The sequence below is a fragment of the Paenibacillus sp. JCM 18996 genome, from assembly GCF_055392555.1.
Genome location: NZ_AP043884.1, coordinates 2,887,672 through 2,985,000, shown reverse-complemented (window position 1 = coordinate 2,985,000; position 97,329 = coordinate 2,887,672). Strand labels below are relative to the sequence as shown.

At 49.0% G+C, this 97,329-nt stretch carries 96 protein-coding genes, 1 tRNA gene and 1 pseudogene (1 of these 98 only partly in view); 72 read left to right on the top strand and 26 right to left on the bottom strand.

Features of this window, described 5'->3' with window-relative positions:
- From ACZ5N7_RS14690 to dnaA, 10 genes are all read right to left on the bottom strand, one after another.
- A protein-coding gene (locus ACZ5N7_RS14690; protein WP_464655179.1) for an HD-GYP domain-containing protein crosses the window boundary here: on the bottom strand, positions 1 to 569 show its 5' portion. Its footprint begins 502 nt before the window's first position; the window shows 569 of its 1,071 coding nt (coding positions 1-569); the start codon lies at positions 567 to 569; its stop codon lies beyond the left edge, outside the window.
- 102 nt (positions 570 to 671) lie between these two features.
- On the bottom strand, positions 672 to 3,179 hold the full coding sequence (gene gyrA / locus ACZ5N7_RS14685; RefSeq protein WP_464655178.1) for a DNA gyrase subunit A: 2,508 nt from the start codon (positions 3,177 to 3,179) through the stop codon (positions 672 to 674).
- Positions 3,180 to 3,410: 231 nt separating this feature from the next.
- Positions 3,411 to 4,535 carry a polysaccharide deacetylase family protein gene (locus ACZ5N7_RS14680; RefSeq protein WP_464655176.1) on the bottom strand — a complete coding sequence of 375 codons (1,125 nt, stop codon included), beginning with the start codon at positions 4,533 to 4,535 and terminating at the stop codon, positions 3,411 to 3,413.
- A 111-nt stretch (positions 4,536 to 4,646) separates the two neighbouring features.
- Positions 4,647 to 5,996 carry a hemolysin family protein gene (locus ACZ5N7_RS14675; RefSeq protein WP_464655175.1) on the bottom strand — a complete coding sequence of 450 codons (1,350 nt, stop codon included), beginning with the start codon at positions 5,994 to 5,996 and terminating at the stop codon, positions 4,647 to 4,649.
- Positions 5,997 to 6,162: 166 nt separating this feature from the next.
- Positions 6,163 to 8,073 (bottom strand): DNA topoisomerase (ATP-hydrolyzing) subunit B, encoded by a 1,911-nt coding sequence (gene gyrB / locus ACZ5N7_RS14670; protein ID WP_464655173.1) that lies wholly within the window; start codon positions 8,071 to 8,073, stop codon positions 6,163 to 6,165.
- Between the two features lie 24 nt (positions 8,074 to 8,097).
- Entirely contained in the window at positions 8,098 to 8,346 is a 249-nt protein-coding gene (gene remB / locus ACZ5N7_RS14665) for an extracellular matrix regulator RemB (RefSeq protein WP_464655171.1), read from the bottom strand.
- A gap of 25 nt (positions 8,347 to 8,371) precedes the next feature.
- The gene (gene recF, locus ACZ5N7_RS14660; RefSeq protein WP_464655169.1) at positions 8,372 to 9,484 is read right to left on the bottom strand and encodes a DNA replication/repair protein RecF; all 1,113 of its coding nucleotides are present in this window, start codon (positions 9,482 to 9,484) and stop codon (positions 8,372 to 8,374) included.
- Between the two features lie 40 nt (positions 9,485 to 9,524).
- Positions 9,525 to 9,740, bottom strand: a complete 216-nt coding sequence (gene yaaA, locus ACZ5N7_RS14655) for a S4 domain-containing protein YaaA (protein ID WP_464655168.1) — start codon at positions 9,738 to 9,740, stop codon at positions 9,525 to 9,527.
- An 11-nt stretch (positions 9,741 to 9,751) separates the two neighbouring features.
- The gene (gene dnaN / locus ACZ5N7_RS14650) at positions 9,752 to 10,894 is read right to left on the bottom strand and encodes a DNA polymerase III subunit beta (protein WP_464655166.1); all 1,143 of its coding nucleotides are present in this window, start codon (positions 10,892 to 10,894) and stop codon (positions 9,752 to 9,754) included.
- A 193-nt stretch (positions 10,895 to 11,087) separates the two neighbouring features.
- Positions 11,088 to 12,449, bottom strand: coding sequence for a chromosomal replication initiator protein DnaA (dnaA, locus tag ACZ5N7_RS14645; RefSeq protein ID WP_464655164.1), 1,362 nt, complete (start codon positions 12,447 to 12,449; stop codon positions 11,088 to 11,090).
- Between the two features lie 476 nt (positions 12,450 to 12,925).
- Between dnaA and rpmH the strand changes: the two genes are divergently transcribed.
- From rpmH to ACZ5N7_RS14585, 12 genes are all read left to right on the top strand, one after another.
- A complete protein-coding gene (gene rpmH, locus ACZ5N7_RS14640; RefSeq protein WP_464655162.1) occupies positions 12,926 to 13,060 on the top strand; it encodes a 50S ribosomal protein L34 in 135 nt (44 codons plus the stop codon).
- 983 nt (positions 13,061 to 14,043) lie between these two features.
- Positions 14,044 to 14,427, top strand: a complete 384-nt coding sequence (gene rnpA / locus ACZ5N7_RS14635; RefSeq protein ID WP_464659295.1) for a ribonuclease P protein component — start codon at positions 14,044 to 14,046, stop codon at positions 14,425 to 14,427.
- Positions 14,428 to 14,525: 98 nt separating this feature from the next.
- A complete protein-coding gene (gene yidC, locus ACZ5N7_RS14630; RefSeq protein WP_464655160.1) occupies positions 14,526 to 15,284 on the top strand; it encodes a membrane protein insertase YidC in 759 nt (252 codons plus the stop codon).
- A 4-nt stretch (positions 15,285 to 15,288) separates the two neighbouring features.
- Positions 15,289 to 15,906, top strand: coding sequence for an RNA-binding cell elongation regulator Jag/EloR (jag, locus tag ACZ5N7_RS14625; RefSeq protein WP_464655158.1), 618 nt, complete (start codon positions 15,289 to 15,291; stop codon positions 15,904 to 15,906).
- A gap of 140 nt (positions 15,907 to 16,046) precedes the next feature.
- Positions 16,047 to 17,417, top strand: a complete 1,371-nt coding sequence (mnmE, locus tag ACZ5N7_RS14620; protein ID WP_464655157.1) for a tRNA uridine-5-carboxymethylaminomethyl(34) synthesis GTPase MnmE — start codon at positions 16,047 to 16,049, stop codon at positions 17,415 to 17,417.
- A 35-nt stretch (positions 17,418 to 17,452) separates the two neighbouring features.
- On the top strand, positions 17,453 to 19,351 hold the full coding sequence (gene mnmG, locus ACZ5N7_RS14615) for a tRNA uridine-5-carboxymethylaminomethyl(34) synthesis enzyme MnmG (RefSeq protein ID WP_464655155.1): 1,899 nt from the start codon (positions 17,453 to 17,455) through the stop codon (positions 19,349 to 19,351).
- Positions 19,344 to 20,066 (top strand): 16S rRNA (guanine(527)-N(7))-methyltransferase RsmG, encoded by a 723-nt coding sequence (gene rsmG / locus ACZ5N7_RS14610; RefSeq protein ID WP_464655153.1) that lies wholly within the window; start codon positions 19,344 to 19,346, stop codon positions 20,064 to 20,066. Before mnmG ends, rsmG begins: the two co-directional genes overlap by 8 nt.
- 358 nt (positions 20,067 to 20,424) lie before the next feature.
- Positions 20,425 to 21,240 (top strand): nucleoid occlusion protein, encoded by an 816-nt coding sequence (noc, locus tag ACZ5N7_RS14605; RefSeq protein ID WP_464655152.1) that lies wholly within the window; start codon positions 20,425 to 20,427, stop codon positions 21,238 to 21,240.
- Between the two features lie 320 nt (positions 21,241 to 21,560).
- Positions 21,561 to 22,316 carry a ParA family protein gene (locus ACZ5N7_RS14600; RefSeq protein WP_464655151.1) on the top strand — a complete coding sequence of 252 codons (756 nt, stop codon included), beginning with the start codon at positions 21,561 to 21,563 and terminating at the stop codon, positions 22,314 to 22,316.
- Positions 22,316 to 23,170, top strand: coding sequence for a ParB/RepB/Spo0J family partition protein (locus tag ACZ5N7_RS14595; RefSeq protein ID WP_464655150.1), 855 nt, complete (start codon positions 22,316 to 22,318; stop codon positions 23,168 to 23,170). The genes ACZ5N7_RS14600 and ACZ5N7_RS14595 overlap by 1 nt, the downstream gene beginning before the upstream one ends.
- A 160-nt stretch (positions 23,171 to 23,330) precedes the next feature.
- On the top strand, positions 23,331 to 24,494 hold the full coding sequence (locus ACZ5N7_RS14590) for an aminotransferase class V-fold PLP-dependent enzyme (RefSeq protein WP_464655148.1): 1,164 nt from the start codon (positions 23,331 to 23,333) through the stop codon (positions 24,492 to 24,494).
- A 38-nt stretch (positions 24,495 to 24,532) separates the two neighbouring features.
- Complete coding sequence (locus ACZ5N7_RS14585) at positions 24,533 to 25,054, top strand: DUF4446 family protein (RefSeq protein ID WP_464655146.1); 522 nt, start codon at positions 24,533 to 24,535, stop codon at positions 25,052 to 25,054.
- Here ACZ5N7_RS14585 and yyaC read toward each other — a convergent pair.
- The gene (gene yyaC / locus ACZ5N7_RS14580) at positions 25,008 to 25,619 is read right to left on the bottom strand and encodes a spore protease YyaC (protein WP_464655144.1); all 612 of its coding nucleotides are present in this window, start codon (positions 25,617 to 25,619) and stop codon (positions 25,008 to 25,010) included. The genes ACZ5N7_RS14585 and yyaC overlap by 47 nt on opposite strands.
- Positions 25,620 to 25,739: 120 nt before the next feature.
- On the opposite strand from yyaC, the gene ACZ5N7_RS14575 reads away from it, so the two are divergent.
- The 4 genes from ACZ5N7_RS14575 to ACZ5N7_RS14560 all read left to right on the top strand — a co-directional run bounded on the left by ACZ5N7_RS14575 (position 25,740) and on the right by ACZ5N7_RS14560 (position 27,302).
- Positions 25,740 to 25,979, top strand: coding sequence for a putative Se/S carrier protein (locus tag ACZ5N7_RS14575; RefSeq protein ID WP_464655142.1), 240 nt, complete (start codon positions 25,740 to 25,742; stop codon positions 25,977 to 25,979).
- 16 nt (positions 25,980 to 25,995) lie between these two features.
- Complete coding sequence (locus ACZ5N7_RS14570; RefSeq protein ID WP_464655141.1) at positions 25,996 to 26,856, top strand: mechanosensitive ion channel family protein; 861 nt, start codon at positions 25,996 to 25,998, stop codon at positions 26,854 to 26,856.
- A 12-nt stretch (positions 26,857 to 26,868) separates the two neighbouring features.
- Positions 26,869 to 27,081 carry a DUF951 domain-containing protein gene (locus ACZ5N7_RS14565; protein WP_464655139.1) on the top strand — a complete coding sequence of 71 codons (213 nt, stop codon included), beginning with the start codon at positions 26,869 to 26,871 and terminating at the stop codon, positions 27,079 to 27,081.
- 132 nt (positions 27,082 to 27,213) lie between these two features.
- A tRNA-Ser gene (locus tag ACZ5N7_RS14560) sits at positions 27,214 to 27,302 on the top strand.
- 58 nt (positions 27,303 to 27,360) lie between these two features.
- On the opposite strand, the gene ACZ5N7_RS14555 is transcribed toward ACZ5N7_RS14560, so the two are convergent.
- Both ACZ5N7_RS14555 and ACZ5N7_RS14550 read right to left on the bottom strand, forming a co-directional pair.
- On the bottom strand, positions 27,361 to 27,630 hold the full coding sequence (locus tag ACZ5N7_RS14555) for a hypothetical protein (RefSeq protein WP_464655138.1): 270 nt from the start codon (positions 27,628 to 27,630) through the stop codon (positions 27,361 to 27,363).
- Positions 27,631 to 27,746: 116 nt separating this feature from the next.
- Entirely contained in the window at positions 27,747 to 27,929 is a 183-nt protein-coding gene (locus ACZ5N7_RS14550) for a YjzC family protein (RefSeq protein ID WP_464655136.1), read from the bottom strand.
- A 256-nt stretch (positions 27,930 to 28,185) separates the two neighbouring features.
- Here ACZ5N7_RS14550 and rpsF point away from each other — a divergent pair, with 256 nt between their 5' ends.
- The 15 genes from rpsF (at position 28,186) to ACZ5N7_RS14475 (ending at position 44,849) form a co-directional block, all read left to right on the top strand.
- The gene (gene rpsF, locus ACZ5N7_RS14545) at positions 28,186 to 28,473 is read left to right on the top strand and encodes a 30S ribosomal protein S6 (protein ID WP_464655134.1); all 288 of its coding nucleotides are present in this window, start codon (positions 28,186 to 28,188) and stop codon (positions 28,471 to 28,473) included.
- A 41-nt stretch (positions 28,474 to 28,514) separates the two neighbouring features.
- Complete coding sequence (gene ssb, locus ACZ5N7_RS14540; protein WP_464655132.1) at positions 28,515 to 28,961, top strand: single-stranded DNA-binding protein; 447 nt, start codon at positions 28,515 to 28,517, stop codon at positions 28,959 to 28,961.
- 21 nt (positions 28,962 to 28,982) lie between these two features.
- Entirely contained in the window at positions 28,983 to 29,264 is a 282-nt protein-coding gene (rpsR, locus tag ACZ5N7_RS14535; RefSeq protein ID WP_464655130.1) for a 30S ribosomal protein S18, read from the top strand.
- Between the two features lie 484 nt (positions 29,265 to 29,748).
- Positions 29,749 to 30,651, top strand: a complete 903-nt coding sequence (locus ACZ5N7_RS14530) for a DUF2232 domain-containing protein (protein ID WP_464659294.1) — start codon at positions 29,749 to 29,751, stop codon at positions 30,649 to 30,651.
- Between the two features lie 40 nt (positions 30,652 to 30,691).
- The gene (locus tag ACZ5N7_RS14525) at positions 30,692 to 32,647 is read left to right on the top strand and encodes a DHH family phosphoesterase (protein WP_464655129.1); all 1,956 of its coding nucleotides are present in this window, start codon (positions 30,692 to 30,694) and stop codon (positions 32,645 to 32,647) included.
- Positions 32,644 to 33,087, top strand: coding sequence for a 50S ribosomal protein L9 (gene rplI / locus ACZ5N7_RS14520; RefSeq protein WP_464655127.1), 444 nt, complete (start codon positions 32,644 to 32,646; stop codon positions 33,085 to 33,087). The genes ACZ5N7_RS14525 and rplI overlap by 4 nt, the downstream gene beginning before the upstream one ends.
- Before the next feature lie 76 nt (positions 33,088 to 33,163).
- The gene (dnaB, locus tag ACZ5N7_RS14515; RefSeq protein ID WP_464655125.1) at positions 33,164 to 34,525 is read left to right on the top strand and encodes a replicative DNA helicase; all 1,362 of its coding nucleotides are present in this window, start codon (positions 33,164 to 33,166) and stop codon (positions 34,523 to 34,525) included.
- 140 nt (positions 34,526 to 34,665) lie between these two features.
- The gene (locus tag ACZ5N7_RS14510; RefSeq protein WP_464655123.1) at positions 34,666 to 35,952 is read left to right on the top strand and encodes an adenylosuccinate synthase; all 1,287 of its coding nucleotides are present in this window, start codon (positions 34,666 to 34,668) and stop codon (positions 35,950 to 35,952) included.
- Between the two features lie 272 nt (positions 35,953 to 36,224).
- Positions 36,225 to 36,854, top strand: coding sequence for a hypothetical protein (locus tag ACZ5N7_RS14505; protein ID WP_464655121.1), 630 nt, complete (start codon positions 36,225 to 36,227; stop codon positions 36,852 to 36,854).
- Positions 36,855 to 37,578: 724 nt separating this feature from the next.
- Positions 37,579 to 39,159, top strand: coding sequence for a peptidoglycan DD-metalloendopeptidase family protein (locus tag ACZ5N7_RS14500; RefSeq protein WP_464655119.1), 1,581 nt, complete (start codon positions 37,579 to 37,581; stop codon positions 39,157 to 39,159).
- Between the two features lie 138 nt (positions 39,160 to 39,297).
- A complete protein-coding gene (yycF, locus tag ACZ5N7_RS14495; protein ID WP_464655118.1) occupies positions 39,298 to 40,014 on the top strand; it encodes a response regulator YycF in 717 nt (238 codons plus the stop codon).
- A gap of 1 nt (position 40,015) precedes the next feature.
- Positions 40,016 to 41,845: a cell wall metabolism sensor histidine kinase WalK gene (walK, locus tag ACZ5N7_RS14490; RefSeq protein WP_464655116.1), complete on the top strand. Its 1,830-nt coding sequence runs from the start codon at positions 40,016 to 40,018 to the stop codon at positions 41,843 to 41,845.
- On the top strand, positions 41,842 to 43,125 hold the full coding sequence (gene yycH / locus ACZ5N7_RS14485) for a two-component system activity regulator YycH (protein WP_464655114.1): 1,284 nt from the start codon (positions 41,842 to 41,844) through the stop codon (positions 43,123 to 43,125). The genes walK and yycH overlap by 4 nt, the downstream gene beginning before the upstream one ends.
- A 43-nt stretch (positions 43,126 to 43,168) precedes the next feature.
- Complete coding sequence (gene yycI / locus ACZ5N7_RS14480) at positions 43,169 to 43,930, top strand: two-component system regulatory protein YycI (RefSeq protein ID WP_464655112.1); 762 nt, start codon at positions 43,169 to 43,171, stop codon at positions 43,928 to 43,930.
- 115 nt (positions 43,931 to 44,045) lie between these two features.
- The gene (locus ACZ5N7_RS14475) at positions 44,046 to 44,849 is read left to right on the top strand and encodes an MBL fold metallo-hydrolase (RefSeq protein WP_464655110.1); all 804 of its coding nucleotides are present in this window, start codon (positions 44,046 to 44,048) and stop codon (positions 44,847 to 44,849) included.
- A 51-nt stretch (positions 44,850 to 44,900) separates the two neighbouring features.
- On the opposite strand, the gene ACZ5N7_RS14470 is transcribed toward ACZ5N7_RS14475, so the two are convergent.
- The gene (locus ACZ5N7_RS14470) at positions 44,901 to 45,110 is read right to left on the bottom strand and encodes a hypothetical protein (protein ID WP_464655108.1); all 210 of its coding nucleotides are present in this window, start codon (positions 45,108 to 45,110) and stop codon (positions 44,901 to 44,903) included.
- 301 nt (positions 45,111 to 45,411) lie between these two features.
- Here ACZ5N7_RS14470 and ACZ5N7_RS14465 point away from each other — a divergent pair, with 301 nt between their 5' ends.
- The 8 genes and pseudogenes from ACZ5N7_RS14465 (at position 45,412) to ACZ5N7_RS14430 (ending at position 52,493) form a co-directional block, all read left to right on the top strand.
- Positions 45,412 to 46,614, top strand: a complete 1,203-nt coding sequence (locus tag ACZ5N7_RS14465) for a S1C family serine protease (protein WP_464655107.1) — start codon at positions 45,412 to 45,414, stop codon at positions 46,612 to 46,614.
- A 178-nt stretch (positions 46,615 to 46,792) separates the two neighbouring features.
- Entirely contained in the window at positions 46,793 to 46,960 is a 168-nt protein-coding gene (locus ACZ5N7_RS14460; RefSeq protein ID WP_464655105.1) for a CxxH/CxxC protein, read from the top strand.
- A 157-nt stretch (positions 46,961 to 47,117) separates the two neighbouring features.
- Positions 47,118 to 47,597: a 23S rRNA (pseudouridine(1915)-N(3))-methyltransferase RlmH gene (rlmH, locus tag ACZ5N7_RS14455; protein WP_464655103.1), complete on the top strand. Its 480-nt coding sequence runs from the start codon at positions 47,118 to 47,120 to the stop codon at positions 47,595 to 47,597.
- 378 nt (positions 47,598 to 47,975) lie between these two features.
- Complete coding sequence (locus ACZ5N7_RS14450) at positions 47,976 to 49,382, top strand: amino acid permease (RefSeq protein WP_464655101.1); 1,407 nt, start codon at positions 47,976 to 47,978, stop codon at positions 49,380 to 49,382.
- 222 nt (positions 49,383 to 49,604) lie between these two features.
- Positions 49,605 to 50,183 carry a TMEM175 family protein gene (locus ACZ5N7_RS14445; protein ID WP_464659292.1) on the top strand — a complete coding sequence of 193 codons (579 nt, stop codon included), beginning with the start codon at positions 49,605 to 49,607 and terminating at the stop codon, positions 50,181 to 50,183.
- A 271-nt stretch (positions 50,184 to 50,454) separates the two neighbouring features.
- Complete coding sequence (locus ACZ5N7_RS14440; RefSeq protein WP_464655099.1) at positions 50,455 to 50,916, top strand: phage tail protein; 462 nt, start codon at positions 50,455 to 50,457, stop codon at positions 50,914 to 50,916.
- A gap of 253 nt (positions 50,917 to 51,169) precedes the next feature.
- Positions 51,170 to 51,412: pseudogene (locus ACZ5N7_RS14435) on the top strand (LLM class flavin-dependent oxidoreductase); the annotation flags it as partial.
- 115 nt (positions 51,413 to 51,527) lie between these two features.
- Positions 51,528 to 52,493, top strand: a complete 966-nt coding sequence (locus ACZ5N7_RS14430) for an aldo/keto reductase (protein ID WP_464655097.1) — start codon at positions 51,528 to 51,530, stop codon at positions 52,491 to 52,493.
- A gap of 170 nt (positions 52,494 to 52,663) precedes the next feature.
- Here ACZ5N7_RS14430 and ACZ5N7_RS14425 read toward each other — a convergent pair whose 3' ends face one another.
- Together ACZ5N7_RS14425 and ACZ5N7_RS14420 are read right to left on the bottom strand one after the other, a co-directional pair.
- On the bottom strand, positions 52,664 to 52,942 hold the full coding sequence (locus tag ACZ5N7_RS14425; protein WP_464655096.1) for a twin-arginine translocase TatA/TatE family subunit: 279 nt from the start codon (positions 52,940 to 52,942) through the stop codon (positions 52,664 to 52,666).
- A gap of 88 nt (positions 52,943 to 53,030) precedes the next feature.
- Positions 53,031 to 54,104 (bottom strand): metallophosphoesterase, encoded by a 1,074-nt coding sequence (locus ACZ5N7_RS14420; RefSeq protein WP_464655095.1) that lies wholly within the window; start codon positions 54,102 to 54,104, stop codon positions 53,031 to 53,033.
- A gap of 499 nt (positions 54,105 to 54,603) precedes the next feature.
- Between ACZ5N7_RS14420 and ACZ5N7_RS14415 the strand changes: the two genes are divergently transcribed.
- Together ACZ5N7_RS14415 and ACZ5N7_RS14410 are read left to right on the top strand one after the other, a co-directional pair.
- Positions 54,604 to 56,079 (top strand): protein adenylyltransferase SelO, encoded by a 1,476-nt coding sequence (locus ACZ5N7_RS14415; protein ID WP_464655093.1) that lies wholly within the window; start codon positions 54,604 to 54,606, stop codon positions 56,077 to 56,079.
- Positions 56,080 to 56,169: 90 nt separating this feature from the next.
- Positions 56,170 to 57,204 (top strand): LLM class flavin-dependent oxidoreductase, encoded by a 1,035-nt coding sequence (locus ACZ5N7_RS14410; protein WP_464655092.1) that lies wholly within the window; start codon positions 56,170 to 56,172, stop codon positions 57,202 to 57,204.
- Between the two features lie 68 nt (positions 57,205 to 57,272).
- Here ACZ5N7_RS14410 and ptsP read toward each other — a convergent pair whose 3' ends face one another.
- Genes ptsP through ACZ5N7_RS14380 form a run of 6 tightly spaced genes read right to left on the bottom strand, consistent with a single transcriptional unit; the run spans position 57,273 to position 62,930 of the window.
- Positions 57,273 to 59,012, bottom strand: coding sequence for a phosphoenolpyruvate--protein phosphotransferase (ptsP, locus tag ACZ5N7_RS14405; RefSeq protein ID WP_464655090.1), 1,740 nt, complete (start codon positions 59,010 to 59,012; stop codon positions 57,273 to 57,275).
- A gap of 2 nt (positions 59,013 to 59,014) precedes the next feature.
- Positions 59,015 to 59,284, bottom strand: a complete 270-nt coding sequence (locus ACZ5N7_RS14400) for an HPr family phosphocarrier protein (protein WP_464655088.1) — start codon at positions 59,282 to 59,284, stop codon at positions 59,015 to 59,017.
- 30 nt (positions 59,285 to 59,314) lie between these two features.
- Positions 59,315 to 59,764 carry a PTS sugar transporter subunit IIA gene (locus ACZ5N7_RS14395; protein ID WP_464655086.1) on the bottom strand — a complete coding sequence of 150 codons (450 nt, stop codon included), beginning with the start codon at positions 59,762 to 59,764 and terminating at the stop codon, positions 59,315 to 59,317.
- Positions 59,765 to 59,803: 39 nt separating this feature from the next.
- Positions 59,804 to 61,177, bottom strand: coding sequence for a PTS fructose transporter subunit IIC (locus ACZ5N7_RS14390; RefSeq protein ID WP_464655084.1), 1,374 nt, complete (start codon positions 61,175 to 61,177; stop codon positions 59,804 to 59,806).
- Positions 61,178 to 61,194: 17 nt separating this feature from the next.
- Positions 61,195 to 62,133 carry a 1-phosphofructokinase gene (pfkB, locus tag ACZ5N7_RS14385; protein ID WP_464655082.1) on the bottom strand — a complete coding sequence of 313 codons (939 nt, stop codon included), beginning with the start codon at positions 62,131 to 62,133 and terminating at the stop codon, positions 61,195 to 61,197.
- Between the two features lie 11 nt (positions 62,134 to 62,144).
- The gene (locus ACZ5N7_RS14380; RefSeq protein ID WP_464655080.1) at positions 62,145 to 62,930 is read right to left on the bottom strand and encodes a DeoR/GlpR family DNA-binding transcription regulator; all 786 of its coding nucleotides are present in this window, start codon (positions 62,928 to 62,930) and stop codon (positions 62,145 to 62,147) included.
- A gap of 296 nt (positions 62,931 to 63,226) precedes the next feature.
- On the opposite strand from ACZ5N7_RS14380, the gene gnd reads away from it, so the two are divergent.
- The 4 genes from gnd to gntK all read left to right on the top strand — a co-directional run bounded on the left by gnd (position 63,227) and on the right by gntK (position 67,998).
- Complete coding sequence (gene gnd / locus ACZ5N7_RS14375; RefSeq protein ID WP_464659291.1) at positions 63,227 to 64,126, top strand: phosphogluconate dehydrogenase (NAD(+)-dependent, decarboxylating); 900 nt, start codon at positions 63,227 to 63,229, stop codon at positions 64,124 to 64,126.
- 108 nt (positions 64,127 to 64,234) lie between these two features.
- Positions 64,235 to 64,906: a GntR family transcriptional regulator gene (locus ACZ5N7_RS14370; protein WP_464659289.1), complete on the top strand. Its 672-nt coding sequence runs from the start codon at positions 64,235 to 64,237 to the stop codon at positions 64,904 to 64,906.
- Between the two features lie 147 nt (positions 64,907 to 65,053).
- The gene (locus tag ACZ5N7_RS14365; protein ID WP_464655078.1) at positions 65,054 to 66,415 is read left to right on the top strand and encodes a GntP family permease; all 1,362 of its coding nucleotides are present in this window, start codon (positions 65,054 to 65,056) and stop codon (positions 66,413 to 66,415) included.
- 35 nt (positions 66,416 to 66,450) lie between these two features.
- Complete coding sequence (gntK, locus tag ACZ5N7_RS14360; RefSeq protein WP_464655076.1) at positions 66,451 to 67,998, top strand: gluconokinase; 1,548 nt, start codon at positions 66,451 to 66,453, stop codon at positions 67,996 to 67,998.
- Between the two features lie 90 nt (positions 67,999 to 68,088).
- On the opposite strand, the gene ACZ5N7_RS14355 is transcribed toward gntK, so the two are convergent.
- Complete coding sequence (locus tag ACZ5N7_RS14355) at positions 68,089 to 69,090, bottom strand: LLM class flavin-dependent oxidoreductase (protein WP_464655074.1); 1,002 nt, start codon at positions 69,088 to 69,090, stop codon at positions 68,089 to 68,091.
- A gap of 287 nt (positions 69,091 to 69,377) precedes the next feature.
- On the opposite strand from ACZ5N7_RS14355, the gene ACZ5N7_RS14350 reads away from it, so the two are divergent.
- The 24 genes from ACZ5N7_RS14350 (at position 69,378) to ACZ5N7_RS14235 (ending at position 92,166) form a co-directional block, all read left to right on the top strand.
- Positions 69,378 to 70,367 carry a substrate-binding domain-containing protein gene (locus ACZ5N7_RS14350; RefSeq protein WP_464655072.1) on the top strand — a complete coding sequence of 330 codons (990 nt, stop codon included), beginning with the start codon at positions 69,378 to 69,380 and terminating at the stop codon, positions 70,365 to 70,367.
- Entirely contained in the window at positions 70,364 to 71,824 is a 1,461-nt protein-coding gene (locus ACZ5N7_RS14345) for a sensor histidine kinase (protein WP_464655070.1), read from the top strand. Before ACZ5N7_RS14350 ends, ACZ5N7_RS14345 begins: the two co-directional genes overlap by 4 nt.
- A complete protein-coding gene (locus ACZ5N7_RS14340) occupies positions 71,799 to 73,169 on the top strand; it encodes a response regulator transcription factor (protein ID WP_464655068.1) in 1,371 nt (456 codons plus the stop codon). Before ACZ5N7_RS14345 ends, ACZ5N7_RS14340 begins: the two co-directional genes overlap by 26 nt.
- Positions 73,170 to 73,557: 388 nt before the next feature.
- The gene (locus ACZ5N7_RS14335; protein WP_464659287.1) at positions 73,558 to 74,961 is read left to right on the top strand and encodes a sugar porter family MFS transporter; all 1,404 of its coding nucleotides are present in this window, start codon (positions 73,558 to 73,560) and stop codon (positions 74,959 to 74,961) included.
- 208 nt (positions 74,962 to 75,169) lie between these two features.
- Positions 75,170 to 75,703: a YceI family protein gene (locus tag ACZ5N7_RS14330; RefSeq protein WP_464655066.1), complete on the top strand. Its 534-nt coding sequence runs from the start codon at positions 75,170 to 75,172 to the stop codon at positions 75,701 to 75,703.
- A gap of 281 nt (positions 75,704 to 75,984) precedes the next feature.
- Positions 75,985 to 77,181: a ParM/StbA family protein gene (locus tag ACZ5N7_RS14325; protein ID WP_464655065.1), complete on the top strand. Its 1,197-nt coding sequence runs from the start codon at positions 75,985 to 75,987 to the stop codon at positions 77,179 to 77,181.
- Positions 77,182 to 77,230: 49 nt separating this feature from the next.
- Positions 77,231 to 77,659 (top strand): hypothetical protein, encoded by a 429-nt coding sequence (locus ACZ5N7_RS14320; protein WP_464655063.1) that lies wholly within the window; start codon positions 77,231 to 77,233, stop codon positions 77,657 to 77,659.
- A 455-nt stretch (positions 77,660 to 78,114) separates the two neighbouring features.
- On the top strand, positions 78,115 to 78,315 hold the full coding sequence (locus ACZ5N7_RS14315) for a cold-shock protein (RefSeq protein ID WP_464655061.1): 201 nt from the start codon (positions 78,115 to 78,117) through the stop codon (positions 78,313 to 78,315).
- 139 nt (positions 78,316 to 78,454) lie between these two features.
- Positions 78,455 to 78,685, top strand: coding sequence for a cold-shock protein (locus ACZ5N7_RS14310; RefSeq protein WP_464655060.1), 231 nt, complete (start codon positions 78,455 to 78,457; stop codon positions 78,683 to 78,685).
- A 55-nt stretch (positions 78,686 to 78,740) separates the two neighbouring features.
- Positions 78,741 to 79,118: a DUF3898 domain-containing protein gene (locus ACZ5N7_RS14305; RefSeq protein ID WP_464659285.1), complete on the top strand. Its 378-nt coding sequence runs from the start codon at positions 78,741 to 78,743 to the stop codon at positions 79,116 to 79,118.
- Positions 79,119 to 80,318, top strand: coding sequence for an MFS transporter (locus ACZ5N7_RS14300; protein ID WP_464655059.1), 1,200 nt, complete (start codon positions 79,119 to 79,121; stop codon positions 80,316 to 80,318).
- A gap of 279 nt (positions 80,319 to 80,597) precedes the next feature.
- Positions 80,598 to 81,053 carry a DUF1641 domain-containing protein gene (locus tag ACZ5N7_RS14295; protein WP_464655058.1) on the top strand — a complete coding sequence of 152 codons (456 nt, stop codon included), beginning with the start codon at positions 80,598 to 80,600 and terminating at the stop codon, positions 81,051 to 81,053.
- 34 nt (positions 81,054 to 81,087) lie between these two features.
- Positions 81,088 to 82,266: an NAD(P)/FAD-dependent oxidoreductase gene (locus ACZ5N7_RS14290; protein WP_464655057.1), complete on the top strand. Its 1,179-nt coding sequence runs from the start codon at positions 81,088 to 81,090 to the stop codon at positions 82,264 to 82,266.
- A gap of 203 nt (positions 82,267 to 82,469) precedes the next feature.
- The gene (locus tag ACZ5N7_RS14285) at positions 82,470 to 82,763 is read left to right on the top strand and encodes a phasin family protein (RefSeq protein ID WP_464655056.1); all 294 of its coding nucleotides are present in this window, start codon (positions 82,470 to 82,472) and stop codon (positions 82,761 to 82,763) included.
- 1 nt (position 82,764) lies between these two features.
- The gene (locus tag ACZ5N7_RS14280; protein WP_464655055.1) at positions 82,765 to 84,438 is read left to right on the top strand and encodes an ABC1 kinase family protein; all 1,674 of its coding nucleotides are present in this window, start codon (positions 82,765 to 82,767) and stop codon (positions 84,436 to 84,438) included.
- Positions 84,439 to 84,702: 264 nt separating this feature from the next.
- Complete coding sequence (locus ACZ5N7_RS14275) at positions 84,703 to 85,410, top strand: YheC/YheD family protein (protein WP_464655054.1); 708 nt, start codon at positions 84,703 to 84,705, stop codon at positions 85,408 to 85,410.
- Positions 85,411 to 85,559: 149 nt separating this feature from the next.
- Positions 85,560 to 86,075 (top strand): DUF2179 domain-containing protein, encoded by a 516-nt coding sequence (locus ACZ5N7_RS14270; RefSeq protein WP_464655053.1) that lies wholly within the window; start codon positions 85,560 to 85,562, stop codon positions 86,073 to 86,075.
- Positions 86,076 to 86,168: 93 nt separating this feature from the next.
- Positions 86,169 to 86,951 carry a delta-lactam-biosynthetic de-N-acetylase gene (pdaA, locus tag ACZ5N7_RS14265; RefSeq protein ID WP_464655052.1) on the top strand — a complete coding sequence of 261 codons (783 nt, stop codon included), beginning with the start codon at positions 86,169 to 86,171 and terminating at the stop codon, positions 86,949 to 86,951.
- Between the two features lie 166 nt (positions 86,952 to 87,117).
- Positions 87,118 to 87,336, top strand: coding sequence for a hypothetical protein (locus tag ACZ5N7_RS14260; RefSeq protein WP_464655051.1), 219 nt, complete (start codon positions 87,118 to 87,120; stop codon positions 87,334 to 87,336).
- 354 nt (positions 87,337 to 87,690) lie between these two features.
- Positions 87,691 to 88,644: a ubiquinol oxidase subunit II gene (locus ACZ5N7_RS14255; RefSeq protein ID WP_464659284.1), complete on the top strand. Its 954-nt coding sequence runs from the start codon at positions 87,691 to 87,693 to the stop codon at positions 88,642 to 88,644.
- 18 nt (positions 88,645 to 88,662) lie between these two features.
- Complete coding sequence (locus ACZ5N7_RS14250) at positions 88,663 to 90,639, top strand: cbb3-type cytochrome c oxidase subunit I (RefSeq protein ID WP_464655049.1); 1,977 nt, start codon at positions 88,663 to 88,665, stop codon at positions 90,637 to 90,639.
- Complete coding sequence (gene cyoC, locus ACZ5N7_RS14245; RefSeq protein ID WP_464655048.1) at positions 90,639 to 91,241, top strand: cytochrome o ubiquinol oxidase subunit III; 603 nt, start codon at positions 90,639 to 90,641, stop codon at positions 91,239 to 91,241. The genes ACZ5N7_RS14250 and cyoC overlap by 1 nt, the downstream gene beginning before the upstream one ends.
- Before the next feature lies 1 nt (position 91,242).
- Positions 91,243 to 91,557 (top strand): cytochrome o ubiquinol oxidase subunit IV, encoded by a 315-nt coding sequence (gene cyoD / locus ACZ5N7_RS14240; RefSeq protein ID WP_464655046.1) that lies wholly within the window; start codon positions 91,243 to 91,245, stop codon positions 91,555 to 91,557.
- A gap of 87 nt (positions 91,558 to 91,644) precedes the next feature.
- The gene (locus tag ACZ5N7_RS14235; RefSeq protein WP_464655045.1) at positions 91,645 to 92,166 is read left to right on the top strand and encodes a CcdC family protein; all 522 of its coding nucleotides are present in this window, start codon (positions 91,645 to 91,647) and stop codon (positions 92,164 to 92,166) included.
- Positions 92,167 to 92,244: 78 nt separating this feature from the next.
- On the opposite strand, the gene ACZ5N7_RS14230 is transcribed toward ACZ5N7_RS14235, so the two are convergent.
- Positions 92,245 to 92,862: a TetR/AcrR family transcriptional regulator gene (locus ACZ5N7_RS14230; RefSeq protein ID WP_464655044.1), complete on the bottom strand. Its 618-nt coding sequence runs from the start codon at positions 92,860 to 92,862 to the stop codon at positions 92,245 to 92,247.
- Between the two features lie 143 nt (positions 92,863 to 93,005).
- Between ACZ5N7_RS14230 and ACZ5N7_RS14225 the strand changes: the two genes are divergently transcribed.
- Positions 93,006 to 93,884 carry an ROK family protein gene (locus tag ACZ5N7_RS14225; protein WP_464655042.1) on the top strand — a complete coding sequence of 293 codons (879 nt, stop codon included), beginning with the start codon at positions 93,006 to 93,008 and terminating at the stop codon, positions 93,882 to 93,884.
- A 31-nt stretch (positions 93,885 to 93,915) separates the two neighbouring features.
- Here the strand turns inward: ACZ5N7_RS14225 and ACZ5N7_RS14220 are convergent, their stop codons facing one another.
- Together ACZ5N7_RS14220 and ACZ5N7_RS14215 are read right to left on the bottom strand one after the other, a co-directional pair.
- Positions 93,916 to 95,397, bottom strand: coding sequence for a phospholipase D family protein (locus ACZ5N7_RS14220; protein WP_464655041.1), 1,482 nt, complete (start codon positions 95,395 to 95,397; stop codon positions 93,916 to 93,918).
- Between the two features lie 244 nt (positions 95,398 to 95,641).
- The gene (locus ACZ5N7_RS14215; protein WP_464655039.1) at positions 95,642 to 96,004 is read right to left on the bottom strand and encodes a hypothetical protein; all 363 of its coding nucleotides are present in this window, start codon (positions 96,002 to 96,004) and stop codon (positions 95,642 to 95,644) included.
- Positions 96,005 to 96,157: 153 nt separating this feature from the next.
- On the opposite strand from ACZ5N7_RS14215, the gene ACZ5N7_RS14210 reads away from it, so the two are divergent.
- Positions 96,158 to 96,991, top strand: coding sequence for an aldo/keto reductase (locus ACZ5N7_RS14210; protein ID WP_464655038.1), 834 nt, complete (start codon positions 96,158 to 96,160; stop codon positions 96,989 to 96,991).
- Between the two features lie 24 nt (positions 96,992 to 97,015).
- A complete protein-coding gene (locus ACZ5N7_RS14205) occupies positions 97,016 to 97,324 on the top strand; it encodes a hypothetical protein (protein WP_464655037.1) in 309 nt (102 codons plus the stop codon).
- Positions 97,325 to 97,329: the final 5 nt, after the last annotated feature.

The following is a 97,329-nucleotide window of genomic DNA, read 5'->3' as shown; positions in this document are numbered from 1 at the left end:
GGCTTGACCAAAATGCCCGAATCCACCTTCACATTCCCTATATCGTGCAGCAATCCCGCGAGGGCGGCAGGCATATGATCTTTAGGCGGCAGGCCGTTCCACTTGGCAAGTAAATACGAAGTTAGAGAAACCATAATGCTGTTATGATAAATATAGTCGGATATGGGAAAATAGCGGCGGCTGAACGTCAGGACATTATAAGAATCGATATGTTGAAGCAAAGCATCCATCTGGGTGCGCAAATCGAGGATAGAAATTCTCTCGACAGAATTTATGGCGTTGATGTGGAATACTTTTTTCAGCAGCTGCACCATGTTTTCATATTCGGTATCAAAGGAAGGGACGTTGGCGCCTGGAGGATCATTGGAAGCATTCGGCTCTTCAGGGACCTCACTGTCCTTCTCTTTGGAAACAATCGATACAGTAGGAATCAGAAACGCCTTAAGAATGTCAATGTCGCGCTGCGTAAGCAGCTTGTCCTTCGGAAAAAGGAGGTTCCCCATGTTGGTTATTACGGGATCTTTCAATGTCTCTCCATTTTTTACTTTCGACACGGGGATCGTTGCCATTTCATGTCCCTCTCTTATACTAAAATATATACTGCCGTCTATGTGCCTCATATTATTGTAAAACAAAAAAGATGGGGACGTAAGCCCCACCCTTGATTAAATTTATTCTTCGGAGTCCTCTTCCGGCACCCCTTCAACGACTTCTTCCGTCAACTCGTCTACTGGCAGTGTGTCCTGAGGATCCTCGCTTCTCTCCACTCTAGCCAATGTGGCTACTTCGTCGTCTTCGCGAATGTGGATCAAGCGCACTCCTTGTGTGTTTCGTCCCATCATGGAAATTCCCGCCATACTGGTTCTGATAATTGTTCCGGATGCGGTAATAATCATAAGGTCCTCATCTTCGACCACGACTTTCAAGCCGACCACCGGGCCGTTCTTGTCCGTGACGTTCAAAGTCTTGATCCCTTTACCACCACGCGTTTGCGTACGGTACTCGGACACCAGGGTACGCTTGCCGTAGCCTTTGGAAGTGACGATCAGCACGCTGCTGCTTTCATCAGTGACGTCCATATCGATAACATCATCGTCGTCGGACAAATGGATACCCCTGACCCCTGTAGCGGAACGTCCCATAGGCCGAACGTCCTGTTCCGGGAAGTGGATGGACATCCCAAGCTTCGTACCCATAATAATGCCGCTGTTTCCGCCCGTTAGCTTGACTCCGATCAGCTCGTCATCTTCGCGAAGGTTAATCGCAATCAGCCCGCCGCGGCGAATGTTCGAATAATCATCCAGAGGCGTCTTCTTGACGATTCCTTTCTTTGTTGAAAAAAACAGATATTGGTCCGCATCGAAATTCTGTACTGGAATGACGGCGTTCACCGTTTCTCCCTGTTCGATCTGGATCAGGTTGATAATTGGCGTGCCTCTCGCGATCCGGCTCAAATCAGGGATTTCATAGGCTTTAAGCTTATAAACTTTTCCTTTGTTCGTAAAGAACAGCAGGTTCTGATGAGTGTTGCTCACGAACAGGTGCTCTACGAAGTCATTATCCTTGGTGTCCATTCCTATCACGCCTCTGCCGCCGCGTTTCTGGCTGCGATAGGTCGTGACCGGCAGACGTTTTACGTAACCTGTATGGGTAATAGTGATAATTACATCCTCTTGGGGGATAAGATCTTCATCCAGGATGCTTTCCTCGCCCACAGTGATCTCGGAACGTCTGTCATCGCCGTATTTCTCTTTAATCTCGTTTAATTCGTCGCTGATAATTCCCAAAATCAACTGTTCATCAGCCAGAATGGCGCGTAATTCCGCAATTCTCTTGACGAGCTCGGTATATTCGGCTTCCAGCCTCTCTCTTTCCAGTCCGGTTAACCGCTGCAGACGCATGTCCAAAATCGCCTGCGCTTGATCGTAAGACAGCTGGAACGTGTTCATTAAGCCGTCTCTTGCTTCTTCCGTTGTCCGGGATGCCCTGATCAGCGAAATGACTTGGTCCAAATGATCCAGGGCTATACGCAAACCTTCCAGAATATGCGCCCGTGCTTCCGCTTTTCTCAGGTCGTATTCGGTTCTGCGGCGGATGACTTCCTGTTGGTGAAGCAAGTAATACCGCAGCATGTCTTTCAAATTCAATACCCGCGGTTCGTTGCCCACCAAAGCGAGCATAATGATACCGAAATTGGACTGCATCGCCGTTTGTTTATACAGATTATTCAGTACAACATTCGAATTCACGTCGCGGCGGAGTTCTATCACAATCCGCATCCCGTTGCGGTCGGATTCATCCCTCAAATCAGTAATGCCGTCGATCTTCTTGTCTCTTACGAGTTCGGCTATCTTTTCAATCAGTCTGGCTTTGTTGACTTGGTAAGGCAATTCGTGGACGACAATCCGTTCTTTGTTGTTATTCTCTTCAATCGTCGCCCTTGCCCGCATGGTGACGGATCCTCTGCCGGTGGAATACGCCTGCCTGATGCCCTCGCGGCCCAGAATGTACCCGCCGGTCGGAAAGTCCGGTCCCTTGATATACTGCATCAATTCCATCGGAGTGATTTCCGGATTGATAATCAGCTGCTGCACGCCCTCAATCACTTCGCGCAAATTGTGTGGCGGGATATTCGTTGCCATCCCTACTGCAATACCGGAGCTTCCGTTCACCAGCAAGTTAGGAAACCGCGCAGGCAGCACAGCCGGCTCTTGCTCTTCCCCATCATAATTCGGCACGAAATCGATCGTTTCTTTATTGATGTCCCGCAGCAGTTCCATTGCTATCTTGGATAACCTTGCTTCCGTGTAACGCATCGCTGCAGCCGAGTCACCGTCGATGGAACCGAAGTTGCCGTGACCGTCTACGAGCATATTTCGCAATGAAAAATCCTGGGCCATACGAACCATCGTTTCATAAACTGCGGAATCCCCGTGAGGATGGTACTTGCCGATGACTTCTCCGACGATCCGCGCCGATTTCTTGTACGGCTTGTCCGGGGCCATTCCGAGCTCCGACATAGCGTACAGAATTCTGCGGTGAACCGGTTTCAATCCGTCTCTTACATCCGGCAAAGCACGGCTTACGATAATGCTCATCGCATAATCCATAAACGATGTCCGCATTTCCAAGCCGATATCTATATCTTTAACTTGAGATGTTCCTGATTCCTCAGCCATGTTAACCCCCCTGCACAAATTCAACAAAGAATAAACTATTTATCAATCAGTCTCCAGGACTGTCCCGATACAAAGAAAGGATCCTGTTGCCCGGAATAAATCAATATAAACCGCCGCTTTACTCTTAAAAGCGAGTGAAGAGCAGCTGTTTGCTAAAAGACATATTACTCTATTATATTACTTTCACATAATTAGTACAAATAAACCTGGTAAGAGCAATATATTGAACTGTCACAAACTTGGCTTCAAACTGTATGAATCGGTGTAGGGATGATAGTTGAGCTGAACTCCCAACATCGTTTGGATATCGTCCCACCGCAAATGCGCGCTCGACTTGCTCATTGCCGGTTGTTGCCGCAGCTCTATCGGTCCGTTCGGTGTTTCTGCGATTGAAGAATCGAGACTGATTTTCCACCTTCGGTCTTTGACCGAGAACTCAAGCTCCTGCTTTCCAATGCTTGTCAGGCGCCCATCCAAGGACTGCAGCACCTTATCGACCGGTACGGGTGTGGACGGATCAAGCTCTTTGGTTATTTTTTTCAGGATCGTATTGTTTAAAGAATTAAATTTGATGAACGGGCTGCCTGCATTAATCCGGGGAATGTGCAGTTTGTCATAATCCCGTGTAGCCATATCATTGACCGTGGTAAAGCCATAAGAGACACCCGCTGATTCCAGAAGGGAAATCGAATCGTGGTCGCCGGCTCCAAAGGGATATGCATAGGAATGAACCGGTTTATTTATGAGCTTTGCAAGCTTCTCGGTACAGGCCATAGTGTCTTTCGTAATTCTTTGCTTATATTTGTCCTCCGTTTCCTGGGGGAGCTTGCCGACCAATAAAGGAAGCCCCTCCCGCTGACGGCTGTGGAGATTGTCCGAATGGCACTGAAAATCAATTAGCGGGAATTGCTTCGTCATTTGCAGGATCTGTTCACGGGACAAAGACGGTATTTTGCTTGCTTTCGGATCGTCCAAATTTTTGGTGATTACAAAATTAACCGCGGGGATGGAAAGCTCCTTCAAAACCGGATAAGCATAATTATAAAAGCTTTCGTATCCGTCATCAAAAGTAATCAAAACCGCGTTGGGGGGAACTTCTTGACCTTCATAATAAGCCAAAAGCTGATCCAAAGTAATAAAATGATAATTGCGATCCAACAAATCTATCAGCTGGCTGCGGAATAACTTCGGCGTTATCGTAACGTCACCCTGCACGGAGGGATCTATATGGTGATAGGTAATGACTGCAACCTGGTTTTGATACAAGACGGGAGCCGATGATTTCGTAATTTGCGGATTTATAAAAAACCAGCCGGCCAGTGTGATCAAGATCAGCCTAACAGCAATCGATTTCAATGGATTTCTCCTTCTTCCAGCGGTATATCCTTCATTGTACCATCTGCTTTTAAGGAAAAAAATCTTTTTCATGAAAAAAATATTCCCTTTTCATTACGGGAATATTTCGAATTATTGCGTTATCGGTGTCATGGGTTTGGTGTCTTCAGGCATTGGTTTGTCCGTTTTACGGACAATTATGCGGGACACTCTCAAGTGATCCGTTTCGTCTACAATAAAATCATAAGAATCGTGATAGGAGACCCTCTGGTTCTTCTTAGGCGGGCTTTCCACCTGCGAATACACCCATCCCCCGATGGTATCGTAATCGTGACTTTCGATATCGGTTCCGAAGTAGGCGTTCACTTCATCAATCTGCAGCATCCCGTCGATGGAATACGTGGCCTCGTCTTTCTTTTCGATATGGGGCCGCTCTTCGTCAAATTCGTCCTGGATTTCCCCGACGATTTCCTCCATGATGTCCTCTAAAGTGACCAGACCGGAGGTGCCTCCATATTCATCGATCAGAATCACCATCTGTGCCTTCTTCTTTTGCATAATCTTCAGAAGCGAGCTGATCTGGATCGACTCCGGCACACTCGTTATCGGTCGGATCAACTGTTTGAGCTTATACGGTTCACTGTGGGGACGAATCATATCCTTAATATGGATGAAGCCGATAATATTATCTTTATCCCCTTCACATACAGGATAACGCGTATGCATTTCCGTCTCCAGAATCTTCTGGTTTTCCTCAAAAGACATGTTCGTGTACAAGCAGTTAATTTCCGTGCGGGGAATCATAATTTCGCGGGCCTGGGTATCGGCAAACTCAAATATATTATCGAACAGCGTAAGCTCGGTGTTGTCAATAAAGCCGCTCTTGTGGCTTTCTTTCATCAGGATGCGGATCTCTTCCTCCGTGTGGGCCTGCTCTTTCTCGGAAGCCGGCTCAACGCCGAATACTTTGAGCAGCCAGTTGGCCGTCCCATTCAAGAACCAGATCGCGGGGGCGAAGATTTTACGGAAAAAGATTAAAGGGCCCGCCGTCCACAGAGCAATGCCTTCGGATTTGCGGATGGCGATTGTTTTGGGAGCAAGCTCGCCCAATACAATGTGCAGGAAAGTAATCAAACAAAAAGCGATGATAACCGATATGGTGTGGATCAAGACCTGTCCCAATCCGAAGTGATGCAGCACAGGAGCCAACAGCTTGGCGATGGCCGGTTCCCCCACCCAGCCGAGCCCGAGGGAAGCCAAAGTGATCCCTAATTGGCATGCGGATAAATATGCGTCCAAATTGTGGGTCACATTCTTGGCATAATTGGCTTTATTGTTGTTGCCTTCGCTTACAAGCGTGTCGATCCTGCTTCCTCTCACCTTGACCATCGCAAACTCGGCGGCCACAAAGAAGCCGTTCATCAACACCAGCACAACGACCAATACAAGATACCATAAAACCGTCCCGGATTCCGTGTTCAATGATCTCCTGCCGCCTACATAAGACAGGCAGGCACACCTCCTTGCAATTTTGCTGTTAAAATATATATTAACCTAAATGGCACGTAAGAAAACAAAATAGTTCCGCAGCGACAAAAATAGGACCTGCCGTCGCTGACGGCAAAGTCCCAAGTTTTTTAAAAGCTCTCTATACATCCAGATTCTTTACATATTTGGCGTGCTGCTGGATGAAATCGCGGCGCGGCTCGACATTCTCCCCCATCAGCGTATCAAAAATTTCATCCGCGTCCATTGCATCCTGGACATGCACTTGCAGTAAAGTCCGGCTGTCCGGATCCATCGTGGTTTCCCAAAGCTGTCCCGGATTCATTTCCCCTAGACCTTTATAACGCTGGACATTGACCTTGCTGCCCTCGCCGAATTCCTCCATGATCGCGTCTTTTTGCTTCTCGTTATACGCATACCGGATTGTCTTGTTGCGTTCGATTTTGAATAAAGGCGGCTGGGCAATATAAACGTAGCCGGTCTCGATCAGCTTGCGCATATAGCGGTAAAAGAACGTCAACAGCAGAGTGCGGATGTGAGCTCCGTCGACGTCAGCGTCGGTCATAATAATAATTTTGTGGTAGCGCGCTTTGTTAATGTCAAAATCGTCGCCGATTCCAGTGCCGAGAGCCGTGATGATAGTTCGTATCTCGGCGCTGGACAAGATTCTGTCCAGTCTGGCCTTCTCCACGTTAAGGATTTTTCCTTTTAGCGGCAGGATGGCTTGGAAGTGGCGGTCGCGTCCCTGTTTGGCCGATCCGCCCGCGGAATCTCCTTCCACGATATACAATTCACTCACGGAAGCATCCTTGGAGGAACAGTCCGCCAGCTTGCCGGGCAGCGAAGAGACCTCCAACGCGCTCTTACGCCGCGTCAGTTCTCTTGCTTTGCGCGCCGCTTCGCGGGCTCTCTGCGCCTGCACTCCTTTTTCGAGAATCTTCTTGGACACCGAAGGGTTCTCGTCGAGAAACTCCTGGAACTTCTCCGAGAACAAGGATTCCACAATTCCTCTGACCTCACTGTTGCCCAGCTTGGTTTTAGTCTGCCCCTCGAACTGCGGATCCGGTATTTTCACGGAAATAATCGCGGTTAACCCTTCACGCACGTCATCCCCGGTAAGGTTGGAATCATTTTCTTTGATCACATTCATTTTTCTGGCGTAATCGTTAATAATTCTGGTCAATGCGGATTTAAAACCGGATTCGTGCGTTCCGCCTTCATGTGTATTAATGTTGTTGGCAAAGGAATAAATATTCTCCGTATAGCTGTCGTTGTACTGAAGCGCTACCTCGATTTGAATATTGTCCCTGCTGCCCTCGGTGTAAATCGGTTTTCCATGCAGCGCTTCCCGGTTGCGGTTCAAATACTCGACAAAGGAGACAATTCCTCCTTCATAGCAATACGTGCTTGATGTATCCGTACGTTCGTCATGAAGGTTAATCTCGATCCCCTTGTTCAAAAAGGCCAATTCGCGAACGCGGGACTGTAGAATATCATAGTCATATTCTGTCGTTTCCGTAAATATCTCGGGATCCGGCTTGAATGTAACCTTCGTCCCGGTCTCTTCGGTTTCCCCGATGACCCTCAGATCGTATTGGGGAAATCCGCGGCGGTACTCCTGCTGATGGACTTTCCCTTCACGCTTCACTTCCACAATCAACAGTTCGGATAGAGCATTCACAACCGATACCCCTACTCCATGCAGGCCACCTGACACTTTGTAGCCTTCACCGCCGAACTTCCCTCCGGCATGCAGTACCGTCAGGACGACTTCAACCGTGGGCCGCTTCAGTTTGGCGTTCTCGCCCACCGGTATCCCCCGGCCGTTATCGATCACCGTTACAGAATTGTCCTTATGGACAATAATATCAATCTTCGTGCAGAAGCCCGCCAGCGCTTCGTCAATACTGTTATCCACAACTTCCCACACCAGATGGTGAAGGCCTCTCCCGCTTGTGGAACCGATATACATTCCCGGACGTTTCCGGACCGCTTCCAACCCTTCCAGTACCTGAATCTGACTTTCATCATACGTGTTTTGATTAACCGACATGTGCTTCACACCTACTTTTCCTGATCAGTTAGTAATCAATTGATGGGCCCGTTTCTTAAGAGTTGCCGATGAAATGGGAGAATAATAAACTTTGCCCTCAGTAACGACAAGCGATTTACTTTCTTCCTCCCCGATCACTTCGATGCTCTTTTCTTTGACGGCGTTGGAAATAAACTGCTTTGAAATCCTGGATGATTTTTCGATGGATAAGTCAAAAATAGCGATTAATTCAGATGCCCTGACAATCTTCTCTCCGCCTAAATGAATAAACATTCCTCTTCAGCCCTCCTATCAGAGATCAAAGCATTACAGTGCCGTTACGCACCTGGAAGACGGCGGCGTCATGAAATTTATGAAGATCGATATTTTGCATACCGGTAGTGGTAATAAAGGTCTGGACCTTCTCCTGGAACGTCTCGATCAGCTGCATCTGGCGGTACTCATCCAGTTCCGATAGCACATCGTCCAGCAGCAGGACCGGATATTCCCCGACTTCTTCGCGAATCAATTCGATCTCCGCAAGTTTGATGGACAGCGCGGCAGTCCTCTGCTGTCCTTGGGATCCGAAAGTCTGCACTTCTTTATCGTTAATGTGAAACAGCATATCATCGCGATGGGGTCCAACCAAGGTTGCACCCCTACGAAGCTCCTGCTCTTTAATCTGTGATAACTTTACCATAAAACGCTCAAATAAGACAGAATCATCTGCTGTCTCCCCGATTTCGAAGGACGGCCGGTAATCGAGCCGGAGTTTTTCTTTGCCGTTCGTAATGCCGGAATGAATGCTTTCCGCCCACAGCTCCAGCTTCTTTATAAAGCTTTGACGCTTTTTCATAATTTTAATACTGTGCGCGGCGAGCTGTTCATTCCATATTTCCAACAATGCCTGGCCGTTCTCTTGTTTATTCCACATTTGCTTGAGCAGATTGTTTCTCTGGGTGACGATTTTATGGTATTGATTCAAGTCGTAAAGATATGAGGGTTGTATCTGGCCGATCTCCATATCTAGAAAACGCCGTCTTATGCCAGGATTCCCTTTCACAATCTCCAAATCCTCAGGCGCAAACATGACGACATTGACGGAACCGATGAATCCGCTCAGCTTTTTTTGCTCCAGACCGTTGATTCGCGCCTTTTTCCCTTGGCCTGAAATCGTCAAATCCAGCTTGTACTCGCCGTACTTCTTATCGACTTCCCCCGTAATTCTGCACGCTGCCTCCCCCCACTGGATGAGCTCTTTGTCCTGATGAGTTCTGTGGGATTTGGTCAAGGCGAGTACAAACATGGATTCGAGAAGATTGGTTTTTCCTTGGGCGTTGGGACCTATGAATATGTTGATCCGCGCTTGCGTCGACAGTTCGAATTCCGCGTAATTCCTGTAGTGGCTTAAACCTATTTTTTTAAAAAACAACGTCAATCCTCCTGCGCCCGTCCGGAAAATCCGCGGCTGGCTATCCCGGCACGACTTCGAATTCGCCGCAGCCTTCCACCTTGACCTGATCTCCCGGCACAAGCTTCTTTCCTCTGCGGTTCTCCGGTTCTCCATTTACCCGGATCGCCGTTTCCATCAAGAAGCCCTTCGCCTGCCCCCCGGTGGAAATGCAGTCCGCGAGTTTAAGAAATTGCCCCAGAGTAATGTAATCGGTGTGAATCGATATTTTCTTCATTGCGTTTCCTCTCAGTTTGTAGTCCGGTATGGAAGGATCAGCTGGAGAATGCTTGAATCGTCATCCGGTTTAATAATAATCGGCTGCATCGATCCGGTGAAGCTCATGCGGATTGAATGGCTGTCGATGACTTTTAAAGAATCCAGCATATACTTGGAGTTAAAAGAAATTCTGAGCAGCTCTCCCGTCAGGGCCTGCGCCTTGATCTGCTCGGTTACTCTGCCCAGTTCCGAGGAGCTGGAGGAAATTTCAATCGTCTGGTCCTCCTTCATCACCAACTTGACAATATTGGTCTTATCTTCTCTGGATAGCAGATAAGCTCTATCGATAGCTTCGGCCAATTCCTTCGTATTTACTACAAGCTCGGTCTGAAAAGATTGCGGGATCAACTTCGTCGTATCCGGATAGGTTCCGTCCAGAACACGTGTATAGAATAGAATGCTATGGATTTTGAACAGAACCTGGTTGTCCGATATAACGACATCGATCAAGGAATTCTGGTCGGGCAGGATTTTGCTAAGTTCGTTCAGCGTTTTTCCCGAAATCACGATATTGTTAAAGCTGAAATCCGGATCGCCGCCTATCTTTGCTTCTCTCGTGGCCAGCCGATGCCGGTCGCAGGCGATGAGCTTCATTTCACCGCCGGAAACGTTCCACAGCACGCCGGTCAGAACCGGAATGCTTTCATTGGTGGACACCGCAAAGGAAGTTTGCCTGATCATGGCTTTAAGAAGGTCGCTTGGAATGCTGAACATTTTGTTGTCTTCGATTTTGGGGAGCAGCGGATATTCTTCGGGGTCGAGACCCATCAGCTGCACTTCGGACGATCCAGAGCGGATCGTGGTCTGAAAGCTTTCCTTGACTTCGATTTCGATCGATTGCGAAGGCAGCTTGCGGGTCATTTCCACGAAAAATTTGGCGGGAAGCACTACGCTTCCTTTTTGCTGCAGCTCAATAATGGACATGCCTTGCTGTTCATTGGGAATACGGCTTTGGATCGATATGTCGGTATCGCTTGCGGTTAAGGTGATTCCGCCGGCGTCTGCATCTATTTTAATCCCGCTTAGGATGGGGATCGTCGTACGGCTCGATATCGCTTTGGAAACATGCTGTATCGATTCGTTCAAAAAATCTTTCAATACCGTGAATTTCATGATTTCACTCCTACCGGTTCTATGAATTGCTGTAAAGCATATTATATTAATAATACCTTTTTTTTAGTAGTAATAATAGTAGGGCCTCTGGATATGTGGATATGTCTGTGTAAAGCACAAACAGCGAGCCTATCCACATGTGTACAAGCTGTGTATAGGCTCACGTATAAAATTATTCACTTGTGCATAACTGCTACAGCGTAGGATTTTTAATTTTTTCGGTCAGATTGTGGATGATCTTATACAGCTCCTGATCGTTTTTTAACGTAGTCGAAATTTTCTCATGGGCGTGTATGACCGTCGTATGGTCCCTGCCACCGAATGCTTCGCCGATCTTGGGCAGCGAGAAATCGGTCATCTCCCGCGCCAGGAACATAGCCACCTGCCTCGGAAAAGCAACCGCTTTGGTCCGTTTGCGGGCCCGGAAATCCTCGATTTTCATTCCATAAAACTCGCCCACTTTTTGCTGGATATCCTGAATGGTAATCACTTTCGGCCTCGAAGAAGGAATAATGTCCTTCAGCGCATCGGCGGCCAGGTTCACCGTAATATCCTGATTGATCAGGGAGGAGAATGCCACTACCCGAATTAATGCGCCTTCCAATTCCCTGATGTTGGTATCGATCTGGTTGGCTATGTACACCATAGCTTCGTTCGGTATGTCCAAATTCTCGGCTTTCGCTTTTTTGCGCAGAATGGCGATCCGCGTCTCCAAATCCGGAGGCTGGATATCGGTGATGAGTCCCCATTCGAAACGGGAACGAAGCCGTTCTTCCAATGTGGGTATCTCTTTGGGTGGCCGGTCGCTCGAAATAATGATCTGCTTTCCTTCTTCGTGAAGCGCGTTAAAGGTATGGAAAAATTCTTCCTGCGTCTGTTCTTTTCCAGCCAGGAACTGAATATCATCTATAAGAAGAACGTCGATATTGCGGTACTTGTTGCGAAAGCTTTCGCCACGGTTGTCGCGTATCGCGTTAATAAATTCGTTTGTAAATTTCTCGGACGAGATGTAAAGCACTCTTGCATCCGGTTCATGTTCAAGAACATAATGGCCGATAGCGTGCATCAAATGGGTTTTGCCGAGCCCTACGCCTCCGTACAAAAACAGCGGGTTATACGCTTTGGCAGGCGCTTCCGCAACTGCAAGAGAGGCGGCGTGGGCAAACCGGTTTCCTGATCCTATGACGAACGTGTCGAACGTGTAACGGGAATTCATCATATGGGAAGAAGGCTCTTCCTGAAGGGTCGCCGGCGGTTTCACGGGTGCCGCAGCAGCCTGGTTAGACGAAAGGTTCGCTTTCTGCTCGTCTTCGACAATAATGCTGACATCAACATGTTTGCCTAAAAATTCATAGATCGTCGAAGCGATCATTTTGGCGTAGCGGCCTTCCAGCCATTCTTTGGCGAAAACGTTCGGGGCGCAGATGACGATATGGGTGTCGGTAAACACGGTCGCTTTTGTGGATTTAAGCCATGTGTCATAGCTCGGTTTGCTTACTTTAGTTTGTATGATAGAAAGAATCTGCTGCCATTTATCGCTGATATGGCTTTCCACAGGTAGCTTCACTCCTTTGAATATTAACGATGTGGCTTGAGCCGGATGCGGAGGAACGCAACTAAATCTTTTGTCGAATTTTATCCACAAACATCAGAGATTGTTGAAATGAGTTGTTCTATATGAGGAGAAATTGTTCACATAGTTATCCACAGTCTGTTGATAAATCAGAGGATTATCGGAGTATATCCACAGAGAAAACACTATTAATATAACAAATACCTCCTTATTAATCAATGAATTGTTTTGTTTTATCCACAACTTCCATACCTTGTGTATATTTTTTATCTACACCACTACATATTGTTTATAAATTGTTTATATTTCGACGGCATTCTACTTTTTTATTAAAAACTTATTCACAGCTTCCCAGCGGTATATTGTGCCATTACATTTTTCTTGACTTCCGGGCACGGAGGTGGTTTAATTGATAAAGGTATTTTTGGGAGATGGTTATCCTCAAGGAGGTGCGATAGATGAGACCTACATTTAAACCGAATGTAAGAAAGCGTAAGAAAGTTCACGGATTCCGTAAGAGAATGGGCACTAAGAATGGTCGTAAAGTCCTTGCTGCTCGTCGCCTGAAGGGAAGAAAAGTGCTTAGCGCGTAACTAACGAAGACCACTTTGAGTGGTCTTTTTTCTTAACGTTAAAGAAGTTAAAGTTTACTGAAGGATTACAGCGAAATGAAGCTTTCATTACCAAGAAAACCTGTCTTTAAGCCCGGGCGCTAATCCGGTATAAGTTTTTTTAAAAAGATAAGACATGCATTCCGTGGAGCAGCTGACCGATTAATGAAAATTTTGTCCCTACTTGTTATTACGGCTGGAGAGGTCAGGCAGCTGTTTCAAGGGAGGCCTGCTCTCTGCAGGGTAAGGGACTATGTGAAGAGGCAACAACTACTGCGAATGGTGCATTTACGGCGATAGCGGAATTTTATTCCGTTATTCTCAGATTTGCCGCTCCCCGTGTGATATTAACGGAATGAAGTTCCGCTAGTTTGAGCAAACAGGGTATTTATCCACCCAGAGCGGCGTTTTTGGCGATAATAACGGCAGCACAGTACGTTAATTCCGGGCAATAACCGGGAAATATCGCAATAGCAGCATAAAATTCCTTTAAATTCGGGAAGTGTTAGGGAATAGCACGGAACGAGGGAAGTCGGGAAAAAGTTGGTGTAGAAGCGGGAAACAGGGCCGGGAAGTGTCAGCGAAACGCCGGAAACGTGAAGACATATCGGAGTAGATGCAAGAAGGGAAAAAGGCCACGGTGGAAAATTTCCATTCCGCCTTTGGTGTCCGTTCCCGCCGCTTAACTCAACACGGCCGACATCAATAGCGGCACGACACCCCGGCATTGAATCCATGTTCTTATAGGTGACGTGGAGCCTCATGAACTCTGATTACTTTGTAACTTACTACCAATGGTTGTAGAGAAAACACGATTATGCTATTGATCGACAAGGTCCCTGCGATATGATGAATATCGACTGAATCCTTGGCTGCCGCTGGTTTAGGGAAGGCGGTTTTTGTTAAAACTAGAAGTGCAGAGAGCTGCGGCCTGCCTTATTCTTTTTATTTATGGAGACTTGATTGTGGAAAAAGAGCATCGGCTGACCAAAAGAGAAGATTTCAACAAGGTGTATCGTTACGGCAAATCTACGGCGAACCAACAATTCGCGGTTTATTATTTGGCGCGTCCGGATCAGGAAACTTTCCGGCTTGGAGTTTCGGTATCCAAGAAGATAGGAAACGCCGTGGTCCGAAACCGCTTACGCCGGATGATGAAAGAGATTGTGCGCCTGAACGCGGATTCTATCGCTTCTAACTTTGATTTCGTCGTAATTGCTAGAAAACCGGTGGCCGGCATGGAGTACGCGGACATGGAGAGAAGCCTCAAGCATGTCTTGAAGAAGGCTTCCTTATTCAGCAAAAATAAAGGTTCGGAGGGAGTGAACAGGCGATCGACGGAATCATGAACAAAATTCATAAAAATGCAATCCGCAACCAACTTTTCTTTGAAACGTATGTTGTGGTATAGTTTAGCTTGGATAAGAATATTTAGGAGGATTTCACTTTGACTCGTCGATTGCTTCCGTTCCTGCCCTTTTTATTAATAGTTTTGATGGTGTCCGGGTGCAGTCCCAGCGCTAACAATTCGCCGATCAATCCGGAAAACGGCATTTGGGATCGTTATTTCGTATGGCCTTTATCGCAGAGTCTGGACTGGTTCGCCGGTCTTTTCGGGGGAGAGTACGGCTTAGCTATCATGGCTTTAACCATTATTGTGCGTCTGATCATCCTGCCTCTTACATTAAAGCAATACAAAAGCTCCAAAGCGATGCAGGCGCTCCAGCCGGAGATGAAGAAGCTTAAGGACAAGTACAAGGATGATCCGAAAAAGCAGCAGGAAGAAACCATGAAACTTTTCCAGACCCACGGCGTCAATCCGATGGCCGGATGTCTTCCGCTGTTCATCCAAATGCCGATCCTGATTGCTCTTTACAACGCGATAGTGCGCAACGGCTCGATCTATGAGCATTCTTTTCTTTGGATGCAGCTTGGCAAACCGGATCCTTATTATGTGCTTCCGGCCATTGCAGCAGTGACAACATATATCCAGCAGAAAGTGATGACAGCTTCACAGCCGCAGATGAACAATCCGATGCAGAATATTATGTTCATTTTTCCGGTGCTGATTTTTGTGATGTCGATGAACTTCGCTTCCGCACTGCCGCTTTACTGGATATTCAGCAATACGTTCACCATTGTGCAAACTTATTTTATTTACGGTAAACCTCAGAAAGACGGTAAACCTCAAAATAAGGGTGGCTAATCGAATGAAAAAAGTTGTGGTTACGGGCAAAACAATAAAACTTGCCGTTGAGGCAGGATTGCTTCAGCTTCAAACCACCGAAGAAAAAGTGAAAATTAATATACTCCAGCAGCCGGCAAAAGGGTTGTTCGGTTTTTTTGGGACTAAGGAAGCGAAAGTGGAACTGGAAAGACTGCCGGACGCGATGGAAGAAGCCAAGCAGTTTTTGCTCGATGTGTTTGAGTCCATGGATTTGACAGTCAACATTGAGGAGCAAATGAGCAGGGATGAGACAATCCTGCATCTGAACGGCAAGGAGCTAGGTATATTGATCGGCAGAAGGGGACAAACTTTGGATGCCCTTCAATATTTGATCAATATCGTGGCCAACCGCTATTCGGACAAGCATGTGAGGATTCTGCTGGACGCGGAGAATTTTCGGGAACGAAGAAAGAAGACTTTGGAGGAACTGTCCGTCAAGCTGGCTTCGAGAGTGATTCGTACCAAGAAAGAAGTCACCTTGGAACCGATGTCTGCCCAGGAACGCAAAATAATTCATGCCCAGCTTCAGAACCATCCTCAGGTGAAGACTTACAGCAAAGGCGAAGAACCGAACCGCAGGATTGTAATCGCCGCCAAATAGAGCGAAACGAACAGCCGCAATGACTTTGTCATTGCTTTTTTTTCTAACGGGTTGTCCGATGCACTGCGCGAGAGGGGCATACCTTGTTTGGCGGATTCATTTTAGGAGTTATCGAGATTGTTGAGACATCGGGGTGTGACATGTTAAAAGATACGATTGCAGCGATTACGACACCGCTGGGTGAAAGCGGAATTGCCGTCATTCGGGTGAGCGGGGACGACTCCGTAGAGATTGTGGAGAAGGTATTCTCTTCAAAAACAAAGCTTTCACAAGTTCCGACGCATACTGTCCACTATGGTTTTATAAAGGACCAAGGGGAACGGATTGAGGAAGTTTTGGTTACCGTGATGAGGGCGCCGCGCTCTTTTACAAAAGAAGATGTTGTCGAAGTGAGCTGCCATGGGGGAATCGTCGCCGTAAAAAAGGTGCTCGACCTGCTGCTACAGCAAGGCATTCGTCTGGCGGAGCCGGGAGAATTCACCAAGCGCGCCTTTCTTAACGGGCGGATAGACCTGTCGCAGGCGGAAGCGGTGATGGACCTGATCCGCGCCAAATCGGACAAAGCGTTCACTGTCGCCATGAAGCAGGTGGAAGGCAAGCTCTCTCTTAAGATAAAAGAACTGCGCCATACTTTGGTGGAAACGATGGCCCACATTGAAGTGAACATTGACTACCCGGAGCACGATGTGGAAGAATTGACGAACTCTTTTATCAAAGGCCATTGCTCCGACACGATTGCGGAAATAGACCACTTGTTAAATACAGCCAATCAGGGCAAAATATTAAGAGAAGGCATCGTCACCGCCATTGTAGGGAAACCGAACGTGGGGAAATCTTCTCTGCTCAACACCTTGGCGCAAGACGCCAGGGCAATCGTCACGGATATCCCGGGAACGACACGAGATGTAATAGAAGAGTATGTCAATGTTAACGGTATCCCTCTGAGGCTCCTTGATACGGCGGGCATTCGGGAAACGTCTGATTTGGTGGAACAAATCGGAGTGGAAAGGTCGAAAAACGCTCTTGCGGAAGCGGACTTGATTCTTCTCGTGCTCAATTACGGGGAGGAGCTGCAGCCGGACGAAGTGAAACTGATGGAGCAACTGCGGCACAGGCAGGTGATTGTGATCGTCAATAAAACCGACCTGCCGCAGAAGTTGGATATGGACCGGGTGTATGCCGCTTTTTCAAAACAGCACATCGTGTTTATGTCAATTGCCGAGGGCAGAGGGACGGACGACTTGGAGAAGTCGATCTCGGATATTTTTTTCGGGGGAAAGATACAGTCGGCCGAATTTTCTTATGTAAGCAATGTAAGGCATATTTCGCTGTTAAAAGGGGCAAAAGCTCATTTGCAGGATGCGCTGACGGCTGCCGATGCTTTTGTGCCTATAGATATGATCCAAATTGATGTCCGTTCCGCATGGGAGCAGCTGGGAGAGATTATCGGAGAGACGGCGGGAGATTCGCTGATCGATCAGATTTTTTCCCAGTTCTGTTTAGGAAAGTAACCTGGAATTCGGTTTGAATATAGGAGGGAAATAGAATGAGTTATACAGCTGGCCAGTACGATGTTATTGTAATCGGCGCTGGGCACGCGGGAGTCGAAGCCGCTTTGGCCTCGGCCCGTATGGGGTGCAGCACCTTGCTGCTGACGTTAAATTTGGATATGGTCGCTTTCATGCCGTGCAATCCGTCGATCGGCGGTCCGGCTAAAGGGCATGTCGTGAGGGAAATTGACGCGTTAGGCGGCGAAATGGGCCGAAATATCGATAAAACTTATATTCAAATGAGAATGTTGAACACCGGTAAAGGGCCGGCCGTCCACGCGCTTCGCGCGCAGGCGGATAAATTTATGTACCAGCATATGATGAAGGAAACGATAGAAAAGCAGCAAAACCTGACGATGCGTCAAGGGATGGTTGAAGATTTGATCGTCGAGGACGGGGAATGCAGAGGGGTTGTCACCAAAACCGGCGCCCGTTACATGGCCAAAGCTGTCGTCGTAACTACCGGAACCTATCTTAGAGGGAAGGTGATTATGGGCGAGCTTATGTATGAGAGCGGCCCTAACAATCAACAGCCTTCGGTGAAATTGTCGGAATCGCTGAGATCTCTCGGCTTGGAAATGGTCCGTTTCAAAACAGGTACGCCTCCGAGAGTCCATAAAGAAACAATCGATTTTTCCAAGACTCAAATTCAACCGGGTGACGAAGAACCGAAATTTTTTTCTTATGAAACGACGGAAGGGAAGAACGAACAGCTTCCCTGTTGGCTGACCTACACTTCTGCTGAAACTCATCAGATAATTAGTGATAATCTTCATAGAGCGCCGATGTTTTCCGGTGCCATTGAAGGAACGGGACCGCGGTACTGTCCTTCGATCGAAGATAAGATTGTCCGTTTCAGCGACAAGCCGCAGCATCAGATCTTCCTTGAACCGGAAGGAAAGTCCACTTCGGAATATTATGTCCAAGGATTGTCCACCTCGATGCCGGAAGACGTTCAGCTGCAGATTTTGCGTTCGATTCCCGGATTGGAAAAAGTGGAAATGATGCGCACCGGCTATGCTATCGAATACGACGCGGTTGTGCCGACGCAGCTCTATCCTTCTTTGGAAACGAAGAAAGTGAGCGGCTTATTTACCGCAGGCCAGATCAATGGAACTTCGGGATATGAGGAAGCCGCAGGACAGGGCATTATGGCCGGCATTAATGCCGCGTGTAAAGTGCTGGGGAAAGAGCCGGTTATTCTCGACCGTTCGGAAGGGTACATCGGCGTTCTTATCGATGATTTGGTAACCAAAGGAACGAACGAGCCTTACCGGTTATTGACTTCCCGTGCGGAATACCGGCTGCTGCTTCGCCATGACAATGCCGATCTTCGCTTGACCCCGATCGGACATGATATCGGCTTAATCTCTGAAGAGCGCTACGAACGGTTTCTGCAGAAAAAGGCGCTGGTCGAGAGGGAAATCGAACGTTTGAAAACAACAAAAGTGCGGCCTGAACCGGAGGTCCAGGAGATTTTGGCCGGTGTGAATTCTGCTCCTTTAAATAATGCGGTTGATCTGATTTCACTCCTTCGCAGGCCGGAGGTCCCTTACCGTTTGATCGAACAAATCTCGCCGTCTTCTGAAGAGTTGACTGAGGAAATGAAGGAGCAGGTGGAGATCCAGATCAAATACAGCGGGTACATCGAGAAGCAGCTGCTGCAGGTGGAACGGCTTCGCAAAATGGAGAAGAAGAGAATCCCGGACGATATTGTGTATGAAGAAATTCATGGGATCGCGATTGAAGCGAAGCAGAAGCTTTCCCAAATCCGGCCTATTTCCATCGGCCAGGCTTCTCGGATTTCCGGGGTAACCCCGGCGGATATTTCGATTCTTCTCGTTTACCTTGAGCACTATAACCAGGTTGTAGCAGCCAGGAGCGCCAATGGATGAAGTCGTGGAGCAGTTTTCCAAATTAACGCAATCCCATGGCATTGAGCTGTCAGCGGTGCAAAAGGACCAATTTGAAACTTATTATCAGGAATTGGTCGAGTGGAATGAAAAAATGAATTTGACGGGAATTACAGACAGGGATCAAGTATACATTAAACATTTTTACGATTCTCTTTCTTTATCCTTTTTCGTCCAACTGAAAGACGTCAAGACCGTGGCCGATATCGGTTCCGGTGCGGGGTTTCCCAGCATTCCGCTGAAAATCGCCTTTCCCCATATGCAAGTCACGATTGTGGATTCATTGAATAAGCGGATCACTTTCTTGAAGCATTTGGTAGACCGTCTTGGATTGAAGGATGTGTCATGCGTCCACGGCAGGGCGGAGGATGTGGCCCGAATGCCTGCTTACCGGGATCAGTTTGATCTTGTTACCGCACGCGCCGTAGCGAGATTAAATGCGTTGAACGAATTATGTCTGCCCTTTGTGAAACCGAAGGGACTGTTCGTATCCATGAAAGGCACGGACCCGAGGGATGAAGTCAAGGAAAGCGAGTTCAGCTTGAAAATACTGCAGGCAAGGCTGCTTGAGGTGGCGTCTTTTCAGCTTCCTGTGGAACAATCCAGCCGCCATCTCATCATCATTGAAAAAAAGGCGGCTACGCCTGCAAAGTATCCTCGTAAGGCAGGGACCCCGATTAAAATGCCTTTAATCTAGAAAAAAGGGAAAATGTTCCACGTGGAACACTGTATGTCCTTAATTGTTAAAGGAAGCTTAGGTTCGCCCTGAGTGCGCGAAGACATTTCAAGCATAAAGAGGGTTCTTAATAAAAGAACACAACATGAATTACGGTTGCTCATATTAGTGAGGCGTCGATAGAGGGTTTCGAGTACAGTAAACTCACCGGATGGATCTCCGGAATAATCTTTTTTGCAATGAAATCTATAATTCTATCAATTAAAAATGCAGGAAAATCTTAGCAGCATTGACCGGTATGCAGGATAATTGAAACTTGTGGAGAATTCAATAATTAGTCCTATATTAACGGAGGAACAGAATTGGGTGAAATCATCGTATGAAAGATCATATTTCTAAACTTTTCGGCATATCCGAACGATCAAGTACTGATGAAGTGAAGAATATTCCCGTTAAAGACATTGTTCCCAGCCCCTATCAGCCGCGAGCTATTTTTGACGATGAACGTATAGACGAGCTCTGTCAAACGATAAAAACTCACGGTGTGATCCAGCCGATTGTGGTAAGAGTTCGCAATGGTGTTTTCGAATTGATCGCAGGGGAACGAAGATGGAGGGCTGTAAAAAAGCTCGGGTTAGATACGGTGCCTGCGATTATTAGAGAATTTAACGATTCACAAGCTGCTTCTATCGCCCTGATCGAAAACCTTCAGCGGGAAGGCTTAACTGCGATCGAAGAGGCGGCAGCTTATCAGCAGCTTATGGAAATGCATGGACTTACACAGGAAAGCTTGGCGCAGCGTCTGGGAAAAAGCCAATCTACCATAGCCAATAAAATTCGTCTGCTCCACTTGAGCGAACCCGTCAAGCAATCCTTGATGGAAAGAAAAATTACCGAGCGTCACGCAAGAGCACTGCTTTCATTGGATGATACAGAGCTGCAGATGAAAGTGCTTCAGGATATTATCAGTAAAGAATTGAATGTGAAGCAAACCGAAGCCAGAATTCAATTTTTCAAAGAGTCGGAGAAAATCAAGAGGACGAAAAGAGTGTCTTATACCAAAGATGTTCGCCTTGCGTTAAACACAATTCGGCAATCGGTAGAGATGGTATCTTCATCAGGGTTACATATCCACACAGCTGAGCAGGATAGGGAAGACCACTATGAAATTATCATTCGTATACCTAAAAAATAGCAATCGCTTGTGTTTCTTTCAAATATAGAAAATGTTATAATTTAGTTAAGCAGTGAAAAGCGGCCATCAGCCGTTTTTTCTTTCTTTTTTGTCGGTATGCTGCGCTGCCCTGTGCCACACTTGAACGTCTTGCAAGCAAAACCGACAGAACTTATGAAAGCCGTTTACCGAGATTCATTCCCGCTTGGATGCCGCTTTGGGTGCAGGCGGGAAATGCTCCAACGGGAGTATGCTTCATACAGATTGCTTTATTTTTGCGGAAGTGGTTCTCCTTTGAAATGGAATGAAAACCAGGTATCTTTGGGCGAGGTGAAATACGATTGTCTAGAATAATAGCGATAACGAATCAAAAAGGCGGAGTAGGCAAAACAACAACAGCTGTCAACTTGGGTGCCTCTTTAGCTTCATTGGGAAAAAAGGTTTTATTGGTAGACATTGATCCGCAGGGGAATACAACCAGTGGAATCGGCATCAATAAAGCGGATGTAGTCAACTGCATCTATGATGTGCTGATTAACGATGTCCATCCTAAGGACGCTGTTATTGATACCAAGATTGACAACTTAAAAATTATCCCCGCAACCATTCAGTTGGCAGGCGCAGAGATTGAACTGGTGCCTACCATTTCAAGGGAAGTCCGGCTGAAAAAGTCGCTTCAACTGATCAAGCATATGTATGACTATATTTTAATCGATTGTCCGCCATCACTTGGTATTTTGACCGTGAATTCTTTAACCGCTTCCGATTCTATCATGATTCCAATACAGTGCGAGTATTACGCTTTGGAAGGTTTAAGCCAGCTGCTCAACACAGTGCGGTTGGTCCAAAAACATTTGAACACTGATTTGCAAATTGAAGGCGTTCTTTTGACGATGTTCGACGCCAGGACAAACCTGGGAATCCAGGTGATTGAAGAAGTAAAAAAATATTTTCAGCAAAAGGTGTATCATACGATTATTCCACGCAATGTTAGGCTTAGCGAAGCGCCAAGCCACGGCCAATCCATAGTGACCTACGACCCAAGATCCAAAGGTGCAGAAGTTTATATGGAATTAGCGAAGGAAGTGATTGCCTAATGAATAAGCGATTGGGAAAAGGCCTCGATGCCCTTCTGCCTTCTTTGAATATAAATGAGGATGATAAAGTGATTGAAATTCCATTAACACAGCTTAGAGCCAATCCATACCAGCCAAGGAAAACTTTTGATGAAGAGAGTATCAAGGAGCTTGCCACTTCTATTAAAGAGCACGGGGTTATTCAACCGATCATCGTTCGCAGCGTACTGAAAGGATATGAAATTATTGCAGGGGAGAGGAGATTTAGAGCCTCCCAAGTATGCGGTCTGAGTACCATTCCTGCCGTAGTGAAAAAGTTCAGCGATCAGCAGGTGATGGAAATTGCCTTAATTGAAAACGTTCAGCGAGAGGACTTGAATGCGATGGAAATTGCCGTTGCCTATCAATCCTTAATTGAGCAATTTAATCTAACGCAGGAAGAGCTTTCTTTGAAGGTAGGAAAAAGCCGCTCCCACATCGCGAACTTTTTGCGCCTGCTGCAGCTTCCTGAAGAAATTAAACAATATGTTTCACGTGGAACAATCTCCATGGGACATGCCAGGGCTATCGCGGGAGTCAGAGACGATAACACTAAGAAAGAGCTGGCTGATTTTACGGCAAAGCAGCAATGGAGCGTAAGAGAGCTGGAAGAAGCGATCAAAAAGCTGGAACAGCAGAATGATAAAGATAAACTGAAAAATAAAGCCAAAAACAGAGATCCGTACATCCATGAAGTGGAAGATCATCTGCGCGACCGGTTCCGAACCACAGTTAAAATAAAACATCAAAACAACAAAGGAAAGATCGAGCTGTTGTATTACTCCAAAGATGATTTGGAAAGATTACTGGAAATGCTTAAGGGTAAAATTTCGTAATTGGTCAAATGTCTGAATTTTTTCATTTTTGTGAATCCACCGCATACAAAGCTCTGCCAAAACAAGGCATGAGTGAGTATGCTTTATTTTTTTAGAAACAGCCTTTACAATGGATATAATACAAATGAAATAAGCAGCAAGGGCTCGGAGGAGGGTTGGTTTGAAAACCTATTATTTTGATCATGCGGCTTCTTCTTGGCCTAAACCGTCTTCCGTCATAGAAGCGATTAATGCATCCATACTTGAGTCTGCGGCAAATCCGGGACGGGGAAGCCACCGAATGGCGGTTCAAGCCAGCCGAGTTTTGTTTGATGCAAGGAAGAGTCTGGCCAAACTGTTTGCTGTCAGAAATCCGATCGATATAAGCTTCGCGCTCAACACGACTCATGCACTGAATCAAGCGATAAAAGGATTTGTAAAAGAGCGCGACCACGTGATTTGCACTCACCTGGAGCATAACTCCGTGCGCAGGCCGCTGGTATATTTGAGAAAAACAAAAGCGGTAGACATCACTTATATCCCTGCAAACGAACAAGGTGCGATAGAGCCGGGGGACGTGGAGGAAGCGATTACCAGCCGAACCTCTCTTTTGATAGTGAACCATAGCTCCAATCTGCTGGGATCGATCGTAGATTTGGAACCTTTAGGCAGAATTTGTAAAGAAAAAGGGATTAAGCTGCTCGTAGATGCGGCACAAACGGCAGGCACTTTGGACATCGACGTAGGTGCGCTGCAAATAGATATGCTGGCCTTCCCCGGACATAAAGGACTGCTCGGTCCACAAGGCACAGGAGGGTTATACATTCACCCCGATCTCGAGCTGGAGCCGCTGCTGCATGGAGGTACGGGCAGCCAGTCAGAAGCCGTGGACCAACCTGCGGTAAGACCCGACCGATATGAGGCAGGCACCCAGAATACGGCAGGAATCGCAGGACTAAATGAAGGGGTGAAGTATGTTCTTGGGGAAACGGTACAATCCATACACCAGCGTGAATGGAAATTTACACAGAAAATCATGGAAGAATGGCTGAGGCACCAGGAGATAGAAATTTATGGGCCCGAGTTAGGTGAGAAGCGCACCGGAATTGTCTCTTTTAATATAAAAGGAGCAGATTCCTCCGAAGTAGCATTCATACTGGATCAATCCTACGGGATCGCCGTAAGGGCGGGGTACCATTGCACTCCTTTGGCGCATGAAACCGCAGGCACTTTAGAATTTGGCGCAGTGCGGGCAAGTGTCGGGGCGTTTACAACCGAAGACGAGGTAAAGCATTTGATTGAAGCGGTAGTGGAAATCAGCCGGCATTATAAAAAGAACAGCTGAGAGAATATACAACCTTAGTTATGAAAGAGGAAGAAAGAATGGGACAAGGATTGGACCTCGGAGTGGAGACCGCGATTATGATAGCGGGACTGTCAATGGTCATTGTTATTATTTTATTCATCATGATGATTAATGTCTTGGTGAAATTCAAGAAGCTGCGCAAACGATACGTTCAAATGCTCAACGGCGTTTCCTCCGCAGATGTAGAATCTATAATGATAGAGTTGCAGGAAAGCATGAACAGGCTGAAAGAGGAAAACCGCGAAACGAAAGAAGAGCTGCAGGCGCTTCAAAAGCAAATAAAGACGATGAAATCCAATGTGGGCGTGCACCGCTACTCCGCTTTTGCCGACGGAGGCAGCGACCTCAGCTTTTCGATAGCCATTGTGGATGACAATCAGGACGGACTTGTGTTAACGGGAATACACAGCAGGGAAACCTCATTTATATATGCCAAGCCCATCGTTAACGGACAATCCAAATATATGCTGTCGCCAGAGGAAAAAGAGGCGATCAATCGATCTTTACCAAAGGAGCCGGTTCGGACCTCTGCAGATTAAGCAAGGATTGGCAGAAGGCTTTGACAATGACGTCCGCCATATTCATGACCAGGCTTAACCGGGTATTTTGAAGGACAAAATATTCCATAAAGCCGCCGACGTTAACGATGCCGGTGACATGGATATTGCCGACTGGAGGCAGATCTTTATTGACCCCCGCACCGGGTTTAATCGGGCCGTCCCCCAGCTGAATACAGCCGACGCTGGTCAGCTGGCCGAGACATGCGTCTACGGCGATAACAAAAGGCTCCTTGTGTTTTTGGTAAATGGAGGTCAGCGTATCATTTAAATTCATGGCATGGACAGGTTCTTCCAACGTACCGTATAGATAAAGATCTTTGTTAAGCTCGGCAAGCTTGCTGCCTACGAGAGGGCCTAACGAATCGCCGGTGGAGCGGTCCGTTCCTACACATAGAAAGACGATCGGCTTATACAGTGGAAGCGCCTGAAGATAGCTGTCGAGATAGCCGGAAAGAATATTAACAATATTCTCTTCTTTGTGGGAGATTTTCACGGACAACGGCAGTTTGTTTGACGGCATACCTAGAATGTTGGATAATTTCATACAATGACCTCCATACAGAGGGAATATAGTGCGGATTCTTAATAGTTTATGCAAATACACAAAGAAATATACAAAGTCTAGCAAAGTTGGCTTGGAGGGATCTCCCTGGACCATACGTTATTGATTGCCTTCGATTCGACGCAACAGGCGCTGCGGGCGGAAATGCTGCTGGAATACGCCGAGGTTGAAATCGATTTGTGTCCCACTCCCAAAGAGGTTACGGCAGGCTGCGCGCTGTCCATTCAATTCCCCGAGCCGCAGTTTGAACTTGTGAAACGGATTATACGCTCCGAGAAGGTGGAAATCCGCGGGTTTTATTGTGAAAAAAACGGCGAATATGCTACCATGAATTGGGAGTAAGGAGGAGGATGTATCGTTGTTTATCGATTGGTTTGCAGTATCTACATGGGATCAGTTCCGGATAAAAATAATAGAGTATTTTACGAACCCGAATGTATGGCTTCACATAGCGGGGATTGTCTTTCAAATTCTGCTTATTCTTGTACTGGGCAGGCTGGTTTCCAGGATAGCCCACAAAATGCTGGGGCATATGTTCGTGGATAGCGAAACGCATCCGCTCAGATTAGACCAGAGAAGAACGAGAACCATAGGAAAATTGATTCAAAATATGGTGGCTTACACGGTCAATTTCATAGTCCTGCTGCTGCTGCTGAACCAGATCGGGCTGAATTTGGCTCCGGTGCTGGCAGGGGCGGGGGTGTTAGGGCTCGCCATCGGATTCGGTGCGCAAAGCTTGGTCAAAGACGTGATCACCGGATTCTTTATAATTTTTGAGGATCAGTTCGGAGTAGGCGACGTCGTTCAGATTGGGACGTATAAGGGTACGGTTGAAGAGATCGGCTTGAGGATAACGAGGCTGCGCAGCTGGACAGGGGAAGTTCACATTATACCGAACGGGACGATAACTCAAGTGACCAACTTCTCGATCCATAACGCGCTGGCCGTGGTGGATGTGACGCTTACGCAGGAGAGGGATGTGGAGAAGGCGATCTCGGTGCTGGAGGAAGAGCTGCCCAAACTGGCGGAAGAAAACGAGTATCTGATCAAAGCGCCGGAAGTGCTCGGAGTACAGACGCTCAGCGCAGCCGAAGTGGTGATTCGGGTGACTGCGGAATGCAAACCGAATACGAATGTAGTAGTAGCCCGCCAATTGAATCTGAAAATCAAAACGCTGCTGGACAAGCAAGGAATTTCTCACAATAACCAGGAATCTTAAAGGAGAAAGGATATGGAGAGAAAACAATTTCAATTAGGGGACATTGTCCAGATGAAGAAGCCGCACCCGTGCGGCACCAATGAAATGGAAATTATCCGCATGGGAATGGATATCCGCATCAAATGCGTGGGCTGCAAGCACAGCGTCCTCGTGCCGCGGGCCAAGTTTGAGAGCAAATTGAAAAAGGTGCTGCGCAGCGGGGGAGCCCCCGCTGACAGCGAATAAAAAGCAGCCGGTCCAGGCACGCGCAGCGACGGTGCACGGCGGGCGGTCAGTTTGCACCCGAATGGAAAGTTAAGTTAGCTGTTGCCTTCAGGGCGGGCGTTGTGATAGAATATCTCTTGTCCTCATTTTTGTGGAAAGGTACCCAAGAGGCCCAAGGGGGCTGACTCGAAATCAGCTAGGCGGGTAACTCCCGTGCGTGGGTTCGAATCCCACTCTTTCCGCTCTACATAAGAGTATGCGAAACCTTTATACAAGCTTATAGAGGTTTTTTTGTTGTCTTTATTCGGGTTTCCGTTTGTTGGCGTGAGTTCTGTGACTGAACCGGTCGGCTACGTATCCGATTAGAGCCCAGGAGAGGGTTGTCAGCGCATAAAGGATCAGCAGATCCAAGGGGCGTACTCGTCCAGGATTCATAAAAACAGGCCAGAACCATGCGGGTATGCTGAGGGAGTAAAACAGCAAATAGACAGGATGGGCGTCATGCGCAAAGTAATGGACGATCGACAGCAAGAGACCGAACAAGCCGAACAATAATGTGAATTTACGCATAAATGCCGCCTCCTTGTTGAATGGATAGCTCTTCCCTGGCTGTATGGTCCGCTGGTTAACGCCCAAAAAAACGTGACCCTGGATGAACAGCCTGCCGGGAAGAACCGTGTGTGTTGTCAGTGATTCTTGCGTACCCATTTTCGCTCATGATTCGAGTTTTCGGGAAAACGGTCGCCTTTGCTGAGCTTCACTTGCTTAGGGTTGTTGATACCCGTATGGAACTGGTTCTCCCCTACTTCAATGTACTCCCCGTCATTTGGAGCCCTGTCTCCGGCCTCGAATTCTGATCTTTCTCCCATCTTGGAACACCTCCGTCTTTTGCTTTGTAGTATTTGCCGTTAGGGGGAGGAGGATGTATATCAAAAGCTGGAAGCGGACTAACGATCAGGCTGCACGCTTATTTGATGCGGATACTGAGCTTGCGATTTTTTTACTTGTATTACAGAGTCCAATTTGATATAGTAATTTAGTGCGAGTTTTACTTAAAAGATGATTCTCGCTCCTTGCTCCCACTAACTGATGGGGGCCGTTTAGTCCAAGAGGAGGTGAAAGTACATGCGCAAATACGAAGTGATGTATATTATTCGTCCGGACATCGAGCAGGAAGCTGTTCAATCCACGATCGAAAAATTCCAGAACATCATCAACAACGGTGGCGAAATTACAAAGCAAGACGTTATGGGTAAGCGCCGTCTTGCGTATGAGATCAACAAGTTCCGTGAAGGACACTATGTATTGGTGAATTTTACAGCAACTCCAGCAGTTGTGGCGGAGCTTGACCGTGTAATGAAGATTTCCGATGAAATCATTCGTTACTTGATCACTGTAGACGTAGTAGCTTAATGACGCTGCGATTGTAATTCATTGTGCTGGGAGGGATTGAGTTGTTAAATCGTGTCATATTGATCGGCAGGCTCACCAAGGACCCCGAATTAAGATATACTCCGGCAGGCGTAGCTGTAACCCAGTTTACTCTTGCCGTAGACCGTCCATTCTCCAATCAGTCCGGAGAGCGCGAAGCGGATTTCATCCCGGTTGTAACCTGGAGACAGCTTGCCGAAACGTGCGCCAACTATTTGAGAAAAGGCCGTTTAACTGCCGTGGAAGGCAGGATCCAGGTTCGGAATTACGATAATAATGAAGGCCGTCGTGTGTATGTCACGGAAGTGATCGCTGATAACGTCCGGTTCCTGGAATCGGCTAACAGCGCAAACCGCGAAGAGGCTCCAGCCGTCAGCAGCCGGTCCAACAATAATTCGCGAGGCAACCAAGACCCGTTCCAGGACGATGGCAAACCGATTGATATATCGGATGATGATTTACCATTTTAGGCAGAAAGGAATGAAGATCGAATGGGTTTCCAAAGACGTGATAACAACGAAGAGCGTGGAGAGAAGAAGTTCGGCGGCCGCCGCGGCGGTAAAGGCAAGCGCCGTAAAGTTTGCTACTTCACCGTTAACAAAATCACTCACATTGACTATAAAGATATCGACACTCTGAAGAAGTTTATCTCGGAGCGCGGTAAAATTCTTCCTCGTCGTGTAACCGGAACATCCGCGAAGTACCAACGTGCTCTAACGATCGCTATCAAGCGTTCACGCCAAGTGGCTTTGCTTCCTTACACTACCGAGTAAGGCAAATCCCGAAGACAGCTGCAACCGCAGTTGTCTTCTTTTTTCGAAGTGGAAAAGGGTATCCATCGGTTAGTTTTTTGCACAAATGGAGAGGGTGCGTCCCAGGGATGCGCCTTTTCTTCTATTTTTGGAAGGTCACTCACGGTTCAGCGAGGCGATTTCCTGGATTTATGGTTATGCCGCTCTATTATTTCTCATAAAAGAAGGAAGAACAGAGCTGTTGAAACGTCCGCGAGTATTTGTGGTATAATTTTATCTAAAGCTTTGGATAGGGGGAGACGTTCTGTGTCGGGCTGGGAATAAGATATGGACGTGGCGAAGCGGGCTAAAATCGTGGAGTGGCTGAAAACGGAGATTGTCGATCAAGTGGCCCTGAAAAAAGTGAAAAAGCATAGGGAAGAAAGGCCATCAGCTTGAAGAGTGCAATGGGGGATCTTTCCGCTTTGGAAGAACATATTCGTAAGAGGTGAACCGGTTGGGCAAAATGTGGTTGCGTTATATTCCCTGGAGTCTCGCTTATATTGTTATTTTATTATCGATTCTGACGCCGTTTAGCGTGCTGACGGTCAGTTTCCTTCTTGTACCTTTGCTGGTCCTTTATGTGAAGCTTCCTCAAAGGGTGTTTGTCATACAATATACCGTGATGCTTCTGCTGCTTTTGCTGCTGCCATGGACGGGAAGCCTGTTCCTGATCACGGTATCCCTGTTCTTTCTGCCGCCAGTTGTGGTTATGGGCAAATACTATAAAGCGAGAGCGAATGCGAGAAGAGTGATAACGGCCGGGGTGGTTACCCTGCTGGCGGAAATGCTGCTCAGTCTGGTGGCTGCCGCCGCTGCCGGCTGGAATCCTGTCGGCAAGATAAGCCGGTTTATGCTGGAGAGCATGAAGACTCTGCCGCCGCAGCTGCGCTCACAATTCAATGGGACGTTCTGGGATCAAATCGCCGGCTTGCTGGTGCAGATGCTGCCTTTTTATCTGATTGTTGTGGCGCTCTATTTTACTATGGTTACTCACGCGGTCGGACGGAGGCTGCTCAATCGGTTGGGGGAAACCTGGCCAGGACTGCCTTTCCTCAGGGATTGGAGGCTTCCTAGAACCGTCGTCTTCTTGTATGTGCTCGCACTGCTGGTTGAAGCCGGCACCAAACCGAACGGAAGCCTGGTATCGATGATTGTGCTTAATCTGCTTCCGCTTTTGACATTTGCTTTTACCATACAGGGAATCGGCTTCTTGTTCTACGTCGCTTACTCCAACCGTTGGAATAAAGCTCTGCCCATTGCAGGCATTATAGTTCTGTTTGTTTTTCCGTTCTTCCAGTTCATATTCAGCTTGCTCGGCGTGATTGACGCCGCTTTACCGATTCGGCAGCGAATGGCAAGGAAATAACTCAGTCCGCCGGTTAGAGTAGATAGTTAGGAGCGTGTGTATGCCGAAGTTCCTTCTCAAACGTTGGCACGGATATCATGTGGTTGCCGCATTCGTGCTAATCATTGTGTTGACAGGCGTATTGTTCGTGTTTCAATGGCAGTTGGGTGTGACCGCGCTGGTGCTGTGCGCTTTTGCAGGATTCTATTCACTGCAGGCGGAACAGGCGTTCAGGCGGGATTTGAACCGATATATAGGCACGATTTCCCACAGGGTGAAAAAGGCCGGCAACGAGGTCATACAGGAGCTGCCTCTGGGTATTCTCATCTATGACGAAGAGAAGCTTGTCCAGTGGCACAACCCTTTTGTGGCCAAGATGCTGGAAAAGGCGTCTGTCATCGGTGAGTCTTTGTACGAGGTCATGCCGATGTTGAAAAATAAAAAGGAAGAGACGTCGCAAATTACGATCGACCAGTCTGTGTACCAGGTATTTCACAGGCCGGAGGAGCGGCTGCTTTACTTCCGTGATATTACGGCATTGTCAGGGCTTGCAAAGCGTTACGAGGAAGAGAAGATCGCCATCGGTCTTGTGACCATGGACAATCTGGATGAAGCGACGCAGGGCATGGAGGACCAGACACGGAGCATCATGATGGCCAAAGTGACCGGAGAGATCACGGAGTGGGCCCAGAAGTTCAATATTTACCTGCGCCGCACGGCTTCGGACCGGTATTTGATTCTGATGGACCAGAAGGCGCTGAAAAGCCTGGAGCAGAACCGGTTTGAAATTTTGGACGATGTGCGGGACATCACGATTGAGAATAAGCTGCCCCTCACATTGAGCATCGGGATTGCGTCCGGAGCCGACAGCCTGATTCAGTTGGGTACATTGGCGCAGACGAGCTTGGACATGGCGCTCGGGCGCGGGGGTGACCAGGTCGCCGTGAAGGTTGGGCAGCGCTTGACGTTCTATGGCGGGCGGACGAATGCCGTAGAGAAGCGTACCCGGGTGAGGGCGAGAGTGATCTCCCATGCGCTGAGAGATTTGATTAAGGAAAGCGATAAAGTAGTGATTATGGGCCACCGTTTTCCCGATATGGATTCGATCGGAGCAGCGATCGGCGTGCTGAAGGCGGCCCAAGTGAGCGGCAAGGAAGGATACATCGTGCTGGAAGGCGTAAATCCTTCGATCCAGAAGCTGATGGAGACAATCTATGACGACGAGAAGCTGAACCGATGGTTCATTACGCCAGAGCAGGCCATGCAGATCACGAATCCCCGCTCGCTCGCCGTGGTCGTTGACACGCACAAAGCTTCGCTGGTGGCTGAGCCCAGGCTTCTGCAGCAGACGCACCGGATCGTGGTGGTGGACCATCACCGGCGGAGCGAGGAATTTCTCAGTGAAGCCACGTTGGTGTATATGGAGCCCTACGCGTCGTCTACCAGCGAGCTGGTGACGGAGCTGCTGCAGTATATCAATGAGAGGATTTCAATGGATGTCATCGAAGCGACGTCGCTGCTGGCCGGGATTGTGGTGGACACGAAGAGCTTTGCCGTGCGGACAGGGGCCAGGACGTTCGAGGCCGCTTCTTTTCTGAGAAGGAACGGCGCCGATTCGGCGATGATCCAGCGGATGCTCAAGGAAGACCTGGATGCCTACATCCAGAAAGCGGATATTATCAAGCATACCAAAATCATTTATGATCATATTGCGATGGCGGTTTCCGAGCCGGAACGTAAATATTCTCAGTTGATGATCGCCCAAGTAGCTGATACATTGTTGAATATGACGAATATCAAGGCCTCCTTTGTTATAGGTGAACGGTCGGACGGACAGATCGGCATCAGCGCCCGTTCCACGGGAGAGATGAATGTGCAGATCGTGATGGAAAGGCTGGGCGGAGGCGGCCACTTGACGAATGCGGCCACTCAGCTGGAATGCTCGGTGGAAGACGCGGAGCAAAGGCTGCTGCAGGTTCTGAAGGACATAGAAGAGGAAGAGGGGTTATTCGAATGAAAGTGATCTTTTTGAAGGACGTCAAGGGCCAGGGGAAAAAAGGCGAAGTGAAGGAAGTATCGGAAGGGTACGCCCAGAACTATCTGATCAAGCAGGGTATGGCGGCACCCGCTTCCAATACAACTTTGGCCCAGCTTGAGGGGCAAAAAAAGGCCGACCAGAGAAAGAAAGAGCAGGAGAAGGCCGACGCGCAAGAACTGGCGGGCAAGCTAAACGAAACGACGGTCGGGCTGAAGGCCAAATCCGGCGAAGGAGGCCGTTTGTTCGGAGCGATCACTTCCAAGCAGATTGCGGATGAGCTGGAGAAGCTGGGATTAAAGGTAGACAAAAGGGTCATTCAGCTAAAAGATCCGATTCGTACGTTGGGCGTCACCGAGGTGCAGGTGAAGCTGCATCCTCAGGCGACGGCCACACTGAAGGTGCAGGTTACCGAGGAATAATGCAGTCGCATGAGCGCATTTATCGTATAGATGATGGAAATTAAGGTAATAATTCAACAGAGACAGGAGAGCGGGAATGAGCGGGGAGTTATTTCTTGACCGGATTCCGCCACAAAACATAGAAGCGGAGCAGGCGGTTTTGGGTGCGATTCTGCTGGACACGGAAAGCCTCGTCACCGCGATGGAGCGTGTCACCAGCGATGATTTCTACCGCGGCGCCCATCAGCGGATCTTCGAAACGATGATCGAGCTGGCGGAGGCTAACGAGCCGGTGGATCTGATCACCTTGACGGCACGCTTGCAGAACAAGCAGCTGCTTGAAGAGGTTGGCGGCGTTACCTATTTGTCTGAGCTTGCCAACGCTGTCCCCACATCCGCGAATGTCGACTATTACGCGGCAATTGTGGAAGAGAAGTCCATGCTGCGCAGGCTGATTCGCACGGCGACGCAGATCGTCAGCAACGGCTACGCATCCGCGGACGATGTAGGCTTGATGCTTAGCGAGGCGGAGCAGCGTATTCTGGAAATCTCCAACCGCCGCTCCGGCTCGGGATTCATCTCCATACGGGACGTGCTGATGGACGTGTTCGAGCGCGTCGAGTTTCTTTACAACCATAAAGGGGGGGCCACAGGCATCCCGTCCGGTTTCACTGACCTGGACAAGATGACCTCCGGCTTCCAAAGGTCGGATTTAATCATTGTGGCCGCGCGTCCTTCCGTGGGAAAGACTGCGTTTGCCCTGAACATTGCGCAGAACGTCGGGGTGCGGGCCAAGGAAACCGTCGCCATTTTCTCGCTGGAGATGGGGGCGTCACAGCTCGTACAGCGTATGATTTGCGCTGAAGCGAATGTGGATGCGACCCGGCTGCGGACAGGGCATCTGGAGGCGGACGATTGGGAGAAGCTGACGATGGCGATCGGTTCGCTGTCGGAGGCGGAGATATTTATCGACGATTCGCCGTCAGTGACGGTGGCGGATATTCGGGCCAAATGCCGCCGGCTCAAGAAGGAAAAAGGGCTCGGCATGATCCTCATCGACTATCTGCAGCTTATCCACGGCCGGGGCAAAGGGGATAACCGCCAGCAGGAGGTTTCCGAAATTTCCCGAACATTGAAACAGATTGCGCGTGAGCTGGAAGTGCCGGTTATCGCGCTGTCGCAGCTCAGCCGGGGCGTAGAACAGAGGCAGGACAAGCGTCCAATGATGTCGGACCTGCGGGAATCCGGTTCGATCGAGCAGGATGCCGATATCGTCGCATTCCTGTACCGTGACGATTATTACGACAAGGAATCGGAGAAAAAGAATATTATCGAGATTATTATCGCCAAGCAGCGGAACGGTCCGGTAGGGACGGTGGAGCTCGCTTTTCTCAAAAACTTCAACAAGTTCGTAAGCCTGAACCATACGCATCAGGATGCGGCCGCAGGTTTTGGATAATCTGCAAATTTCCGAACGATTCTATATCTATAAACAGAATCGTTCGTTTTTTATTGACTTTAGTGAACTACATTGATAAACTGAACATGGTGCTTCAAGCACAATTCAGAGGTGGATACCACCTGACGGGGGTAATGCGGATGTCAACCGTTGTTGTTGTAGGAACCCAGTGGGGCGATGAAGGGAAAGGGAAAATCACCGACTTTTTGGCGGAGTCCGCAGAGGTTGTGGCCCGCTATCAAGGAGGCAACAATGCTGGCCATACCATTTTGATCCAAGACAAGAAGTATAAGCTGCATTTGATCCCTTCGGGCATTTTTTATAAGGAAAAAGTGTGTGTCATCGGCAACGGCATGGTGCTGAATCCTGCCGCATTGATTGAAGAGATCAATTATATACACGAGAACGGATTTTCCACCCGCAATTTAAAAATCAGCGACCGCGCGCATGTCATTATGCCGTATCATCTGGTGTTGGACGGGTTGGAGGAAGAAAGCAAGGGCGAGAATAAGATCGGCACGACCCGAAAAGGGATTGGCCCGTGCTATATGGACAAAGCGGCGAGAAACGGAATCCGCATCGCGGATTTGATGCATGCTGCGGAGTTCGAGAAGAAAGTAAGAAGGCTGGCAGCCGAGAAGAATGTGGTGATCCAGCAGGTGTACAAGGCACAGCCTCTGGATGTGGAGCCGATCATTAAAGAGTATCTGGAATTCGCTGAAATCCTTCGTCCTTATGTGACCGATACTTCCGTCGTGTTGAACGACCATATCGACCAAGGGAAGCGTGTTCTGTTTGAAGGCGCCCAAGGCGTTATGCTGGATATCGACCAGGGAACGTATCCGTTCGTTACCTCTTCCAACCCGACGGCCGGGGGAGTATGCATCGGTTCCGGAGTCGGTCCGACGAAGATCAATCAGGTGATCGGCGTAGCTAAGGCGTATACGACACGCGTGGGCGACGGTCCGTTTCCTACCGAATTGCTGGACGAAATCGGAAACAGTATCCGCGAGAAGGGCAACGAATACGGAACGACTACGGGAAGACCTCGCCGCGTCGGTTGGTTCGACAGCGTTGTCGTCCGTCACGCACGCCGAGTCAGCGGAATTACCGGGCTGTCCCTGAACTCGCTGGATGTGCTCACGGGGCTTGAAACGGTGAAGATTTGCACGGGATACAAGTACAGAGGCGAGTTGATCGAGCATTACCCGGCGTCACTAAGTATGCTGGCGGAATGCGAAGCCGAATATGAGGAAATGCCGGGCTGGTCCGAGGATATAACCCAAGCGAAGACATTGTCCGACCTGCCGGCCACTACCCGGAACTACATCGAAAGAGTGTCCCAGTTGACGGGAATTCCCATTGCGATCTTCTCCGTGGGACGCAACAGGGAGCAGACTAATCTGGTAAGGCCGATTTATTCGTAAAACTAACGTAAAACCCCCGCAGCCATCGATGCTGCGGGGATTTTTGTTTTAACGCGGGACTCTCACGGCGCTCGTTGCGGCGGATATGGGTGGGGAGATCCCATATTGCTCCATTTTTCTCGGGCCTCTCACTGCATTCGTTGTTGTGTTGAACGGTGTGGCTAGATCCCATTTTTCTCCTGGCCTGAAAATCTCGTAAATGCGTCTTAACTGTATCATTTTGGTCAATACTTGAGAGAGTAGGTGAAAATTTTCCAAGGTGGTACAAGCAAATGAAAGCTATACAGTGGTTAACCAAGGTTATCTTAAGTACGATTCTAGTAACAGCTATTTCTCTATTGACTACGTGGGCCATCGTCTCGGTGGCTGTGCAGCAGCTGCTGGCGCAGTACAACATTAAGCTAAGCAGCAACGTGCTGTCTCTGCCTAATCTGCTCTCTCTCGTCACGTCAAAGCCCCAGGCCTCAGACACCAATCCTGCGCCGCCGATGCCGGTTCAAAATCAGGATGCCGCAAAAGATAAATCAGTGACTGGTAATACTGACGGCAGCAGCTCCGGGAGCAAAAAGCCCGTCGCTGGTTCTAATCCGCTGGACGCTGTAGCGGCAGCCGGGCGTTTAAGCACCTCGCTGGAACAGGGAAATTCGTCCGCAGAGAGCCAAAAGCTCATCGTGACTCCAAGTGACTTGGCCAAGAAGAAGGACAGCATGTCCGCCCAAGACAAGCAGAGAGTGCTGTCAATTTTAGCGGCGAAGGTGCCCCAGCAGGATATGGACAAAATATCGTTCCTGATGGAAGACGGCATTACCGCCGACAAATTGAACCAGATCCAGGCTTTGTTGCAGAAAAGTTTGAAACCGGAAGAATACAAAGAGCTCGTTTCGATCATTCAAAAATATTAGGCTTTTTACCCATCCGTATCAGCGTTTTGGCTATATTTAACGAAAGCACAGTGCGTTAATTCCGGGAATACCTTATTTGACGAATAAAATTCCTTTATTCCAGGAAATATCTAGAAAATATCAGGGAAGAGGCTTGGTTTACTGCGAAGATCTAAAGGGCGCCGCCAGACGCTTTTTTACGTTAAACGAAATCTTAATTCGATTAGAGTAAATGTTATAGCGGTGAGAGCAAGTCTTATGTCGTTTAGCGATATGAGACTTTTTTCTTATGCGCAGATGTATCCCGTCCCGGTGAGTATCATTTCGATCGTCCCAGTTGAATTCAGTCACATCTCCATTTTTCATGCAACTGGCCATTAGCTAAGGGTATCGTGGTCACACCCGAATTTAATACGTTTTCATCGACATTTTTCGTGATGCTGTGACGAAAAACCGGGAATAATGTTGAAAATACGAAAATCGTTGTGTAGAATGAATTAGGAAAAGCTTGGTCGGTTCTAGTAAATTAGTTGCAGGGGATGCGGGGCTCCCGTGGGAAGCCGCCTGATTTCGGACGAATTCGTCCAAGAGGCCCAAGTTCTTAAGGGGGCTATATCTCCGTTTGCAGGGCTAACCACTCTAAGGATCTGACAAAGCAGCAAGGTGGCTGATGCCATTTTTGAGGGGTCTTGTCATATTTGAAGAAGGACCGGCATTAGCAATAAAACGATCGAAGGAGAAGCATATGCCATTTTTGAAGAAACCGAATTGGATGAGGGGGCTTGCCGACAAGTCCGCATCGAACCGGTCCTCCATAAAGAAACAATGCTCCATAGATGCAGTTCAAGACAACGGCAAGGAAGACGCACAATCCGCGCAAAGGAATGAACAGAACAGCAAGCCATCCTGGGCGGCTTATCTCAGTAAACGTAAAAGAAGCATTACAGCTGCCGCAGCGTCCCTCGGTATCGTCGTCGCCGTCACGCTAGGAGGCCATAACTACGTACAAGCCAACTTGTCGAGCACCTATCATGTCTTGGTCGACGGGCATGAGATCGGTATGGTCAGCGACCCCGGAGTGGTGGAGCGTTTCAAAAAAGCGAAAGCGGACAAGCTGCAAAAGGACAATCCGGACGTGCGCATGATGCTGAAAGCGCCGTCCATCCAATATAATCCGGAATGGATGTTTCATTACCAGGTCAATGACAAGGATGTTCTGGATCAGCTGGATAAGCGGCTGGCAGGACAGGCCGTCGGGCTGGAATTGAAGATTGACGGGAAGGTGTACGGCATAGTCAAGGACAAGCAGACAGCAGAGAGCATCCTTGAGAGCTATAAAGCGAAGTATATGCCGAAGCCAAAGGAAACAGGGACGGTTACGATCCTCTCCTCCGATGCTCCCAAGCCGCAAAACACCGGGGATGTAGTCGTGCAGAAAATGGATTTTATCCAAAAAGTGGAGCTGAACGACACCCCTATCGAGAAAACGGAGTTAAATAAGCCGGAAGAGCTGCTCCGCAAGCTGGAAACCGGCGGCGTGCAGCCGACCCAATACGTCGTCCAGCCCGGTGACTGCTTGTCCTGCATCGCCAAAAAGTTCAATATCCCGAAGCAGTCTATTTATGAGAGAAACAGCTGGATTTGGGAAGACCAGATCAAAGCGGGCCAGACACTGGATTTAACCGTATTGAAGCCGGCGCTGTCGGTCAGATCGGTCGAGCTGGTTGTCGAAAACCAGGAAGTTCAATATGATACGGTGGTTCAGCAGGACCCTTCCCTGAAGGAGGGAATAACGGAGACGGTCCAGCAGGGTAAGAACGGCATGAAGAAGCTGACGGTGAAGCTGACCAAGATCGACGGCAAGGTGGATGAAGAACAGGTCCTGAAAGAAGATATCGTCGAACCCCCCGTTTCGGCCGTAGTGAGAAAAGGCAGCAAGGTGATCCTGGGCGAAGGAACGGGCAACTTCTCGTGGCCGGTCATCGGAGCCTCCATCACTTCGACATTCGGTATGCGCTGGGGCAAAATGCACAAAGGAGTTGACCTGGTGGGCGGCTCAGGCATTGTGGCGGCCGACAACGGGAAAGTGATTTACACAGGCTATGACCACGGATATGGCAACCATATCATCATTGACCACCTGAATGGATATCAAACGTTATACGGCCATTTGAGCGCAATTCAAACATCGGTCGGCACGGTTGTGGAAAAAGGCGAGAAGATTGGCGTGATGGGATCGACCGGCGATTCGACCGGCACGCATTTGCATTTTGAAATACATAAATCTGGCGCTATCGAGAATCCATTGAAATATTTGAACAGGTAGGCACCGAAACAGGCATGGCAGCTCGCCCGATAGGGTGGTGCCGTGTCTTTTTTGTATGAAGATATGGTACTATAGAAGGTGAAAGATAGAGTTTGCGAATTACGCTCCTATAGGGGTCACACAGGCGGTGAATTCAGGATGTATGGGAAAATACTGGTGGTTGACGACGAACAACCCATTGCAGATATATTGAAGTTTAATTTGGAAAAAGAGGGCTATGAGGTCATTTGCGCTTATGACGGCGGAACCGCGGTCGAGCTGGCACTCAAGGAGGATCCGGATTTGATCCTGCTCGACCTGATGCTGCCCGTGAAGGACGGCATGGACGTGTGCCGGGAAATCCGCGTGCATCGCAGCACTCCGATTATTATGCTGACGGCAAAAGACACGGAGCTCGACAAAGTGCTGGGTCTTGAGATGGGAGCCGACGATTACGTCACGAAGCCATTCGGCAACCGAGAGCTGCTGGCGAGGGTGAAGGCCCGGCTGCGCAGGCAGAATTCGGCGCCCGAGAAAGTGCAGGAGACCAAGGCTCATGATGGAATAAAAATTCACGGCCTGTTAATCGATACTGACACTTATGTCGTATACAAAGACGGCACACCTCTGGATCTGACGCACCGGGAATTCGAGCTGGTTCATTACATGGCGAAGAATGTCGGCAAAGTGATGACCAGAGAGCACCTTTTGCAGGCGGTATGGGGATTTGAGTATTTTGGCGATGTGAGGACGGTCGATGTCACGATCCGCAGGCTCCGCGAGAAAATCGAGGACGATCCGAGCCGGCCGGATTATATTATTACCCGCAGAGGCCTGGGTTATATGATGCGAAACCCCAAAACGGGGGGAGCATAAAATGAAGCGGATTCGCTTATTTCAAGCGATTCAGGCCAAGCTGATCATTATCTACGTCCTCCTCATCCTCATAGCCATGCAGCTGATCGGCGTCTATTTCATAAAGACGGTGGAGAATTATTTCAAGACCGATTATATGAATTCCCAGAACGATCAATCCGTCACTGTAGCCTCGTTAGTGGACCGATTTTTGAACCCGGACAAGAGAAATCCCGATGATAAGAAAAATGAGCAGGAGTTGAACGATTTTGTCTCCAAGCTGTTCGCGGTCAACAACTCCGAAATTCAAATTATCGATGCCAACGGACTTATCCTCAGCACTTCGCTGAACAACCATCAGAATCTCGTTGGACAGAAGAACACCCAAGCGGAGGTAATATCCGCGCTGCAGGGGATCAAAAATAACCACCGCATGTTCATGGACGTGGATGGGTTCCGCAAGCTGATCAACGCGACGCCGGTCACAGCGGGCTCGAAGGTGATCGGTGCGGTGTACATCGTTTCGTCGATGGAAATGCTTTACAAGACGATGAACCAGGTGAACCGCATTTTTATCGGAGGGACGGTATTCGCACTGGCGCTGACCGCCATTCTGGGTGTAATCCTGTCGCATACGATCACAAGCCCGATTAAAGAGATTACGGAACAGGCGACCGCTGTTGCGGAGGGGAATTTTGACCGGCGTCTGAAGGTTCGGGGACAGGACGAGATAGGCCAATTGGCGGAGACGTTCAACACGATGACCAACCGATTGAAAGAAGCGCTGTGGATTAACGAGGAGGAGAAGGAGAAGCTCGCCTCCGTGCTGTCCAATATGAATGACGGGGTGATAGCCACGGACAGCAGCGGACGGATCATCGTTATCAACAGCAGTGCCATGCAAATACTCGGTACAGAGGACGAATGTATCGGACAGCATATGACTGAGGTGCTGGGTTTGTCCCTGGAAGACATTGAAGAGTTAACCTTAGGCGACGACAATGCGACGGTCTTGCAGGTGAACATCGCAGGAAAGGAACATCCCGTTTCGGTAAAAGCCGCATTTACCCCGATCCACCGGGGCGGCGAAGGCATTACAGGAACGATAGCGGTGCTGCAGAATGTGAGCGAACAGGAGAGATTGGAACAATCGCGCAAAGAATTTGTCGCTAACGTATCGCATGAATTAAGGACTCCGCTGACCACGCTCAAAAGCTATCTGGAGGCGCTGGACGACGGAGCCCTGGAGGAGCCGCAGCTGGCTCAAAGATTCGTAGGCGTGGCGCGCAACGAAACCGAACGGATGATCCGCCTGGTCACCGATCTGCTTCAGCTGTCCCGGCTTGATAACAAACAGGCAAGTTTGTCCAAAGAGCCCACGGACATAACGGAGATGCTGGATGAAGTGGCGGACCGCTTCTCCTTCCAGCTTCGGCAGCGCAAGATTCAGATCAGGATTGCAGTCGAGCGCGGCCTTCCGGAAGTGCAGGTGGACAGGGACCAGATCGATCAAGTATTGGACAACCTGATCTCGAATGCTATCAAATATACCCCTGATGCAGGGAAAATCAATATTGAAGCAGGCCTCCAAGGCAAGGATTATATCGCAATCGGGATCCAGGACAACGGCATCGGAATTCCCAAAAACGATTTGGACCGGATCTTTGAACGGTTTTATCGAGTCGACAAAGCAAGATCACGGAATATGGGAGGGACCGGACTCGGACTGTCCATTGCCCGGGAAATAGTAAAAGCCCATGGCGGGACTATCGCTTTGGAGTCCGAATTGAATAAGGGAACCAAAGTGACATTCACGCTGCCGGTTCCTCAAGGGGAGAGTGTGAGCGCGTGATAGAAAAGCTGAAAACTATTTTTTTGACGCTGCTCGTAGTGACCAGTCTTCTTCAGAGCTTTATGCTAGGGTTTAACTCTCCTCAATTCGACCCGATTGCGCAGAACGGTTATGTGAAGGCGGAACCGCTGGGAAACAAGCTGGAGCTCGCGGATTTACTGGTACCCGACCAGATTGTTCTTCACACCGGGAACAGCATCCACTCCGTTCTTTACCCAGGCACGGGCAACTACAACCTGGTATTGCAAGGGATCAAGAATCGGGATATCGAGGGCTTCCGCAAGCTTAACGCCTTCGGCTCGAACCTGAATTGGGAGGAATACCGCAATAAACATATCGGTGTCGAAGTGCGATTCCGTGACGGCATTCCGATGAACCTGCTGCAGAAATGGATGCAGATCAAGGGGGACACCCCACCGGAGAACGATTTGGTGACCAGCATCTGGATTACCTCGAAAGAGAACAAGGACGAGCTGAAAACTTACTTTTTGACGGATTCGCCCAATGTAGTCTATGAAGCGGCCAAAGCGGATTACACGAGCAAGGACCTGGAGAATTTTATGAGGAGCGCAGAGCTTCCTTACCATACAACGAACGGCGAATATTACCTGCCCAACAAACCGATTCAGGCGACGTCGTATAAGCTGACGTACAACCTGTTTACGGAAGACCAGCTGCGCCGCAGCCTTTTCGTAGACCCGAACATTACGCGCAATTTGCCGGACAAAGACGGTTCGATAATTACCGATTTTAAAAGAAGCCTTATCATTAAAAACGACCAGCGGTGGTTCAGCTACTCCGAATCGGCGGTGCCGGTGGAGGGGAAATTCGATTTTCGAGAAAATATAACGTCCGCCATCCAATTTATTAACCAGCATGGAGGGTGGAACGGGAAATATGTTCTTGGCAAAAGCCCGCAGCTGAAATCGAATACGACGAGCCAGACGATCTTTTTCAGGCAGTATTATGATTCGCTCCCCATCGTGCCGCCCAAAAATGAAAATTTCGGATTTTTTAAGCTGGCGGTGCAGAAAGGAACGGTCTCCAATTACGACAGGCCCATGATCCGCGATCTCACTGAGGTGCGAAGCGCTCGCAAAGAAGTGACTCTTGCCGGAGGAGAAGAGCTGGATGCCAAGGTGGGCGCTCTCGTCCTGAGTGGAGCAGTCCGTGCCGTGTTTCCCGCGTACAAGCCGGTGTTTGGAGAACAATCGACGGTGGAACTTGTACCGGTGTGGGCTGCGGAAATGCGGGACGGCACGTATGAGTATTTGCAGTAAGAAGAACGCGGCGGTTTGATTTTGGGAGGAAAGGAGGGTTCCGATGGACTGGAGCAGAGCGAAGACGATTCTGATCATTACCTTTTTTTGCTTGAATGTGCTGCTCTTTTATCAATTGAGCGAGGCCAGGTCGCAGCAGGAAGGCACGCAGGTGGACGTGAATATGCTTGTGAACGAGACGAAGAAGCTGCTGGAGACCAAGCAGATCAAGCTGACCGGTGAGATTCCGAGAGAGGCGCCCAAGCTGAAATTGATCAATGTGGACTTTACAGGCAGCGCACCCGCAAAAATCCCGGTGGAAAAGCCTTTTAAATACAGCCCTAAGCCAGGCAGAGGATCTCTTAAAGATATTGAACCGAAATTCGGCATTAAACGTTGGGACAGCTATCAGTTCGATCCGGTGGAAAGCAAAAAAGAAATCTATGTGCTTAACCAGATGTACGGCAATTATCCGCTTTTTGATGTGCAAATGGAGCTTTTTGAGACGAACGGTCAAATTGTGGCTTACAGACAATCGCTTGTTGAAGTACAATTGGCAGGGGACCAAAAACAGCAGAACGTAATTCCGGCGTATACGGCGATTCGCTGGCTGGCGGAGAATTATTTGCCGAGCGGCTCCGTGATCAAGGAAATCCGGTTAGGCTACCACGGCCAGCTGCTGGATTCGCAAATGCAGTCCGCGGTTCCGCTTTGGCCGGTCTGGAGAGTATCTTTGGAAAGCGGTGAATCTTACTATATCCATGCTTTCAATGGGGCCATCGAATCCGTGCAGCCGAACTCTCCCGTGCGCAAGCCGCTGCAGTAGGTTTTACGGCAACAGGATCAGGTTTTGGACGGCCGCGGCTGACTGAAGTTTAGGTGTGCGGGTCTGCGGCATCGGAGGGAATTATTGGAATATAAGGAAGAAGGGAATAAAGGAAATGAACTTGCGTTTTAGTGTGTTGTCCAGCGGTTCTACGGGGAATTCGATGGTGGTGGAGAACGAAGAGCATCGGGTCCTGGTCGATGTAGGCTTCAGCGCCAAGAAAATGGAAGCTCTGCTGGCAGAAAGGGAAGTGGCGGCCGCGTCGCTTGACGCTGTGATGATTACTCACGAACATTCGGACCATATCAAAGGATTAGGGGCTTTTGCCCGTAAATATAATCTCCCGGTCTATGCCAACGAGAAAACATGGGAGGCTCTGAACAATCAGATCGGGGAAATCGCGGAAGAGAACAAACGAGTGATGGATACCGGATCCGTAGTGGAATTCGGGTCGCTGCAGATAGAATCGTACGCTATTTCCCATGACGCGGCGGAGCCTGTGGGCTATTGTTTTCATGAGAGGGAGCAGAAGCTGAGCCTTGCGACGGACTTGGGGTATATGAGCTCCAAAGTAAAAGAGACCATCGCGGACTCGGACGTGGTCGTGTTGGAATCGAACCATGATATTAACATGCTGCGCATGGGGAAATATCCATGGAATATCAAGAGGCGCATTCTGGGCGACGAGGGCCATCTGTCCAACGAAGCGGCAGGAGAAGCGTTATGCGATATAGCGACCAGCCGAACCAAGAGGGTGTATATGGCGCATTTGAGCCGGGACCACAATGTAATGGATTTGGCCAAGCTGACGGTGACCGATGTTCTGCGGGAGAACGGCTTCTCCTGTGACGGCAAGGACGTGAAGCTTATGGATACGTACTTCGACCGTTCTACTGCGTGGGATCGCCTGGATCCGTAAAGGAATGTTGGTCAAAGGACGTGAAGCTTATGGACACGAACTTTGAGCGTTCTACTGCATCGGATCGCCTAGATCCGAAAAGGAGCGTTGGTCGATTTCCTTGGCTCTTTGCGAGATTTCCTGAGAGGTCAGCAGACCTTTTTCAATCAACAGCTCTACTACGGCGCTCATAATCAGCGTATTCAGGTAATGCTCTTCTTTCAGGTCAGCCAGTTTGCCGATCATATCAATTTCATTTAATTGTGATTGTATGCGATTCATAGGGAATCTCTCCTTTGCTATCAAGCTATCAATATTATTCGTTGAACACTGCTTTTGTAAGCGGGTAGATATGAAAACATTGCTGTAACCGAGAAAAACTGTCGTTGATATGTAAAAAAAATTTTAAAAACTTGATGCTTCGTATAACTAGAATTACCCTTTTTGTCAAATTGAAAACAGGTAAAGTTAATTTTTATAAAACTTTTCGTGGCGAGCGGCTTCATAGAAAAGTTACATAGTATGGCCAAGTAAGACGGAAGCTGTCACAAAGAAGTATAGATGTGCGGAGAGGGAGAGCCCTATGAGTTTTTTTGACGACGATTTCTATTCTACGAAAGTAAACCGGTGGAAAAATTCGGGGAGACGCTTTCTTAGCAAGAGGAAGACATGGGGAAAGCCTGCTGTTCTTATGGCGGGATCCGCTGTGTTCGGCGCGCTGGTCACGCTTATGGCGGTTGCTTTTTTTGCAGGCGGGTTGGGCAGCTATAAGGGAGGCCCGGCGGAGGCCAAGGCTTCAGCTGCGGTGAAAGCCGACGACGAAGCTCGAACAAGCGATTCTGTGGTGCATACTGCCGAGAAAGTGGGACCGACGGTGGTCAGCATCATTGCCAGCGGGAGCAGCGGAGTGAAGCAAGGGCTGAGCATTTCTCACGGGTCGGGTGTGATGTTCCAGAAGCAGGGCGACAAAGTGCGCATTGTAACCAATAACCATGTGGTGGACGGAGCTTCACAGCTGGAAGTGGTGACCTGGGTCGGAGAACGGAAGAAAGCCGTATTGGTGGGCCAGGATAATATGACGGATCTGGCGGTGTTGGAGATCGACGCTGCAGGGGTGAAAGCCATTGCCGAGTTTGGAGATTCGGACCAGCTCAAAGCGGGTCAAACGGCCATTGCCATCGGCAATCCGCTGGGCATGGACGGCGCTCCCACTATAACCCGCGGCATCATCTCTTGGCCGAAGCGGACGATTCCCGTGCCGGTTGAAAAAGACGGCGACACGGCATGGGAAATGGAAGTCATCCAGACGGATGCGGCCATTAACCAGGGAAACAGCGGCGGAGCCCTGGTCAGTCTCGACGGGAAGGTGATCGGGATCAACAGCATGAAGGTTTCCAGCGCGGGAGTGGAAGGCCTTGGTTTTGCTATTCCTGTCAATCAGGTTAAGCCGATTGTGGAGACATTGATCACACAGCATAAAGTGAAGCGGCCCTATATCGGGATCGTTTCGCAGGATTTGCAGTCATTTTCAGGAACGGATGGATTAAAGCTTCCTTCGGATGTGAAAGCTGGTATTATCGTGCTCGATGTGAGCGGTCCAGCCAAGGACGTGGGGCTTCGCACGAACGACCTGATTGTAGAATTGGATGATAAGCCTATTGCAAGCACAATCGCAATGCGCAAGCTGCTGTATTCGGAGAAAAAGATCGGGGATAAGCTGAAGGTGACATTTTATCGGGGGACGAAGAAGAGCACTGTAACGCTTACGCTGGGTGAGTTGAAGTAGATGGTGGTGGGGATTGGGTGAGATGAGGGGTAAGAGTGGTAAGAGGAGAAGCGGGGCGAGAGTGGTAAGCGGATTAAAATGATAGAGCGAAAGCGGGATGAGAAATCAATAGCGTGGGAGTTAAAGGAATCGATGCCGGGACGAGGAATATTATTTTATGCTGAAGCGGGGTTTGCATATGTACGTGGTTTGTAAGGAACATCTGGAGATTGCCATTGATATGTTCGTGGATGAATATGAGGAAGCGCCGGATATTGTCGATTTGGAAGAAACCAAGTTCAAGGATTGGACCCCTCCGGCTTGCTGTGAGCAGTGTGAGCGGAGTGGAAGGTTTTTGGTTGTTTAAGTGGGAGTGTAATGGGTTATGACCACCCACCGTGCAGCGCTGCAACGCATGCCGGGAGAGATGCGCGTTTGATGGGAAGGAGGGCTGAAGGTCTTCCTTTTTTAGTTGGCTGGCGTTTGGGAGTCTAGAATTGCAGTTTGGCTAAGGAGCGGATGCGATGAATATACAGATTGTGGCGGTTGGGAAGCTGAAAGAGTCGTATTTGGTGAAGGGTATTGCGGAATATGCGAAGCGGCTGGGGCCGTACTGCCGCTTAAGCATAGCGGAGGTGCCTGACGAGAAGGCGCCGGAGCATATGAGCGAAGCCGAAGAGCTGCAGGTGAAGCAGCGCGAAGGCGAGCGAATCCTCGCTCAGATCAAGAGCGAGGCGTTTGTCATTGCGCTGGCCCTGGACGGCCAGCAGTGGAGCTCTGACGAGCTGGCGAAGCAGCTCGATCAGTTGGCCACCTACGGGCGCAGCCACGTGGTGTTCGTCATTGGCGGCTCGCTGGGGCTGAGCGAGCCTGTGTTCACGCGGGCCGACGCGAAGCTGTCGTTCGGCCGCTTGACACTGCCGCATCAGCTGATGCGGCTGGTGCTGGTTGAGCAGGTGTACCGTGCGTTCAAGATTATGCGAGGGGAACCTTATCACAAGTAATGGTAAAGCGGTAGATAGAGCTTTAAAGACGGTTGCGGGAATGGCATGTTCACTCCCTCTTGGAGAAATGTTTTTGCTGTGACCGTTCCGCTCTTTTGCGGTCTGTCCGACTTAACGGCAATCGCAAATAGCATTAAGTTTTCTTGTTTGTTTTCTGATTGAATACAATTGTTTTCATCAGAAAAAAATATTACAATATAACTCGTCAGTGAAGTAATGCAGGTTAGACAAATCTTTCTAACTACTTGAATGTTTTATGAAGAAGTAACGTAGAGAACGCTTACACATAAATAAAATACCGGTAGTTCTTCAACATTGTGGGCATTTGCAGTTTGTACAAAATAACAGCTAAGAGTAGCAGTGGGAAAGAGGAATGAAATGAAAAACAAAGAATTGAAGAGGAGTCTTGAAACGCGTCATATACAGATGATTGCTTTGGGCGGTACAATCGGAGTTGGGTTATTTATGGGTTCTGCAAGCACGATCAAATGGACAGGTCCATCAGTTATGCTTGCTTATGCAATTGTAGGAATTTTTATATTTTTCATCATGCGTGCAATGGGGGAAATGCAGTACGTAGAACCGAGCACGGGGTCCTTTGCAACCTTTGGCCATAAGTACATTCATCCTTTGGCGGGATATACGACGGCTTGGAGCAACTGGTTCCAGTGGGTCGTTGTCGGGATGGCGGAAATCATTGCCGTTGGGACCTATATGAAGTACTGGTTTCCGGATTTACCTGCTTGGATACCAGGTATTATCGCAATGGTGATTCTAGGTGCAGCCAACTTATTCTCCGTTAAATCATTCGGTGAATTTGAGTTTTGGTTTTCCTTGATTAAAATCGTAACAATCGTATTGATGATTGTTTCAGGGATTGGTCTAATTTTCTTTGGGATTGGCAACGGTGGAAACGCGATCGGGTTATCCAACCTGTGGCAACATGGGGGCTTCTTTACCGGTGGCTGGTCAGGCTTTTTCTTTGCTCTCTCGCTGGTGATTGGGGCTTATCAAGGTGTCGAGCTCATCGGTATTACAGCGGGTGAGGCAAAAAACCCGCAAAAAACGTTAACGAGTGCAACTCAAAGTATTATTTGGCGTATTTTGATCTTCTATATTGGCGCGATTTTTGTAATCGTAACCGTTTATCCTTGGAATCAATTGCATGCGATCGGCAGCCCGTTCGTTGCAACGTTTGCGAAACTCGGTATTACTGCAGCGGCGGGGCTCATCAACTTTGTCGTCATCACGTCTGCCATGTCTGGTTGCAATAGTGGGATTTATAGCGCAGGGCGCATGCTTTATACATTAGGAGTTAATGGACAGGTACCAAAAATATTTACGAAACTATCCGGTAACGGCGTGCCTCTGCTGGGAACGATTGGTGTGATCGTGGGCTTGGGCATTGGCGTGTTCTTAAGCTATATTGCACCGGAAAATCTGTTTGTACATGTGTATAGCGCTAGTGTACTTCCCGGTATGGTGCCGTGGTTTGTTATTCTGATCAGTCAAATGAAATTCAGAAAAATAAAGGGAACTGAATTGGATAATCATCCGTTCAAAATGCCTCTCGCCCCAGTAACAAACTATGTAACCATTGCCTTTTTGCTTATGGTATTGATCGGTATGTGGATTAATGATGATACACGCATCTCCCTTATTACCGGAATTGCTTTCTTAGGTATTGTTGTGATTAGTTTTTACGTTTTCGGAGTTGGCAAGGCTGTTCCGGTGAGTGCTCAAACCGGTGATGAAAATACGGGCAGATTGGTTGGCAAAGAATAGAAGCAATCCATCAAAAAGCGGATGCCCCAAACGGGTAGCTCGGAATGACTAAAACCCCATAAAGAACAAAAAAACATCCCGTTTCTCTACCTAAGTGAAATGGGATGTTTATTTTTTTAATGAAAGCGTGAAAGTTTTGCTTGACGAGATGAAGGGTTTTATGCGATTTTACTGGTGTCGAATAGGTAAAAGAGCGCGAGAAGCGAGAAAAGGTGAAACACTCTGAAAGCTAATCGGATGGAAGCATTCAGCGATGGCGTGCTGGCGATTATCATTACGATCATGGTGCTGGAATTCAAAGTGCCGGAAGGCCATGATTGGCATGCGCTAATCGAACTTGGCCCGAAAATTCTTAGCTATATCTTCAGTTTCGTATATGTCGGCATCTACTGGAACAATCATCATCATCTGCTGCACATGGTTCGAACGATGAACGGGCGGTTAATGTGGCTCAACTTGCTGCTTCTCTTCTGGCTATCCCTTATTCCGTTCACGACAGCTTGGATGGGAGAAAGCCATTTTGCAGCCACTCCAACGGCGCTGTACGGTATTATTCTACTGCTAGCGGCGCTCTCGTACTGGCTGCTTCAGCGCGCGATTATTAACCAGCATTCCGGCGATTCCTCATTCGTCGTGGCGATGGGCAAAGACTGGAAGGGGAAATTATCTCCTTTACTCTACTTGATCGCGGTCTTGACCGCGTATGTGAGTGCTTGGATATCCGGCTTCTTTTTCGTACTCGTTGCCGTGATCTGGTTCGTGCCGGATAAGCGAATCGAGCATGCCCTGAGAGGCCATTAAGAAATGCTCTTCGAATTCTCGCGTGTAGGCGGGCTTCGAAGAGCTTTTTTGGCTGATGCCGTCGTCTTGTAGCGAATGGAGCACCCGTTGAGTTTACATGCGCCAGGTCTAAACTCTGGACAGGAGGCATCGATTTTTTCGCCGATAGACCCCGTGAAACTGAACCGTGTCACAAGTAACGGCAAGTTTTTTTGGTGGTGTGTTTTATGATACAGTAATTTTAAAGCTCGTAATGTTGTTAGGAAATAAAGAGATTAAAGGAGAGATGGAAATGTCCTATATCGTTGATTTTAAAAATGTGTCTACGGTTGGTTTAGAGTCTTCACCTGTAGTAGATGCGCTTGCTGGTTTACGTGCCAATGAAGCCCGTTACTTTATGAACAAATACAAGCATGAATTTACGGTTGTACCGGCTAGTGAAAGTCAAGAGACCCTTGATTATGTGAACCGAATTTTGAAAGAACGTGATATTGAGTTTGCGGCCAAACCTTTAGAAACGTCGCGTTTTCAAGTGGAAAATATTAAATTTGCCTACGTCTTTTATGAGGATGGTCTTGAAGTCAATGTCATGTACACGGTTGATGACCCTAAGAAGCGGGCCGTTGGTTTTAAGCTTTCTGAGGGGATGGAGGTGCCACAGGAGTTAGAAGGGAAGTTTAAGTTTGCTAGGCAGAAGTCCGCATTAGCTGGAACAATTCGGGGCTCGTTTTTTGTAATTAAAGGAGAATATTAAGGTAAGGAAAAGCGCAATTGGAGGAATCGCGCTGCGAGGGACCAATCGGTTGCCTAGTTGCGACGGGCACGATAGTTGAACAAAGCGAGATCAAAGAAATGGCCATCCCGCAAAAGGATGGTCCTAAAACATGCCGTTACAGACGGCGCGGTGAACCATACCACAAATTATTTTGCCTAATTGATGATATGGTGGTAAGTAATACAAGAGATTTACAAATAAAGCGGACCCTCTTTCATCTCATGACAGCGGAAAGCAGCAATTCCTAAACCTGATCAGAGGCAATCAAGTGCGCTGCAGCCGCCTGTGGATAGTATGGACAGTCTATGGAGCGACTTACGAAAAACAAGCCTTGCAGCAACAGCTTGGTTCTTCCATCTTCGGCAGTCCGCAAACTGTGAAAGATAAGCTGTAAGCCTTCCTGGACGATACCCAAGCTGACGAAATGATGGTCATCGCCCAGGTGTTTGATCACCAGGCTCGCCTGCGTTCCTAAGAAGCCGATAGACCTCTTATATTGATTTGACGAAACAAGATAGTATCAGGTAATCTATAATTATACATTATTTGTAAATAAATATAAATTTTTAAAAGAAAGCGAGGATCACTGTATGTCTGAACCTTTCCTATCAAATCGGCCGTTTGGAAAAACTGGCCTATTTGTATCACCGCTTTGTGTTGGTGGTGCTCCACTCGGTGATATGCCGGAAACCTTTGCCTATAGCGCACCAGAAGAAAATGCGCTGGCAACAATTCGTGCTGCCTTTGCAAGTCCGATCAACTTCCTCGATACAGCTGCGGCGTATGGTGAAGGTGAGAGCGAGCGCCGTATTGGCAAGGTAATTAAAGAGAATGGTGGACTCCCATCGGGCTTTGTGCTGGCCACCAAAGCTGACCGCTGCTTACAGACGGGTGACTTTAGCGGTGAACAAATCAAACGTTCCATCGAAGGAAGTCTCTTCCGCTTGGGGCTGGATCGCTTGCAATATGTTTACATCCATGATCCGGAACATTCCACTTTTGAAAATGTCATGGGACCGGGTGGTCCGCTTGAGGTGCTGAAAAACTTCAAGGATCAGGGAGTCATCGATCACATTGGCATATCTGGCGGGCCCATCCAGATGCTCATTCGTTATGTACAAACAGGGGAGTTTAGCGCCGTTGAAACTCATAACCGTTTCACGTTACTCAATCGATCAGCTGAGCCTTTGCTTGATGTCGCCAGCCGATTGGATGTTGCTGTAATCAACGCAGCACCTTATGGTAGCGGCATGCTGGCAAAAGGTCCGGATGCATACGCCCGCTATGCTTATAGTGATGCATCGCCGTTGTTGCTCGAACGCGCAAGATTGTTTGCAAGAATCTGCCAGGAACACGATGTTCCCCTAGCCGCCGCGGCACTTCAATTCTCCATGCGTGACCCCCGTGTGACGAGTACTGTCGTTGGGATGACCAAGCCGGAACGAGTCGCCCAGACGTTGGAGCTTGCTAGTCACCCCATTCCTTCTGAGCTTTGGCCTGCGCTAGACGCTGTTGGATTTGATATTGACGATCCCGAAGCGAATAGATTTACATAATGGCATGACGTGATGAGAGCTATCGAGTTGCTTGGCAGCAAGGCATCGCCATGATTCGGGAAGAAATCTCCAAGTTCATTTTGCTTCATAACGATGATTCCCCATAAGATGAATAGCTTCCGGTGACAAAAGTAGCTTATCACCAGAAGCAGAGTTTTTACCGCGTGAAATTAATGCTGGGTTTTGTTGGTACTCGTTACCATTTGGGACTTGCTATTCGAATCTTCGGCTATCGTTGGAACCTTTTGTTGAGTCGATATCTCTTGTTTCTTATGATCGGATTTGTCGTCCTCTTCCCCATTGATCAGCCCTCTTGTCGCACTTTTAAACTCGCTCAGAGTACGGCCGAACGCTCGGCCGAGCTCAGGCAGCTTGGCAGGACCGAAAATAATCAAGGCAATAATAAGAATAAGGATAAGACCTGGAATTCCTATATTAGTGAATGGCAACTCGCTCATTTCCTATCAAAAATTAAATTGGTTGCCGCAGTCTTAAAACTAAGGCCCATCGTTTCCGCTTTAAGTAACCTTCCAATTTTTATTTCGCAGCGCCCTGGAACTCTTTCACGGCTTCTATACTACTCTTTTTACCAAGCTTTATTACGCGGTACGGTTCACGACCATAGCCTTTTATTACCAGCCTATCAGGATAAATCCGTATGATGGAGTACGCATTGGTGTCGGCAGTCTCCACCATGCCTTTGAAGTTCACATAGGAGACACCGTTCTGCTCGGCATAGTTGCCGGCATGATTATGACCGTTAAAATAGGCAACCACATTGCCGGAGGACTCGAGAACCTTGACGAGAGCTTCATAATTCCAAGCGTTGTGCATGTTCTGTGGAGCAATCGGATGATGTCCCATTACTACTACCTTTTCTCCAGCTTGGACAGACTTGGCAAGTACGTCTTTTAGCCAAGTCATTTGATCCGAATCGACACCCCCGTTCCACGTCTGGGCATTGTCCGCGCCGCTCCAGCTTAGAACGTCAAAGACAGTCTTAGCATGTTGATATTTCTCAGAACCTTCGGGATTAGAATACAAGCTGAGGTCATTAGTATCGAGCATCACAAACCGCCAACCCTGGTAGCTGAAATCGTAAAAGAAATTTGGCATGCCCAGCACGTTGGCAACCTGGTTAGCGTCCATCGCATAATCATGGTTACCCAGTATATGGAACTTGGATTCTTTGAGTTGGTCGAAGACAGGCTTGATTTTAGAAAAACTCGAGGCGTCCCGGTCAATGAAATCACCCAGGTGGACGGTGAAATGGACATTGTTGTCGTTGAAGGTATGGACTGCTTCAGACAGCTTGCCAATTGAAGCGCGGTAATAACGGGTTGAACCAGCTGGCGTATCGATATCGGCATATTGAGCGTCCGCTACAAGTCCAAACTGGAAAGTAGGCTGACTGTAATCATATGTATCGTTCGAATCATTGGACGCTGCCAACACAGGTATACTGCCTAGGGGGTTGAATAGTGTTAAACCGAAAGTAACTCCGGCTAACTTGGTTGTCTTTTGCAAAAAGGTACGGCGGTCTATCTCTTCGTTCAGCACATTCTCAAGTAAATGGCTGTACTTTTCGTGTGATTGCCCATCTTTTTTCATAAGTTTTTCACCCTTCCTACCCATCATATTTTTTAGAATATTTCTTTTTTTACATACTAACTAATTGTAATGGAAAATTGTAAAGGGAAGATTGCTAAATTTTTAAGAATATATTTATTTTACTAGAGTCTATAATTTCCCGAAAAAAGGATTGTTCTGGAAGGAATAGAAATAGTACTTGTTTGAAAAGTGAGTTATCGTACGGATATTCAGTTACCATCCAGTGTAAAACACATTCTGGGGGACAGGCATGCTTTGTCCGATTATGTTGAGGAGTTCAGGTATATATCACCCTGATGTCGTGGTGGACATGATACCTTGCGTACCTGAGGCGTCATTTTTGTCAAGACAGGGTATAATAAATTGGCAGATGCAGACATGTAAAAACGCTCCCTTGTGTTGAAAAGTAGGTCATTTAAAAATATGCATAATATCCATACATGCGTGATGTGTAAAAGAAACTATGATACAACAAGACAAAAGAGGTAAAGGAGATACAATGACAGAGAATAAAGCAATAACTGAAACAGGATGGAACTTTGACAACAGTTATGCCCGTCTGCCGAAAACCTTTTATTCCAGCGTAAATCCCAACCCTGTGCGCTCGCCTAAATTGGTCATACTCAATGATACGCTGGCTGCGTCCCTGGGGTTGGATGCTCAGGGGCTGAAAAGCGGAGATAACGTAGCGGTTTTGGCTGGAAATCTGATTCCGGCAGGCGCTTCGCCTCTTGCTCAAGCGTATGCGGGACATCAATTCGGTTATTTTAACATGTTAGGGGACGGCCGGGCTGTACTGCTGGGTGAGCAGATTACTCCTCAAGGCGAGAGGGTAGATGTTCAGCTGAAGGGTTCAGGCAGAACACCATACTCCCGCGGGGGAGATGGTTTGGCGGCACTTGGGCCTATGCTGCGTGAGTACATCATCAGTGAAGCGATGCATGCGCTTGGTATCCCTACCACCCGCAGTCTGGCAGTGGTGGAAACCGGTGAGTCGGTCATCCGTGAAACTGCACTGCCTGGTGCAATTCTGATCCGTGTTGCTGCCAGTCATTTGCGTGTAGGTACCTTTCAATACGCTGCACAATGGGGCACAGCTGAGGAACTTCGGATCCTGGCTGACTATGCTATAAACCGCCATTTTCCTGAAATTGAAGGTGATAACAATCGGTATCTTTCGCTGCTAAAGGAAGTAATCAAGCGTCAAGCTCAGCTTATTGCCCAATGGCAGCTGGTTGGCTTTATCCATGGAGTAATGAACACCGACAACATGACTATTAGTGGAGAAACTATTGATTATGGGCCTTGTGCTTTCATGGATACCTATGACCCGGCAACGGTGTTCAGTTCCATTGACAGGGAAGGCCGTTATGCCTATGGCAATCAGCCGGCTATCGCCGGGTGGAATCTTGCGCGATTTGCTGAGTCCCTATTGCCGCTGTTGCATGAAGATCAGGAGAACGCTGTCAAACTGGCTCAGGATGCGATTTCAGAATTTATGGAGTTGTATCATTCTAATTGGCTGGCGGGAATGAGAGCTAAGCTGGGGATATTCCATGAAGAGAAACAGGATGAAGCCCTTATCGAAGATCTGCTTGGTATGATGCAGAAATATCATGCGGACTATACGAATACCTTCCGTGCATTGACTCACGATACGCCAAAGGATACAGTGCTGTTTGGGAACCCGGAATTCACTCAGTGGTATGATCAGTGGCAGGCGAGACTAGGCAGGCAGGAGGAGTCCAAGGCCTCGTCGCGTGAGCTGATGCGTAACAGCAATCCTGCGGTCATCCCTCGGAACCATCGGGTTGAGGAAGCACTGCAAGCCGCAGTGGAACAAGCAGACTATAGTGTAATGGAGCGGCTGCTTGATGTTGTCTCAAGTCCTTATGCCCACTCCCCCGAACAGGCCGATTACGCTGCACTGCCGGCACAGACAACTCGTCCTTACCGAACCTTTTGCGGTACCTGATACACAATATTTAGATCACAACGTTAGATTAACCAGCTAATTATCGAGAAAACTTTCCAACAATCTTTACAGAAACTGGGGGGGCTGTCAGTGCAGATTGGTGTGAGCACATTTGTAGAGACATCACCGGACGTGCAAACCGGCGAGGTGATGAGTCATGCACAGCGATTGCGTGAGGTCGTGGAAGAAATTGTACTTGCAGATCAGGTGGGGTTGGATGTATTTGGCGTGGGCGAGCATCACCGTAAAGATTATGCGGCGTCTTCACCCGCAGTCGTGCTGGCTGCGGCTGCGTCACAGACGAAACGGATACGTCTGACAAGCGCGGTCACGGTGCTGTCTTCTGCAGATCCGGTGCGCGTGTTTCAGGATTTTGCCACGCTCGACGGGATTTCGAACGGACGTGCGGAAATTATGGCGGGCCGGGGCTCTTTTATCGAGTCCTTTCCACTGTTTGGATATGATTTAAATGATTACGACGAGTTGTTCAACGAGAAGTTGGAGTTGTTGTTGAAAATACGGGAGTCCGAGAAAGTAACCTGGAGAGGCGGGCATCGGCCGGCAATACATGATCTGGGAGTGTATCCGCGTCCGGTTCAGGATCCTTTGCCGGTGTGGATTGGCAGCGGGGGGACGACCGATTCTATTGTCCGTGCAGGGCTGCTTGGACTCCCGCTTGTTCTGGCGATTATCGGAGGAAGACCCCTTCAGTTTGCCCAGCTCGTGGATCTCTATAAGAGAGCGGCAGTTCACGCAGGTCATGATCCGTCGCGCTTGCCGGTAGCGTCGCACTCGCACGGATTCATTGCGGACGATAACCAGGCTGCAGCGGACAAGTTTTTTCCTTCCACGCAGGCAAGTATGAATAAGCTCGGAAAGGAGCGCGGTTGGGGGCATTACGACCGTGCAAGCTACGATGCCGCGCGAAGCTTCGAAGGAGCGCTGTACGTAGGGGACCCGGAGACCGTTGCCGGAAAAATCATTCACCTTCGTAAGAACGTCGGCATCACACGCTTTATGCTGCACGTACCGGTCGGGACGATGCCCCATGAGGACGTGCTGAGAGCTATTGAGTTGCTGGGAACAGAGGTAGCGCCGCGGGTTCGAGAAGAAATAGCCGGATAAACGGAAAACGGTCCTATATCTCCACCCGTTATCATGATGAAGTAATGCAAGAGATCCAGACCTTACCTTTACTTCACCTCAACAAACAACTCTATCTTCTCACGCACTTCCTGAGCGGTCGCACAGGAGTTGAGCTCCTGTACCAAGCGCGTACACGCGGTTGTGTCCAGCTGTGAAAGGGCGGCTTTCACCTTGTTTAGCGAAGCGGTCTCCATGCTCCATTCATCCAGTCCATAACCTGCAAGCACTGGAGCGGCGAAAGGGTCGCCGGCCATGCCCCCGCACATTCCGACCCATTTTCCTGCAGTATGGGCTGCTTCGATCAGGGTACGGATAGAACGGAGTACCGCCGGATGAAAGTAATCGTATAGATAAGATACTTTTTCGTTCATGCGGTCTACGGCCACTGTGTATTGAACGAGATCATTGGTACCGATGCTGAAGAAATCGACTTCTTTGGCGAACAGATCGGCCATCTGGATGACGGATGGGATCTCGGCCATAATGCCGACCTGGATATCATGGTCAAATGCAATGCCCTCACGCTCAAGCTCCTCATGGATGTCAGACACTACAGCACGAGCCTTTCTCCATTCGTCGATAGAGGAGATCATCGGAAACATGATGCGCAGCTTTCCGAAGGCGCTCGCTCTGACGATAGCGCGAAGCTGCGTATGAAGCACTTCCGGCTGGTTCAACCCTATGCGGATCGCGCGATAGCCAAGAAAAGGATTCGTTTCCTTCTGCAGTGCAAGATAAGGCAGTTCTTTGTCTCCTCCAATATCGAGGGTGCGAATGACGACAGGCTTCCCGTTCCACATAGAGGCAATTTCCTTGTAGACCGTGTATTGTTCTTCCTCGGATGGCATCCGGGCAGCGTTCATATACATGAACTCCGTGCGAAACAAGCCTACACCTTCCGCACCGCTGTCTACAGCTGATGCAGACTCTTGAACAGTGCCGATGTTGGCAGCGAGCTCGAATTGTTTACCATCCGTGGTTTGCGCCGGACGATACTGGAACACCTCAAGATTACCCCTCTCTTCAAGCAACCGGGCCCTTTTTTCAAGGTAGGATTGAGTCGTTTGTTCTGACGGGTTGACGATGCAGATACCGGACCCTCCATCTACAATGATCCGGGCACCGTTCGTAATTTGCTCCACTGAGGCACCTGCGCCTACAATGGCGGGAATGCCCATCGATCTGGCCAAAATTGCCGTATGTGACGTTTTGCCGCCAATTCGGGTGACAAATCCGAACACATATTCAGGATCAATGTCCATTGCATCCGAAGGTGTGATATCATGCGCGATGAGAACGGTGCCGCCCTCCACGCCGCTCAGCTCTTGCCGCTCAATTCCCTGCAGCGCATCCAGCAGCCTGCCCCCAATATCCTGAATGTCTTGCGCACGTTCGCGCATATACTCTTTGTCCATGTTTTGAAATAAAACAACGAATTTATCCGTCACTTTACTTGCGGCAGCCACCGCCGGCATCAGTTTTTTGCGGATCAGCTTTTCCATATCCCCGGTGAAAGCAGGATCCATAAGCAGGCCCTGATGCCCGGCGATAATTCCTTTTTGCTTGTCATCGTATCGGACTGCATTGCGCTCCAAAATATGCTGCAGCTGCTTCATTACTTCTTCTTTAGCGGCCTGCAGCTTGAGTAGTTGTTCCTCAACCTGCTCCTCGGAGATTGCGGCAGACAGATCGATGCTGCGCTCCACAGGCTGAAGCCCGTAGTGAACGGCAGTGCCGATCTGTACACCTTCGGAGGCAGCGATACCGTGAATTATGAGTTCCTTCATAGCTATTCTCCGAACCCGCTGTCGATCAGCCGGATCAGCGCCGCAACAGCTTGCTCCTCGTCCGGGCCTTCTGCAGAAATGGTAACGGAGGAGCCTTTTTCAAGACCTAATGACATTAGTCCCAAAATGCTTTTTGGATTGATTTCGTCATCCTCTCCAGTCGCAGTGAAGGTAATGTCGCTTTCGAATTTATTGGCAAGCTCGGTGAACAGTTGAGCGGGTCTTAAATGAAAGCCTTGTTCGTTCTGTATCGTTGTCGTTTGGGTCACCATGTGTCTCAACTCCCTTTATGCTTCTCTGTGTTAAAATTGTAAAGCTTGCACGATCTCCTCCGGCGTTGTCGCCTGCAGCAGCTGATTGCGGAAAGATTCATGGATTAGTTTTCGCGCTAATGTCGTTAAAATTTTCAGATGCTCCTGTCCCGCCTGCTCAAGTGGCACCCCGATCAGGAAAGCCATCGTGACCGGCTGCTCGTCAAGCGACTGCCATTCAATCGGCTGCGCGAATTTGGCAAAAGAGAGGGCAGGCTTTACTACTCCGGCTGATTTGCCGTGTGGAATCGCGACACCAAAGCCAATTCCGGTCGAACTGCTCTCCTCGCGTTTTAATACGTCGTTTATAAACTGACCGGCATCCGACACATATCCTTGCTCGGACAAGAGGGAAGCCATCTGCTCGACAGCGGCAGTTTTGGAGTCTGCGTTCAAATGAAGATCAATCGTTTCCTTCGTCAGAATGTCACTAATAACCATTGGAGTCACTCCCAGTGTTGTATTTTATTATGCGGCGTTTCAGGCTTTGCTTTTTTTCAGGACACTAATCATGATTGCCGTTACAAACGTTCCTATCACAATCGATAACGCATAAAGTCCAAGTTGTTCCACGGCATGAGGAATGGGGAGAACGAAAATTCCGCCGTGCGGTGCACGAAGAGTAGCTCCAAACGCCATAGATAGTGCGCCGGTGACGGCAGAGCCGACCATAATGCTCGGAATGACACGGAGCGGGTCCGCCGCTGCAAAAGGAATTGCTCCTTCAGTAATGAAAGAAATACCGAGGACGGAGGCTGCTTTACCTGCTTCTTTTTCTTCTTTTGTAAACTTTTTGGGAGCCAGCAGCGTAGCCAGGAACAGTCCAAGAGGAGGAGTCATCCCTGCTGCCATAACAGCAGCCATCGGACCGAATACATTGCTCGCCAGAAGACCGATAGCGAATGTGTAAGCGGATTTGTTGACCGGACCCCCCATGTCGAAGGCCATCATAGCACCCAGGATCAGGCCGAGAAGTACCGCGTTCGTTGAGCTCATGCCCGTTAACCAAGCCGCGAGAGCATCCATAATCGCTTTAATAGGGGCTCCGATAACATATTCCATTAATAAACCAACGATCAGCGTTGAAAGCAGCGGAATAATCAGGATCGGCTTGAGGCCTTCAAAGTTTTTCGGCAATTTAATGTATTTTTTCAGCGCATTCGCAACATATCCGGCGAGGAAGCCTGCGATAATACCGCCCAGGAAGCCTGCTCCAAGCTTGGAAGCGAGCATACCGCCCACCAACCCGGGCGCTAAACCGACACGATCCGCAATGGAGAATGCGATAAATCCGGCCAAAACCGGCACCATTAAAGCAAAAGCGGCGCCGCCGCCTATATCCATCAAGGCCGCGGCCAGCGTGCCCTGTTCTTTGAACGCGGTGATTCCGAATACGAAGGACAGCGCGATGATCAAACCGCCTGCAACGACAAGCGGCAGCATGTTGGATACGCCTGTCATCAAGTGTTTATAAACGCCGGAACGTTGTGCGCTCCGCTCTTCCTTGGATTTTTGCACTTGTTCATACAAATCCTGCGTGTGCCCCGGCTGCTTGGCGAGTGCTTCATCCAGCAGGCGGTTTGGGTTCTTGATGGCTTCAGCCACCGCTACCTTGACCACCGGTTTTCCGGCAAAACGAGACTCCTGCACATCCGTGTCCGCCGCAATAATAATGGCATGAGCGTCACGTATTTCCTGGTCGCTCAGTTCGTCTTCAATGCCCATAGCACCGCGTTTTTCAACCTTTAATGAAATGCCTCTTTCGGCTGCGGATTTTTCCAGAGCCTCCGCCGACATGTAGGTGTGGGCAATACCTGTCGGACAAGCGGTTACCGCTAAAATTTTTTTCTCCATATCCTTACCTCCCTGAATTAAATTTTGCTAACCTTAACCTCATCCACGCGCTGGTTGACTTCGGCCAGCGTACAAACTTGCGTTCCTTCTTTGGAAGCGGTTAACGTGCCGGCAGTCGTTGTCCAGGCCGCTGTTTCCGCAAGGCTCTTGTTGTGGAGCATACAGTAAATCATTGTTGCCACCATCGAGTCACCGGCTCCAACCGTGCTTTTTGGGATAATCGGGAATGGGGTTACGCGGAACGCTTCCTTATCGTTCATAGCGATGGAGCCTCTCTCACCCATGGAGACGATAAGGAGTGAGACACCCTGATTGATCATCTTTCGTCCAGCGGAGACAACATCTTCGTCCGTTAACAGACGGTGTCCGCACCACTGCTCCAACTCATGAATGTTTGGCTTCAGAGCGTAGGGTACTGCACGCATTCCTGCTGCCAAAGCTTCGCCATCCGCATCAAGCACGGTAACGATCCCTTTGCGGTTGGCCATATGGATGAGCTCGGCATAAACGGAAACCGTTATTCCGGGAGGAAGGCTGCCGCCCAGCACCAAGTGAGATGAATTCCCCAGGCATTGGTTGAAAACTTTCAAGAAAGCTGCAAGCTCCGCGATGCTCACTTCAGCGCCCTGCTCATTAATTTCTGTAGTGACTTGTTTTGAAGCGTCAACAATTTTTAAATTTGTTCGGGTTCGTCCCGAAACCGGCGTGAAACGTAGAGTAAGCCCGGCTTGACGCAAGCTTTCAATTAATTCCTCGCCCTCGGCTCCGCCGGACAATCCGGACACCAGCACCGGTACATCAAAATTGTGAAGCAGACGGGCCACATTGATTCCCTTGCCTCCCGGATCCAAACGAACTTGCTTCGCTCTGTTCAGCATACCTGGCTGGAGCTGGTCAAGAACAATGGTTTTATCCAGGGAAGGATTGAGTGTGACGGTTAATACGGTAGGTTTCATCTCTATCAGTCCTATTCGAAGTCTGCGGTAATGACCGTAATGCCACTCCTGCTTAGACTTTTTTTCTCTTCTTCGCGAATACCCGAATCGGTGATGCAAACATCGATATCATCCAGGTCAGCAAATTTCGCAAAGCTTGATTTGCCGAATTTGGATGAATCCGTCACCAGAATGACTTGCTGCGCGCAGGATATCATTTTGCGCTTGATCTCGGCTTCCGTCATATTGGGTGTTGTGAGTCCAATAGAATGTTCAGCGCCATTGGTAGCAATAAAGCACTTATCCACACGGATCATGTTCAAGCATTGCTCTGTAAACATGCCGACCAGCGATTGGGTCTGTGGGCGATATGTGCCTCCGAGGAACAAAAGCTCGATGCCCGGGTGAAGCAGCTCCAAATAAGCGGGAGAAATGATTGCATTCGTAACGACGGTTAGATGATTGAATGTTTTTAATTCCTGGAGTATATAAAATGTAGTCGTACCGGAATCCAGCAATATCGTGTCCCCGTCTTTAATAAACTCAACGGCTTTTTTTGCAATCGCTTTCTTTTCGTTCGGATATTGGATCTCCTTCTCGAGAAAGCTTGGTTCTATCGTAACGCTTGGTTTGGAGATTCTTATCGAGACCGCTCCGCCATGAGTTCTTTTGAGTAAATTGGCGTCTTCCAGCTCCTTGAGATCTCTGCGGATGGTGGATTCGGAGACATCGAGCAGCTTACCGAGCTCAATGACATCAACCCGTTCTTCCTCTTCTAATATTTGGATGATTTTGCTTTTTCGTTCTTCAACGAACACGATGTAGGATTCACCTCCCTATCAGGACAGATGGATAAACGGATTTTTGATCGATTGTGATTGTTTGCGCTTATTTATGATTATATATTTTTTGAAACCGCTGTCAATAGAAAAATTAAATCACATTCAGCAGTTAATAGTCAGATACGTTTATTTGATAAAAAAACCGTCATCGCGGCTGAAAGCTGTTTTGCTCAGCGCTTACAAATTTTTATTTACAGATTGACCAGGAAGCAGTAATATAGTACTGAACTTGTATACAAGTATACCTGTAGACTTATTAGGTGGTGATCGATATCAAGCTAGGCATGATAGGTCTTGGTAAAATGGGATTTAATCTGGTGCAGAATCTGCTTGTCCATCGGCATCAGGTTGTCGTTTACGATGTGAATCCTGAGCCCGGAAAAAAATTGACGGAGTTAGGTGCTGAACCGGCCGAAGCCATAAAAGATCTGGTCTCAAAGTTGGAATCTCCTCGTGTTGTATGGATTATGGTTCCGGCAGGCAAGATTGTGGATAGTGTGATTGATTCTCTCATCCCTATGCTGGAACAAGGCGATATCGTCATCGATGGCGGGAACTCCCACTACAAAGAATCTTTAGTTCATGCGGAGAAGCTGAATGCGTATGGGATCAAGTTTTTCGATGTGGGTACATCGGGAGGTACGGAAGGCGCTGCGCATGGAGGCTGTTTTATGGTTGGCGGGGATAAGGAAGCGTTCGCAACTATCGAGCCTTTATTTGAAGGCATTGCCGTCGATAATGGATATTTGTACGCCGGCAGGAGCGGCAGTGGTCATTTTCTTAAAATGATTCACAATGGTATCGAGTACGGGATGATGCAGTCGATTGCCGAAGGATTTGAACTGCTGTCGAAGAGTGAATTTGACTTCAGCTATGAAGAGGTTGCCCGCGTCTGGTCGAATGGTTCTGTCATTCGCAGCTGGTTGATGGAGCTGACGGAAAATGCATTCTCTAAAGATCCCAACCTGGATGAAATTCGAGGGGTAATGCAGAGCTCAGGCGAAGGAAAATGGACTCTTGAAACTGCGCTTGATTTGGAAGCGAGTACACCGGTTATCGCTCTGTCCTTATTGATGAGATATCGTTCACTTGAGTCCGATACGTTCCACGGCAAGGTTGTTGCTGCTTTGCGCAAAGAATTCGGCGGCCACGCTGTTGTCCGAAATAATTAAGGAAACTCATTCCTCCAATAGAATCGTTCGGCTAATCTGTGCTAAAATCGATAATATCTATCGTTTTTAATAGCCTGAATACGATTTAAATAGGAGAGTTGAGTTATGATGCGTTATCCTTCTGCGTGGCTGCAGGGCGTGTCCCTGGGGGAATCGATCGCTTGCGAACTAAGGCTGCAAATTATCAATGGAACTATAAAATCCGGGGATGTTATTTCTGAGAATCGGATTGCCGCTGATTTTGGCACCAGCAGATCTCCGGTTAGGGAGGCTTTGAAAACGTTATCAAATGAAGGGCTCATTCGTCTGGAACGGATGGGAGCGGTTGTTCTGGGGTTAAGCTTGCAGGATGTCGAGGAGTTGTACGATGTCAGGTATTTGATCGAAAGCTTTGCCCAGCAGCGTCTTGCCAGCGGTAACCGCGATCCGCTGCTTGCAAATTTGAAGCAAATCATCGATAAGATGGAAGTAGCGATAAAATACGATGACTGTGTGGAGTTTTCCTATCTGGACTTTTGCTTTCATGAAGCGATGATTGTTGAGGCCAAGCATACAAGAATTCTGCATCTATGGAACAGCATCCGTCGTATTGTATTGACTGTAATGCTGATTACCACACAGGAAGTATTCTCGGAAGGCCAGGCAAAGTTACAGAAGGTTATCGAGAAGCATCGAACTATAGTAATAGGCTTGGAGTCCAAGGATGCAACCGTTATTCAAAAAGTGGTGCAGGAGTATTTCGCGGATTCCAATAAAACCCTTCACAGCAGTATATCTTAATTTTTTGCCGAACAGGCGGCATACCTGAAATATCTTAAAAGTTGTCGACCTGTATACAAAATGAAAGCGTTTATTTATTGAAATCGTTGTATAAAAGGGAATGCTGTATAACGTAAATACTAACGAGTTAAAATAGGAGGCCTCATCATGAGTACGATCTTCGGGTTCAGTCATAATGTGACATTATTAGTTTGGGCATTAATTTCTATTGTTTTTCTTATTGTGCTTATCGCCAAATATAAATGGAATCCCTTTGTCACTCTGCTGATTTCTTCTTTGCTGCTAGGCTTTCTTGCAGGGATGAAGCCTGCGGATGTTATTAAAGCGGTAACTGGTGGTTTGGGCGGTACGTTAGGAACGATTGCGATCGTTATTGGACTTGGTACTATGCTGGGAAAAATGATGGCCGAATCAGGAGGAGCCGAACGGATCGCTACAACGTTAGTGGATAAGTTTGGCGAGAAGCGCGTTCATTGGGCAATGATGATTGTCGGCTTTATTGTGGGAATCCCCGTATTCTTTGAGGTGGGCGTCATCTTATTGATTCCGATTGTGTTTATCGTAGCCCGCAAAACGAAGATGTCGCTTTTACAAATCGGTATTCCGGTTCTGGCCGGACTTTCTACGGTGCATGGACTTGTTCCTCCGCATCCGGCTCCGATGATTGCTATCGATGCATACAAAGCGGATCTGGGAAAAACGATTCTTTATTCCATAATTGTCGGATTGCCGGCTGCAATTCTTGCGGGTCCTTTATTTGGTAAATTTATCGGTAAAAGAATTCAGGTTGAACCCCCGGTCAATTTGGCTGAGCAGTTCACAAGTAAGTATAATCGAGAGCTGCCGGGATTCGGAATTACATTGTTTACGATTCTGCTGCCTGTTCTGTTAATGTTAATCGGGTCAGTGGCCAATATTATCGATCCTAAGGCGGCCAGCGGCCTCACGCAGTTTTGCGAGTTTATCGGGCATGAGATTATTGCACTGTTGATTGCCGTTGTGTTTTCATTTTTCTCCCTGGGTTTCTCCAGAGGGTTCACAAAAGATGACGTATCCCGATTTGCCAGTGAATGCTTGGCGCCAACAGCTACGATTATATTGATTATTGGGGCAGGCGGGGCTTTTAAGCAGGTATTGATCAACAGCGGGGTGGGCGGAGCGATTGCCGCGATTGCTACTCAGGCTCATATTAACGTTATTCTGTTCGCGTGGTTTGTAGCCGCTTTAATTCGCGTCGCAACCGGCTCGGCCACCGTAGCTATGACCACCGCGGCCGGTATAGTAGCCCCTGTGCTTGTGCAGAATCCGAGTGCGAATGTTGAGCTTGTTGTATTAGCCACAGGCGCGGGCTCACTTGTGCTGTCGCACGTAAATGACGCCGGTTTCTGGATGGTAAAGGAGTTCTTCAATATGTCCGTGCCGCAAACCTTAAAATCCTGGACCGTTATGGAAACGATTTTATCTGTAATAGGATTGATCTTCATTCTTCTTCTTAGCACTGTGATTTAAGAGGTTGGAATTCATCAGGAAAGAAGGTACATCAAATGACTCAACCTATGTATATGATTGGTGTTGACATCGGAACAACAAGCACAAAGGCCGTTCTCTTCGAACAAAGCGGGAAGGTCGTGACCAAGGCGAACGAGGGCTATCCTTTGTATACACCTACTTCGTCTGTCGCAGAACAGGATCCTGACCAAATTTTTGGGGCAGTTCTGCAATCGCTGAAGCGGGTGATGGATCAAAGTCAAGTCAGGCCGGAGCAAGTGATGTTTGTGTCATTCAGTTCGGCCATGCACAGTGTCATTGCGGTAGATGCCGAAGGCAAACCGCTTACGCGGTGTATTACTTGGGGGGACAACCGGAGCGTGGCCTGGGCCGAGCGGTTAAAACATGAAATGAACGGGCATCACATTTATTTACGGACAGGGACACCGATCCATCCAATGTCTCCGCTGCCCAAATTGATGTGGCTTCGCCACGACCACGAGCATCTGTTTCAAAAGGCCAGCAAATTTATCTCGATAAAAGAATACGTTTTTGCCAAACTATTCAATGAATACGTGGTAGACTATTCCGTTGCATCAGCAACCGGAATGATGAATTTGGAAAAGCTGGACTGGGATGAAGAGGCTCTGGAAGTCGCCGGGGTGTCGAGAAACCAACTGTCCAGACTTGTGCCCACTACCTATGCGTTGAATGGGATGAACTCCGTTTTTGCAGAAGAAATGGGACTTGCCGTAAACACACTATTTATTGTAGGAGCCAGCGACGGCGTTCTCTCCAATCTTGGTGTGAATGCGATTGAACCGGGAGTAGTCGCGGCCACGATAGGTACAAGCGGTGCGATCCGGACCGTCGTTGACAAACCGGTGACAGACCCGAAAGGGAGAATCTTTTGTTATGCTCTGACTGAAAAGCACTGGGTGATCGGGGGGGCGGTCAATAATGGCGGTATGCTGCTTCGATGGGCGAAGGATGAATTTGCGGCATCTGAAGTGGAGACGGCAAGGCGTCTGGGGATTGACCCCTATGACTTACTGATGCAAATTGTTGAACGGGTCAGGCCGGGTTCGGACGGATTGCTTTTCCATCCCTATTTGACCGGAGAACGGGCGCCGCTGTGGAATTCGAATGCTCGAGGGTCCTTTTTTGGCTTAACCCTGCACCACCGGAAGGAACATATGATAAGGGCAGTTCTGGAAGGGGTCATTTTTAATCTGTACACGGTAATGTTAGCGATGGAGGAGCGTATCGGACGGCCCAAAAAAATCCAGGCAACGGGGGGATTCGCCCGTGCCCCGCTGTGGCGTCAAATGATGGCGGATATTTTTGATCAGGAAGTGGTAGTTCCCGAAAGTTTTGAAAGTTCATGCCTTGGCGCTGCGGTGCTTGGTTTATATGCGATTGGAGAATGCGATTCACTGGATATTGTTTCCACCATGGTAGGCGCGACGCATGAGCACAAACCGATTAAGGCACATGCGGAGATCTACCATCAGCTGCTGCCAATATATATCCAAATCTCACGCAAGATGGCAGAGGAATATGAGGCGATAGCCAGATTTCAGCTGAAGCTTTTTAACGAGTAGATGAAATGCATCAGCAGTTTGTTATTCAGAAAACAGCACTAAGTAACACTGAGTGTTACTTAGTGCTGGGAACCGGATACATACTAAAACTTAATTCCCTTTAACGATCTCCGATAAAATCTCATAAGAGTGCAAACGGGCTTGGTGGTCATAAATTTGGGCGGCGACAATCAGCTCGTCGACTTGGGTTTCATCAAGCACACGCTGTAATTTTTCGCGAAGCGTGTCTTTAGTACCGGTGAGGGTGTAGCTCAACTGCTTTTGGACAATAGCTTGCTCATGGTCGTTCCACAGACCGTCCATACTTTCCACCGGAGGATTCAATTGACCGGTGCGGCCGCGGATAAGGTTAAGGAACTGCTGCAGCTGGGATGTTGCCAGCCTGCGGGCCTCTTCGTCCGTGTCGGCTGCAACCACGTTAATGCCGATCATCACATACGGCTCGTCCAGCGCCTCCGAAGGGCGGAAGTTGCTGCGGTACAGCTCTAATGCCGGAAGCAGATAGTCCGGAGCGAAATGGCTCGCAAAGGCGAAGGGCAGGCCAAGCTGTCCTGCCAGCTGAGCGCTAAAGCCGCTTGAGCCCAGCAGCCAAATGGGAATGTCCATCCCCTCGCCAGGGACGGCGTGTACCCCAAGTGTGCCGGAGCCGGTCAAGTAAGAACGTAGCTCGCTAAGCAGCTCCGGGAAATCCTGGCCGTTGCTTGCCGGGCCGCGCCGCAAGGCACGGGCTGTCAACTGGTCGGAACCCGGCGCTCTCCCCAGACCGAGATCGATCCGGCCGGGGAACAAGGACTCCAGCGTCCCGAACTGCTCGGCAATCACCAGGGGAGCATGGTTGGGCAGCATAATTCCGCCGGAGCCTACCCGGATTTTTTCGGTGCCGGCGGCTACATGCCCTATCACTAGAGATGTGGCCGAGCTGGCAATCCCCGGCATATTGTGGTGTTCCGCCAGCCAGTAGCGGTTGTAGCCCCACTTTTCCGCATGCTGCGCAAGATCAAGCGTATTTCGGAAAGATTCCGCCGCCGTGCTGCCTACCACTATCGGGGCGAGATCCAGTATCGAAACGGGAATCTCATGTATTTGCTTCATTTGTCGAACCTCCTGAAAATAAATGCTATGTATTGCTGAAACTGTTCCTGCAACAAGGAAACCCCGTACCCACGCTGGTTGAATTCAAGCACAAATGGCATATGCCGGTCTGTCCGAAAATCAAATTCATTATGAGGTATTCCGCGTTATTATATTCCCCTGTCTTACATTTTACCCACTGCGTAATTGACATTGCAAATTGGACCCCATCCGGGTGGCGCAAATTTTCATTTTGCCTGCCGGGTCTGTATAATAATCCTATATTTCTTTACTTACAGGAGGGCTCCATGTCAAACCGAAAATGGACTGTGGGGCTGTCAGCTATATTTCTTGTGTTCTGTTATTTTCTCGTTCAGTTCCTGTCTTCCACGATTACGATCGAGCGTCTGGTCCAGCAAATGCAGCAGAGTAAAGCCGACAACAGAAATGTAAAACACGTCGTGCTGATCTCCCAAGAGCTGGACAACCCTTATTGGCGAACGATGCAAAAAGGGGCCGAAGAAGCCGCAGCGAAAATGGGAATGGAAATAGAGTACACTGGCCCGATCCGTATTAACCCTGCAGAACAATTGAAACTTCTGGAAAAATCAATCGCTGCCAGGCCAGATGCGCTTTTGGTGCAGGGGGTGAAGGACCGACAATATGATGTTCTGATCGGCCAGGCGATAGATGAAGGAATCAAAGTGATTACGGTGGACACGGACTCGCCCGACAGCAGGCGGCTGGCCTACGTAGGGACGGATAACAGGGAAGCGGGCAGGCGGATGGGGGAGCTTGTGGCCGGGGACAGCAGTTGGAAGGGGAGCATCGGGGTCATTATCGGAAGCGAGCTTGCCGAAAACCAGCTGCAGCGTCTGGAGGGCTTTCGCTCTGTGATCGACAAGACGGCGGGGTTTCAAATTGTGGATGTGCGTTCGTCGAACATTTCCCGGTTCCAGGCTGCGGGGCAGACGGAGGCTATGCTGAGCCAATATCCCGGGATCCGGACGATTGTCGGTTTCAGCGCATGGGATGCCGTTGGAGCTGTTGAGGGAATGAAAGCAAAAAATAGGGCGGACATCAGGGTTTTCGGCTTTGACGATTTGGGGGAGACCAGGCAAGCCATTGCCGGGGGGGCGATTATGGCTTCGGTCGTACAGCAGCCGAGCGAAATCGGGTATTCCTCTGTGTCTCTCCTGCATCAGTATTTCAATGGCGGTTCTTCGCCGGCCAAGCAATATACGGCTACGGAAATTCTGGATGCCAGCCGGTTGAAGCCGGGAGAGGTTCACCGATGAATATACGCAGGATGCTTTTTATTTTCATTCCGGCGCTTGTCATTTTGAACAATTCCATTGCTTTCTTCATCTTTCAAAGCGGAAGGACCGTTCAGATGAGCTATAATGTGGCGCTGGAGCGGGTGCTGCTGTATAAGCAAATCGCCGGTCAAACAGAGGGAAATCTGCGGGCCTTGAACCTTTATTTAACGGACCGGAGCCAAAGCCGCCATTCCGAATATTTGCGTCAGAGAGATATCCTGAGCGGCCTACGAGGAAGCCTGTCGGCGCAAGAAACGATCCAGGCGACAGGCGGCGCCGTGCGGAATTACCGGAATATGATCGACACTTTCATCGCCCAGGAAGAAGCTGTTCTGAGGGCTGTGGCCAGCCAATCCTCCTTAAGTTATGTGGCTCTGTACGAAGAGGCGGAGAAAACGGCGGGGTTCATCCAGGAAGAGGGCCATCAGCTGGTGGACACGGAGCTAAGCTTTTACCAGCCATTCTACAGGCAAATACTTGTCCATACGGATGTTATGAATAAATGGGGAGTAGCCATCTATATCCTGAATACGCTGCTCAGCGTCGCTTTCGCTTATTGGATCTCTCTCGGGATTTCCAGGCCGATCAAGCAGCTGGTGCAGGCCGCAAAGAAGATTTCATATGGAAATTTGCAGGCCGCCCCCCCACGGATCGGTGCCCATAACGAATTTGGCATTTTATCCGAGGCGTTCGGGCGCATGCAGGACAATTTGAAGGAACTGATCGCCAGAGACAAGGAAAGCCTGGAAAAGGACCGGCTGGTGAAAGAGCTTGAGCTGAAGGCTCTGCAAAACCAGATGAACCCGCATTTTCTTTTTAATACGCTGAATGTGCTCTCTAAACTGGCTTTGCTCGAGGGCGCGGAAAAAACGAGCGATCTCACCGTGTCCATGTCCAATTTGCTGCGGTACAACCTGCGCAAATTGGATCGCCCTGTCACGCTGAGGGATGAGGTGAATCACGCGAAGGAATACTTCGTTATACAGCAGGCCCGTTTCAATGACCGGATCCGGTTTGTGACGGAGATTGACGAGGCCGCTTTGAACGTGCATGTCCCTACGCTGACCCTTCAGCCGATTCTTGAGAACGCTTTTGTCCATGGGATTGAGGGAAAGGAAGAAGGCGCTGTGATCCGGCTCACGATCGAACGCCTGCAAGATACGGTCCGGGTGGCGATTTCAGACAATGGCTTCGGCATGAGCGAGGAGGTCCGGGAATCCCTGCTTCGCTTTGATGCGGAGCCGGTGTTTATGCAGGACAGGGGGCAGTCGACCGGTTTGGGGACGCGCAATGTTTTTAAGCGGCTTGAATTATTTTATGGACGGCGGGACCTTGTGGAAATTGACAGTAAGCCGGGCCGGGGAACGACTGTCATTATGCGGATTCCATGTACAGGAAAGGAGGGAGGGGATGTATCGGATACTGATCGCGGATGACGAAACGTTAGAGAGGGAAGGCATCGAATGGATCATAAACCGGATGATGCCCGATACCTTCGAAATTATTCACGCGGAGAACGGCCGCACTGCCATTCAAAAGGCGGAAGAATATCGTCCTCATATCGTCCTGATGGATATTAAGATGCCTGGGATCCAAGGCTTGGAGGCACTCAAGGAAATCAAAGCGCGCAATCCCCATGTAAAAATGGTTCTCGTGACCGCTTACGAATATTTTGAATACGCCAAAGAGGCCCTGACCCTCGGGGTGAAGGAGTATTTGGTGAAGCCGGCTAAACGCGATCAAATCGTGGCTCTTCTTCAGCGGCTGGCGGATGAGATCGAACAGGAGCAAACCAGGAGGGACGAGGAGCTTGTCGTACGAGAGAAGTTCTTTCAACTGCTTCCGCTTGCGGAAACGGAAATGGCACTGGCGTTTATGGCGGACCAAGTGCAAGAAACCGATCTGGAGCAGATGGCCGATATTTTGCAGCTTTCTATAGACCTAGGCTGTTCCCTTGTGGTCGCGCTATCCGAGCTGAGGCAATCATCTGAAGAGAGGTCAGACAAGGATAAGAAACGAATTTACGATACGATAAAAAGCCTCGCTAAAGGCTTTGTCAAGGATAGGTACGGCTGTGTCGTGAGTCCCATGATCCATGGGCATATGGCAATATTTTTGATCGAAAAGGCGGAACCGGCGGGCCGCAGCTTTGCTGAAGATTCGCTTCTGCTCGGCTCAAAGCTTGTGGATTCCCTGCGTCAGCAGTGCGGTCTCGACTCCTCGGTGGGAATCGGATCAGTTAAATCGCATATTGACGGAATCAGGAGATCATACTATGAAGCCGTGTTTGCGTCAACTTACCATAAAACGTGGGGAAATGTATGCAGGTTTGACGACCTGAAGCTTCTGCGGACGGAAAATGAAGAGGAAGCTGCCCAAAGGCCTGGCATCGACAACACTTCTCAGCGCACGTATGTGGAGCTTGCGATCAGGCAGATCCGTGAAGAACGAGAGCAGCAAACATGGAATGTGCTTGACCGCGCGGCCGCGTTCATTAAAGAAAAGTTCCACGAGGAACTTTCCCTGGAAGAAGTGGCGGAGCATGTCCACTTAAATCCGCATTATTTCAGCAAAGTATTCAAACAGCAGACCGGAGAAACCTTCATTGACTATTTGACAAGGCTGCGCATTGAAAAGGCCAAAAACTTGATCGGCGACGGGCAGCTCAGTTTGAAGGAAGTCTGTTATCAGGTCGGATATAAAGACCCCAATTATTTTAGCCGCGTTTTTAAAAAGGTGACCGGGGTAACGCCGACCGAATACCGGGGCCAGCCCAAATAAAGTCAATGCCCGAGGGAGTAACGGGTTGGCTTGTGAGGTGTATAGATTTGGTTATTCAAACTGATTTAATACCCCAAAAAGGATCCCATGCCCCAAGGAGGCATGGACTTTTTTGTGTTGGCGGCGCAAAAATATGCTAGTCGCGAGCAATTCACAGATGCGGAGGGGGTCGCACTCGATATAATGCTGTTAAACAGCAAATAAGTGAAGGGAATGGCCCGATATATCAGGTTTGATGCATGGTATAATGATTCCACGGCTCGTCACAGGTCAGAAGGTGGACAAGCCAGGTGAGTTTTCATGCAAATTTCTTGACCAATGGTAAAATATAAAAAGGACCCGTGCAAGCACGGATAAGTCAGAAAGGAAAAGTGAAGTGAGCGTAAACATCAACGCACAATACGAACAAGTAAGCGAAAATAACAAGAAGCAGGATGAGCAAGTAAGCATGAAATTTGTGACGCTTGTTTCGATAGTAGCCGCTTTAGGCGGTTTGCTCTTTGGATTTGACACGGCAGTTGTGTCAGGTGCCATCGGTTTTATGAAAGAACGGTTCCTCTTAAATGACGTGCAGGTTGGCTGGGCTGTTTCCAGCTTGATTATCGGCTGTATCGCCGGGGCTGCGGGAGCGGGCGTGCTGAGCGACAGGTTCGGCCGGAAAAAAGTATTGATCTCCGCTGCGGTCCTGTTTATTATCGGATCCTTCGGTTCCGCCATTCCGGACACATTCACCGGTTATGTTATCGCCCGTATTATCGGCGGACTCGGCATCGGTATCACCTCAACTCTATGTCCTCTTTACAATGCGGAAATCGCGCCTGCCAAATATCGCGGCCGTCTGGTGGCGTTAAACCAGCTGGCGACGGTAACCGGTATTTTCCTCGTCTACTTCATAAATATGGGAATAGCCGGATATGGAGATCAGGCATGGGGCGTTTCAACCGCTTGGCGGTGGATGTTCGGATTCGGCGTTTTGCCGGGACTGCTGTTCCTTGTACTGCTGTTTTTTGTGCCCGAGAGCCCTCGTTGGTTGATCAAGCAGGGAAGGGCCGCGGAATCTCTTCCGATTTTATTGAGGATTCACGGAGAAGAATTGGCCAAAAAGGAAGTCCTTGATATTAAAGAATCGTTTAAACAGGAAAGCGGCTCCGGCCGTCAGTTGTTTGCCCCGGGCATGAGGCTTGCTCTCACCGTGGGTGTGGTACTGGCGATTCTCCAGCAGGTCACTGGAATTAACGCGATTATGTACTATGCACCGGAAATTTTCAAACAAACGGGTGCAGGCACCAATGCCTCGCTGATCCAGACGATTCTGGTCGGTTTGATTAATTTTCTGTTTACGATCCTGGCCCTGTGGCTCATAGACAAGGCAGGACGCAAGGCTCTCATGCTGGTCGGTTCCGGATTGATGGCACTGTCCCTGTTCGTCATAGGATTCGCTTTTCATACAGGCCATACTTCAGGACCTATGGTACTTATCTTTATTCTGCTGTATGTCGCTTCCTTTGCTGTGTCTCTGGGGCCGGTCGTGTGGGTAATCATGTCCGAAATTTTCCCGAACCGCATACGCGGAAAAGCCACCGCGATCGCTTCCATGGCGCTGTGGGCGGCGGATTATGTCGTTTCCCAATCGTTTCCGCCGATGCTTGCTACGGCTGGGCCGTCGGTCACCTTCTGGATATTCGGCGTGATGTCTGTGTTCACTTTCTTCTTCACCTGGCGTGTTGTCCCCGAGACAAAGGGGAAATCGCTGGAGGAAATCGAATCTTTGTGGCAGTCGAAAAAAGCATAATTACAAAATCGTCCAGGTGCCGGAAGCTGATTCCGGCATCTTTTTTTTTGTTAATATCGTATTCGCCTTAGGCCCCAAAATTAGTATAGTAACTTATGAAGGAGGAAAATTAATTTACAAAAACAGGGTTGACAATTCGAATGGGACCTAATAAACTAATGTTAGTGAATAAATAAAAGTAAGCAATAATGAATTGGAGGAATTTATAATGGCAAAAACAAAATGGACTGTTGACCCTAGTCACAGCAGCATCGATTTTTCAGTGAAACATATGATGATCGCGAAGGTAAAAGGAACTTTCCATTCCTTTGAAGCGAACATCGAGGCTGACCCTTCCGACCTGAGTTCAGCTGACATTCAAATCATCGTCGACCTTAACAGCGTGGATACCCGCAATAATGATCGTGATACGCACCTGCGCTCCGCTGACTTTTTTGACATCGAAAACCAACCGAAGATGACCTTCCAATCGACACAGATCACTAAAACGGGGGAAGGGGAATACAACGTGACCGGTGACCTGACGCTGCACGGCGTAACTCGCCCTGAGACTTTTAAAGCCTCGTTCGAAGGTGGGGGCCAAGACCCATGGGGAAACAAAAAAGTCGGGTACAGCGCGGTCGGAAGCATCAAACGGAGCGACTATGGACTGACTTATAACGCTGCGCTTGAGACAGGCGGCGTGCTCATCGGGGACGAAGTGAAGATTTCCATCGAAATTGAAGCTGCTGAACAAGCTTGAGGAATAGGCTTGGAAAAAGCCGCTGTCCGGCCAAGAAGGTCGGCCAGCGGCTTTTTCCTTTGGATAGGAAACAATGATGTTCGGTGGCGTGGATAAAATGTTAGTAATATTCAGAATTTTATGAAATCGGCAGGAAAAATGGAATTGAAATGGAATTTATTTAATTACGGGAGCTAATAGTGCGTTGTCTTGACGAAACGGAGCCCTGGCGGTTTGCATAATTACGCCAAGTGTGACAAAGTAATACCGATTCCTATTATATATAGAGGAGGCCAATCTTCATGAACTACCATTTTTTTGTAGGCAACGACAATGGAAATAGCGAGCATGACCTTATTATTGACGGAAAACCGGTCCAGCAGCCTAATGTCAACTGTACGGTGGACGAGCTGCCGTGGAGCGAAGAGCAGGCGCCTGAGAGCTTCATTAAAAACCTGCAGGAACAGCTGGTCGTAACTATCGATTCTCCGGCGGCACGGCCGGGCATGTACTATATCGGAAAATTCGCACTGGAGAGCGGCGAGATCCTGGACAATCTGCAGATCGGAATCGATCTGAAATGCGACATGGATTTGCCGCTTATCAACACGCTTGCGCAGATTGCGGCTGTAGCCGTACAGAAGGCATATGAAGAAGAGAAGACCATTCCGGAGAGCATCGAGCTGGAAGTGGATATGGCGACCGCTCTTCCGGTTACGCAGCACACGGATGAAAATTCCGCCAAGTTCGAGAAAAGGTTTATGACCGGTTCCCACCATGTGACTGTGCATCTCGGCATCCAGCGTGTGAGCGTCAGAATGACCTTCAGCTTTACGAAAGTGGTTCCTGAAGCGACGCCTGTCATTTTTACACTGCAAAAAGATGTGGAAGGCAACTGGAGAGAAGGAGACATTTTCCAGGAGTTTACCGAAACCTACGAGCTTGATGAGAAGTTCAACGGCAGTTATTTTAAGGATAAACGCATCCTTCATGTCGATATCGGGGACGGTTCGACCGAGTATCCGATTACGGAGGGCAATAAATTTCTGCGCCAGTTTGTCCACGGAAGCCATCATGGCGCAGGTTATGCCATTGAGGAAGCGTTGGATGAATTCAACCGGCTTATCCATCTTCCCGACAGCCCGCGGCAGTTTTTCAGCGACGTCATCAAGAATCCAAATCACAAATATCACGCCAGAGCGATTAAAACATTGAAAAGGCCCCTGGAAAGCCAAGTGAGACAGATCATCCAGAATGTCAAAAGACAGCTGACCAAGGCAAGAAACGAGATCGATGTGGTCTGCGTTTATGGCGGCGGCAGCATTTTGATGAGGACTATTCTGTATCCGCAGTTGAAGGAGCTTTGTGACGAGCGGGAAATCAAATTGTTATATATTCCTTCCGAATATGCGGTACAGATGAATGCGATGGGATTGGATGCTTTTGTCCGCGGAAAAATCTATGAAGCTCTGAAAAACAAGGCTATGCAGCCGGCTTAGAGATTATAAGATTCCCGGTAAAACCTAAAAGCGGCAGAAGGTGACATCCATGAAAAAAACGAAACAACCCGGCGACAATATAAGTCTGAAAACCAAAAAAACAGAAGATCCTTCCGTGATGAAGTGGATCAATGCGCAGACCAACCTGATGGATTCCATCCGTTTTCTGATCGAAAGGGAGCTGCATGAGAACGGGGTACGGAATCTGCAAGCTTTTGTACCGGCCGAACGCAGCTTTACGGCTGCAGTGCAGCAGGCGATTGGGCAAAGTCCGGTCGCGACATCGTCGGCAGCTGCGGCCCGACATATTGATAACAGGCTGATAGACGAGCCTTCGGAGGAAGCGCCGAAAGTGAAGCCGCATGAGGAGCCGAAAGAGAAGGCGAAAGTGAAGCCGCATGAGGAGCCGAAGGGCAAAGCGCCGGCCGCGCCGGTCGAGGATGATATCGACGACGAGGACATTGAGTCATGGACTTAAGAGTATGTTGAAGATAAGGCAGTGCTGAGTAATCTTAAGTATTCCTAAGTGTTACTTTATGTCACTGGTCTTAGTATAGCAAAGTACGACTAAGTAATACTTGATAATACGAAGATGTGCCGCTATATGAGAAACCAAACAACTTTTCCGCATCTATTGAATTAGTTCTTGAATTATTTGTCTGTCACATATAAGGTGGACATCTGCGAACAGCAGTGTTCACTTTTTTTTATTTGGCATTTGAAAAATCTCCGCGGAATTAAATGGCGAGAAAAAATAAATTTGCATTTCAAATCAAAAGGTGGTAATATGAACTTATTCGTAAATTGAATCCTGAATTCACTTGTTGTAAAGGGTAGTCATTTGTACGATGGAACCTTTTTCAATGTGTGAATTTTTTATTTTTATCAGAAGAATAAAAAGAACATGTTAATAAAATTTTGGAGGTTTTCCTAATGGAAACAGGTACAGTAAAATGGTTTAACGCAGAGAAAGGCTTCGGCTTTATCGAAGTGGAAGGCGGAAGCGACGTATTCGTGCATTTCAGCGCGATTACAGGCGACGGCTTCAAAACTTTGGACGAAGGCCAACGCGTTCAATTCAATGTGGTACAAGGCAACCGCGGACCGCAAGCTGAGAACGTAGTAAAACTGTAAGCCAAGCGCAAGACTGCTCTTAACAAACGTTGGGAGCAGTTTTTTTACATTTTTCAGGATTCCCCGCAAAGTACCAGGCATGACCTTCAAGGTTCCTGCTTTACTTTGCGGGGTTATTTTAATAAGGAGGGGATTTACAATGTATAATCGAAAAAAGTCGTTAGAGGACATACCACATGAAAACACTGCCATTTGGTCCTGCGAGAACGAAGATTGTACCGGTTGGATGCGTGATAACTTTGCTTTCGAGCATATGCCGACCTGCCGTCAGTGTCATTCCCCGATGGTGAGCAGCGTTAAGCTGCTGCCGCAGCTGATTAACACGAATAAAGACATGAAATCGCTGAAGAAAGGCGTGCACATTTCCTAGCCGGGGCCGCCTTGCTTAATTTTCATATTATAGAAGAAGGGCTTTCCTTTTGGAGATGCCCTTTTTCTATTTCGAAGATACGTGCATCCAATTGACAAATGAGGGATTCGCTCTGAAAATAGACATAGCCAATAAACACCACAGAAAACAAAGGAGCACATGGCAGCGGGAAGAGCAGCATCTTGAGCTGTGGGCCTTCGGGGACAAGCGGGATATGCAGGAAAAATGGACGCATGAGCATGTGATGGAGGCGGCTTCGCAGATCGTGGAGGTGCAGCCGAACTTGGAGATGAAGTTCAAGCACGACGGCGTGGCGGTGAAAGGCAAGATTGCCGACTACGGCAGCCGGATTCACATCGGGCGCTTGAATGGACGGTATATGGTGATGATCGAAGTGAATAACTGGCATTCACGGCGATGGAGGGCATTTTAAATGAAAAAGGTATTGTGGCTCGGCTGCTTGTCTTATTTATTGATCGGTTTTGCGCATGTAGTGATCGGCTCGCTGCTGCCCAAGCTTCTAGAGCACTTCGGGAGAAATTACTCGGAAGGCGGTTCTCTCATTTTTGCCCAATTTATCGGCTTCCTGGCAGGTGTTCTGGTTAGTCCGGTGTTGACGCAGCGATTGGGAAAGAAGAGTCTGCTGCTCAGCGCCATCGGTCTGTTGGCGGGGGCGGAGCTGGTGTATACGATCATCCCTTTGTGGGAGGCCCTGTATCCGATCGGCTTCATTGCCGGCTTTGGTTTCGGCACCATTGAAGCGATCATAGGTACGATTGTCATTATGGCGTTTACGGAAAAAGCTGGCAGCGCCATGAGCCGGTTGGAGGTTTTTTTCGGGCTGGGAGCTCTGATCATGCCGCTGCTGGCCGGATGGTTCGTCGCTTTCAATGTGTGGAGGTGGTCCTTTGCATTCATTGCGGTCATTTCTTTGGCTGCCTTTGTCTTATGGGCAAGACTAAGAGCCGAAGAGCTGGAAGGTGGTCTGGACCCCGGAGAATCGTCGGCTGAGCAAAATACCCCGGTGAACAATAAATTTGCCAAGGAGGAGTTGCCCGTCCTGGCCGTCCTGATCCTGTTCTTCTTTCTGTACGTAGGTACCGAAATGAGCTTTGCCAATTTTCTGCCTTCGATATTCATAGACAAGCTGGGGGTGAAGGAGGCGTGGGCTGCGCTTAGCGTTTCCATGTTCTGGGGAACGATGACCATCGGAAGGCTGTTTGCCGGCAGGCTGTCCGAACGGATCGGTTATGCGCGTTACATACAAATCGGAACCTTCAGCGCGATCGTTCTGCTGTCCGCTATTACGGCTGCCGAGCACTTGTGGAGCGCTTATGCAGCGGTTCTTCTGCTTGGCTTGATGATGTCAGGGCTGTTCGCCATCGCGCTTGTGTTTGCGAACCGGCTGCTCCAGGGGAAGACGGAGAGGACCAACAGCCTTCTTATTGCATCAGGCGGGATCGGAGGGGCCGTGCTTCCTTTTGCAGCAGGGAGAAGTATGGATCTATGGGGCAGTACGGGCACATTGTGGTTTCTTGCTGGCACAGCGGCAGTCATGTTCGGTCTCAGCGCAGCCATTCCCCGCGTTTCCGGTTCTGACCGGGAGGAAAAAGGGCCGAATCCTAGCCGGTGAACGTTATTCTTTTTCTTTCCGTCTCTTTTTTATTGCAGTTATGCATGGTGAGAGGTAAAATCGTAAATAGAGTTCCATTCGAAGCCTGGTCCTACATATTTTAGAGAAAGTAGAATGCTTCCTATGTTATGAAAACGTTCATAATTGATATGAGTGTGACCCGGCACCACGGAGAACAGTCATGCGGCAGAGGCAGTCGGCTTAATCACGTATGCGAAGCAGGGTTCGAAACCATACTACGGGATATCTGTATCTAACAGCAAAGGAGGAAATTTTTCTATGTCAGAAACTACTGCTCAACAAGCAGCCGCGCAAGAGACGGTTGCACCGGAAAATTCCACATCTTCCTCGGCAAAGCAACCGGATGTGCTCGATCAGCTGATGAAGCCGGAAGTTCAGGAATCGCTTACGATGCTGGTGGAGAATCTGCCAAAATTGACGGAAATGGTGACTCTTCTGACCAAGACCTATGATTTCGCCCAGTCCGTAGCCACCGACCGTGTGCTGATCGACGATTTGGCAGGCGGGATGCAGGAAATCGTGAAGCCAATACAGGAAAAAGCAAAGGATTACGCTGCGGCGGCTATCGAAGCGAACGATCGCGCACAGGCGGATGCGAATACCATCGGCCTATTCGGCCTGCTTAGAATGCTGAAGGATCCGCAAGTACAGAAGATGTTCCGTTTTGGACAAGCCTTCCTGGATGTATTAGCCGAACGCCAAAAAAACAAATAATCAAATATGCTGGAACAAAGGACGGAGGATGAGCATGGCGAAACATATTTTGATTCTGGGCGGCGGATACGGCGGCTTGCTAAGCGCAATGACAGCCCGCAAGTATATGTCGGCTGAAGAAGCTGCTATCACGGTCGTTAACCGTTTTCAGACCCATCAAATCATTACGGAGCTGCATCGTCTGGCAGCAGGAAATGTGAACGAGAAGGCCGTGGCGCTGCCGCTGGAGAAGCTGCTGCGCGGCAAAGACATTGATCTTAAGATCGACACGGTAAAGGAAATTTCGCCTGACGCGAAACAGGTTACCTTGGCGAGCGGCGCGAAATTGAGCTATGACGCTTTGGTCATTGCGCTGGGCAGCGAAACTGCATTCTTCGGTATTCCCGGACTGCAGGAGCACAGCTTTATCCTGAAATCCGTGGATGACGCTAACCGTCTGCGGGCGCATGTGGAAGCCCGCATCGAAGAGTACAGCAGAACCAAGAACAAAGCGGACGCGACCTTTGTGGTTGGCGGCGGCGGACTTACAGGCGTTGAGCTGGTCGGCGAATTCGCTGACATGCTTCCGGGACTCTGCCGGCAGTACGCGATCGACCCTAAAGAAATTTCCCTGCTGTGCGTAGAGGCGGCTCCAAGCATCCTTCCAGGCTTTGCACCTGAATTGATCGAGCGCGCCCAGACAAGCCTGCAGAACCGCGGAGTACAATTCTTGACCGGCCTGCCGATCACCGAGATGAAAAGTACCACCGTTTCCTTAAAGGACGGCAGCACGATCGAAACCAAGACGCTTGTTTGGACCGGCGGCGTGCAGGGCAATTCCGTAGTCGCGGGCTGCGGTATCGAAGTGAACCGCGGCCGTGCAACGGTCAATGAGTTCATGCAGTCGACTTCCCATCCCGACGTATTCCTTGCCGGAGACAGCGCAGTCGTGTTCGCACCGGAAGGACGTCCGTACCCTCCGACAGCGCAGCTGGCATGGCAGATGGGCGAGAACGTCGGCTACAATATTTTCGCTTATTTCAAAGGCGCTCCAATGCAGACGTTCAAACCGGTGTTCTCCGGTACGTTGGCCAGCTTGGGCCGCAAGGATGCCATCGGCACCGTGGGCGGGAACCAGATCCGCTTGAAAGGCTTGCCGGCATCGTTAATGAAGGAAGGCAGCAACATCCGCTACCTTTCCCACATCCACGGCCTGTTTACATTGGCGTATTAATCGGAACAAGAGAAACTGTCTATGGAGGTTTTGGCTTTTTGAAGTCAGCCGTATAGGCAGTTTTTTAAATTTTAAAAGAGAGATTTGTTATTGCGCGGGAAATAAACCTGTGCATTTTCAATGAAAAAGCTAATCTTCGAACCGAAGAGATACTATCACCTTTATTTTGGGTAATCAATATTATAATGAAGGAGGTTATGTCGATGAGTGATATTTTGAGGAAAGCCATTGCGCTGGGTCTGGGAATTACTGCCGTCAGCCGGGAAAAAGTGCAGCAGTTTGTGGATGAGCTGGTTGTCAAAGGAGAATTGGGGCGCAACGAATCGAAGGAAGTCGTGGACCGTCTGATCGCAAGAGGAGAAGAGCAGCAGAGCGAAATCAAGCGGATGGTGCAGGACCAGATTCGCAAAATTCTGGCCGACATGGATGTGGCTACGAAGCAGGATTTGCAAGAGCTGGAGCAAAAACTGAAATCCTCCGAGCCTCCAACCTTGTAATATGGCGATTAAAATCCGGCACACCAACCGCTATAAGGAAATTGTAGTGGCGCTGGTACGGCATGGCTTCGGATATATGGTAGAGGAATTGGGTCTGTTCCATTTGATTGCCCTTCCGAGAAAATGGATGCGGAGAAATCCTGAAGAAACGGCCAAGACGTCCGGGGAGCGGATTCGGCTCGTTCTTGAAGAGTTAGGCCCCACGTTTATCAAGCTCGGCCAGCTGTCCAGCACAAGGCAGGATCTGCTGTCCGAGGACATCATCAAGGAGCTGCAGAAGCTTCAGGATCAAGTGCCTCCTTTTTCAATTGAAGAGGTTAGAGCGATCGTGGAGCAGGAATTACATACTCCGATGGATGAGATTTTCAGCGAGTTTAGTGATAAACCGCTTGCCGCAGCGTCGATCGGGCAGGTTCATTATGCACGGCTGAGAAGCGGCGAGGCTGTAGCGGTCAAGGTGCAGCGCCCGCTAGTCGATAAAATCGTGGAACGGGATCTGGATATTCTGCTGGATCTTGCCGCTTTGGCGGAGCGCAGGGTCGATTGGGTGGCCAAGTACAGGATCCGTCTCATGCTGGAAGAGCTGGCCAAGTCGATGCGGGAAGAGTTGAACTACACACATGAGGGACGTAACGCGGACAAAATCGCCCGTCAGTTCCAGGGCCACCCTCATGTGTGTATTCCCAAAATATATTGGGAGTGCACCACGTCTAAAGTGCTCACCCAGGAATTTATAGACGGAATCACCCTCAACCAGTATGAAGAGCTGCAGCAGCAGGGGCACAGCATGAAGGATACGGCGGAGCATCTCGTTAAGGCCATCCTTCACCAGCTGCTGATCGAAGGGTTCTTCCATGCCGATCCCCATCCCGGCAACGTCATCGTGATGCGGGACGGCAGGCTTGCGTTTGTCGATTTCGGTCTGGTGGGCCGGTTGAACGAGGATATGAGGGACCACCTCAGCACACTGGTTATAGCGATGATGCGCAAAGACAGCGACGGTATTGTGAGGGCACTGTTCCGGCTCGGGATTGTCTCGGATGATGTGGACACAGGGGCCTTGCGGCAGGACCTGGATATTCTGCGGGAGCAATATTACGATATCCCGTTCTCGCAGGTCAGTATAGGCAAGGTGCTGAGTGAACTGTTTCTGGTGGCCAAACGGCACAATATTCTTATTCCCACCGATTTGATCCTGATGGGCAAGACCCTTCTAACCGTAGAGGGAGTCGCGGAAAAAATGTACCCGGAGCTAAGCTTGCTGGATCTGGCTGAGCCTTTCGGACGCCGTCTGATCAAGGAACGGTTTCATCCGGAGCGGATGCAAAAGAGATGGTGGCGCCAGCTCACCGGTTTCGTGGAGGCGATGGCGGGTTTTCCGCGGCAAGCGAGCCAACTCGCTGCACTGGTCAGGACCGGCAAGCTGAAGGTGGAAATCGGCATTCCGGAGATCGAGCTGCTGCTGCGCAAATTGGACCAGATCAGCAATCGTATCACGATCAGTATTGTCCTGCTCTGTTTCAGCATAATTATGGTCGGACTGATCATCGCTTCTTCGCTCGGCAAGGTGCCGGCGCTCATTTTACATTTTCCCGTCATGGAAGTGGGTTCAACTGTGGCCGGGCTGATGTTTTTGTGGCTGCTGTACTCGATGTTCAGGTCGGGAAAATTTTAATCGGGCAAGGCAAGTTTTAATAGGAAAAAAGAAGCACTCCCCGGAGCTGTTCACGACCTTTCGTCGACGGCCCCGGCAGGAGTGCTTTTTGGTATGGCATGTACAGCATCTGCGGATTTATGGTTAAACCGCCGATTCAAGGGATAGTTAACTCATTCAAAGATTGTACAACTGACATAGGATACGGTAACTGCCAAATTAAAGGGGTGATATGACGTTATGCCCATTCGAAGGGTAAAGGGGAAAATGTTAAAAGAGTACACCATGAGAAAGCATAGAGTGCTGCGCCGGCACCTTCCGGAAACGCACTGGTATAGCGGAAAGCGTCTGCACGAAATGGTACGGCAGTATCCCTCCGTGTTCGTTAAGCCGGATAAAGGGAGCCAGGGAAAGGGGATTGTCAGGGTCCGCCGCCAGAGCAGGCACCGATATCAAGTGTCTTGGGGGCTTAAGCACAAGGAGGTTCGGCGCAGTTCTCTCCTGACAGAATTGAAAAAGGTGCTGCAAAGCCGTCATCGCTATCTCGTCCAGCAAGGCTTGAATCTGGCGAGGTACAGGAAGCGTTTGTTCGATATACGCGTATACATGCAGAAACCGAGGTCACACTGGTATGTTTCGGGTAAAGTAGTACGGGTAGGGGCTGCCGGACGTTTTGTCACCAATTACTATCAAGGGGCCCGTCCCGAATCGGTCGAGAAGGTGCTCGGATCTCTTTTTAATGACGAATCAAAAGTGGAAAAAACGACACGAAAAATCAATTCGATTTCCAAGATCTTGGCGAAAGTTCTCGACGGCAAGTTTCCGGGAATCCGCCATTTAGGTATCGATATCGGGATTGATGACGACGGCCGCATCTGGATCATTGAAGCGAATACGAATCCGGCCAACCAAACTTTCAAGCGCCTTAAGGACAAGAAAATGTACCGCAAAATTAAGGACAGGCGGCGCTACATTCTGAAGAAATACAAGTAAACGAACAGGCTGATCTCATTTGATATTTGCCGGAAGGTTTGGTATTCTCCACGTATAGGGGGCTAACCGGCCTTTTTTCTTTTAGCCCTCTTTTGGATGAACGTAACGAAACGCACCAGAGACTGCAACCAGTGAAGGGGGCAAGGATTATGGCAAAAATTCTGCTTTTAATCTTTTTCATTCAAATTGTTTATGTTTCCGCCTTTACTTTGAGGATGATTCTTACGTTGAAAGGGCAAAAATACATCGCTGCTTTAATCAGTACAATCGAAATTACAGTTTACGTATTCGGTCTTAATCTGGTGCTCCAATATTTGAATCATGTGGCCAGTATTACCGTATATGCGGCTGGATATGGCTTGGGCATACTGACAGGCTCATGGATAGAGGAAAAGCTGGCTCTCGGGTACATTACCCTGAAGGTCATCTGCAACAAGGCGGACGGGAAAATGGAGAGTGTTCTTCGTTCCAAGGGTTATGGAGTGACGGCCTGGATCGGCAGCGGCCGGGACGGAGACCGGTTGGTGATGGAGATTTTGGCGAAAAGAAAGAATCAGGCGCAATTGTACCATACGATTCTTTCTCTCGACCCCAAAGCATTCGTCATTACACTCGAACCCAAGCATTTCCACGGGGGATTTTGGACAGGTGTCATTAAAAGATAACCTGGAGTATTGATCGAATCGAGCACATAAGTTTACGGTTTTCATGGCATATTACCCCTGTCAGCTTCATTTGAAGAAGGGGGGATTCGAACTTTGAAGCGTTTAACCACACTTAGCGCCGTTGTGCTGATCATCGTCTCGTTGTTCATGATAGACGCTGCGCCGGCATTGGCAGAATCGCCATTTCATTTTGGATTCAAGAAAAGCAAAAACCATAAGCCCGCTTCCATAGATGAAGAGGGGTTCAAAGGCATCCTTCGGCAGCACGGGGCCATTTTTCTGGGGGATACGTCCCGCAAGGAGCTGTACCTTACATTTGACAACGGGTATGAGAACGGCTATACGGTGAAGATACTCGACGTGCTTAGGGATAAAAAGGTACCTGCCGCTTTCTTCATTACAGGCCACTATATCAAGGACCAGCCGGAGCTTGTGAGGCGCATGGCCGCGGAGGGGCATTTGGTCGGGAACCATACCTGGAGCCACCCGGATATGTCGCAGATTTCCGACGCCAGGATACGTGAAGAACTGGACCAGGTCAAGACGGAAGTGGCCGCACTGACGGGACAAAAAGAAATGCGGTTTCTGCGCCCGCCAAGAGGCATTTTTAGCGACAGGATGCTGGCCGTCTCCAAGGAATGCGGGTACACGAGCGTATTCTGGTCGATCGCCTACAAAGACTGGGATACCAAGGTCCAGAGGGGCGCATCGTACGCGCACAACCATGTGATGGGCCAACTTCATCCCGGCGCGGTGGTTCTGCTGCATTCGGTGTCCAGGGATAATGCCGAGGCGTTGGCTTCCATTATCGATGATGCGAGAAAGATGGGCTATGAGTTCAAAAGTCTCGATCAAATGCAAACGAAAAGCTATTGAAACCGCGAGAGAACACTAACAGATTCTGTAGGTTCATTTGAGCCGGAGAGTCTGTTTTTTTGAAAAAAAAATTTGTCTAAGATTTGACCAACTTATGAACATTTTGAGAACAAATGTGGTAATATAAAGAAAGAGTAAACATTACATAGCAAAGGGGCTAACAACCATGGGTGAAAAAGAACTCAGAGCCGTTCAACTGCTGCAGGTTTTTTCCTGGATCGCCAATATAACCGGAATTTTGTTGATTATATTTAATGCGGCGGATTTCACAACGGAGAATATGAATTTGATGGTCGGAATGGGCTTCCTGATCGCAGGGATGGGAATTTTTATCATGAGCTCGGTTTTCCAGCTGCTGCATGTAAACAACCGCGAGAGATTGTGACGATAATCGTGTGAGAATTCGATGAGATGATTAAAACCTCTTAAGAAACGAAAGTTTCCTGAGAGGTTTTTTTGTGCTTAAAATAGCAATAGTTCGTAAAAGCACCATATTTCAACAAAGATATGATCAACTAGTGAAAATCTTATGAATACTTTTCAACAGAAATGATACGACTTTTCGAATTTTCATTTTGGCGTGTAAAAAATCACTGAAAATGCTTTATGATGATGTAGCTGGTATTTTATTGATAACATTTATGCAAGGTTGCTAGAGAGGAGATGACAAGTGGTGGGGAGTAACAAGGGGAAGCTCGCTCGTATCTACCTGGCCGTCCTGGCTGCGTTCACTACGCTAATGCTTGCCGGATGCGACAGTAAATATGTAGTTTTTAACCCGAAGGGGCCGGTTGCGGAGACTCAAGCCCGATTGATTATTTTATCGATTATTTTGTGTGCCGTTGTTGTAATTCCTGTCATTATTCTTCTTATTTATATAGTATACCGTTACCGGGATACTCCGGACAACAAAGCGCCGTATACTCCGGAATGGGATGACAGCAAGACACTTGAAACTATATGGTGGGGGATTCCGATCATTATCATTGCAGTTCTCGGATTCTTTACCGTAAGAGATACTTACGCGCTGGTCAAGCCGCCTGTCAAGGACACGACGCCGATCAAGATCGAGGTGACTTCGCTCGACTGGAAATGGCTGTTTACTTATCCCGACCAGAAGATTGCCACCGTCAACTATGTGGAAATTCCTACAGGCAAGCCTGTGGAATTCGTCCTTACCTCCGACGCGCCGATGAACTCCTTCTGGGTTCCTCAGCTGGCAGGACAGGAATATACGATGCCGGGTATGGCGATGCAGCTTTGGCTGCAGGCGGACCACCCTGGCGAATATGATGGTAAGGGAGCCAACTTCTCCGGATCCGGCTTCGCCCATATGCAGTTTAAGGTCGTTGCGAAATCTCAGGACGAATTCGATGCATGGGCCAAACAGGCTAAGCAATCATCGCCTGCTCTTACCCAGGAAGGCTATAATACTTTAGCTCAAAAAGGGACTGCCGATAAAGCGACGTATTCTTCCTACCCTGACGGGCTGTTTGAATATATCGTAAATAAGAACGGCGGCGGAGAACACCATCATGCGACGAATGAAGACCGGAAGGTCAACGGGCCGGCCAAAGACAATCCTTTTAACGTAGTGCCGGCGCCTGAGAACGGCGACAGCAAGAAGCAAAATACGAACCAGCACGATATGTCAAACATGAAGCAGCACGATATGTCTCATATGAAGCAATAGAGAGAGGAGGGACCCCTTTTGTTAGATAAGATTAAAGCATTCGCTTCTACATTCTTCGTTACCGGCGACCCGCTCATTTATGGAGCGGATGTGGCGATCGGCTTAACTTCGGTAGCCATCGTCTTCATTCTTACTTATTTCAAGAAATGGAACTGGCTGTGGCGGGAATGGATCACAACCGTCGACCATAAGAAGATCGGAATTATGTACTTGATCGCCTCGTTGCTTATGCTTTTCCGCGGCGGCGTCGACGCCATCATGATGCGTTTGCAGCTGGCGCTGCCTAATGTGCAGTTCCTGCATGCGGATCACTATAACGCGGTATTCACCACCCACGGTACGATCATGATTCTGTTCATGGCGATGCCAATGATGTTCGCCTTGTTTAACATCGTCGTTCCGCTGCAGCTTGGAGCACGCGACGTAGCTTACCCGTTCCTGAACGCAATGAGCTTCTGGCTGTTTATGTTTGGAGCGATGCTGTTGAACCTGTCCTTTGTAATCGGGGGATCTCCCGACGCAGGATGGTTGTCCTATCCGCCTTTATCGGAATTGTATGGTAGTCCGGGGGTTGGACAGAACTTCTATATCTGGGGAATTCAGATCTCAGGAATCGGCAGCTTGGCGACCGGGATCAACTTCCTGGTAACGATCCTGAAAATGAGAGCACCCGGCATGAAATTGATGAAAATGCCGCTGTTCTCCTGGTCGGTTCTTTCCAGCTCAATTATGATTATTTTCGCGTTCCCGATTCTAACCGTAACCTTGGCTCTCTTGTTCATCGACCGGTTCTTCGGAGCCCATTTCTTTACGACGGACCTGGGCGGAAACCCAATGATGTATGTCAACTTGATCTGGATGTGGGGCCATCCCGAGGTCTATATCGTGATCATTCCGGCCTTCGGTATTTTCTCTGAAATCGTGGCCACCTTCTCCAAAAAATCAATTTTCGGCTACAAATCCATGGTATTCTCCATGATGCTAATCGCTGTATTATCCTTCTTTGTTTGGGTCCATCACTTCTTCACTATGGGTGCGGGTGCAGACGTCAACGCGTTCTTCGCCGTCTCGACGATGCTGATCGGGATTCCGACAGGGGTTAAGATTTTCAACTGGCTGTTTACGATGTTCCGCGGGCGGATTCAGATAAAGCAGCCTATGCTGTGGACTCTGGGCTTTATCCCTTGCTTTGTCGTTGGCGGTGCAACAGGGGTCATGCTTGCAGTTGCTCCTGCGGACTACCAATACCATAACAGTTACTTCCTGATCGCCCACTTCCACCAAGTGCTGATCGGGGGCGTAGTGTTCGGCTACCTGGCAGGGATTTACTACTGGTGGCCAAAAATGTTCGGATTCAAGCTCAACGAACGTCTGGGCCAATGGGCGTTCTGGCTGTGGAATATCGGCTTCTATGTATGTTTTATGCCTCAGTATGCTTTAGGCTTCATGGGAATGACTCGCAGAGTGTACACTTACGGTTGGGACACAGGCTGGGCTCCGGCTAACTTCGTTTCCACTATCGGTGCGTTTTTGATGGGTATCGGGTTCATTTTCCAAGTATGGCAAATTGCTTACAGTATCAAAATGGGGGAGAAAGACACTACAGGCGATCCATGGAACGGACGCACCCTGGAATGGTCGATTCCTTCTCCGGCTCCTTTGTACAACTTTGCCGTTGTGCCTGATGCCAGTGAGCAGGACGCTTTCTGGAGAGCGAAGGAGAGAATGGAGAAAGCTCCTTCCAAGAAACAGGCCGTTCATCTGGAGCCGATTCATATGCCGAAAAATTCGGGTATTCCGTTCATCATGTCGGCGTTTTGGTTCCTTGTAGGTTTCGGGTTAACCTTCGGATGGGTGTGGATGGGCATCATCGGATTTATTGGAGTCGGCGCTTGTCTGCTGGCGAGATCCTTCCAATACGATACCGATTACTACATCCCTGTTGATGAAATTGAGCGCACGGAAGCTGAAGCTGCGATAGGGAGGGTTCGATAATGGCACATGCTGCGGCACATCATGATCATCATGATCATCATGGGGAGCAGGAAGCCCTGAAGAAGCTGGGCTTCTGGATCTTCCTCGTAACGGACTGCGTTCTGTTCGGTTCCTTGTTTGCGACCTTTGTCGTTCTGCGCTCTCATACCGCAGGCGGCCCCGTGGGCAAAGAGCTGTTTGAAATTCCGATGTTTATGGCGGAAACTTTCATTCTGCTCACAAGCTCCTATACAAGCGGATTGGCGTCACTCGCTATGCACAAAGGTAAAGTAAAAGCGCTGATCGGATGGCTGATCGTTACGGCTTTGTTGGGATTAGCGTTCATCGGTCTCGAAATAAACGAGTTTGTACACTTGGTGGGAGAAGGAGCGTCCATTTCCACCAGCGCATACTGGTCGGCCTTCTTCACTCTGGTAGGTACACACGGTCTTCACGTTTCGTTGGGATTAGTGTGGATGATCGCGATCATGATCCAGATTAACCGCCGGGGAATTAATGCGATTACCGAGAGAAAAATGTTTAACGTTACGCTGTACTGGCACTTTCTTGACGTGATTTGGATCTTCCTGTTCACCGTCGTCTACCTGTTGGGGGTGATGTAGCATGTCACAACATGAAGCACACGAAAGCCATGGATCTTTCAAATCGTATACGATCGGATTCATTCTTTCCATCGTATTGACCATCATTCCGCTGGTTCTGGTGGTCAACACCGGCATCAGAGGATTGCCGCTGATTTCTTCTTTGCTTGTGGCGGCAGTACTGCAGTTCCTTGTTCAGTTATTCTTCTTCATGCATATTAAGGAAGGCGACAAGCCAAGATACAACGTGATGGCATTGATTCTTGGTGTCGTCATCGTCTTTACGATCGTAGCCGGTTCGGTTTGGATTATGACATTTAACTCGACTGTGCAATAATTATGCGGCGGAACCGTCGGTTGGTAGTGATACGTCTTTTGGTGTAAAATGGATTACGGAACATTACACTGAACAGAGGAGGGAGAAATGGTGAACAGCCTCTCGCTTTCACACTTCGCTTCCATCGTCATCTCGCTGATCGGCGGTTTAACCGTTATTGCGTTCCGGATGCGCTCATCGGACAAGCCGACAACTTTGAAAAAAATCATTATCCCTCCGCTCGGCATGGCTACGGGGTTCGGGATGTTTATCGTTCCGGCTGCGCGAATACCCTGGACTTGGGGGATGATCGCTTTTGTGGCGGGAGCCTTGCTGTTCTCCTATCCGCTGATACGGGCATCCAGGTTCCATGTAGTGGACGGTGAGATCTACCTGAAGCGTTCCAAGATGTTTATTGTGTTTATATTCCTGCTGCTCATGCTTCGAATTGTGCTGCATGATCTGGTGGAGCAATATGTGAGCATTATGCAGACGGGCGGTATCTTCTTCATCCTCGCGTTCGGCATGCTGGTGCCGTGGAGGCTCGCCATGCTGCGGGAATATAAGCTGTTGATAAAGCGATGCAAGGAACAGGGGATTCCCCTGAAAAATAACGAATCGAGGCCTTGAGAGGCCTCGATTTTTTTGTGCAACTGAATTACTGCGACAAGCATGGCTGAAGACCGGAATGAACAAGTCAGCCTTTCTCTAGTCGCTTTCAATTTTCACCGGTATAAGGTCCGGGGCGCCAAGTCCGCTAAAAACAAAGCGAGTGATCTCCGCGACTTTGACATCGGTAGGAATTGTAGTTCCGCTAAGCAGCGCTCTCGTCACTGCGGATTCCGCGGGAAACAGCACAGCACCCATAACAAACATCGTGGCAAGTTCCGCAGATTCGTAATGGAAGAAACCTTTCTTTCTGCCTTCCTCCAGCATTTGACGCAGCCTCTGCCACAGAGGCACGGTGTGCTCTTTCAATTGCTCGCCCCGCGGGCTCTGCGTGACGATTTCACGAACGGTAATGGCCGCCATTTCGGGATCCAGATCGCGAAAGCGGATCACCTCCCGGATTACCAAAGCGACACCGCGGACGGGATCTGTCAGGATGTCTTCATATAGCGAGATACGGCTCGTTGGGAAAAAAGTGTCATACAGCGCGTTAAAAACCTTTTCCTTGCCGCCAAAGTGATAAGAGACCAGCGCTACATTCGCTTCGGCCTCCTCACAGATTTGGCGCACGCTTGTTGCATCAAAGTCCTGATGGGCAAAAAGCTTCTTGGCGGCGAGAAGGATACGCATTTTGCCATCCGGTTCGGAATTGGTCATACGGCTTCTCCTTTACGAAACAACGGGATGAATAACCAAAACAAAACGCTCTGCTGCCATGGAAACATCTATTGAAAAAAAGCAACCGTTCGAGTATCTTGAACATAGTCACTAATCTATCAACTGCCTTGGGAGGAAGCTTGATGTTAAAATTGGGAGCGATTGAAGCCGGCGGGACAAAATTCGTATGCGGCATCGGCAATGAAAACGGAGAGATTATGGAAAGAGCCAGCTTCGAGACAAGGCGCCCTGAAGAGACCGTCTCCGAGGTCATCGATTTCTTCAAAGGCCATAACATAGAAGCGATGGGGATCGGCACCTTCGGCCCTGTAGATTTGGACCCTTCGAGTCCCACTTACGGCTATATCACCTCAACGCCCAAACCTGGCTGGAGCGGTTATGATCTGCTGGGCGGGATAAAGCGGCATTTTGAGGTACCGGCGGGCTTCGATACGGATGTCAACGCGGCGGCGCTTGGCGAAGCGGAATGGGGAGCGGCTAAAGGGCTGGACAGCTGTGTATACGTTACCATAGGAACCGGGATCGGGGCAGGAGCGGTGGTGGAAGGCAATCTGCTGCACGGACTGCTTCATCCGGAGATGGGCCACATTTCGGTGATTAAGCATCCGGAGGATGAGTTTGCGGGAGCGTGTCCGTTTCATGGAGGCTGCCTTGAGGGTATGGCGGCCGGTCCGGCAATCGAGAAGAGATGGGGCAGGAAGGGGGCCGAACTGGTCGCGGAAGGCCGGGTTTGGGAGGTGGAAGCGCATTATCTGGCTCAAGCGGCAGTGCAGTTCATTTATATCCTGTCCCCCAAGAGGATCATTATGGGCGGCGGCGTAATGCAGCAGGCCCAGCTGTTCCCGCTCATCAGGCAAAAGGTGCAGGAGTCGTTAAACGGCTATGTGCAAAAAGAAGAAATCCTGTCGGGGATAGACCGGTATATCGTACCGCCGGGGCTAGGCGATAACGCAGGCCTGTGCGGAGCGTTGATGCTGGCGAAAAAAGCTTTGTCTAAATAATCTCATGTTATAGGCGTTATCCGATTGGACGCTAGAACGTAGTAAAGCCCAGCAGCCCTTGCAGCCGGTACAGTACTCTCTTGACAGGAACCATCTTGTCCTCGTAAGCCGGATAATCGAGCGTATACTGCGCCCCGTCGTTGCTCCACAGCCTGCGGAAATAGGCGCCCGTCTCCTGGGCCACCCGGCTGCCGGAAGGCGCGGTGACAAGCAGATTATTTTCCAGATTCAGATCGTCCAGATTTCTGGGAGTAAAATTCGCGGAACCGCCCAGAATAACGGATTGCGTGGCATTGGTCACCATTAACAGTTTGGTATGATACTGCTCTTTCAGTGTGTTATACCAGCGGATTTCGATGCGGCCATTCGATTTCTCCATCAGCTCCCTCGCCACCGGGCGGTTGGGGATGCCGATTTTATCCTGGCCGAACGCGTTCTGGTTGGGGTCCAGGATCAGGTTAATTTTCACGCCTCTTTCGGCCGCCTGCAGCAGCTCCCTTATCACCGAACGGTCGGCCAGGTAGAACATCCCCATCCATATCGTATCGCCGGGCTTGCTCGCTTTTATAGTATCCAGCAGATGGCTGTAAATTTTGCCTTCCGTTAACAGCTGTACGCCAGTGTCCCCCGATTCCCTACCGTCGCTCTTGTACTCGGGCAGCTTCGGTCCCCCAGCCAGATCGGACACCGCCTGCTCTGCAGTCAGCGAGTCCTCTATCAGGGCGCTTCCTTTTACTTCAAAACCGATATTGGAGTTATAAAAGCTGGCATCGTGCGCATTGGCGGACATGACAATGGCGGTGTTCTCCGTGATTACGGCTTTGCGGTGGTTGGCCTTTACATTGAACAGCTCCAGATAAGAGCGCAGCGTCATGGGAGGAGCGGTGTTCGCCATCGGGTTCGGAATCCACCCTTTGCCCGTTTGGCCGAACCACTGCAGGAAAGTACGCCATACCGCGGAATAGAACGGAGTGGAGTCTCTCAGCTGATCCGTGGGTGTAATAAGGCAGGGGATGCCCGCCGCTTTGAGCTTTTCCAACTCGCGGGCCGGATGAGAGCCATAAGAGGTGTTGACCTCGTCGGACAGAACGATGACCTGCAGCCCAGGCACCTGCTTCTTGCGGTCGATCAGTTTCTGCGCCAGCGTTTCGCTTAGAGGGGGGAAAGATTTGTTTTTATCGTAATATCCGTTGAACAGAAACATGTCCACTACCACAAATTTTTGCGCGGAGCCGATCGCTTGATATACATGGTCGAAGATCCTCTGGTCGTAGGTCTGCGAACCGTCCGGCTTTTTATAGGATAAATCCCAAAGAAAGTCGACATCCTGCACGTGGTGGACCTTTCCTTCAAAAGAAACTCCGGCCGGGAGCGGCTTCTGCGTCTGATACAGCATCACGGCGGCCAGCCACAGGATTACAATGACGAGAACAGCCTGGACCCTGAGATGGCGCCGCCGGCGGTTATGTACTTTCTTTATCGGGTATAGCGGATTTGCGGCATTAGGTTTCATGGCTGGGACCCCAATCAAGCGAAATAGTATGACAGTAATAAAACCAAATGAACGGGTTTGAAGCATGCAAATAGTGGCAGAATTCAGAAAGAAAGCGCAGCGGCACCGCTTGCTGGCCTGCGTCGATTGTGGTCGACAGCAGCTCGCGCGGATCAAGTATGAAGAGCCTGCCTGATCATGCAAGAAAGTAACACCTGCCTGCCAAATAGAAAAGAGCGGCCCGGAGCCGCCCAAGTAATGCCCGTCATACGGCGGGGGTGTTCCTGTCAATCGTATCTTCATGCAAAAATCCCAGCGCCGAGGCGGAAATCCCCACGACTAAATGGATGACGGTGAGAATCGGAGTTACACTCATGACTCCCATCAGTTGGCTGGAAAACAGTCCGGCGAGGCCCAGCAGCAGATAAACGACGCCGATCATCCGGCAGCACATCGTGCTGTGGAAAGATCTTGTGCAGGCTGTGAGTGCCGCCATTCCCGTGATGAAGTAAACCAGGCCGTGTACCGTGGCCAGCTGCATCGTATCCCGGAACGGCGCGTAGAAGCTGAACAGTCCCAAAGCCACGAAGACAACACCTAGAATTTGGCTGTAAGTTCTTACGAGCATTATTCCGCAGCTCCTTTCGGTTTTTGTTCTTTTATTTAACCTTTTTCGCCCGGTCAGAATCCTTCGTTCCTGCGGTTTTATTACTGTGCCTTTTGTATGGTATGATGTCCCTGTAATGGATTTTATTATATATAGAATTGGGAGGAGTTACATATGGTAAACAGCATTCAGGCGACGACGGAACTCAATAACGGAATTAAGATGCCGTGGCTGGGTCTAGGAGTTTGGAAAGCGGAGGATGGGGAAGAAGTAAAACGCGCGGTGAAAGCGGCTATTGAGGCCGGGTATCGAAGCATCGACACGGCTGCTGTATACAAGAATGAGTCCGGAGTGGGCGAGGCGATCAAAGAATCGGGCATTACGCGGGACGAGCTGTTCGTAACTACAAAGGTATGGAACTCTGATCAAGGATATGAAAGCGCTTTGAAAGCTTATGATGAAAGCCTTGAGAGATTGGGCATGGATTACGTGGATCTCTACCTCATCCATTGGCCGGTAAAAGGCAAGTACAACGAGACCTGGAAAGCTCTGGAGAAGCTGTACAAAGACGGACGTGTCCGCGCGATCGGAGTGAGCAACTTCCAAATTCACCATCTTCAGGACCTGATGAGCAACAGTGAGATCGTACCGGCGGTCAATCAGGTGGAGTATCATCCGAGGCTTGCGCAGAAAGAGCTGCTAAGCTTCTGTAAAGCGAATTCGATTCAGCTGGAAGCCTGGAGTCCGCTTATGCAGGGTAAAGAATTAATCAACCATTCGACCCTGATCGAAATCGGGCAAAAATACAACAAATCCGCGGCACAGGTCATTCTTCGCTGGGACCTGCAGAACGGCGTCGTAACCATTCCCAAATCGGTGACAGAGTCCCGCATCCGCGAAAATGCCGACATTTTCGACTTCGAGCTTTCGGCGGAGGACATGGCGCGTGTGGATGAATTGAACCAGGACAGGCGGGTGGGCGCCGACCCGGACAATTTTGATTTCTAAATTTGAAGGAAGAGGTGGTGCAAAATGAGAGCGGAAACGTCAAAGCTTCTGAACGGCGTGCAGGCGATCGTTGAACTTTGTATTGCCGCGGGCTATGTGCTGTCTTTGATCCCCTTTGTTTATCTCTGGACTTCCGGCTGGGTCATTCCCTGCATTTTCATCAGCATGGTGCTTGGTATCGTCAACCGCAACGGAACGGTAACTTTCACGGCGGTCAATCTGGTTATGGGTCTGCTGGGCTTTATTCCGGCCTTGGGGTACATACCGAGAATAATCGGGATTATCATTTCCATTGTGACGATTCTGGCTATGAGAAGAAGTCCCCGCTACTAATACTG

Coding starts and splice junctions, on each gene's coding strand:
- gyrA (WP_464655178.1), bottom strand. CDS start 3,179: ATGGCTGAGGAATCAGGAACATCTCAAGTTAAAGATATAGATATCGGC.
- gyrB (WP_464655173.1), bottom strand. CDS start 8,073: ATGTCGGTTAATCAAAACACGTATGATGAAAGTCAGATTCAGGTACTG.
- remB (WP_464655171.1), bottom strand. CDS start 8,346: ATGTTTATTCATTTAGGCGGAGAGAAGATTGTCAGGGCATCTGAATTA.
- yaaA (WP_464655168.1), bottom strand. CDS start 9,740: ATGAAGAAAATATCGATTCACACCGATTACATTACTCTGGGGCAATTT.
- dnaN (WP_464655166.1), bottom strand. CDS start 10,894: ATGAAATTCACGGTATTGAAAGATTTTTTGAACGAATCGATACAGCAT.
- rpmH (WP_464655162.1), top strand. CDS start 12,926: ATGAGACCTACATTTAAACCGAATGTAAGAAAGCGTAAGAAAGTTCAC.
- jag (WP_464655158.1), top strand. CDS start 15,289: ATGAAAAAAGTTGTGGTTACGGGCAAAACAATAAAACTTGCCGTTGAG.
- mnmE (WP_464655157.1), top strand. CDS start 16,047: ATGTTAAAAGATACGATTGCAGCGATTACGACACCGCTGGGTGAAAGC.
- mnmG (WP_464655155.1), top strand. CDS start 17,453: ATGAGTTATACAGCTGGCCAGTACGATGTTATTGTAATCGGCGCTGGG.
- rsmG (WP_464655153.1), top strand. CDS start 19,344: ATGGATGAAGTCGTGGAGCAGTTTTCCAAATTAACGCAATCCCATGGC.
- noc (WP_464655152.1), top strand. CDS start 20,425: ATGAAAGATCATATTTCTAAACTTTTCGGCATATCCGAACGATCAAGT.
- ACZ5N7_RS14595 (WP_464655150.1), top strand. CDS start 22,316: ATGAATAAGCGATTGGGAAAAGGCCTCGATGCCCTTCTGCCTTCTTTG.
- ACZ5N7_RS14585 (WP_464655146.1), top strand. CDS start 24,533: ATGGGACAAGGATTGGACCTCGGAGTGGAGACCGCGATTATGATAGCG.
- yyaC (WP_464655144.1), bottom strand. CDS start 25,619: ATGAAATTATCCAACATTCTAGGTATGCCGTCAAACAAACTGCCGTTG.
- ACZ5N7_RS14565 (WP_464655139.1), top strand. CDS start 26,869: ATGGAGAGAAAACAATTTCAATTAGGGGACATTGTCCAGATGAAGAAG.
- ACZ5N7_RS14555 (WP_464655138.1), bottom strand. CDS start 27,630: ATGCGTAAATTCACATTATTGTTCGGCTTGTTCGGTCTCTTGCTGTCG.
- ACZ5N7_RS14550 (WP_464655136.1), bottom strand. CDS start 27,929: ATGGGAGAAAGATCAGAATTCGAGGCCGGAGACAGGGCTCCAAATGAC.
- rpsF (WP_464655134.1), top strand. CDS start 28,186: ATGCGCAAATACGAAGTGATGTATATTATTCGTCCGGACATCGAGCAG.
- rpsR (WP_464655130.1), top strand. CDS start 28,983: ATGGGTTTCCAAAGACGTGATAACAACGAAGAGCGTGGAGAGAAGAAG.
- ACZ5N7_RS14530 (WP_464659294.1), top strand. CDS start 29,749: ATGTGGTTGCGTTATATTCCCTGGAGTCTCGCTTATATTGTTATTTTA.
- ACZ5N7_RS14525 (WP_464655129.1), top strand. CDS start 30,692: ATGCCGAAGTTCCTTCTCAAACGTTGGCACGGATATCATGTGGTTGCC.
- rplI (WP_464655127.1), top strand. CDS start 32,644: ATGAAAGTGATCTTTTTGAAGGACGTCAAGGGCCAGGGGAAAAAAGGC.
- dnaB (WP_464655125.1), top strand. CDS start 33,164: ATGAGCGGGGAGTTATTTCTTGACCGGATTCCGCCACAAAACATAGAA.
- ACZ5N7_RS14510 (WP_464655123.1), top strand. CDS start 34,666: ATGTCAACCGTTGTTGTTGTAGGAACCCAGTGGGGCGATGAAGGGAAA.
- ACZ5N7_RS14505 (WP_464655121.1), top strand. CDS start 36,225: ATGAAAGCTATACAGTGGTTAACCAAGGTTATCTTAAGTACGATTCTA.
- ACZ5N7_RS14500 (WP_464655119.1), top strand. CDS start 37,579: ATGCCATTTTTGAAGAAACCGAATTGGATGAGGGGGCTTGCCGACAAG.
- yycF (WP_464655118.1), top strand. CDS start 39,298: ATGTATGGGAAAATACTGGTGGTTGACGACGAACAACCCATTGCAGAT.
- walK (WP_464655116.1), top strand. CDS start 40,016: ATGAAGCGGATTCGCTTATTTCAAGCGATTCAGGCCAAGCTGATCATT.
- yycI (WP_464655112.1), top strand. CDS start 43,169: ATGGACTGGAGCAGAGCGAAGACGATTCTGATCATTACCTTTTTTTGC.
- ACZ5N7_RS14475 (WP_464655110.1), top strand. CDS start 44,046: ATGAACTTGCGTTTTAGTGTGTTGTCCAGCGGTTCTACGGGGAATTCG.
- ACZ5N7_RS14470 (WP_464655108.1), bottom strand. CDS start 45,110: ATGAATCGCATACAATCACAATTAAATGAAATTGATATGATCGGCAAA.
- ACZ5N7_RS14465 (WP_464655107.1), top strand. CDS start 45,412: ATGAGTTTTTTTGACGACGATTTCTATTCTACGAAAGTAAACCGGTGG.
- ACZ5N7_RS14460 (WP_464655105.1), top strand. CDS start 46,793: ATGTACGTGGTTTGTAAGGAACATCTGGAGATTGCCATTGATATGTTC.
- rlmH (WP_464655103.1), top strand. CDS start 47,118: ATGAATATACAGATTGTGGCGGTTGGGAAGCTGAAAGAGTCGTATTTG.
- ACZ5N7_RS14450 (WP_464655101.1), top strand. CDS start 47,976: ATGAAAAACAAAGAATTGAAGAGGAGTCTTGAAACGCGTCATATACAG.
- ACZ5N7_RS14440 (WP_464655099.1), top strand. CDS start 50,455: ATGTCCTATATCGTTGATTTTAAAAATGTGTCTACGGTTGGTTTAGAG.
- ACZ5N7_RS14430 (WP_464655097.1), top strand. CDS start 51,528: ATGTCTGAACCTTTCCTATCAAATCGGCCGTTTGGAAAAACTGGCCTA.
- ACZ5N7_RS14420 (WP_464655095.1), bottom strand. CDS start 54,104: ATGAAAAAAGATGGGCAATCACACGAAAAGTACAGCCATTTACTTGAG.
- ACZ5N7_RS14415 (WP_464655093.1), top strand. CDS start 54,604: ATGACAGAGAATAAAGCAATAACTGAAACAGGATGGAACTTTGACAAC.
- ptsP (WP_464655090.1), bottom strand. CDS start 59,012: ATGAAGGAACTCATAATTCACGGTATCGCTGCCTCCGAAGGTGTACAG.
- ACZ5N7_RS14400 (WP_464655088.1), bottom strand. CDS start 59,284: ATGGTGACCCAAACGACAACGATACAGAACGAACAAGGCTTTCATTTA.
- ACZ5N7_RS14395 (WP_464655086.1), bottom strand. CDS start 59,764: ATGGTTATTAGTGACATTCTGACGAAGGAAACGATTGATCTTCATTTG.
- ACZ5N7_RS14390 (WP_464655084.1), bottom strand. CDS start 61,177: ATGGAGAAAAAAATTTTAGCGGTAACCGCTTGTCCGACAGGTATTGCC.
- pfkB (WP_464655082.1), bottom strand. CDS start 62,133: ATGAAACCTACCGTATTAACCGTCACACTCAATCCTTCCCTGGATAAA.
- ACZ5N7_RS14370 (WP_464659289.1), top strand. CDS start 64,235: ATGCGTTATCCTTCTGCGTGGCTGCAGGGCGTGTCCCTGGGGGAATCG.
- ACZ5N7_RS14365 (WP_464655078.1), top strand. CDS start 65,054: ATGAGTACGATCTTCGGGTTCAGTCATAATGTGACATTATTAGTTTGG.
- gntK (WP_464655076.1), top strand. CDS start 66,451: ATGACTCAACCTATGTATATGATTGGTGTTGACATCGGAACAACAAGC.
- ACZ5N7_RS14355 (WP_464655074.1), bottom strand. CDS start 69,090: ATGAAGCAAATACATGAGATTCCCGTTTCGATACTGGATCTCGCCCCG.
- ACZ5N7_RS14350 (WP_464655072.1), top strand. CDS start 69,378: ATGTCAAACCGAAAATGGACTGTGGGGCTGTCAGCTATATTTCTTGTG.
- ACZ5N7_RS14345 (WP_464655070.1), top strand. CDS start 70,364: ATGAATATACGCAGGATGCTTTTTATTTTCATTCCGGCGCTTGTCATT.
- ACZ5N7_RS14340 (WP_464655068.1), top strand. CDS start 71,799: ATGTATCGGATACTGATCGCGGATGACGAAACGTTAGAGAGGGAAGGC.
- ACZ5N7_RS14330 (WP_464655066.1), top strand. CDS start 75,170: ATGGCAAAAACAAAATGGACTGTTGACCCTAGTCACAGCAGCATCGAT.
- ACZ5N7_RS14325 (WP_464655065.1), top strand. CDS start 75,985: ATGAACTACCATTTTTTTGTAGGCAACGACAATGGAAATAGCGAGCAT.
- ACZ5N7_RS14320 (WP_464655063.1), top strand. CDS start 77,231: ATGAAAAAAACGAAACAACCCGGCGACAATATAAGTCTGAAAACCAAA.
- ACZ5N7_RS14315 (WP_464655061.1), top strand. CDS start 78,115: ATGGAAACAGGTACAGTAAAATGGTTTAACGCAGAGAAAGGCTTCGGC.
- ACZ5N7_RS14310 (WP_464655060.1), top strand. CDS start 78,455: ATGTATAATCGAAAAAAGTCGTTAGAGGACATACCACATGAAAACACT.
- ACZ5N7_RS14305 (WP_464659285.1), top strand. CDS start 78,741: ATGCCCTTTTTCTATTTCGAAGATACGTGCATCCAATTGACAAATGAG.
- ACZ5N7_RS14300 (WP_464655059.1), top strand. CDS start 79,119: ATGAAAAAGGTATTGTGGCTCGGCTGCTTGTCTTATTTATTGATCGGT.
- ACZ5N7_RS14295 (WP_464655058.1), top strand. CDS start 80,598: ATGTCAGAAACTACTGCTCAACAAGCAGCCGCGCAAGAGACGGTTGCA.
- ACZ5N7_RS14290 (WP_464655057.1), top strand. CDS start 81,088: ATGGCGAAACATATTTTGATTCTGGGCGGCGGATACGGCGGCTTGCTA.
- ACZ5N7_RS14285 (WP_464655056.1), top strand. CDS start 82,470: ATGAGTGATATTTTGAGGAAAGCCATTGCGCTGGGTCTGGGAATTACT.
- ACZ5N7_RS14280 (WP_464655055.1), top strand. CDS start 82,765: ATGGCGATTAAAATCCGGCACACCAACCGCTATAAGGAAATTGTAGTG.
- ACZ5N7_RS14275 (WP_464655054.1), top strand. CDS start 84,703: ATGAGAAAGCATAGAGTGCTGCGCCGGCACCTTCCGGAAACGCACTGG.
- ACZ5N7_RS14270 (WP_464655053.1), top strand. CDS start 85,560: ATGGCAAAAATTCTGCTTTTAATCTTTTTCATTCAAATTGTTTATGTT.
- ACZ5N7_RS14260 (WP_464655051.1), top strand. CDS start 87,118: ATGGGTGAAAAAGAACTCAGAGCCGTTCAACTGCTGCAGGTTTTTTCC.
- ACZ5N7_RS14255 (WP_464659284.1), top strand. CDS start 87,691: ATGCTTGCCGGATGCGACAGTAAATATGTAGTTTTTAACCCGAAGGGG.
- cyoC (WP_464655048.1), top strand. CDS start 90,639: ATGGCACATGCTGCGGCACATCATGATCATCATGATCATCATGGGGAG.
- cyoD (WP_464655046.1), top strand. CDS start 91,243: ATGTCACAACATGAAGCACACGAAAGCCATGGATCTTTCAAATCGTAT.
- ACZ5N7_RS14235 (WP_464655045.1), top strand. CDS start 91,645: ATGGTGAACAGCCTCTCGCTTTCACACTTCGCTTCCATCGTCATCTCG.
- ACZ5N7_RS14230 (WP_464655044.1), bottom strand. CDS start 92,862: ATGACCAATTCCGAACCGGATGGCAAAATGCGTATCCTTCTCGCCGCC.
- ACZ5N7_RS14225 (WP_464655042.1), top strand. CDS start 93,006: ATGTTAAAATTGGGAGCGATTGAAGCCGGCGGGACAAAATTCGTATGC.
- ACZ5N7_RS14220 (WP_464655041.1), bottom strand. CDS start 95,397: ATGAAACCTAATGCCGCAAATCCGCTATACCCGATAAAGAAAGTACAT.
- ACZ5N7_RS14215 (WP_464655039.1), bottom strand. CDS start 96,004: ATGCTCGTAAGAACTTACAGCCAAATTCTAGGTGTTGTCTTCGTGGCT.
- ACZ5N7_RS14210 (WP_464655038.1), top strand. CDS start 96,158: ATGGTAAACAGCATTCAGGCGACGACGGAACTCAATAACGGAATTAAG.
- ACZ5N7_RS14205 (WP_464655037.1), top strand. CDS start 97,016: ATGAGAGCGGAAACGTCAAAGCTTCTGAACGGCGTGCAGGCGATCGTT.